Genomic DNA, 115343 nt, shown 5'->3' with positions numbered 1-115343 from the left:
AACCTCGGCGACGCCTACGAACTCGAGGTTTCACGAAACTCGAGCACGCCCGATACGGTCAACGCGATCGCCGCCGGAGAGGCGGACATGGGGCTGGTCACGACCGAGAGCTACGGCGGTGCGGTCACGGGTCCAGGCGGCATGACGGCGATCGCGACGGACTTCTGGGACGCCCACCCCGACCACTTCGGCTTCGAGATCTACTCGCTGCCGGACTCGGACATCACCGACCCGGAGGACCTCGAGGGGGCGACGCTGGGCGTCAACGCGACCGGCACGGGGATCCACGCGGTCTACGTGAAGATGCTGGACGAGATCGGCCTCAGCGAGGACGACGTCGACTTCCAGGAACAGGGCTTCCCGACGTTCGTCGAGGGACTCCAGGACGGAATTTTCGACGCGGCGATCTTTCCAGCGCTGTTCGCCGGGGAGCCGCGCAGCCAGGGATTCACCGAGGTGTTCACGAGCCACGACGCGTTCGACGGGGCCTACCCCTTCGCCTTTACCATCGCGTCGGACCGCGCGCTCGAGAACAAGTCCGACGCCGTCGAAGCGTGGGGCGAGGACTACGTGAGCGTCGTCGACTACATCTTCGAGAATCGTGACGAGGTCGTCTCGCTGGCGGCCGACCACTTCGAACTCCCCGAGGAGATGATCGACGGGTTCTTCCTGACGGAAAACGACTACTACCGGGACCAGATCGAGATCGATATGGACGCACTCCAGGCGACGATGGACGAACTCGTCGACCTCGGCATCCACGACGAGTCGTTCGACGTCCAGGAATACGCGACGAACGAGTACATCGAGGACCACCTCTAGTGTCACGTTCACTGTTACCAACCCGCGCAAAATTCAAATACGCACTCGTCTAACCGATAGCCATAATGGTCGAAGGACACGTCACGATATCGAATCTCGAGAAGGTGTACGAATCGGGCGGCGAACGAACGAAAGCGATCGAGGACCTCTCGCTGGAGGTGCCGAGCGGGGAGTTCCTCAGCGTGGTGGGGCCCAGCGGGTGCGGGAAGAGTACGCTGCTGTACCTGATCGCCGGCTTCCTCGAGGAGACCAGCGGGACGATCAGCGTCGACGATCAACCGATCAGCGGGCCGGGAACGGACCGTGGCGTCGTCTTTCAGGACTACGCACTGTTCCCGTGGCGGACAGTTATGGGAAACGTCGAGTACGGACTCGAACAACAGGACGTCGGCAAGTCCGAGCGTCGCGACACCGCCCAAAAGTTCATCGACATGATGGACCTCGACGGGTTCGAGGACAAGTATCCCAAGGAGCTGTCGGGCGGGATGAAACAGCGGGTCGCGCTCGCGCGGACGCTCGCGTACGATCCCAAGATCCTCCTGATGGACGAACCCTTCGGCGCGCTCGACCAGCCGCTCCGGGAGTCGCTGCAGGATCACCTGCTCGATATCTGGCGCGACCTCGAGAAGACGGTGATCTTCATCACTCACGACGTCGAGGAGGCGGTCTACCTCTCCGAGCGGGTGATGATCATGACCCGTCACCCCGGCACGAAGAAGACGACCGTCGAGATCGACGTCGATCGGACGCGGAGCCGCGAGGAGATCATCATGTCCGACGAGTACACCGCGACGAAAAACGACGTGTGGCAGTCGCTTCGCGAGGAAACCGACACGACGCCACGGGCCCAGCACTAACACCATGTCGTACGCCGATTCACGACTGGCCACGCTGGAAGAGTCGGTTCCCGCGCCCCTATGGCGGTTCGTGTGGTTCGTGTTCGAGTGGATCCCGATCGCGATCGTCGCCGGGCTCTGGGAGTTTGCGAGCGGCACCGTCGTTCAGCGGACGATCCTCCCGCCGCCGTCGGCGGTCGGAACGGCGACGTGGGAACTCCTCTCGACCGGAGAGATCATCCCCCACCTGCAGGTGTCGCTGTACCGGATCGCGGTCGGACTCGCGTTGAGCATCGTCGTCGGCGTGTTACTGGGCGTCGGAATGGCTCGATCGAAGCCGATCGAGAACGTCTTCGAGATGTTCCTGGCGCTGGTCTACCCGATCCCGAAGGCCGCACTAGTGCCGCTGGCGATCCTCTGGCTCGGCGTCGGCACCGAGACGGCGATCCTGATCGTCTTCCTGGCCTGTCTGCTCCCGATCGTGATGAACAGCTACAACGCCGCGCAGGATATCGACCGGAACCTGATCTGGTCCGCCCAGATGATGGGCGTACCGTCGTGGCAGATTCCCCTTCGCGTCGTGATTCCCGCGACGATTCCGAGCATCCTGACCGGGATCCGGCAGGCGATTCCGATCGCCTTCATCGCGCTGGTCAGCGCCGAACTCATCGCCTCGAACCAGGGCGTCGGGTTCGAGATCCTGCGGTACAGTCAGGTCGGCGCCTACACGTTGATGTTCGCCGTCCTCGTCATCATCTCGCTGGCCGCGTTCTTCACCGTCCGCGGCTACGAGTGGGCCGAACGGAGGCTGATTCGATGGGCATAGCCGAGTCCGCCACGGTCGACCGCGACGACCTCGTCGAGCTCGGAAAGGGGCTCGTCTCGCTCGTCGTCGTGCTCGCCGCCTGGGAGGCCGCCGCACAGATGGAACTCGTCCGGCCGTACTTCCTGCCGGCGCTCTCGGAGGTCCTGCTCCGGTTCGTCGAACTGACGCTCGACGGAACGATGATCGAACACGGCTACCTGACGATCCGGCGGGCGATCATCGGGCTGGTGATCGCCTGCACGCTGGGCATCGTCGTCGGCGTGCTGAGCGCGCGGAGTCGGGTCATGGCCTGGTTCTGGGATCCGATCATCGAGGTCGGCTACCCGGTGCCGGTGATCGCGCTCATCCCGGTCTTCCTGTTCTGGTTCGGGACCGGCGACCAGCCGATCATCGCCCTCGTCACCGTCGGCTGCTTCTGGCCCGTGGCGCTCAACGCACGGAACGCGACTCGCGACGTCGACGAGAACCTCATCTGGTCGGCGCGGATGATGGGGACCTCCGACCGGCAACTGCTCCGGAAGGTCGTCATCCCGGCGGCCGCACCGGGGATCATCTCGGGAATCCAGATCGCACTGCCGATCTCGCTGATCATCACGTTCGTCTACGAGATGGTCGCCGGCACCAGCGGACTGGGCTACCTCGAGATCCGCGGCGTCCGATCGTTCGATTCGGTGCAGGTCTACGCCGCACTGATCGCGATCATGATCCTGGGGTTCGTCTTCGACCGGGGACTGCGCGTTCTGCGGGCCAGGCTCCTCGCCTGGACCTGACCCCGTCGGCCGGTTTCGCGGTCCGACGAAACGATATAATGTATAGTCTCATCCCGCACCCCTACAGAGACGTCGACGGCGACGCCGGCGCGCGACCGGCCTACTCGACTGCGTAGACGGCCAGCTTCACGCCCTTCGGCCGGCGAATCCCGGCGGCGACGAAGATCCGTTCCGTGAGCCACTCGAGGTCCGGATCGGCGGTCTCGAACCGCGGCGTCGACTGGAAGTAGACCTCCTCGGAGTCGACCGGTTCGCCGTCGCGGAGTCGCTCCTTCGTCTCCGGCGACGCGGCGCGGATGCCGCGGTTCTCGACGTAGACGCGCGAGCCGTCGTCGGTCTCGAAGGCGTACTTGGCCACCAGTTCCGTCGGCCGATCGACCCGAAATAGCTGGTAGTCTGCGCCGGCGGGAATGATCGTTCCCTCGATTCGACCCGACACCGTCCCGTCGACGATGGGGATGATCCGCCGCTGGCCGTTCCCGGTCTCGCCGATCTCGATCGGTTCCTCGACCTCGATCTCGAGGTCCAGGACGTGCTCCAGCGTCGGGACGAGATCGTCGGGGAGTCGATCAGTGCTATCGGTTCCCATACACCGCGTATCACTACCGAGCGTAATATACGTACCGTCCGCTGCCCGGCTTGGGCCTCCTCGCTCGCCGCGTTCGCGGCAAACTATTTGGTGGAGGGGAGATAACTGTTGGCAAATGACAATCCTGTGTGTGGTCGACGATGACCGGTTCAGCGAGCCAGTGGTCGAAACGGCCGCCGATCTGGCCGACGCCTACGGCGACGAACTCGTCGTTCTCCACGTGATGAGCCGCGAGCGGTTCGAATCGCGAACCGACGGCCAACCGGAGTACTACGTCGACGACGGAGCGAACGACGCGGCCAACAGGGCTCGGAAGATCGCCGCGAACGCGGGGGTCGACGGTGACGCCGTCGTCCCCAAGGGCCGCGTCGGCTCGCCCGCCGACGAGATCATCGACATGGCCGAGCGACTCGAGCCCAGATACCTCGTCCTCGGCGGCCGCAAGCGGTCGCCGGTCGGCAAGGCGCTGTTCGGCAGCATCACGCAGTCGGTGCTCCTCGAGGTCGAGGCGCCGACCGTGACGCTCATGCACGACTAGCGGGCGGGTTGCGGCGGATCCGGAATCGGTGGCCCGGCCCTCGCGCTACCGCGACCGCGGGAGCGCGTGGGCGAGCAGTTCGATCGGGGTCGGCGGCTCGTCGCCGTCCAGGTCGCTCCCGGCGAGCGAGCTCTCGGCGGGGACCGGCTCGAGGCGTTTGTCGCCGAGCTGGGTCCGACAGGAGGTTCCCGGCGCGGTGACGACGGTCGCCTCGCTGTCCTCGATCTGGCCGACCAGGATGTCGCCGATCGACTGGCTGAGCGAGTAGTGTTCGGCCTCGTAGCCGAAGCTGCCGGCCATACCGCAGCAGCCCGAGTCGAGCGGGTCGACTCCGTAGCCCGCACGCCGGAGGACGCCGACGGCGTGGTGGTCCTTCTTGACGGCCTTCTGGTGGCAGTGGCCGTGGTAGGCCACCGACTCGCCCGGCGCCGCCCAGTCGACGTTCTCGCCGAGGCGGAACGTGTCGAGGTACTCGCAGACGCCGTACGCGTTGGCGGCGACCGACTCGACGGCGTCGCCCGACAGCAGGTCCAGCGCGTCGGACTGGAACATCACCGCGTCGGAGGGCTCCGCGAGGACGACGTCCCAGCCGTCGTCGGCGCGGGGCCGGAGTTCGGCCACGTTCGAGCGCATCGTCTCGCGGGCCTGGTCGACGAACCCCTTCGAGAGCGCCGGCCGGCCGCTGTCGGTCCGCCTCGCGAGGTCGACGCGGACGCCCGCGGCCTCGAGGACCCGAACCGTCGCCTTCCCGACGGCGGGATGGCTGTAGTTGGTGTAGGTGTCGACGAAGAAGACGGCCTTCCGTTCGGCTTCGGACTCAGGAACGCGGGAGCCGCCTCGCCTCTCGAACCAGTCCTGGACCGTCTCGCGGTGGAACTCCGGCAGCGATCGTTCGCGCGCGATGCCGACGGTCTTCTCTGCGATGGTCTCGGCGCCCGGGAGCGACTGGACGGCGTTCGATATCGGCGCCAGCGCGCTGCCGAGCGGTGCCAGTCGGTCGAAGTTGGCGAACAGTTTGTCGCGGAGGCTCGCGCCCTCCTCCTGATGGCGGGCGTGCATGACCTCCGTCTTGAGCTTCGCCATGTCGACCTCGCTCGGGCAGTCCCGCGCACAGCCCTTGCAGCCGATACAGAGGTCGAGCACCTCGTCGACGAACTCGTCGTCGGTGGGGTCGTCGGGCAGGTCGCCGCTCATGGCCTGCCGGAGCAGGTTCGCGCGGCCGCGCGTGGCCGTGATCTCCTCCTCCGCGGCGCGGTAGGTCGGACACATCACGCCGCCGGTGGTCTCCTGCTCGCCCCGACAGCCGCCACAGCCGTGGCAGAGTTCGACCATCCCCTGCATGCCGTTCTCGTTGTCCCAGTTCAGCGACGGCTCGAATCCGGCCTCGTATTCGTAGTCGTCGTCATACCGGAGGTTCTCCGTCATGTCGTGGTCGCCGCAGACGTTGCCGGGATTCAGCAGCCAGTCGGGGTCGAACGCCGTCTTGAGGTCCCGGAACGTCGCCCAGAGCTCGTCGCCGTAGAGCTTCCGGTTCCACTGGGTGCGGGCGCGGCCGTCGCCGTGTTCGCCCGAGACCGAGCCGCCGAACTCGACGACCATGTCCGTCACCGCGTCGGCGATGTCGACCATGTCCTCGCGGTCGCGGGTCGCCTTCGTGTTCACCAGTGGGCGAACGTGCAGGACGCCCGGGCCCGCGTGGGCGTAGAAGGCCGCGTCGACGTCCCGATCCTTCTCGACGAGCAGCGACTGGAACCGCTCGACGAACTCGGAGAGGTGCTCCGGCGGGATGGCGCAGTCCTCGATGAAGCTGATGTGCTTCTCGTCGGAGGTGCGAGACAAGAGGATCGGGAGGCCGGCCTTCCGGAGCTTCCAGAACTTCTCGCGAGACGCGGCCGCGTGGGCCTCGAGCCCCTCGAAGGCGTAGACTTCGTCGACGTCGGGCCGGTCCTCGGGCGGGGACGCGTCGCTGTCCGTTCCGGGGACCCGATCGGCGAGGAGTCCGGCCGTTCGTTCGCGCCCGTGGTCGTCGTCATCGGCGTAGAACTCGACGAGCAACGCTGCCTGCGAGCCGTCGGGAACGAGCGCCGCGATGTCCTCGAACTCCGCGGTCTCGCGGGCCAGTTCGATGAGCACGTCGTCGATCAGTTCGACCGCCGCGGGGTCGTGTGCGAGGACGTGCTGGACGTCCGTCACGGCCTCGAGGACGCTCTCGTAGAACAGCAGGGAGACCGCCTTCGTCTCGGGAACGGGCTCGAGGGACACCTCGGCCTCGGTGACGACGGCGAGCGTCCCCTCGCTGCCGGCCAGCAGGCGCGCGAGGTTGACGGTCCCGCTCTCGGCCTCGTCGACGAGCATGTCGAGGTTGTAGCCCGAAACGTTGCGTTTCAGATTAGGAAACCGGTCGCGGACCTCGTCGGCCTCCTCGTCGATGATGCGGACGACTTCGGCGGAGACGCGCTCGAGGAGGTCACCCTCGGGGTCGGCTCGCTCGCGCAACTCGTCGACCGCGATTTCGCCGAGCGTCGCGACGGTCCCGTCGGCGAGGACGACCTCGCACTCCTCGACGTAGGCGTCGGTCTTGCCGTACTTCAGCGAGTGGGCACCCGTCGAGTTGTTGCCGATCGCGCCGCCGATGACGCTGCGGTTGCCGGCGGCCGGGTCCGGCGCGAACTTCAGCCCGTGGGGCGCCAGTTCGGCGTTGAGTTCTTCGAGGATGACCCCCGACTGGACGCGGGCTCGCCGGTCGTCGGCGTCGACCGAGACGATTCCGTTCATGTGGCGGGTGAAATCGAGGACGACGGCCTCGTTGATCGCCTGCCCGGCGAGACTCGTCCCGCCGCCACGCGGGAGGACGGGAATCTCGTGCTCGGCGCAGTAGGAGACGACGCTCGCGACGTCCGCGGTCGACGTCGGGAAGACGACCCCGATCGGCGTCTCCTCGTACGCGCTGGCGTCCGTCGCGTACAGCTGTCGGGTGTAGGTGTCGAACCGGACGTCGCCGTCGATCCGCTCGCGGAGGGCGGCGACCAGATCCGGCCGCTCGATATCTTCGGAGACGTAATCGTACGCCGCCCGGTCGTCGGTTTCCGGCTCCTCGTCGACGTCGAGCGGTGTGTTAGAGCGCGCAGTCATAGCTCGTCTGAAGAGTCGCCGATCGGAACCGTCTCGCGCCCGTCTCGGTTCGCGGACGCCCGCCCGTCCACCCCGGAGCCAGGCGTTCCGTCCGAAAGCCGGCTGTACTCGTCGGACGCCGCGTCGCCGGAGTCCGGCGACCGGCCGCCACCGACGCGTGCTTCGATGTCCATTTGTGGCTGCACTTCGCACGCCGCTCCCATGAATGTTTTCTCGTGGGAGAATATGGTGCGGAGAGCGTACTGTATCCGGCGTAGAAGTACATGATAGTTACAGATAATTCTCGAAATAGCGGGTCCAACCCCTCGAGAACGCCCGACTACCACTCGTTCGGCGATCGAACGGGGGTCGCGGAATTCGGCAGTAGCTTTATACCATCTCCACCAGTCGGTTCCGCATATCACGATGAGTTTCACGCGAACCTGGACCGTCCGGTTTTCGGACACCGACCCGTTCGGCATCGCCCACTATCCGCGGATGATCGACGCGGTCCACGAGACCTCGGACATGTTCATGGAAGAGATCGGCTGGCCGTTCTGGGAACTGACCGAGGAGCACGGCGTCGGACTCCCACTCGTCTCGATGGACTTCGACTTCGAAGGGCAGGTCGGCGGCGGCGACGAGGTCGAGATCGAACTCGAGACGGACGTCGGGAACTCGAGCGTCCAGTTTCACTACCGGGCGACCCACGACGGCGAGGCGGTCTTCAGCGGGACCGAGTACCGCGTCTGCGTCCCCGTCGACGGCGACAGCGGCGTCCCCATCCCCGACGACCTGCGCGACGCGCTGGAAAACGGCGCCTAGGCCGGCTCAGTTCGGCCCGACCTCGACGGCGTCGTACTGCGACCGGAACGCGAAGAACAGGCCGTGGCGGCCCGATACTCGCGGCCGCTCCGACCCGTCGGCCTCGCTGACGAGCGCCTCGCGCGTGATCCGCCAGCGCGTCCCGTCGTCGGCGACGAGGGCGTCGCCGTCGCGCTCGACCGGCGTCGGCGGCGCCTCGTAGACGGCGACGTCGTCCGTCGCGTCCCGGAGCACGACGACCGATCGTCCGCCTAGTTCGTCGGTCTCGACGGCGTCGTCGCCGATTTCGTCGACGGGGTAGACCCGGATCGTCGATCCCCCGTCGGTCGTCACGCCGTAGACGTCCGTCTTCTCCGGGAGTTGGCCGTCGCCGGTCTCGAGGCCCGGCTGGACGGCGTCCGCGTCGTTCCAGTAGTGGCGGAAGAAGCCGATGTTGTCCTCGTAGAACCGGTAGTCGTAGTCGTAGCCGGTGTCGATATCCATCGCGAGGCTCTCGGGGTGGACCTCGCGCCACTCGGCCCACGTCGTCCGCGTGACGGGGCGGAAATCGAGTCGCAGATCGGCGTCGCTGGCGAGGTAGTCACCCGCGATGGGGACGCCGCGGTGTTGGCTCCAGAGGCTCTCCGTCTCCTCGTCGAACATGACCTTGTTCCCCTCGAGGAGCATCCCCGTACTCGAGAACGTCAGCGTTCGGTCGCCGTCGCGCCGATCGTACAGGATCGGCGCGTTACAGAGCGTACAGTAGGTGAGCGAGAGCGGCGTCCCCCCGACCGTGACGTTCGCGAGTTCGTGGGGGAAGAGCACCCACCGGGGCACGGCGTAAGCGGTGTCGTCGACGGTGAAGCCGAAGACGGTGTCGTCCGGCTGGAGGTACCGTTCGTACTCGCCGTCGTCTCCCCCCTTCTCGGCGTCATTGCTCTCGCCGTCCGCCGTGACGGCGTCGCCGGGAACGAAGTCCGGTTCGTTACACGCGGCGAGGAAGGAGGGATCGCAGTTCCCCCAGCGAACGTCCTGCAGGTCGAACGACCGCGGCTCGGCGTCGAGCAGGCGTCCCACCGGCGGAAGGTACGAGCGGTACAGTTGCAGTTTCCACTCGTCGAACCCCTCGAGGGGGTCGATCGCCTGCTGGGAGTACCACGTCTCCCACTCGACCCACGCGTACGCCGAGTCGTAATCGGGTTCGGCGACGGCCCGGAGGGCCGCCCGGACGCCCGGCCAGCGGGCCTCCGGCAACTCGAGGTACCGGGGCGGGCTGTGGTCCCGCAGGACTTCCGGGAAACCGAACTGGGCCCAGTTGCTCCCGATCTCGTGGATCATCAGCACCTCGATCAGGTGGGGCACGACGCGGTCGTCGCCCGTCGCGGCGATGGCCTCGAGCGCGTCCGCGTGGGCGTCCGCGTCGCGTACCAGGAGGTCCGCGACGAGGGCCGCGAGGTCGTCGCCGCTCTCGTCGGTAGTGGTTGGCATACCCACCCGTGGGACGGGCGAATACAAAAAACTACGCTGCCCGGGAGCGTCATCGCGGCGGCCCTGTGGCGGGACTCGAGTCGCCGGTCTCCGAATCGGCCGTCGGCGCCGCGACCAGCACCGCAGCACGGCAGCGTGGTGTGACAGCGCGTGACGGAAACTCATATAACGATGGGAAGGAAAGGCCAGACTAGACGATTCCCGGACGGTCGGACAGCGCGTCGGTCGCACTGCCGACCGTGACGGGGTAGACCACCATGAAAACGATACTCCTCTGCATCGACACTGAGGTCGAACGGGCGAGAGAACAGGCCGCGTCGCTCACCGCGTTGCCACTGGAGACGGATCAGGTCCGCGTAGTCATCTACCACGTCTTCCGAGGCGACGACGGAGCAGACGCCGAGAAACTCAAATCCGTCTCGGAAGCGACCGAGCGACTCGAGGCGGCGGGTTTTACTGTCGAGATCGACCAGTCCAGCGGGGACGCCGTCCGGAACATTCTGGAGATGGCCGACGAAATCGATGCGGACGTGATCAGCCTGGCCGGCCGGAAGCGGTCGCCGACGGGGAAGGCGCTGTTCGGGAGCGTCACCCAGGACGTGTCCCTGAAATCGAAGCGTCCGGTGTTGCTGAGTACGACCGAGTGACGATCGCCGTCGCGGGGGCGTTCGATCCGTCGTCCTCGTCCGCGAGCGCTTTTTCGGCCGGTTCCGATGGGTTCGACTAGCGACCGTTCCGATAGCTCGACCTGCAGCAGATCCCCTCTCGGCCTCTCGCTCACGCTGTATCGTGGCCGGCGACGCGATCGCCGGGCGACGACCCAAGGCGAACACGCTGGAGTCCCTGACTGACGCCGTTTTCGTCACTGGAGTCGGTTTCGAGCATGGTTTCGCCGAGACAGGGCGTAATAGCATATACGTTATTATCATTACAGTAGTACGGAAACCGACATATGATCGGTGTTTTTATGTCCCATGCCACAATCGCTCGAACTATGTTCGGCAGTCAAAGCTGGGAGGATGACGATCACATCTCGGGAGAGTCCGTACAACCCGAGAAAAAGTCGATCGACGACGTGAACCTCGTCGAAAAACGCCTTCAGCCGACGGCGAAATTCGTCGTCGCCTTTCTGACCGGCGCGTTCTTCTTCCTCTTCCCGGTGCAGTGGGAAGGCCAGACGACGATCCCGCTCGACGTCCTGATGTCGCTCATCACGGAGACGTCGTTGCTCACCGTCGAACTGTTCACGCTGGCGATCCTGTTCGCCGGCGCGATCCTGACGACGGTCACGATGCTCCACTACATGGGCGCGATCACGCTGAGCGAACGCAATCAACGGCGACTCCAGATCGATTACTGGCAGACCTCGAAGCCGTTCTGGGCGTTCCGCGTGATCGCGATCTTCCTCGCCGTCCCGATGTTCCTCGGAGTCGGTCCCGACTGGCTGGTCGCGGGTCCCGTCTCGGCAACCGCCTGGGACGTGCTCATGATCACGATCGTACTCGTGATTCCCCTCGGCGGCATCTTCGTCAATCTGCTCGCCGAACTCGGCGGCCTCCAGTTCATCGGCACGCTGGCCCAGCCGATCATGCGTCCGCTGTTCAATCTGCCCGGTCGATCGGCCCTCGACAGCGCCGCGTCGTGGCTCGGTTCGTTCAGCATCGGCTACTACCTCACGCGGAACGTCTTCGACCGCGGCGGCTACAACAAGCGCGAGGTGTTCGTGATCTGCACCTGTTTCGCCACCGCTAACCTCGGGACGGTCGGCGCGGTCGCCGCCGTGCTCGACGTGCTCCACATCTTCCCGGTCCTCATCCTGCTGTACCTGATCGCGACGCTCATCGTCGCCGCGATCCTCGTCCGGATCCCGCCGCTCTCGACGATCCCCGAGGAGTACATCGCCGAACCCGATCCGGAGCCGATGTTCACCGGGTCCGTCACCGACTACTTCCGATTCGCCTTCAACGAGGGCGTCAGAACCGCGGAAGAGGGGAAATCGATCCCCCGCGCGGCGGTCGACGGCTTCGTCGACGGCACGAAACTCACCGCGATGATCCTCGGAACGGTGCTGACGATCGCGACGTCCGTGCTCCTGCTCGAGGCGTACACGGACGTCTTCGCGTACCTCGCGGGGCCGTTCGTTCCCCTGATGACGATCCTCGGAATTCCGGACCCGCAGACGGCCGCGACGGCGGTCATCGTCGGCGGTGCCGAGTACTTCATCGGAGCGACGCTCGTCGTCGAAGCCGACCTCCTCACGCAGGTGTTCGTCGTGATCGTCACCAGTTCGCAGGCGATCTTCTTCGCCGCGTCGGCGCCGATGATGGTCGACATGTTCGACGACGTGCCCATGCGATTCCGCGATCTCGGCATCCTGCTGGTGCTCCGGACCGCACTGCTCGTTCCCATCGCCGCCGGACTGACTCACGGGGCCGCCGCCGTCGGTCTGATCTAGATCGCGAACGCCGGCTCCTACTCGAACTTCGTTTCGCAGATCGTCACTGTCGACGCCGACGGCACCTCGGATCGAGCGCCGGCAGCGACTCGAACGGTCCACGCCGTCACGTCTGCGGCCGACGCCTCGAGCGATATCGGTCGACCAATAGAATCAGTATCCCCGATATCGCCACGAGTTGTAATCAGTATATGGACTCGGATCTACCAAAGAAATATAATACTGTACGTTTCTCTTACTCAGCGGTTCGAAAGAAGTCGACCGATCGCCAGCAAGCTCGATTCGAAGCGGCATTCGCCCGAATAAACCACTGGATTCCGCCCATCTACTGGGAGATCGTTGTGCCTCCACCCGAAACGGTCGAGAGAAGCCAAGATCCCATTATCGATCACTTATGATCGGATTACCTGCACATTCACCCTCCGAGGGGCGAAACGGATTCCCGCCCACGCCGAGGCCGTCACGACATCGCCTGAGACGGACCCGTCACGGAGTTCCGCGGTCAGCCCTGCGGATCGCTCGAACGGTCCGGGCATCGAACGCAGGTGTACGAACCGATTCAGGACCGCTGGCCGTCCACGTAGACGACGCCGTCCTCGAGGACGACGTCGTAGGTCGGCAGGACGATGTCGTCGTCGGCGAGCTGTTCGCCCGTCTCGAGGTCGTACGACCAGCCGTGCCACGGACAGGAGATGATCTTCTCGTCGTCGGCGTAATCCTTCTCGACGCGCTTACCCGGTTCGACGAACTCGCCGACGAGTTTCCGGCCGACTTTGCCGCTCGCGACCGGCCCGCAGTCGTGGAGACATCGGTTCCGGACCGCGTAGAACTCCCCGTCGACCCGGAGGACGCCGACCTGCGCGCCGTTTACCTCGACGAGTTCGCGGTCGCCGTCCTCGAACTCGGCTTCGGGTTTCACCTCGATCAGTTCCGCGGTGCTCACAGACCGAACACCTCCTTGGCGTTCTCCGAGAGGATCTGCTTCTTCTCGTCCTCGGAGAGGAAGGGGAGGTCCGCGACCGTCGTCGGCCGGTCGTAGTCCCAGTGGGGGTAGTCCGAGGCGTACAGCAGGCTGTCCGTCCCGATCATGTCGAAGCAGTCCTCGAGGTAGCTCGAGTCGGCCGACACCTCCAGCGGCTGCGTGCCGTAGTAGAAGTCGGAGATGTACTCGCCGGGCTTCTTCTCGAGCAGCGGCGCCTCCTCGGGCCGCTTGAGGTACTCCTCGTCGAGACGCGTCATCAGGCCGGGGAGGTAGGTGACGCCCGATTCCATGAAGACGATGTCCAGATCCGGGAACTTCTCCGGAACGCCCTGACAGACGAGGCTGACGATCTGGGACATGTTCGACTCGAGGAAGCCCAGCGTGTGCGTCTCGATCATCTCCTGGTAGCCGGCGCGGACGTACTCGTCGAGGCCGGCGCCGCCGGTGTGGAACACCGCCGGAAGACCCAGTTCCTCGCAGCGTTCGTAGAGCGGGTCGTACTTGCGGTTGCCCAGCGGCGGGGTCGCGCCGGCGGTGACGAAACAGGCGCCGACGTAGGCGTCGTCGTCCCCGACCCGGTCGAGGATCTCGTGGGACGCCTCGAGGTCGCCGTACGGAATCGGTGCGAGGCCGTGGATCCCGTCGTCCGGATCGAGGACCTCCTCCCGCATGTACTCGACGTAGGCCTTCGCGAACGCGCTCTGACGGTCGTCGTCCGCGGTCGTCCCCGCGCCGGCGAGGATCAGATGCGAGATCAGCAGCGTCTCGTCGACGCCGATCGACTCCATTCCCTCGCGGATGCGCTCGGGCGTCTCGGGCTCGTCGGGGTACGAGGAGTGCTCGCGGGTGACCTTCCCGTGGGCCTGTCGGTCGCCGGTCGAGAAGGGGAAGAAGGAACTGAGGTTCTGTTTCGCCCCCTTCTCGTCGAAGTTGCTGCCCTCGAACTTCGTCTTCCAGGGCTCCTCCATGTACTCGGCGACGTCGTGGAACGACTCCATGTAGTGGCAGTCGCCGTCGATGACGTAATACTGGTCTAACGTCTCCTGTCTCGGTTGGCTCTCGTCCGGCTCGAGCATGGTCGTACAACCGCCGTATCGGCGTATATAGCTGTACTCCACGGAACGAGCTTCCGGCATCGGTGGCTAATTATAGCCGCGCTCGGCGTTCTCGCGGTTGGTTTGAAGTAATCAAAGCCGTTCGAAACCGCCATCTCGAGGGATCGAGGGGTGGTATTTGACAAGCATACGTGTGTAAGACTAGTCGGCGGAGACGGACGAACGCGACCGAGTAGCGCGAATACCTGACGCCCGTCGCGAGGAACGGAATTGAGCGTATCAAACTGACGGTCGATCCGCGTCGGAGCGGTTCGAGTGCAGGTTCACCTCGATGGCGTTCGCGGCTCGCATGACCTTCTCCGACAACGCTTCCCGGAATCGGGCGCCGCTCCAGTTGCTCGCGGACCCCGAGAGGCTGATCGCACCGAGGACGCGCCCGCCGTCGTACCGGATCGGCGTCCCGACGCCGCGGAGCCCCTGCATGTGCTCCTGATCGTTCAGCGCGAAGCCGCGCTCCCTGACGGCCTCGAGTTCGGCGACCAGTTCGGACTCGTCCGTGATCGTCGACGACGTGTAGGAGACGAGGCCGTGGTCCTCGATAATCTGCGCGACGCGGTAGTCGGGGAGGTGGGCGAGGATCGCCTTCCCCGCGGCGGTGCAGTGCAGGAGGGACTGGGGACTGTCCCGTTTTTGCGGGTGAAAGTCCGTCCCGATCGCGTTCTCGCCGAAGGCCTCCTGGAGCACGAGCAGTCGACCGTCGTGCTCCGTCATGAGGTGTGCGCAGGCGTCGGTATCGTGGGCCAGCCGGTGGATCTCCGCCTTGGCCGCGCGGTAGAGTTCGTTCTGAATGCGAACGTGATCCCCGTAGGGCAGCAACTCGAGGCCGAGCCGATACGCCCCGTCGTCCTTCCGGACGACGCCGCGGGACTCGAGCGTCGAGAGGTAGGTGTGAGCGGTCCCCGGCGAGAGTCCGACGGCCTCGGCGGTGGCCGAGACCGTCGACCCGCCCGTCGCCCGCAGGTGCTCGAGGATATCGAACACCCTGTCCGCGGATCGAATCCGCCGTGAGTCGTCGTCCGAACTCATGCGCTTACGTATGGATTCAAAGCGCAATACTCTTTTGCTCATATCAAATACCGGCGGCCCGGTCCCGCGCCGATCGCGGCCTCGCTGGCCGTCTCGAGGTCCGTTACCGACGGTCGTGGTTCACCCTCTCGGGCAGTCCTCGAGACGCACAGACAGCGGGCCGAGACCGAACCCGTCATCACGTCCATACCGTCGTAAATTCTGGACGAATGCAGTCTGTTCATCCGTGTGACACGCTATTTCACTAGTCAGATTCTGGAATGAATTACACTAACCCTACTTCTATCCGATATAATAGTCGATTGTAATATAGTATATTTGCTAGTCGATGGTTGTAATGTCTGTTCCCGTATTTAGACGATATCGTTCCGCTGCAAATTCGATCCACCGTTCCTGCTCCCCGCTCGAGACGCCCGTCTCGAGGACAATCAGTACTTAGGATTTGTCAACGAAGCGTTACTGATCCGCTATCGCGGTCGCCAGCTGATCCGACCGCGCGGAAGCGCTCGATCCTGGAACCGCGTCGAGGCCCTGGAGATGCCACCGATCACCGGTTGAGGCCGCCGGATAGGAGTCGCCCCGCACCGGGTACCTGGGTGCTGACCTCGAGGTGGTCGAGGATCTCGTAGGTGGTCGCGGTCGCCGCGGAGAAGACCGGCAGGCCGAACCGGTCCTCCGCGGCCTGGATCGCGTTCAGCGACGGCATCTGGACGCACGACGAGAGGACGAGGGCGTCGGCGGCGTCGGTGTCGAGGTCGTCCGCGATGCTCACGAGGTTCCGCTGGTCCAACTGGGCGACCTCGAGGTTGTCGGGACACTCGAGGGTCTCGTAGTCGATTACGTCGACGCCGGCACTCTCGAAGTAGTCGATCACCGTCTGCGTGAGCTCCTCGACGTACGGCGCGATCAGCGCGATCTCCTCGGCCTCCAGGCGCTCGAGGGCGCGGACGAGCGCGCCGGCGCTGGTCACGACGGGCGCGTCGGCGTCGTTCTCGACGGTCCGCTGGTGGAGCGTCGACTCGCTCTCCTCGTGGTAGCCCGGTCCCTGCGCCATGATCCCGATGAGACACGCGTAGGCGAGGACGTCACAGCGGGCGTCCGACAGCAGGGTCGCACAGTCCTCGGACTGTTCGTCCATGCGCTCGAGTTCCTCCTGCGTGACGCTTTGCATCCGCATGCGACTGGAGTGGAAGGTGAACGTCTCGCCGTAGTGGTCCGGCCGCGCTCGCAGCATCGCCGGAATCTCCGTCTCCATCGTGACGTTCGAACTCGGGACGATCAGCCCGACGCGAAAACTGTCGCTCATGGGTCACCCGCTCGTACGCCGTCGAGCGCATAGAAGGTTCGGCCGGCGTTAGCCGTACCGAGAGGACTGCCGACGACCGGTCGACCGAACAGGTTCGTGCAAAACGACGAGTGGCTGGCAACCTATCCGTCTCGTATGACTGCAAACGCGTGTACTGGCTGGGACAACACCGGGTGCGAGGGGACCGAGTACTGTCCGCCCCGCTGCCCGCGGTTCGTCGATCGGCAGGGTACGGCCCTGTTGATTCGCCCGTACGATCCCGACCGGTACGACGCGCTGGTCGCGATGTACGAGTCCATCCAGACGTCGACGATGGGGCTCCCACCGAGCAGACGGGAGACCCTCGAGCGGTGGATTCACGGACTCGCGGCCGACGGCTGGAACCTGCTCGCGACGCTCGGCGACGACGTCGTCGGCCACGTAGCCGTCGTCCCGGCCGACGCCACCGACCCGGAGTTCGTCATCTTCGTCCACCCCGAGTTCCAGGATCGCGGCATCGGCACGGAACTGCTACAGCAGGTCGTCGCCTACGCCGACGATCGGAACTACGACGAACTGAACCTCAACGTCTCCCGGGAGCAACGCCGCGCGATCGCCGTCTACGAGAAGGTCGGGTTCGACGTGACCGCCACCAACCAGATGGATCTAGAGATGCGGTTACCACTGGCCGACGAGCGGGTCGCAGCTGTCCAAAAACCGCCGGCGACCCGCGACCGATAGCACCGCTGAGCGTCCCCTCCCCGCTACTACTACCATTGATCCGCTGCCCGAGCCGATCCCGGATACCGCGTTCGTTCGCTGATGTGAAACGCGAGGCGCGAATCGCCGTTCCGGCCGCTCTCGTTTCGGACATTGTCGCGGAAGCACCGCGATTCGCGCCGATTTCGGGACCGAACGCGGCGGGAGATCACGTGATACCGCACGCTTATCCCCCTATCGTAATATAGAATCTTCTCTAATCGTATTTTGTAATCTACTGGGGCGCGAGCGGTGGACACCACAAACACTATGGCACCGTACTTCGTCAGTGCGTACCATGAGCGGTGAAACGACCGACGCGCCGGTACTGATCGCCGGTGCCGGACCAGTCGGCATGACGGCGGCGCTAGCGTTGCACGCACGAGGAGTCGAGACGACGATTCTCGAGGCCGAACCCGAAGACCGGGATCGGTCCGGGAGCCGGGCCATCTACGTCCACGGCTCGACGCTTCGCACGCTCGAGCGAGTCCACCCCGGACTGGGAACCGACCTCGTCGAGGAGGGGCTCGTCTGGCCGACTCGACGGACCCTGTACAAGGGGAAGGAAGTGTTCAACCGGACGTACGATTCCCCCGGCGGCTCCGGCGACATCCCCCACTTCACCAGCGTCCCGCAGGTCGTCACCGAGCAGTACATGCTCGACGCGCTGGACGAGGTCGGGATCGACATCCACTGGGAAGCCGAAGTCGAGACCGTCGACTCCTCGGCCGACGGCGTCCACGTGGAAACGAGCGACGGCCGCGAGTGGTCGGCCGAGTACCTGGTCGGCGCCGACGGCGGCGGCTCGACCGTCCGCAAGGAGATCGGAGCGAACTTCGAGGGCGACCAGTCCGAGAACGCCTTCATCATCGCCGACGTCGAGGACGAGGCGATCGAGGACGGTCACGAGGACCTCGAGCGGATGTTCCACTACGACGCGCCCGAAGCCGACGGACGGAACGTCCTGCTCGTTCCCTTTACCGGCGGCTGGCGCCTCGACATCCAGTGCATCGAGGACGACGACCCCGAGGAACTCAGCAGCGACGAGCGGATGCGGGAGTTCGTCCGCGACGTCATGGGCGAGGAGTACGAGGACAACCTCAAGTGGGTCTCCTCGTACTACTTCCTCCAGGTGATGGCGGACACGTTCGTCGACGATCACCGACGCGTGCTGCTGGCCGGCGAGGCCGCCCACCTGCTGGCGCCCTTCGGCGCCCGCGGGATGAACTCCGGCATCGCCGACGCCGACGAGGCCGCCTCGGCCATCGCCGTCGCGCTCGACGCCCGCACGGACGCGGTCGCCCGCGACGAGGTCGAACTGTACGGGGCGCGCCGCGAGAAGGCCGCCGAATACAACCTCGGCGCGGCCGGACAGGCCCTCGAGTACCTCCAGGGCGACGATCCGGTAACGGTCCTCCGGAAGGAGGTCGCCGCCTCGATGTCCGACAAGTTCGAGACCGCCGGCGAGTGGCTCGACGACGCGCCGTACGGTCCCCACGGTGCCCCGCCGATCGTGTCGACCGGGAGCTACTGACCACCGGCCACCGGCCGGATCGAAGTCGCACTCGTTTTCGACGTTTTCTCGCCGCGAGACTGCAATCCTGCGTTCGATTTCCGAACGGCCGTTCGGCTGCTCGGACGCGAGTCGCGCGAAAAGGAGCGCCGGTTCAGGCCAGGTCCAGTCGCTTGGCGACCCAGTGGTCGCGGCCGGCCATCACGAACGCCTGTTCGTTCTCGAACTCGGTCCGCTCCGCGACGAACTCGTCCCACTCGCCGTGGGGAACCGTCTCGAGGTCCGCGGCCGAGGTGGCCTCGCTGGGGCTCTCGGCGACCAGTTCGTCGAACGTCTCGAAGTCGGTCCGCTCCGCGACGAAGGCGTCGTCGAACACGTCGGTGATCGGAATTTCCTCGCCCTCGTCGTACACCTCGTCGGCGTCCGGGAGGTCGTCTCGCTTCGCTGCGGCGTCTTCGAGATCCGTTTCGAGTACCATACGCCCATTCTCGAGCGCCATCACGTAAATCCATTCCATTTCCGCCGCGGTCCGCGTCGCTGAAACGATCTTGATCGCGGAGATTGTGACCGAGCGATCGACCGCTGCGCCGGCAGCGGCCGGATCCGAATCGGCCTCGAGGAGCAGGGATCGGACGACGGACCGGTGTCACCACTCGGTGGGAACACGAGACGCGCTTATCACGACCGTCCCCGTACCATCCCCTATGTACGACGTCCTACTCGCGATCGATCAGCACAAATCCCGTGCCCTCGCGCAGGCCGCGACGATCACGGGCATTCCAGTCGAGACGGACGCGATGCGGGTCCGGGTGCTCCACGTCTTCACGGAAAACCCGGACGGCGCGACGATCCAGCAACTGGGTGCGGCGAAGGCGGTCGAACGCGCGCTCTCCGAGCGCGGAATCGAATACGTCCTCGAGGAGCGCAGCGGCGACCCGGCCGCGGAAGTCCTCGAGCACGCGGCGGAACACGACGTCGACCTGATCTGCCTGGCCGGTCGAAAGCGCTCGCCGACGGGGAAGGCGCTGTTCGGGAGCGTCACGCCGTGATCCTGAAGAGCGCCCGTCCCGTGCTCGTCTGCGACGAAGACGACGACGAGACGGATCGGGCGTAGCGAGTCGGGAATCCACGTCCCGGTTCGGTCCCGAACCATGATTATCGGCGGCCGCGTATCGAGCGAACGATCCGAGACAATGAGCGATCGATGCCCCGCGACTGCGCGACCCCGGGAGAGTACCGCGACGAACCCGACGCCCGTCGGTACGCCCGCCGTCGGGAGACGGACGATCGTCGAGCGATCGACGGTCGGGACGCGGACGCGGAGACCGACCGCAGCCGAGCGGAGGTGGTCCGCGTGACCGATCCCGCGTACCTCGTCGTCGGCGGCGGCAACGGACTCGGTGCCGAGACGGCGACGGAACTGGCCCGCGAGGGGGCGAACGTCGTCGTCTCCGATCTGGGAACCGCCGTCGACGGGACGGGATCCGACCCGGCGCCGGCCCGCGAGGTCGCCGAGGAAATAGAGAGTGAGATCGACGGCGCCTCGGCGGTCGCCCACTTCGGCGACGCGGCCGACGCCGACGACGCGACCGAGGCGGTCGAGACTGCGCTCGAGGCGTTCGGCCGACTGGACGGGATTGCCAACTTCGCGGGAATCCTCCGGGACGGGATGTCGTGGACCCTCTCCGACGAGGACTGGGACGCCGTCGTGCGGACGCACCTCCGGAGTAACTTCACGCTGTTGCGGGCGGCGGTCCGACACTGGCGCGAAACCGATGACCCGCCCGAAGACCGCTCGGTTCTTGCGGTCAGTTCCAGGGGCGCGCTCGGGAACGTCGGCCAACTCGCGTACGCGAGCGCCAACGCGGGGATCCTCGGTTTCGTCCGGGCGGCCTCGACGGAACTCCACCGGCAGGACGTCCGCGTCAACGCGCTCGTCCCGAACGGCTACACGCGGATGACCGAATCGATCCCCGAAGAGCACCGCCCGTACACGCGCGAGGAGATGCCGCCCGAGGACGTCGCCCCCGCCGCGGTCTACCTGCTGAGCGAGGCCGCAGCCGACGTGACGGGCGTCACGGTGACCGCCGCCGGCGACGAGATCGGCATCCTCTCGGAGCCCCGGCAGATCCGGACCGGCGTCGCCGAGGATGGGTGGACGGTCGACGCCGTGGACGAGGCCTTCGACTCGATCGCCGACGGCTACGAGACGACGCGGACCGAGCGGTTCCTCTGACGTCCCTGCGGTGGAAGAAGCGCCGCTGGGACGCCGGGCTGGGATACCGGAATCGGGGGCCGTCCCACGCAGTCGACCCGAAAAATCAGTCCGCGGGCTGTTCGATGTTGGCGTCGAACACCTGCTGGGACGAGAAGACGCCGCGACAGTCCTCGCAGACCATCTGGCGCTGGATCGCGTACTCCCAGAGCTTGCCGCCGCAGTCCAGACAGTCGAAGTGTGCTCGGACGAACGGATCCTCGTCGACGTACGGGTTGTCGAACTCGGCCATACGGGAATGCTATGGGCTACAATCTATAAGAGTATTACCCAATCGGGAACCGTTCGGCCGGGCTCGGACGCCCTCGAAACCGCGAAAACGGGACCGCGATCGCGTTACTCGTCGATCGCGGCTTCGGCGTAGAAGTTCATCGACTCGAGGATCGGTCGATCGGTCATGCCCAGCAGGATCGCCTCGTCGTCGGGTTCGTGGTGGTGGGGCTCGTCCGGCGGGACGACGAAGATGTCCCACTGCCCCCACTCGAGGGCCTCGTCGCCGACGTGGGTCGCGCCCTCGCCCTCGATGACGAAGTAGACCTCGACGGCGTTGTGGAAGTGGGGGTCGGTCGGGCCGTCGTTCAGCAGTTGCGCCCGGAAGGACATGGTCGGGAACAGCGGCGGTTCGCCCGTGGCCGGGTTGATGTACGCGAGGCTGTGCCCGTCGTGGGGGTCCGGATCGTCGTTGTCCGCCCGCTGGCGCAGCGCCTCGAGCATCTCGTCCCAGCCGAAGCGGTACGGCGGCGTCGGCTCCTTGTTGCCCTGAAACGGGCCGGGGATGGAGCCGTCCGAGCCGTCGTCCTCGGGTCGGCCGCGGCCGTACTGGGAGTCCCAGTAGCCCTGCGTCTTCGTGACCGGCTGGCGCTCGAGTTCGTGGTTCTCGAAGACGTGGGAGTTGTTCAGCGTGTCCAGGAACAGCGGCAGGTCGAGGACGTCGAGCCACGCGGCGGTTTCGTCGGAGTCGTTGACGTGGTCGTGCCACTCCCACTGGGGCGTCGTGACGAGGTCGTTGTCGCGCATCGGGAACTCCTCGCCGGCGACGACCGTCTTCATGTCCTCGTGACCGTCGATGGTGAACCGAAGCGCACTGGCGGCGTGCCGGTGGGCGGGAGCGGTCTCCCCGGGTGAGACCGTCTGGACGCCGACGTAGATCGTGTTCGAAATCGCGTTCTGGGCGTTGATCGGCACCGCGACTCGTCGCTGGAACCCCGGCGGCAGATCGGCGATGGGCACGTCGTCCTCGATGCCGTCGATGGCGGCCTGGATGTCCTCCCACTTCCAGATGTCCGCTTCGAGGTCGTCGAGGAGGTTCCCCATGTCGTCTTCGACTTCCCAGAGCGGGCGGAGATCGTTCTGGTCGAGGAGGCTCCGCGTATCGGAACTCAGCTCTAGGAGGTCCTCTGGTTCTTGCTGTGCCATGTGCGTATGTTCGTCGAACGATACCATAAGTGTGTTGGAGGCCCCTGAGCCGTGTGCGCCCGCTGCGGGTCGCGGGCGCGGCGTCCGTTCCGGAACCGCCTCACTGCGAGAGAACCTCAATGATCGTTCGAGACGGTCGGTAGCCGAGAAAGGATGTTTTATGTGGTCGGGTCGCGGTTGTCATACCATGCGACTCGTCAGATTCAACGACGATCGGCTCGGTCTGCTGACCGACGACGGCATCGTCGACGTCACCGACCGACTCGGCCTCGAGACGAACGACCCCCTCAAGGAGTACGCCCGCAAGGACCTCGACGCGAGCGAGTACGAGGGCGAGGACGCCGACTACGACCGCGAGGAGGTAACCATCGAGGCGCCGGTCCGCCGTCCCGGCAAGGTGATCGCGGCGCCGCTGAACTACGAGAACCACGTCGAGGAGGCGCTGGCCGACAAGGACATCGTCACCGAGGAGTGGTTCACCATCGAGGACAAGGGCTACTTCCTCAAGGCCCCCTCGAGCGTCGTCGGCCCGGCCGATGGCATCGAACTACCGTTCAACGACCGGCGCGTCGACCACGAGATCGAACTCGGCTTCGTCATGGGCGAGGACGTCAAGGACATCGACGCCGAGGACGCCTGGGACGCGGTTCTCGGCTACACGATCCTGCTCGACGTCTCGGTTCGCGGTGATCAGGACCGCTCGAATCGGAAGTCCTACGACACGTTCACCGTCATCGGCCCCTGCGTCACGACGCCCGACGAGTTCGATGACCCCCACGACCTCGAGATGGAACTCCAGCTCAACGGCGAGACCAAACAGCAACAGAACACCGGCGGCATGATCTACAGCTGCGGCGACATCGTCGAGTACGCCTCGATCGGCGCGACCATCGAAGCCGGCGACGTCATCACCACCGGGACGCCCGCGGGCGTCAGCGCGATCGAGGGCGGCGACACCATCGACGCCGAGATCGAGGACGTCGGGCAGATGACCGTCGAGGTCACCGAGCGCGACGTCGCCTTCGCGGACGTCGACGTCGAGAAGAGCCAGAAGGACGACTGACGCCAGAGACGGCGGTTCCGACGCGACGTATTTTTAACGGGCGCCGACAGCGACCGACGAGAGCGGTGCGACCTGCGGGAGCGAGGCAACCGACGAAAGTGGGGCGACCTGCGGGAGCGAGGCATCCTACGGGAGCGAGGCGACCGCGCGGACGGCGTCAGTCGTCCAGCGACACCAGCGCGTCGAGCGCGACCGCTCGGTCCGACTGCGCCAGCAGCGGATTGACCTCGATCTCGGTGATCTCCTCGCGGGCGTCCAGCAGGTCGCCGACGGTGACGATGGCCTCGGCGACAGCCTCGCGGTCGACCGCCGGCGATCCGCGGTAGCCGTCGAACAGCGGCGACGCCTCGAGGTCGCGAGTCATCGCGACCGCCTCGGCCGTCGAGATCGGCGCGAGCCGGTGGCTCGTGTCCTGCAACACCTCGACCGTCACCCCGCCCAGGCCGACGAGGACGGTCGGGCCGAACGACGGGTCGCGCGTGCCGCCGACGATGACCTCGAGGCCGGCGTCGAGATCGACGGCCTCCTCGACGAGCACCGCGGCGTCGACGTCGCGTTCCGCCGCGGCCTCGAGAATCTCCGCGGCGGCCGTTCGCACCGCGTCCGGACCCTCGAGGTTCACGTGGACGCCGATCCCGCCGGCCCACTCGCTCTTGTGCTGGACCGACGGCGCGGCGACCTTGACGACGACGGGGTAGCCAAGCGACTCGGCCGCCTCGACCGCCGCGTCCGGCGAGCGGACGGTCTCGCCGTCGGGGACCGTCAGCCCCCGCTCGGCGAGCAGCCCCTTCGCTTCGGCCTCGGTCAGCGCGGTCCGCCCCTCGGCGAGGGCCGCCTCGATCGGATCGGTCGGCTCAGTCATCCGCGCTCACCCCCTCGTCCGCGGCGAGTTCCGGATCGGCGTTACGCCGGGCGTACTGCACGAGCGCGCCGACGCCGTCGGCCGCGCGTTCCGGCGCCCGGTAGGTCGGGATGCCGAGGTCCTCGAGCGCGGGCAATTTCTCGTCGAGGATCGCCCTGGGACCGCCGGTGGCGAAGACGATCGGTTTTTCCACCTCGTCGACGAGGCCCTCGAGCGCCTCGGTCGGGTAGCCGAGCCCGCCCTCGTACAGTTCGTAGACCAGCACGATGTCGACGTTGTCGTCGCGGGCGACGGCGGCGACCACGTCGCCGAACTCGGGCATGGGTCGGGCGGTGTCGACCGGGTTGGCCGAGAACGTGATTCCGGGGAGGATTTCCTCGACGACGTCCTGGGTCTCCTCGGTGAGCGACGGCAGCCTCGCCCCCGCGGCCTTCAGCCGGTCCGTGATCGCGATTCCCGGCCCGGCCTGGGCGGTGACGACGCCGACGTTCGGCCCGTCCGGTTCCGGACAGGTCGCGAGCGCCTGGCCGGCGTCCAGCAGTTCGGGCGACGAGCGGACCGTCGGGACCCCGTACTGGGCGAAGCCGGCCTCGTACAGTTCGTACTCGCCGGTGAGCGCGCCGGTGTGGGACTCCGCGAAGTCGCCGACGTCCTGCTCGCCGACGTTGTAGGCCACGACCGGCGTCTCGGACTCGCGGCAGGTCTCGAGGAGGTCCCGTCCCCGATCGGTCCCCTCGACGTGGAGGAGGATCGCGTCGGTCTCCGCGTCGCCGTCGAAGTACTCGATCGCCTCCCGGAAGCCGACGTTGGCCCGGTTCCCGAGACCGACCATCGCCGAGATTCCGATCCCGGCGTTCTCGGCCTGAAACGCGACCGCGTACGCCAGCCCGCCGCTCTGGGCGACGATCGCCAGGTTTCCGGCGGGGATGCTCTCGATGTCCGTCGCGAACGTCGCGTACAGATCCTTCGAGGGCGCCAGAAACCCGCTCGTGTTCGGGCCGAGCAGGGAGACGTCGCCCTCGTCGGCGGCCGCGACGAGACGTTCCTGTAGCTCCTCACCCTCCGGGCCCGCTTCCGAGAAGCCGCCGGCGAAGATGATCGCGGCGCCGATGCCCGCCTCGCCGCACTCGGCGACGACGTCCGGAACCACCGACGCGGGGACGCACAGCAGCGCCAGATCCACGTCGCCGTCGATCTCGGTCACCGAGGAGACGAACTCCCGGTCGAAGACGGTCCCCGAGGCCGACGGGTTGACCGGGTACACCGGCCCGCCGAATTCGATCGCGTTGCTCATCGCTTCGTACCCGATCTTCCCCGGCGTCGCGGAGGCCCCGACGACCGCGATACCGCTGGGATCGAACAAGTTCGTGACCGACATACCGGAGCTATTGTTCGAACGGGGTGAAAGCGTTTTCCATGGCGGGCGGGAACGACCGCCATACCGAGCGGCCCGTTGCGGTTCGTCACCGATCGATCGATCCACTACGGCTTCCGTCCATCTGCTACGGTTTGGCACTGAACTCGACGAACGCCTCGAGTTTCTCGCGCGCGTCCGACAGCACCGACGAGCCGTGGAAGACCAGTCCGGCGTCGAACTCGTACTCGAGGAGTCGCTCGAGGTTCTGGTCGGCGGCCTCGAGATCCGCGGAGAAGTAGGCGGTGGGGAGGACGAAGTACCCTTCGGGGAGGCCCCGGGAGTCCGAGCCGAAGACCGCGTCGGCGAGGACTGCGAAGTCGTCGTCCTCGGCGACCAGCGCGTGGTGGCCGGGCGTGTGTCCCGGGACGTGGACGGCCGTGAACGGCCCGATCTCGTCGCCGTCGCCGTAGCGTCGGTCGACGAGCGCGTCGTCGACGGCTTCGCCCTCCGGAACGAACACCGTGACGTCGTAGCGCTCCCGCACGGCCTCGAGGCCCCCGGAATGGTCGCCGTCGCCGTGGGTGACGATCACCCGCTCTGGCTCGAGGCCGATCTCCTCAAGGCCCTCGAACAGCGCGTCCGTCGTGTCCGGCAGTCCCGCGTCCACGAGCGTCGGGACGTCGGCGTCGACGAGGAAGGCCCGGTATCTGGCCTCGCCATCGTCCTGTACCGTGATATCGTACACGTCGGGGAGTATCTCGGTGTACATCGGTAGCGCTCTATTCCGAGGGACGTGATAAATATACTGTCCGGGTCGACCCCGGGACGGTCGGCCGCGCTACTCGCCGAAGAACTCGGTGTAGACCGTCTCCCGTTCGACGGTTCCGGTGTCGGTTCGCGGCAGCGATTCCGTGGTCACCACGTACTCGCGGGGCCGCTTGAAGTTCGCGAGGTGGTCGTGCTCCGTACAGAACCGGTCGAGGTCGTCGGTCTCTATGTCCTCGTTCGTACAGACGACGCAGGCGACGCGGTGGCCCCACTGTTCGTCCTCGAGGCCGACGACGACGGCCTCGTCGACGCCCTCGTAGGTCTCGACGACCTCCTCGACCTCCTCGGGGTAGATGTTCTCGCCGCCGCTGACGATCATGTTGTCGACGCGGCCGACGATGTAGAGGAAGCCGTCCTCGTCGACCTCGGCGACGTCGCCCGTGCGGATCCACTCGTCGTCGACGAGCAGTCGTTCGGTCGCCTCGGGGCGATCCAGGTAACCGTCGCAGGTGCCGGGACCGCGGACGAGCACCTCTCCCGTGCCGCCTGGGCCGACGGTCGCGTCGGGGTCCGGATCCTCGTCGGGGTCGGCGGCCTCGACGACCCGCACCTCGGAGACGAACGACTCCTTGCCGATCGAGCCCGTGTGTTCCTCCTGGACGGACGGGTGAGCGAACGTCAGGTTCGGGCCGCCCTCGGTCAGTCCGTACGTGTTGTAGACGCCGTCGGTCAGCTGTTCCGAGGCCTTCTCGACGAGCCGCTCCGTGACGATCGAGCCGCCGGTCCGGATGTACGAGAGGGTGTCGATATCGTACCCCGCCTCGCGCTGGCGATCCGCGATGCCGTGCAGTTGCGTCGGGACCGCGAGGAGCCCGGTCACGTCGTGCTCGGCGATGAACTGGAGCGTCTCGTCCGGATCGAAGTCGGACTGGACGACCAGCGTCGCGCCGGCCTGAATGTGGGGCAGGATCCAGGCGTCGCAGGTCACCATGTGATACCACGGCGTCGTGACCAGCGCCGTGTCGGTCTCCTCGATCCCCATCTCCATGATCACCTGCGTGCTCCCGTGCCACAGCTCCTCCTGACCGAACAGCACGGCCTTCGGCTTGCTCGTCGTCCCGCTCGTGTAGAACACGCCGTGTTCGTAGTCCGGATGCGGTTCCACGTCGTCGGTCGACGCGTCCGACAGGACGACGTCGTAGGACTCGACGTCCTCGCGGTCGATCGAGCGCTCGCCCGCGTGCACGCCCAGTTCGATCTCCGTTCGCTCGAGGACCTCGAGCGCCTTGTCGGCGTTCGCGTCGTCGAAGACGAGGATCGCCGCGTCCGTCGGCTCGAGCATCGAGGCGAGCGCGCCCGGACTGTCGCGGAACGGCAGTTGCACGTTGCCGCGGCCGCGTTTCTGGCCCGCGATCATCATTTCGATGGGCATCGGGCCGTTGACCGCCAGCGTCGCCGTCCGTCGCTCGGGAACGCGCTCGTCCAGCGCGTTCGCGAGTCGAGTCGTTCGGTCGTCTAGCTCCCCGTACGTCATCGATCGCCCGTCGTCGGTAACGACGGCCGTCTCCGACGCGTGTCGTCGAACGGTTCGGTTGAATGTGTCGATGAACTCCATACAGATTACTCGTCTATGTATGGGAGGCGTTAGCGGTGGTATTAATGATTATGGAAAAAGGGACGGACGAATACATTCGGGTCGAGAGGTGAGGTCGTGACCAACACCGACGGGAAGTCGGCTACCGGACTGCTGTTTCGCGTGGCTCGCTGTTCGCTGCCATCGAACGAGTAGCCTAATCTGCGAATCTCTTCCTGCGGAGTGCGCGCAACTCGAGCGATTTCCCTGCCAAAAAACGAATCCTGAGCCGGTACCGCAGCTTGAGGGCCTAACGTTCGGTATAAAGAAACGCAATGCGACACCGACGTAGAGCGGACGAACTGATATCAGTCCCCAGCAGCGAACGCGGCGTAAATCGTCGCTGAGAGAGGTGCTCGCAGGTGTCCAGGGAATGATCCACGTGTGATCGGAACCCCCTCTCGAGCGGCCATGGCCCGCCCGTCACGTCCCGTACCGGTACTTGATCGTGATCGAATCGATCGTCCCCTGGAGCCGCTGCAGGAGTTCGTTCTGGTACGTCTCGTCTTTCATGCGGCCGGTCGGGCAAGCCACGCCGACGGCGCCCTGCAGACGGTCGTCGATCTCGATCGGTGCACCGATCAGTCCCATCCCCTTGACCTGCTGATCCCAGTCGACGGCGTAGCCGCGTTCCCGAACGGCCTCCAGTTCCGCGTACAGTACCTTCCTGTCCGTGATCGTCTCAGCCGTCAACCGCTCGAGTCCGTGCGTGTCGACGATGGTCTCGATCCGGTCGTCCGGCAGGTGCGCGAGGATCGCCTTCCCCGTCGCGTTCGAGTGCAGCGGGATGATCATTCCCGAGTAGATCCCCAACTCGAGCGAGCGCTCGCCGGACTCCTTGTGTAGGATCACCGACTGCCCCGCTTCCTCGACGACGAGCGTGACTAGCTCGCCCGTCTCCGTCGCGAGTTCCCGGAGTTTCGGTTCCGACACCTGGAAGAGGTTGTTTCGGTGCTTGATCCGCGATCCCATCGACAGGAACCGGTGGCTGAGTCGGTACTCGCCGCCCTCGTTGACGACGTAGCCCGTCTCCTGAAGCGTTCGCAGGTAGACGTGAGCCGTGCTCTTGGGGACGTCCATTTGAGCCGCGACTGCAGACGGACCTGCACCGTTCGTCTCCCAGAGGACGTCCAGTACGTCGAACGCGCGGAGCACCGATTTCATGGGGGGCGTGCCGTCGGGCATACCCGTATGGTACCTCTCGCTCTCCTTAAATAGTCCGATTATGTTAGACGCCGATCGGGCAACGCCGGCGAACGCCGTAGCGACGGACGAACCTCGCTCTCTCCTGCGCTGAATGCGTGAACACTTCATTACAGCCATACATCTGTAATTACACGGTCGCTCCATCGACTCGAGCGGGCGAGTCGCGCCAGTCTGGCGATCTGAGACCGTCCATTATTTTTGGACGTAGGCAGCGCATGAGTTCCGCGAGTACAGGTATGCGTCGGTAAAGTCGCAGGAACGCGGGATATCGGCGGAGAGAACGGACGCCGACGACGACCTACCGGTCACGGGTAGCAATCCAGTATCGACGATAGCGCGAATCGGTCGCCGAGGGACCGACGGTGTCCAACAGTAGTAAACGGAAGAAGCGGCAAAACGGTCAGCGATACGGACAGGAACCGGCTCGACCGGCGAACGAGGTCCTCTTCAGCCGCCGATGTACGACTCGACGAACTCGTCGGACTGTAGCGACTCCGTCGTCCCCGTCCGTCGAACGGTCCCGTTCTCGAGGAGATAGAGCCGATCGGCGTGCTCGAGCGCGAACGTGATGTTCTGCTCGCAGAGCATGACCGTCACGTCCAGCTCCGTGATAGCGGTCAGCGCCTCGCTGATGTCGTCGAGGACGACCGGCGCGAGGCCGATCGACGGCTCGTCGAGGATCAAAAACTCCGGATCGCTCATCAGCCCGCGTCCGAGCGAGAGCATCTGCTGTTCGCCGCCGCTCAGGCTCTCGGCGTCCTGGTCGCGTCGCTCTTTCAGTCGCGGGAACAGGTCGAAGACCTCTTCCAGCCGCTCGGCTTCGCCACCGTCGTTCAGGTACGAGCCGAGCCGAAGGTTCCGCTCGACGCTCATCTGGCCGAACAGGTTCCGCCGCTCGGTGCAGTAGAACAGCCCGTTCTTGACGAGGTCGTGCGTCGACGACTCCGAGACCTCCTGGCCGCGGTAGGTGATGCTGCCCTCGTACTCCAGAAACCCGCTGATGGTGTCGACGAGCGTGGACTTGCCCGCGCCGTTCGGGCCGATGACCCCGATGGTTTCGCCCGGCTGGACGTCGAGATCGACGCCGTCGAGCGCCGTCACTTTGCCGTACGAGACCCGGAGATCCGAGACGGACAACAGCGACTCGCTCGAGTCGGCTCCCATCAGAGTTCACCTCCGAGGTACGCCTCTTGGACGGCGGGATCGTTCCGGATCTCCGCCGGCGTTCCGTCCGCGATCTTCTCGCCGAAGGAGATGACGATCACGCGGTCGACGAGGTCGAGCAGGCCGTGCATGTTGTGGTCGATGACGACCAGCGTCATCCCGTCCTCGCGCAGCGAACGGAAGAGCTCCGTGGTGCGATCGACTTCGTCGGACGTGAGCCCGGCGAAGGGCTCGTCGACCAGCAGGAGGTCGGGATCGGTGCCGAGGGCGCGACCGACCTCGAGTCGAAGCAAGCCGGCGTGGGGGAGTTCGTCCGGCCGCTGGGACGCGTACTGCTCCAGTCCGACCCGCTCGCAGATTTCGCGAGCTCGCTCTTCGGTGTCGGCGCGGAAGTCCGACAGCGAGAACAGCGAGTCGGGGACCTGCGAGAGGGCGATGTTCTCGAGGACGGTGCGGTCGTTCAGCGGGCGGAACGTCTGGTACGTGCGAGCGATCCCCTTCTGGACGAGGGCGTGCTGGGGACGGCCGGTGACGTCCTCGCCGCGGTAGGTGATCGTCCCGCTGGTCGGCGGAAAGGTCCCGGACACGCAGTCGAACGTGGTCGATTTACCGGCCCCGTTCGGGCCGATGAATCCCAGGATCTCGCCCTCGTGGACGGTAAACGAGAGGTCGTCGACCGCCGTGACGCTCCCGAACTGTTTCGTGACGTTCTCGAGTCGGAGAACGTCCTCCGTCTGTGCCGTTTCGTCAGCCGAGTGGGTCGAATGCGTACTCATTGTCGTTGTCTTGCAGTCAGTCTCAGGAAGCCGGTTCCGCGCGCTGTTCTCGCCGCTCCATGACGGTGCGACTCAGGTCGGAGAGCCACGGGAGCACGCCCTTGGGTAGCGCGAACAGCACCAGTAGCGCGACGAAGAAGAACAGCACCTGCCAAATTTCGCCGATGGGGGTGCCGAGAATCGGAATCGCGGCGTTGCTCGTCTGGAGCGCGTCTTTGACGAAGTACCAGACGATCCCCGCCGCGGCGGGACCGGTGATCGTCCCCATGCCGCCGAGGAACCCGATCAGGACGACTTCGACACTGACGAACAGTTCGAGGATCTGACCTGGTGCCGGATTGCTGACGGTGTGGACGAGCGTGGCCCCCGCCAGCCCACCGATGACACCGCTCATGGTGAACGCGAACACCTTGAATTTCGCCGCGTTGACCCCGACGGCCCGCACCGCGTCCTCGTCCTCGCGGATCGCCGTGAAGATCGACCCGACGTACGAGCGCGTGAACACGTAGAACAGGGCGTAGATCGCCAGAAATAGCGCGAGTGCGACGTAGTAGTAGACGACCACTCTGTGTTCGAACGTCCCTTCGAAGCCGATCGCCGAGAGGATTCCGATGGGTTCGTCGACCGCGATCAGGGGATCCAACCCCTGCAGGCCGCCTTCGCCGCCGAGCGTGTCGGGAAAGATGTTGACGATCTGGACGAGCACGAGCGGGACGATCAGCGTGATGAGCGCGAGGTACGGACCCCGAAGTCGGAGCGCCGGAACGCCGACGAGGAGACCGGCGATTCCCGCGGCGACGGTTCCCGCGAGGATCGTCAGAACCGGGCTGTATCCGAAGTTGAGGTTGAGCACGGCCGCGGTGTAGCCGCCGATCCCGAAGAACATGCTGTGTCCGAAGCTCAGTTGGCCGGTGTAGCCGGAGACGTAGTCCCAACTCATCGCGAACATCCCCAGGAACAGCGCGCTGGAAAGCTGTCTGAGCGTCAGGACGTCGAGCAGCAGCGGTGCGGAAGCTAAGACAATCAGGCAGACGATGCCAACGAGATACCGTGGGTTACTGACTCGGTGTGTCATACCATCACTTGCACTCGTATGTTCTAGCACGGCGCATATATCTTTCTACTGAGTGGCGACTCGTCCGCTCACAGGAACTGTCTCGCCGCTCGCTGAGAGCGGTTCGATCGGACCGGATCGACCGGTGTGACGCCCGTTCGTGGGTAGGCGTGACATCCGTTCGTGGGCGGGTGTGACGTTCGTGGGTGGAACCGACCGGCGATGCCCACGGACCAGCAAGTCGTGACTGGCGGTCAGTAGCGATCCGAAACGGCCAGTGGGATGGTGGTCCATTGCGACGGATCGAGTGGTCCGTGGTGCCCGTCAGCCGCTCCCGGGCCCCTGCTCTACGTGGAATACGTGGGCTATTACCAGTAAGCTTATTTATACCCGTGTTCACCCACACCATATGCGTGACAAGCAGCCACATAGAACTTGCGAGACGAGCGGCATGAACAGGCGACAGTTCGTCGGACTGGCCGGTATCGGCGCGACCGCGTCCGTCGCCGGCTGTCTCGGTATCGGTGGCTCGGATAGCAGCGGTGGCGGCATTACGATCGGCTCGCTCGCGTTCAAGCCGGAGAGCGCACCGCAGGGAACGGCCCAGAAACAGGCCGCCGAACTGGCCGTCCAAGAACTCAACGACGACGGCGGCGTCCTCGGCGAGGACGTCGAACTGCTCGTCGAGAACACGCAGGGCGAGGCGGAAACGGCCAGTAATCGATACGTCGAACTCGTGTACGAGCAGGAGGTCGACGTGACGACCGGGGTGTTCAGAACGGAGGTAATGAAGGGGATCATGTCCGATATCGCCGAACACGAGACGATCCACATGAGCGGCGGCCACACCTCGCCGGAGATCGCCGAGATGCTCGCCGAGGACTACGAGACGTACAAGTACCAGTTCCGGCCGTACGGGAACGCGACCCGCTGGATCGCGTCGATCGCTGACATGGCCGGACACATGAACGAGCAGGGCGAGTGGGACCGGATCGCGCTGCTCAACGAGGAGTTCGACTGGACCCAGTCGTTCACGCAGGTCCTCCCGGGCCTGCTCGAGGAGCAGGGACTCGAGGTCGTGTTCAACGAGCGGTATCCGGCCAGCACCGAGAACTTCACGCCGTTCTTCGACGGCATCGAGTCCGAAGAGGCCGACGCCGTCGTCATGGGGCAGGCACACACCGCCGCCCCGGCGCTGGTCCAGTGGCGAAACGAGGAACGCGAGTTCGCCGTCTGCGGACAGATCTCCCAGATCGTCGACCCCGGATCGTACGAGCGATTCGACGGGACGCCCCAGTACGCGATCAGCAACGCGCCCGCGGTCCACACCGCGGAGCTCTCCGAGAAGACGAAACCGTTCGCCGAGAGCTACTACGAGGAGTTCGGCGTCTACCCCAACGACGCCTTCGCGTACGCGACCTACGACGGCCTCAAGATGTGGGCCGACGTCGTCGAACAGGTTGAGTCGACGGACGCGGCGGACATCGTTCCGGCACTGGCCGAGGCGAGCTTCGAGGGAACGCGCGGGACGATCGAGTTCAACGGGAAAGATCACGAGTACCCGCACGACGCGAAGTTCGGCGAGGACTACCTTCGGCGAGTCAACTTCCAGTGGCAGGACACCGACGGCGAGGGACTGCAGCAGGTCATCCATCCGGAGGACCTGTCCACGTCGGACTACCGTCGCCCCTCGTGGTTCTGACCCATGGTCGACATCGTTAGCATCGCCGCGAACACGGTGATTCTCGGATCGCTGTACGCCCTCATCGCGATGGGATTCACCCTCGTCTTCGGCGTCGCGGGACAGGCCAACCTCGCACACGGCGGGACGATCACGATCGGTGCGTTTACCGCCTGGTACGTCGCCGGCTTCGGCTACGGCATCTGGATCGGTCTCGTCGCCGCGATCGCGGCGGGTGCGCTGTTTCACGCCCTGCTGTATCGCGTCTTCGTGAGCCACATCGAGGACGGCATAAACGTCCTGATCCTCACGCTGCTCGCCGGACTCGTCGTCGAGTACGTCCTCGAGGCGGCGATCGGCACCCAGTCGCGGTCCGTCCCGCAACTGCTCGGTGGAAGTACGTCGCTCGCCGGCGTCTCCTTTCTCTACAACAATCTGCTAATATTCGCACTCTCGTGGGTGTTCATCATCGGGCTCTTCGTGTTCGTCAACTACACGAAAGTCGGACAGGCGATCATCGCCACGAGCATGAACGAGAAGGGCGCCGCGCTCCTGGGCATCAGGACCGATCGCATCACGCTGCTCACCTGGACCGTCGCCGGCGTCCTGGCCGGCTCCGCCGGCGTCCTCTACGGGTCGTACCGAGCGGCCTCCTACGACATGGGGCTCACGCCGCTCATCCTGGCGTTCGCCATCGTCATTCTCGGCGGGATCGGCTCGATCCGCGGCAGCGTCATCGCCGCCTATATCATCGGTTTCCTCGAGGTGTTCACGACGTCGGCCATCTCGCCGCGCCTCGGCGGGATGTCGGCGTTTATCGTGATCGTCCTCGTCTTACTGGCGAAGCCGACCGGGCTCTACGGGCGCGAGCTGCCGACCTGAACCCGTCCGGCCCCTTTTCCCATCGGTTCCGAATGACGTTCTCAGTCGACGTCCGCTGATTGATTCGAATCACAGCCGGAGTCGTCGGTAATAGTCTATAGCCGGTTTGTTCAGCATAGACCGGCCTATCAGGGTAAAACGTATAATATTACTTATCTAACAGAGACACGCTCCGATAATCAGCCCAAGAGATATATAGTGTGTCAATATCACACACTTGTGTCGGCATGACTACTCACGATAAGAGAAACGGAACGACTCGGAGATCGGTACTTCGAAGACTCGGTATCGCTGGGTCGGCGATCGCACTGTCGACTGGCAGTGCAGCGGGTACACCGGCCACGCCTTCGAAGGAGATCGTACGCCACGAGAACCTCACGTACGCCGAACGGCCGGACGTCGATCACGAGGACCACAGCGACGGCGAACTTCGGCTCGACCTGTATCTCCCCGATCAACGGAAGCCACACCCGGCACCGGTAGTCGTCTACATTCACGGTGGGCAATGGCTCTACGGGGACAAGGCCGATCCGGCAGAGGTACCGATGTTCGAACACTTCGCACGGCAAGGGTTCGCCGTTGCGAGCATCGAGTACCGGTTTGCGACGGAGGCGACGTTCCCTGCGCAAATTCGCGACGTCAACACCGCTATCCGGTGGCTCCGCGCCCGTGCTGACGACTACGGCCTCGACGCGGAGAACGTCGCTACCTGGGGGACGTCCGCAGGCGCCCATCTCGCCGCCCTCGCCGGGGTGACGAACGATGTCGACGAATTCGAGGGCGATGGGCCCGCCAATCACTCGAGCGATGTCCAAGCCGCCGTCTCCTGGTACGGGATCATGGCCCTCGACCGGATGCGGGAAACGGCCCACCCGGACAGCCCGTACGAGTACGAACACGACGAGGCCCCGGAATCGCTTCTGGTAGGGGAGACCGTCGGCGAAAATCCCGAAACCGGCCGGTACGCCAGCCCGCTCGAGTACGTGACCGACGACGACCCGCCGCTCCTCCTCTATCACGGGAACGACGATCACATCGTCGGATACGGACAGAGCGAATTGCTGTTCGAGCGGGCTCGCGAGATCTGTCACGACACCACGTTCTACGAACTTCACGGCCTCGGGCATAGCTCCGGAGACGTCTTTTCGGCGTTAGGCGACAGCCCGCCGGCCGAAGCGACCGCGAGAACGGTGCAGTGTACTCCCTCCGATGACGGCCCGCGAGAACGGGTGAGAGACGGCCCGATCGCCTCCCTCACGGACATGGAACGGTTCCTCCGTCGCAACCTGCGGAGCTGAGTCCCGATCCGGCGTCCGGACCGTTCGAGTCAGCTCGTCGAGAGCCGAACGAAACGCCGAAAAACGGGTCCGCGCCGCGTTACTCGTCAGCCGATAGGATCCCGTGCTCCTGCTCGAACCGGTCCCGGAGCGTCTTCTTGTCGAACTTGCCGGTCGTCGTCTTGGGGATCGACTCGCAGAAGACGATCTCGTCGGGGAGCCACCACTTGGGGAACCGCTCGAGGAGGTGCTCGTTCAGCTCGTCCTCGGTGAGGTCGCCGCGCTGGACGACGTAGGCGACGGGTCGCTCGTCCCACTTCGTATGTTCGACGTTGATCACGGTCGCCTCCTCGACGTCGTCGTGGGACATCAACTCGTTCTCGAGTTCCAGCGACGAGATCCACTCGCCGCCGCTCTTGATGACGTCGTCGAGGCGGTCGACGACCTCGAGGTAGCCGTACTCGTCGATGGTGCCGACGTCGCCGGTCTTGAACCAGCCGTCGTCGGTGAACGACGCCTCGGTCTCGTCCGGGCGCGCGTAGTACTCGTCGATGAGCCAGGGTGAGCGGGCCTGAATCTCGCCGGTCGACTCGCCGTCGTGGGGGACCGGCTCGCCGCTCGTATCCCGTAGACGGATCTGGACGCCGGGTGCCGGAATGCCGGGCTTCATCTGCTGTTGGTAGCGCTCGCTCTCCGGGAGGGCGGCCACCTCGGTCGTCGTCATCGTGTTGACGAGGTGCGGGGCGGCCTCGGTCATGCCGTACCCCTGGTGGATCGGCGCGTCGATCTCCTTGTCGAATTTCTCCATGAGCCACTCGGGCGGCGACGTGCCCCCGATGAGAACCCGGTCGAGGCTCTCGAGTTCGACGTCGTCGCGCTCGTCGTAGAACTCGGCCATCTCGAGCCAGACCGTCGTCACCGCGGCGGTGACGGTCACCTCCTCGCGGTCGATGACTTCGGCGATCTCCTCGGCGCCGGTCTTGGGACCCGGCAGGATCAGCTTCGAGCCGGACAGCGTCGCGCTGTAGGGCAGCCCCCAGCCGTTGACGTGGTACATCGGAACGACGGGCATCACGGCGTCGTTCTCGCCGATCTCGAAGACGTCGACGTGGCCGTGCGTGAGCGTGTGAAGGTAGAGGTCCCGGTGGGAGTAAGCGGCCCCCTTCGGGAGCCCCGTCGTCCCGGAGGTGTAGCAGATCCCCGCCTCGTCGTCCTCGTCGATGGTTGGCCAGTCGTAGTCGGTGTCCTGGTCCGCCAGCAGGTCCTCGTAGGCGACGACCGGCTCGAGGTCCGTCTCGGGCACTTCGTCGTCGAGCACGACGTAGTGCTCTACCGTCTCGAGGTCGTCGGCGACGCCCTCGACGGTCTCGACGAACTGGGGATCGACGAAGACGACCTCGTCCTCGGCCTCGTTGACGATCTCGACGAGGTGCTCGTCCGGGAGCATGTGGTTCGTCATGTGGATGCTCCGGCCGCTGCAGGCGGGACCGAAGTACAGTTCGTAGTGGCGGTAGTGGTTGATCGCCATCACCGACACGCGCGAGCCGTCGTCGACGCCGAGCTCGTCGAGGGCGTTCGCCAGCTGCCCGATCCGGTCGTAGGCGTCGTCGTACGTGTACCGGTGGGTCGTGCCGTCGGGCAGTTCCGAGACGATCTCCTTGTGGCCGAACAGGTCAGTGGCCCGCTCGAGCATGACCTGCAGCGTGAGTTCGTAGTCCTTCATCGAGAGTCACCTTCGTCAACATCGGTCGGCTCGAACCGATAAAAAACCCGCTCCTCGTCGACCGGGCCGTCGATTTCGACGATCTTCAGCGAGACCGGATCCCCGATCTCGAGGTCGCTGTACGAGGCGTCGTCGATCCGCGCCGACAACTGCACCGGGCCCAGATCGACGACCCCGACGACGAACGGCACGTCGTGTTCGGCAAGCCCCATCGGGAGGCCGCCCCGCACTTCCGAGAACGCGAACAGTTCGCCCTCGTGGGGGAGGTCCACGTACTCGAGATCGTCGCCCGTACACTCGGGGCAGACGATGCGGGGCGGGTAGTGGACCGCGTCGCAGTCGGTACACTGCGTCGTCGTCAACCGGCCGTCCCGGAGGTTGTCGTAGAACTCGTGGATCTTCGTGTGATCTTCGGTCTGGAGCTCGTAGAAGTCGAGCAGTCGGGGCAGCTCGATCTCTTTCGGCACCGAGACGCGCTCTCGCTCTCCCTCTCCGCCGTTCGAATCTGTCGTATCGCTCATTGTGGATCCCTCGCGAGCGTCATCACGCTGTGGACCGACCCGCTCCCGCTGAGGTTGTGGATGAGGCCGGTCTCCGGGTCCTCTACCTGTCTCTCGCTCGATACCTCGCCCTGGAACTGCTGCGTTACTTCGAGGGCCTGCGAGACGCCGGTCGCGCCCAGCGGGTGGCCACAGCCCAGCAGGCCGCCGCGGGGGTTGACCGCCACGTCGCCGTCGAGGTGGCTGCGGCCGTCCTCGATGAACTGGCCGCCCTCGCCGCGCTCGCAGAAGCCCAGTTCCTCGTACTCGATGATCTCGCTGATCGAGAAGCAGTCGTGGATCTCCGCGATGTCGATCTCCTCGAGCGGGTCCTCGATACCGGCCTGCTCGTAGGCGTTCTGCGACGCGTTCCGGGCCTGCGGCCAGCCGGAGAACGACGGCAGGTTGTTGATCGAGTTGCCCGCCATCGAGGACTGGCCGCTGCCGGTGATCCAGGCCGCGGTGTCGGTCACGTCGCGGGCCTTCTCCTCGCTCATCAGGATCACGCCCGCGGCGCCGTCGGTGATCCCGCTGCAGTCGAAGAGGTGCAGCGGCGGCGCGATCTCGGGCGACTCGAGGACGTCCTCAGGGTCGATCTCCTTTCGGTACTGGGCGAAGTCGGTTTTGGCGGCGTTGCTCTTGTTCTTCGCCGCGACCAGCGAGAGTTGCTCGCGGGTCGTCCCGTGTTCGTGCATGTGGCGCTGGGCGTACCACGCGAAGAAGGGCGGCGCGGCCAGCCCGTTGACGCCGTCGAACTCCCGATCGAGGACGTTCGCCATCGATCCCTGCATCTCGGGAACGTAATCGCGGCCGAGGTTCATCTTCTCGACGCCGAGCACGAGCGCGGTGTCGAGTTGGCCCGCGGCGATCGCCAGCCACGCGTACCGCAGCGCGGCCTGTCCGCTGGCACAGGCCAGTTCCGTCCGGGCGGTCATCTCGGTAACCTCGATGCCCAGCAGTTCGGCCACCATCGGGGCGACGTGGGACTGGTAGGCGAATCGTTCCGGTTGCACGGCGCCGACGAACAGCCCCTCGATATCCTCGGGGCCGACGTCGGGGACGGCGTCGAACGTCGCTTTCCCGCCCTCCTGGGCGAGGTCCTTCCAGGTGGCGTCCCGTTCACCCCAGTCCGCGTGCCCGCCGCCGACGATCGCGACGTTTCGCGTCGAAGCGCTCACGATCACTCACCCTCGAACTGCGGTTCGCGGTTCTGTCTGAACGCCGTCACGCCCTCGAGCATGTCGTCGGTCGTCGCCAGCACGGCGAACGCCTGCTTCTCCATCGCCAGCGCCGCCTCGAGACTGGCCTCGGGGCCGTCGTTGATCACTCGCTTGGCGGCCTTGAGCGCGACCGGCGGACCCGAGACGAGGTCGTCGACGATCTCGCCGACCTGATCCTCGAGTTCGTCAGTATCGGAGACGGCGTAGTTGACGATGCCCCACTCTTCGGCCTGAGCGGCGTCGAACTGCATGCCGCGGAAGACCATCTCCTTCGTCTTCGCTTCGCCGACGAGGCGGACGAGGCGCTGGGTCGCGCCGCCGCCGGGGATCACGCCGAGGTTCGTCTCGGGCGTCCCGATGGTCGAGTCCTCGGTCGCGACGCGAATGTCGCAGGCCAGCGCGAGTTCGATGCCGGCGCCCAGACAGAAGCCGTCGATCTTCGCGACCGTCGGCCGGGGGAACTCGTAGACCGTCTGGAACATCTCGTCGACGTCCATGATCTCGGCGGGGTCGTCGGCCGTGAAGCCCGTGATGTCCGCGCCGGAACTGAACGCCTTGTCGCCGGCGCCCTCGAAGACGACGCAGGCGACGTCGTCGACGTCGACGTCCGAGAGCAGTCGATCGATCTCCATGAACATGTCGTCGGACATCGAGTTCATCCGCTCCTGGCGGTCGAGTTCGATCGCGAGGACGCCGTCGTCGTCGACCTCCCAGTTGATGTAGTGGTACGGCGGGTCCACACGGTAGTCGTAGAAGCCCTTGCCGGCGTCCTCGCCCGTCCATCCCTCCTCGACGAGTTCGACGAGGTAGTCGGCGGGCTCGTAGCGCTCTTCGCCGTACTCGTCGTGAAGGTCCTCGAGTTTCTCGAGGACGACCTCGAGACCGATGCGGTCGCCGCGGCGGCACATCCCTTCAGGGAAGCTCCCGCCGAGGCGACAGCCGAGGTCGATCGCGTCGGGCGTCGCGACGTCGTTGCCGACGAGCCACGCGGCCTTGTTGATCATCACCGCCTCCGTCCGGAGGGTGTCGTAGTTGCCCGCGTCTTCGGGACCGTAGTCGACGCCGTCACCCTCCTCGTAGTCGTAGAACCCTTTGCCGCTCTTCTTCCCCAGATTGTCGTTCTCGACCTTCTCGGCGATGGCCGGGGGAACCGGCTGGCCGGACTCGTCGCGGAAGTGGTACGCGATGTCGATCCCGCCGAAGTCGTTGAGTTCGAACGGCCCCATCGGGTACCCCCGCTCGTAGACCATGCTGGCGTCGGCCTCCTGGACCGTCGTCTCGTCGTTCGAGAGCATCCAGGCGGCTTCCTCCATGAACGGGACGAGGACGGTGTTGACGACGAAGCCGTGGACGTCCTTGCGGACGTAGATCGGCTGCTTGTCGATCGACTCGGCCCACTCGTAGGCGATCTCCGCGGTTTCGTCGGTCGTCGCCTCGCCGTAGGTCACCTCGATCAGGTCCATCTTCACCGGCGGGTTGAAGAAGTGGAGGCCGACCACCTGATCGGGTCGATCGGTCGCCGACGCGATGTCCGAGATCGAGAGGCTCGAGGTGTTCGACGCCAAGATCGCGTGATCGGGCGCGTGCTCGTCGACCGTCGAGAACGTGTCCTCCTTGATCGACATCTGTTCGGGGACGGCCTCGATGACCAGGTCCGCGTCCGAGACGGCGTCGGCGAGGTCCGTCGTCGTCTCGATCCGCTCGAGGACGGTCTCGGCGGACTCGTCGATCTGGCCCTTCTCCTCGAGTTTCTCGACGCTCCACTCGATGTCGTCGTACCCGTCCTGAACGATCTCCTCCTCGATGTCACGCATCGTGACGTCGTAGCCACCGATCGCGGCGATCTCCGCGATACCGTGGCCCATGCTCCCGGCTCCTAGCACTGCTACTCGCTGCACGGTGTCAAGGCTCATCGTAAAACTCTCCGTTATTGTGTCCCATATATCTTTGGAAGCGGGAATCGTAATCCCGAAGCACGATACCGTCACGCGGCGAGATCCGACCGGTTCGACGTTCCGATCATCGAACGGAAGCCGTCGAGCACCGCGTCCACCGGGCCCCGACCGGTGAGATGGCTACCGATCCGTGGAGGTCCAGTCCGGCGAGAAACCGAATCGAGGTGAACGGGCGCCGATCCGTCCCGTCTCGTCCACGTCCCATCCCGTCCCATCCCGAAGCGGACCGCCTGCGACGGCGACGGTTACCCGTAGACGAGGCGGAGTTCGATGTCGTCGACCGCCTCGAGCAGCGCCTCGTAGAGGTCGTCTTCGATCCGGTCGTTCGTGAGGCGGTTCGCGGCGCCGGCGATCGTGACGGCGGCGACCGGTCGCCCGTCCCTGATGATCGGCGTCGCGATGGCGTGGAGTCCGCGCAGGTCCTCCTGGAAGTTCATCGCGTACCCGCGCTCGCGAATCGCCTCGAGTTCGTCGTACAGCGTCTCGCGGTCGGTGATCGTATTTTCGGTCTGGGCCGGAAGGCCGTGACGGTCGATCACCGACTCCACCTCCGCCTCGGGAAGGTGTGCCAGAATCGCCTTCCCGGCCGAGTTCGCGTGGAGATAGACCCACGTCCCGATCGTCGAATCGAAGGAGAACGACTCGTTGTGTGGAACCCCGTAGACGAACATCCCCATGCCGTTCTCGTGGACGATGAGCCACGCCGCCTCGTCGGTCTCCGCGGCCAGCCGATCGATGCGATCCTTCGCGGCGTGGTAGACCTCGTACCCGTTTCGAACGTGGACCCCGGTGTTGAAGAACTGGAGTCCGAGCCGATACTGGCCGTCCTCCTTGACGGCGTATCTGTTGCGCTCGAGGGTCACGAGGTGTTTGTGGACGGTACTCTTGGCCAGACCGAGTCGATCCGCGAGTTCGGTCACGCCCGCGCCGCCGGTTTCCTTCAGGCCTTCGACGATGGCGAACAGCGTCTCGTTCGATTTGATGGATCGTCCATCGTTCCCGCCGCTTTCCATACGTCTCCTACGCTCGAGTCGCACATAAGCGGTTCCCACTGGAAGACGCTGGGCTGATCTCGACCGGGCACCGATCCGCGCGAAATCGAGATCTCCGACCGCATCGAACCGAACGGAAACAGTATGTATACTGCTACTATAGTAGATCTACCGAGAATACTATGCTTTGTGCGGATCCCTGCTCGATCGTACCCCCGCGGTGCAACAGCGATGGAAAAAACGGCGAGACAGCCGATAAAGGCACGAAAGCGGCGTTTTGAGAACGGGATGTTCGTTTCAGGCCTCCGAACTGCATCCCGAACGCCGTGATCCTCGTCGAAATCGCTCTGACGCCCAAGAAGGATATTTCTGCACGTATTCGTCGGGTTTGAGGCGTTTCAATCCATACGGCTTCACCCACTCTCCGTAATGATGGACCGGTTATCTATCTTATTTTATAGTATTATGTAATTCTGTAGTTTGAGGAAGAGGGGTACCGTGCTCGAGCCACCGAGCGAGCCATCGTCGGAGGTAGAGGAACCGGTCGAGACGTCGTCCGCAGCGTCGCTACTGCCCTCTCGGGTTCGATCAGAAGTCCAGGTTCGGTCGACGTTCCTTACGAAGCTTGTTCGTGTAGTCTCACTCGGCAGATTGTTCGACCTCGACGATCTCGATCAGATTTTTTTGGATATCTAATCTATTGATCGGCTGAAACCGTCTCGAGAACCGAACGCGGATGGAAACAGTTGCGGAGAGGATCGATGACCGCCGAAGCGACTAATCGTCAGTCCGCGTTGTCGCTCGAGTGGGGACGGTTCTCGGAGACGGAGCGGCGGGCCACCAACACGAACGCCACCAGCGTCAGCAGCGCCGCGACCGCTAACAGTCCCGTTCCCACCGAGAGACCAAGCAGGGCCGTGACGTCGGCGTAGAACGTAAAGAGCAGGAACGTCGGGAAGAGGGTCCCGATCGCGTACCGCCACGGAATCGCGAGCGGACGCGATATCGGTCCCGCACCGTTGCGGTACTCGTCGATCGCGGCCGGGCCGAGCACCCAGGCCGTGTACAGCATGAATCCGGTCAGGCCGAGTACCAGAAACAGATCGACGAGGTGGTCCGCGAACAACGTGAACACTGCAGGGCTGAACGCATTGACGCCGCCGGTGAGCGTGACCAGCACGAACAGTCCCCGGGTCGCCGTCGACCGCTCGAGGTCGAACTCGTCGACCAGGAACGAGACCGGAATCTCGAGCATGCTGATCAGGCTCGTCAGGGCTGCGAGGAGGACGACGAGGAAGAAGACCGCGCCGAGGAGGCGCCCGCCGGGCAGGCTCGCGAACGCGCCGGCGATACCGACGAACAGGGCGCCGGGACCGCCCTCGGTTGGGCCCGCCGCAAACGAAAACAGCAGCGGGAACACCACGAGTCCGGCCACGATACCGATGCCGAGATTGAGCACGGCGATGGCGGAGGCGTCGAGGGGCAGCGAGCGGTCGTCGTCGACGTAGGACGCGTAGGTGATCATCGTTCCGCTGCCGATCGAGAGGGTGAACAGCGCCTGACCGGCGGCCGACCCCAGCACCGACAGGAAGTTCGCCGCGAGGTAGGCGCCGTCGAATCCGAGGTAGAACTCGTACCCCTGCGCGGCACCGGGCTGTTGGGTCGCCCAGACCGCGAGCCCGACGAGCAACACGGCGATGCCGGGCATCATCACCTTCGTCGTCGCCTCGATGCCGCGTCTGATCCCGGCGGTGACGATCAGCGCCGTGGCCGCGAGGACGGCGAACTGGTAGCCGAACGCTTCGGCGCCGTAGCTGATCGCCGCGAAGTGGGCCTCGGGAGTCGCGAAATAGGCGCCCGTCGCACTCTCGAGGAAGTAGCGAAGGATCCAGCCGGCGACGACGCTGTAGAACGACATCAGCATGATCGAGGTGACCACACAGAGCGCGCCCAGCGCCGTCCAAACGCGCGATCCGGCGAGCGATTTGAACGCACCGACCGGGTTTCTGTTCGACCGCCGGCCGATCACGAACGCGGCCAGCAATCCCGGTACTCCGACGCCGAGGACGATGAGCAGATATACCAGCAGAAAGGCGCTTCCGCCGTTCTCCGCGGTCATCCACGGAAACCGCCAGATGTTCCCCAGCCCGATCGCGCTGCCGACCGCAGCGAGAATGAATCCGGCGCGGCTCGCCCAGCTCTCACGTGCCATTCTGTCTCACTGAACCGACTCGACGTGCATAAGGATTATCGTTGAACTGATGTGATCGATCGTGACGGACTATCGGAAATCGGAGTACTTGGCGCAATGGCCGATAAACGGCGGTTCTAACCGATATTCTAACAACGGATTTTCGTTGACAATTTCGAGCTCGGGCCGGGAACAAACAGCGGACTGCTCGATTCACGTCGGGATCAGATCCATCGAACACCGCCGACGAGCTACTCGGTGGCGAGGTCGCCGAGGACGCGGTCACCGAACGCGAGCACGAGCAGCGCACCGACAAGGTTGAAGACGATGTCGAGGAGCGTGTCTTTCGGGCCGTACGTGACGAGTATCGGCTCGAGTCCGAGACGATTCGCCGCGGCGTGGATAGCGTACTCGGCGATTTCCCAGAGGAGTCCGAGACAGACGACGACGGCGACGACCCGCGGACCGGGATCGCGTCCGCGTCGACGGCTGGCCGCGTAGACGATCCCGCCCAGAATCGACGAGGAGTGCGCGTGCGTGAGGTGGTCCCACCACCAGACATCGTCGTACGGCCCGAGCATGCCGATCGCGTGGGTGACCATCGCGGTGTTCACGTACGCCCGCTGCCACGGCCGGAGTTCGACGCCGTACGCGCGTTCGACGAACTCGGGAAGGTACGTGCCGATCGCCGCGACGGCGGCGTTGACGACCGCCCCCGGATCCCGGCGTCGGAGTCCGACGAGGAACACGGTGAGCAACGCGTACCGGATCCCGTGTTCTCCGCCCAAGTCGGCCGGTCTCTTCATGCGCGTGAGCGACACTGACTACTCGGAGTTTATAGAGATATCGACACGAACGTCGGACACGGTCCGGGCCGTCGACCGGACTCGAGTCGTTCGATCGGCAGGACGGTCAGGTCTCCCGATAGCGCTCGGGGAGATACGGCGCGATCGGTCGCGGTGCCCGCCCGGCGAGCGATGCCGCGAGGGTCGCGAGCGGCTTTCGCAGCAGGACGTAGACGGCCGACACTGCCAGCATCGCGGCCGCAAAGGTCGTGACCGGGCCATCGGCCACGATTATCAACGGGACCGCCGCGACACCCGCGAGCGCGAGGTCCTCGGGGGCGCCGTCGTAGCGAACCCAGCGGCGAGGACGGATCCAGTGTCCGTGGTAGTGGCTGTAGACCGCCCGTTCGGAACGGCCCTGCCACGGTCGCAGTTCGAGACCGCCACCGGCGGCGTCGGTCACGGCGTGCAGTGCCGCCGCGGCGAGGCCGACGGCCAGCGCAACGGTCGTCGTCGTCGGCGAAACGAGGGCGGCCGCGACCGCCGGGACGGTCGCAGTCGACGCGTAGACCGGGTAGTGGAACGTCTTTCGGTGGCCGGCGTAGAGGTCGAAGTCGGGGACCAGGCCGCCGACGAGACCGGCGGCGACCGCGGTGGGAGCATGCTCCGGCGCGAGTACAAGAACGGGGAGCGCCAGCAGCATGCCCCAGAGAGCGTGGGTAGTCGCCATCATTGTGTCCTTCCGTAGCGGACGGAACTACATAGCTGTTGCTCGCGATTCGCTCACGAGTAGCCGGCGGTTCCCATCCGACGATTCGACGGCTATCGGACCACGAGGACCGGAACCGGGCATCACGGCTGCCCCGTTCCGCTCGAGGCGAGGCCGATCGCGATCCGAACCCGATCGCGCGGCAGGCTACTCGTCGTCGCCGTCGGAAACTAACACGACGGGGATCGAGAGGTCGCGCACGAGCGCCTCGCTCGTGCTCCCGAGCAGAACCGTCTTGAACGCCGACTTCCCCCGTTCCCCGAGGACGACGAGATCGATGTCCGCCGTCTCGACGTAGTCGGCGATCTCCCGTTCGGGCACGCCCTTCCGGATCCGGTCGACGAGCGTCACGTCCCGCGCTCGACTCTCGGTCTCGACCGCCTCGAGGACGGCTTCGCCGTCGGCACGGAGGTCGTCCTCGACCGTCGCCGGATCGACGATGTCGCTGTCGTAGCCGATCCGCGTTTCGATCACGTAGAGGGCGTGCAACGTCGCCCCGTACGTCGCCGCGAGGTCGACGGCGTGGGTCGTCGCCGCGCGCGCACACTCGCTTCCGTCGGTCGCGAGGAGGACGTCGGAGTACATCGGTGAGTACACCTCGGAGTCCGTCCCTTATGATTTCGAGGGGCCGAACCGCGGGACCACGGCCGCGGCGTCGGGAGCGACGACCGACCGAGTCGCGATGTCGGCGAAAGACGCCGTCGACGGCCCCACGATTATTGCATCTCTCGACGAACGACGTGGTATGTACGACCGCATTCTCGTCCCGACCGACGGCCGCGAGAGCACCGAACGGGCGATCGACGAAGCGATCGACCTCGCCGTCGAACACGGTGCGGCGCTCCACGCGCTCTACGTGGTCAATTCGGCCGCGATCGCCCCCGGAATCGACTTCGACGATCTCGAGGGAATCGGCCGAGAGGCGGTCGACTACGTCCGGGATCGCGCGACGGAGGCAGGAGTCGAGCGCGTCGACGGTGACGTCACTCACGGCCTCCGCCACAGCGCAATTCTGCAGTATGCCGACGACCGTGAGATCGATCTCGTCGTCATCGGTCGCCATCGAGAACTGGACCACCTCGTTCGCGGGAGCGTGTCGAAACGCGTCTCCGAGGAGGCGTCGGTTCCGGTGTTGATCGTCGAGTAACCGACCGCCCCGTCCGCGATTGGGAGCGAACCGCGCACGAACGAGCGATCCGCCGCCCCCGCGGTGTGTCGTCAGTGCGTTTTCAGGACGCGATGGAACAGGGCCGCGATGAGGGTCAGCCGTCCGGTTCACGTTCGGTAGCGTACTCCCACGAGTCGGTGTACGCACCGTAGAGCCGGCGGAGCATTCCGGCGTCGGCGACCAGTTCGAGCGCGGCCGACGGTCGCTTCGCGACGCGCCGCATCACGGTCGCGGGTCGGCGAGTGATATCCTCGATGGTGAGCCCCTCGAGCGCGTCCGCGACGGACGCCAGGAGGTCGGGGTCCTCGTGTTCGACCCACGCGCCGCGCATCAGCCGGGCGAGCCGGTACTCGGACCGCAGTAGGTCGTACAGCTTCCGCGGGTAGGCCGACTCGGTCCCGTTCGCGATCAGCGTCGCGGCGAGGTACGCCGATCTGATCCCCTGACAGATCCCCTCGCCCTGATACCGGTTGGCGATTCCGGCCGCGTCGCCGACGAGAAACACGTTCGCCTCGGGATCGTAGACGCGGTCGGGGTCGAGGCTGGGCCCCCTCGGGATGGTTGCGAGGTTCACGTCCGCCCGGTCGGGGACCGGGAACGCGTTCCGCTCGGCGGCGGCCTCGAGCGCGGCGACGTAGTCGTCGGGACGCCGATCGCCGGCCCAGCCGATGCCGACGTTCGCGTGGCCGTCGGACTTCGGGAACGCCCAGGCGTAGCCGACGTACCCCTCGAAGAAGATCCGGGGCCAGTTCGCGTAGGCCGAGAAGTCGCCCTCGACCGTCGCGTTGAGCGCGACCATGTCGCCGGTGTACTCGCGCGCGTCCCCGTTCGCTTTGAGCGTCAGGGACGGCTGACCCGACGCGTCGACGACGTAGTCGTACGATTCGATAATGTCAGCGTACTCGTCGGGCGAGACCGATCGCCCGGTCCGGAACTCGACGCCCCTGGCCTCCAGTTCCTCGGCCCACCGCCGTTCGACGACGGGGCGCTCGCAGATGTACCCCGGCTCGCACCGAACGTTCGATTTCGCGAGCGGCCGGGCGTCGCGCGATCGATCGGTCCCTTCGTACACGCGGAGCTGGAAGCCGTCGACGTCGTTGACGAATCCGTTTTCGGGCGTCTTCGGGAGCGGTATCAGCGTCGTATCGTTGATCGCCTCGCCACAGTCGACGCGTTTGTCGTCGTACTCTTGCCGTTCGTAGACGGTCACCCGGTCGAACTCCGCGATACGGAGCAGTCCCGTCGCCGCCGCGAGTCCGGAGACGGAGCCGCCGAGCACCGCCGCAGTCGACTGATTGTCGTCCATCGCTTGCTGTCCTTACCCGAAAGCAACCATGTCACCGCTAATGAACGTAACCGATACGACACCGGTCCGAGACAGTCACGGTCCGATACCGGTTTCGGTTCGCGAGCGACTCTCGCGAGTCCGGACGTGATCGAGTCCCCCTCCGCAGCGACTCTTGCGACTCGTCGACGAACTGTGCGCCGATGCAGCGAGGCGTCGGCACCAAAATCCGAAAGTGCTACACGGCTGCGCTGGACCAGTTGCTCGAGCCAAGCTACTGGCCACTCGACCCGAGGGGGACGCATTTCGTTCAGGTTCTGCGGGTGTGACGATTTGATTTGGAAGAATGGAACCCAGGCCACTAGACGAGCGAACTCGACGGTATCGGGCGTCTACGAACCGGTCAGAAACTGAGTGGGCCAACTCGGAAATGAGTCAGTACGAATATAGGTCCGTTCAGGCACTGAACGCTTCTGTAGACCCGGTTCAGTCGGGTGGTTTCCTTCAGGTTGGGATTCCGAGATAACCCATGTCCGAAGACGGAAACCACAATCTCGATCCGATCGATCCGAGTACCGCGCAGCAACTATACCTCGACCACAAAGCGTCCCAGGCGATGGAGAAGACGGTCCAGGGTCACCGATACCGAACGAACCACTTCGTCCGCTGGTGCGACGAGAAGGGGATCGACAATATGAACGACCTTACGGGGCGACACATTCACGAATACCGCCTCTGGCGAAAGGAAGACGGAGACCTGAACGCGGTCTCGCTCCAAACGCAGATGAGTACGATCCGAGTGTTCCTGCGCTGGTGTGGGTCTATCGAAGCAGTTGATCCGAACCTCTACACCAAAGTCATGGTCCCACAGGTCCCTACGGAGGAGCAACAACGGGACGAGTTGCTAGAAAAAGACCGAGCAGAGGAGATTCTGTCGTACCTCTCGAATTTCTCCTACGCGTCGATCAAACACGTTCTGCTCGCCCTGCTATGGGAGACGGGAATTCGGATCGGCGCTGCCAAATCACTCGATCTGCAGGATGTCGATCTAGAGGACGAGTTCTTGAGGTTTAGCCACCGACCGGAGACGGGAACACCGTTAAAAAATGGGACTGGTGGCGAACGGCTTGTGGCGATCTCACCAGGTTTAGCGATCTTACTGGAGGACTATATCGAAAATACGCGTCCTGATCAGACCGATGATACCGGGCGTGAACCCCTGTTGACGAGTCGTCAAGGACGACTCTCTAGGAGTAGCATGCGCCGCTATGTCTACAATATCACAGCACCCTGCTTCCTCGACGAGGAGTGTCCTGATTGTGCGGAGAGTACAGACGCGAAGTGCCCCGAAGCAGTGACTCCACACGCGGTTCGACGAGGGAGCATCACCCACTTTCTAACGAAGGATGTCCCAACCGAAGTCGTCGGGGATCGGATGGATGTCAGCCGAAAAATCCTAGATAAGCACTACGACCGACGATCAGAGGAGGTAAAGCTAGAGCAGCGGCGCTCGTATCTCGAATCCGCGAAACTGGACTCAATCAAATCCGATTATGACACCAAACCCGAACGAAGATAGAGATAGCGGGGACAAGGGCAAAGAGCCCATTAGTCCATCCAACGTCACGGAAGTAGTCCAGTTCAGTAGGTCAACACTGTTCACGGACCTGAAGTTCCTCTCCCGTGATGACAATCAACGCGGGGTACCCCCCGTCTCCGATGAGAAGTTAGTGGAGCCCGATTATGCTCCCGCGCCGGCGCTCACAACGCTTGGCGACAAGCACGAGGAACACGTCGTCGAGCAACTCGCCCCCATGGCCGGAGTTGTCCGCGTCTGGGAAGTTGCCGAGAACGCGCCCGACCTCTCCGGGCACCCAGACGCAGTCTGTGATCCCGACTTCAGTGACGACGAGATCATCGAGACCATCGAGCGCGTCGCCCGCGGAAGTACCCACGGCCCAGCCCTGCTCGTTAATCCCGACCTCAACGGTTGGATCGATGACTTCCCGATCAACAGCGAGGCCGACATCGTGGTCGTCTGGCCGGCGAAGCCCGACGACGACACTGACGCCGCTGTCCACATTCGGGCAATGGACGTGAAAGCGGGCGAAGAGAAGCCTCACCATCAGCTTCAGGCCGTTTTTTACTCGACGATCATCAACAAGATCCTCGACGAAGGGACGGATGTAGAGTACGATCTCACGGCAGGCATCATCGACGGCGACACTAGCATCAACTTTCTCGACTACGAGGAGCTGCCGTCGTTCAACCCAGCGTCCCGCCGCGAGGACATTCGGCGGTTGCTCGCCGAGGACGGCTTTCTCAACGAGGTGTTCGGCCGCGAGGACGTGCCGATGTTCGAGCTAGGAAAGGCCGCCCACGAATCCCAGTACGGCGAGTACTTCTACATCATCGCGGTCGAGCAGCAAGACATCAGTCTCCTCGGCCTGTCGCTGCCCGAACAGATGGCCTACCGCGAGCAAGACCTCCACACGCTCAAGGACGTCGCCGCACTCGTTGAGCAACCGGATGACCTGCGCCCCTACAATGACCTGCCTGCCGTCCGCGACGGCTACGAGGACGTGGTGCAGGAATTGAACGGTGACCTGCGTGTCTCCGAGAAGATGCAACTCACCGCCCAACGGGCGCAAGCCAAACTCGGCAAGCTCAACCCGTCCCACCCGCTCGCCAACCGCGAGGCCGGTTGGAAGGGGAAGGTCTGGCTGCAGGGCAGCGGCAAGGCCGACCTCCCAAACGACGACCCGCCGGACAGCTGGGATGTTGACCTGCCTATCCCGCAGGACTCGCTGATCCGTGTCTACCTCAATGTGGAGATGGACTACATCAACGAACGAACTCTAATGCTCAGTGCCGCCGTCGATTGCGGTCGGCTCCATCCCGACGACCCCGATGACGACTACGACCCTCGCAAGAACATCATCTCGTTCTCGACGGCCGTTGACAAAATCCCGGAAGACGAGAGCGAGTATGCCGACATTGAAGGTGAACGTCTTGAGACGTTTGCCGAGGCTGCATTCACGGCCATCGAACAGGTCGCTAGCGAGATCAACGTCGACAAAGAGGAAACCTCGTATCACTTCTACCTGCACAGCGAAGGAGAGCGGCGTTCCCTTACGGACGCCCTGCGGCGGCACGACGACCGCTACGCCTGCCGCATCCTACGGGATGTCCTCGACCTGCGCGGCGGCATCAAGGACTCGGTGCCGCACCTAGAGCAATCGATGGTCAGCGTCGTCCAGCCCGCGCTCAGGAACCACTGCGCGTTCGCCGATCCGGGCTACGGCATCCCGCACGCCCACGACCAAGTCGCTGGATACGACAAGGAGTTTTGGCAGCACACGCGGGCCGCGGACGACGAGACGGTCGACCTTCGTGACGAGTTCGCCTACCAGTTCATTACCCGTTCCGCCCCGGGTCGCAGGCGGGCAGACGGCTCCTTCGAGTTCGTCAGCGACAGCGAGGAGAGCCACGACGTCTACTATCCAACACGGGCGCGGAACCGCTCACAACTCCCTGTCGAGTACTTCTGGGGAGCCACGGATATTGACGTACCGTACGAGGAGTGGAAAGACACTGAAGAAGGATTCGAGGGGCTCTCCAATCGTTTCGTCTGGGTCGACTCCAGCGAGGAGGAACTCCCCATCTACAAGGGGGACATCGAGGAACTCGGCGAGCGGCTCGCGCTCGCTCTCCGCGACATTGAGCGGGATCTGAAGTTCTGCGGGAAAATACTCAATAAGGACAGCACCGTCGAGAAGCACCCGCTGCCGGCGAATCTGCCACGGCTCGAAGTAGAACTGGGCAACCGCGAGAGCCGTTCGCTGGCCGATTGCGGCAGTGATGTGGTCGACCTTGAACACGAGGCATCGCTCCGTGAACTCGAACGGCGGCGCGACAAGCCCGTCCTCGAACGCATCCGCACCGGGCGGGCGATCCCGGTCGTAGTCGAGTCCTTCGAGTCGGACGCCTGTGATGTCGTCGCAGAAATGGCCTACGACCACCGCGCCCTCGACGGCGAGAACCGCGAACTCCTTGAGCAGGCCTGCCGCGTCGATGGCCCGTTCGTCACCGCCTCAAAACTCTCGGCGGACTCCGGCGAACTGGCTGTCGACACCGACGAGTGGTCGGTCAGCAACGCGCCCCGGTTCAGCATCGAGAACCTCGACTGGGACGCCGGCATCATCCACCTTGAGGGGGCCAGCAAGATGTGGTGGCGCAACGACGAGTACGAACAGTGGTACCCGACGCCCCGCTTCGGCGAGCCCGCTGAGAACGGCTACGAGTGTACCATCAACGAGGGTGACCTGCTCCTGCTGGATGAGGACGACATGACCATCGGGGCCGCCCGCGCCAACCACGCGCTCAACGGCGCAGACGGCAACCAATTGTACGACCTGATAGAGTCCATCCGCACCGGCTCGTACACCCCCGCCGATCTCGTGACAAGCGGCTTCGACACCGCCGGCGTCGAGGACTTCCTTAACGACCTCGAGGAGGCGGCCGAGGCCAGCGACAACGATGAGTTCGTCGCGCCCAACAAGAAGCAGCGGGAGTTTATCGAGAAGACCGACGTCAACCTGAGTCTCTTGCAGGGCCCGCCCGGAACGGGGAAGACAAAGGGATCGCTCGCACCGGGCTTGCTCTCCCGCGCCAGCAGCCGCCTCGCCAACGAGGAACCGTTCAATGGGCTCATCGCTGCGCCCACGCACACCGCCATCGACGAGGTACTGGATGAAACCGTCCACCTCCACGAGTGGTGCCTCAACGAAGACGTCGGTGATGTCGAGGGTGTTCAGCTCGTCCGCCTCGACAAGAACCCGTCGGACGGCGGGAACGACGACGTACGGTACCTCGACACCAGCAACAGCAGCGACATGAGCTGGCTCGTCCGGGCGCTCTGGACCGCCAAACTCGACGACGTGCGGTCGGTCATCGTGTTCGCCACGCCACAGTCCGTCTTCAAGCTCACCAAGCAACTCTACGACGGCAACGAAGCTCCATCCGCAGCCTACAGTACCTCGCCCCAGTTGTTCAGCTTGCTGGCCGTTGACGAGGCGTCCATGATGACGCTTCCACAGCTGTTCATGGCGAGCCCACTCATCACGGAGGACGCCCAGACGGTCATCGCGGGCGACCATCGACAGATGCCGCCGGTACAGCAACGCGGGTGGATCGACGAGGATCGCACGCCTACGATCCAGTCGGCGGCGTTCCTCTCGGCGCTGAACTTCTGCCGGTACCTGCGCGGCGATGACGTCGAGCGGCTCAAGCGGCACGACCTCTTCGACGAGGACTCGCCGGAGGCAGATGGCATCGAGTTCACGCGGCTGCGGAAGACGTATCGCTGCCACCTCGACGTCACGGAGTTCCTCCGCCGCTGGATGTACGAGCAGGACGGCATCAAATACGTCTCCGACGTGGACTCGACGCTGGAGACCGCCGACGGCGACGTGCCCGACGCGCTACATCCCGTCTTCGAGGAGTCGCCGCTGATCCTCATCACGCACGATGATCGCGGCAGTCAGCAGCGCAACGAGACGGAAGCCAACCTCGTCAGTCGGCTCTGCGAGTTGGTACCGGGCGAGGAGGGCGTCGGCGTCGTCACCCCACACAATGCGCAGAAGGCCCTCATTGGGGCCCGCACCGGCGACAACGTGGACGTGGACACTGTCGAGCGGTTCCAAGGCGATGAGCGTGAGTGCATCGTCGTCTCCGCCGCCGTCAGCGACCCCTCCTACCTCGACCTCGAGAGTGACTTTATCATGAATCCGAACCGACTCAACGTCGCGCTTTCACGGATGAAGAAAAAGCTCGTCGTAGTCGCTCCCGAGTCGCTGTTCGAACTGGTTCCGCAGGAGAAGGATGCCTATCAGGACGCCCAAATCTGGAAGGGCTTGCACGCGACAGCCACCAAGGGTGGCCCCGCCACGACCGGCGAGGGTGAGACCACGGGCACGATATTCCGTGTTTACACGTTTGACGGCTACGAGGAGGTGTCCAGCGACAACTGAGGGTAGGTAAACGATGTTATGACTGAGAAGAGACGCCGTCACGGCGATGCTAACGTTCAGGGCCCACTGATCGATCCACTCGCATTACTGGTTTCTTTATCCAGAGCAGAGTGGAAGATTCGTGATCAGTATAGAAGAGAGGGGCCCTGTTGAAACCCTCAATTGCTGATAGTTTTCAGCAACAGTGCTGAATACAGAGCTTGTACGCAACACTTGGTTCCTACGTATTCCAGCTGAAGAGATCTAATCCAAACTTTGTACGGGGATATGAATGTAGTACCCGATTGGAAGGGAAGGATCTATGCAGTGATTGCCATCCAGGAGTAGTTTAATGGAAGTCACGAAGGATGTGGGCAGGTATGGGAGAGGATATTTTAGAGTTGGATACAGAGCGGATAGAGGACTTCATCGACCGGTATCTGGAACTCGATCGCCGAGCTCAACAGCCGTATGGCGTATTTTCATTTCTATCCGGGCGACGGGAGAAGAAGTATCAACAGACGCTTAAGTATTTCCTGGATCCACACAAGCCCCACGGCTTCGGGGACACCTTCCTAGAAGTGTTCTTAGAGGTTGTTGACGTCCCCGAGTTGAACGTTGCAGCCCAATACGTCGAGATTGAGGAAGAGGTACATATCGCAGACGAGAGCTCGGATAGCCGTATAGACCTCGTTATCTGTGGTGGGCAAGCCCTAGACGACCACCCAGACTGGGCGGTATTCTTGGAGTTGAAAGTCGGCGCCGACGAGAACGAGAATCAGACACCAACATACACCGCAGCAGACAGCTGGCAATTCACATGGTTCGACACAACCGAAATCAATGTCGACGAACTTGACGAGGCAACCTATGTCTACGTGAAGAAGGCGGTAGCAGAACCCCCTGAAGACGACGAATTTGACGCGGTTGATTGGGCGGCGATCGCAAAAACGTTCGAGCATCGACTCCAAGGCTCGCTGTTCCAGTATCCGAACCGGAGCGTCATTCAGTTCACTGATTTCATCCAATCGCTACAGGAGACCGAGAACATGGACTCACCATTCAAAGAAGACGAACTCACCGAACGCCTCAAACTATACTTCGAATACGATGACGTCATCCAACAAGTGGAACAAGCGCACAGACAATTCGAGAACGATTTCGACGACGTCAGCAAATACCTCACAGCTCAGTGGGCGGATAAAATCCGGGACCGGTTCCGTGTGACGGGGTCCGGGTGGAAGATTCGGTCTAATGACAGCCCGAAGTGGCAGGGATTGATGCCAGAATACTGGGATCAGGATCCGTTTGGCTGGGACAGTACAATCGCACTGTACTTCCGGATCCCATCTACGACCGAGCAACTGCGAAACCAGGAACTCTCGTTCCGGTTGCGGCTGCCACCGCAGCGCAAAGTCCACAAGCAAACCTTCGAAGGAGACGGGTCGTTTAATGCCGTGTTCACCGAGAAGTGTACGGGAGAGTATGAGGATGAAATCCGTGGAGAACTAGAGAAACTGGATGTGGACGAGATTAACCTGGAGAGGGCCTCCTCGCTGTTCACAAAGAACTACGACCTCGATCCAGAGAACTTGGTCTCGTCTTATTTCGTCCAAGTTACTACTGCCGTTGACGAGTTTTGCAGTGAGAGCCCCCAGTTGCTGACGCTCATGAACTCGGTCTTTGAAGAATCGTACGAGGACGTGTTTGGTGAACCACCGGCGGGTGAGTTCTCAGGTAGTCTGTCGAAACGGGAGTAATTTCGATTCTCAGCGGAAATGCTGGAAAACCACAAAACTTGATGAACATCCACCGTTGTTATATGAAGGGTAGTCGGGAAAGGGTTCCTTCACCCTGTTGAATATGCGCTCTGTATTCAGCACACCTCTCTTGTCAGGTAGTGAGGGTTTCAACAGAGCCAAGAGAGAGGTAACGGTCAGTGCAGTAGAGTGCTTAGCCGAGGAACTTCCGTTCGGCCACACTCACACCTGAAAGTGTCTTCCCGATCCCGAATGAGAGAGTGAGGAAGTCCGAAACCTCTGAGCTTGGTTCTACATCGTAATCGATAACGGATTGAGTATTGGCAATCCATCCCTGAAAGCCAGGAAGTTCCTTCGGACTGAACAGTTCTGGCACATATGCCCGTTCAACTTCTTGAGGACCGAACGTTGATTATCCAAGCCCCTCATCTCATCAACAGGATATAGTATGTCAGCTTGTACTAATTGCGGTGAACACTTAGACGGTAAAGCACGCTGCGAGAAATGCCTCACGTTCGACACAGAGACTTTCCACAAACTACTGGATAGAGATTACCGCAATACTTCAATTAGCGATCCAGACGAGGCAAAACATGTGAAAAAAGACACCTTCCGCGAGAAGGTGAAACTACTCTATCCGCGTTTGGAACGGATTGCGATAAATGGTGACAAAGCCACCTATGATGAGATTTCAGACGACCTGGGCCTTTTCACACGAGGGTATTACCTTCGGGCAGTCGGCTTCGTCGAGACGCATGATGGTCGGCCAATTCTCCCGAGTATCGTTGTTCGGAGAGAAGACGGAGTGAAAACGTTCCCCAAAGATGGGTATTTCACGATGATTCGATCGCTGGAATTGGGGCCGGACGATATTGAGGAGTGGGATGAAGAACGTCAAAAGGAGTGGTGGGAACCGAAACTGGAGGAAGTACATTCGTTCTGGGAAGATCAGGACTACACACCCCCAAAGTCGTATTGACACAACCGTCAGCGGTTAATACGCAGAACTACCGACCAGTGGATGAGAATGTGAGTCACTTGGCGCTGAAGTGAGTCAGAGAATCCAGTTCTCCCAATTAAGGTGTGAAATTAACTAGCTGTACTTTTGTCTTTGAGGGAAGAAAGTTAGGATATGTCCTTCGACGGGGATTATCGTGTCCAAGAAAACACAGAAGACCCCGATCATCCATCGATTGACGATGTAGTCGAACTTACGTTAAAACGAGCAACCTCTCCCCGATCGGAAGATCACCCAGGTCGGCATTTTGATCTCTACGTCTACGATGCTGTCGATAAGTTTGGGGAATCTTCGGTCGAAGACTGCGTACGGCTTTCTCTTACTGAAGGACTCACCCACCGATCGGCAGGTGCTGAGGCCTTTGGAGCGGATTATTACGTATGGGGTATTAATGTTGGTGTGGCTGCTGGGGCGTATCTTCGAGAACTCCTCAGAGAACCAAACTTCGAATCGTAATCCAGGTGAACTTGTAACGCAGTCTGAACGGGATTAGATGATGTTGAACAGCGAACAGGATCAAATCAGGTAGAGTGAGAACGTTCTCATCAACTGATCGGACTTATAGATAATATCCCAAAGAAGATCCACATGAATAAGCAGATTCCACTGATTCCTCTCATTGGTATCTATATCTATCACTTGGACTTCCATCTAGCAAAGAGAATATGATACCCGTTCTAGCAGGCGCCGTCGCACTGACAGGTGCGCTCGCAGTCGGGGCCAGCGCAACCAAGTCAAAAGTAGATGACGTGAAATCAGGAGACAGCGAATCTGCCGAGAACGTTCAAATCACAATTCAACCAGACGAATCGACCGAACTGGGCGATCCAGAATCTGATAGGTTGGAATCAATTGGTAAGAGTGCGGTCAACGCAGGAACAGCAACTTCGGCCTGTACGGCAGCGGCTGAACGGGCAGGTGTGGATCGGTATGCCGAGGCCGAGCTTGCGGAGCAGATGCATGCCAAGGCGTACGCACGTGATATCGGAGGAACCATCGTAGAGGAGGAGACTTCCGTATTCACTCCTGACGGTGGGGTCGACAGGATGATCAAAGGGCCGGCAGGCGAGAAGACGGTGCAGGTGAAGCATTATTCCGACTCTCTCGGCGAATCGGTTCTCGAGCAGTATTCCGATGTCGACGTAATCGCAACCACGAATGGCCTCAAGGATGGCGTTGATCCGGCTGAATACGGAATCGATGTGGTTACGATCGACGATTGGTCGGTGATCCAACGGATGAAACTGTCGGGGACTCGGATCAAACGTGGTGCAACTAAGCCTATAACCAGTGCTGCGTCGCGGATCGGTACCGCAACGAAGACGGTTGCAGGACGCGCTGCTGCCGCTGCAAGGACCGGGGTATCTGGATTTCTCCGCCTCTCACTGGGCAAACAACTCCTTATTGCCTCTGTCCTAATCGTCGTCGTCGGCGGGATCGTGTATTTCCTCTGGAAACGGTCCCAAGACGACGATTAGAACCGATCCCTGACGATACTCTTCAGTAAATAGTTAGACTAACTCCTCGTCAAGGACGCGTTTGATGACCGTTGTTTTCGGCTGCTTCTCAACCTCTTCTTCGAGATTCCGTGATAGTTGGAACTGGTCACCAAGTGTTTCATCCTGGTCCTGTGCGATTTTCCCCCACCACTCGTCCTCGTCATCCGCCAGCACGAAGAGAAAGGTCCGCACCCGGTCCTTCTCTGTTTCCTCATCAAGGATTCGATTATACTTATATACTTGCCCCAGAACCTTGTTTTTTGGAAGGTTACCTGCAATCTTTGTCTCGATCAGATAGCAACTGTTGGACGGAACATGTTCAACGTACAGATCGAACTGCGTCCGGGTATGGTCGTGGACACGGTGCTCACGGTATACCTTATAGTCGTCCCCGAACTCGTTGCGAAGCGCCCCATACATCTGCATGGATACCATGACTTCCTTCGGCCGGTGATGCCCACAGATCGAGGTCTTCTGGAGTATATGTCTGATCCGAGTTTCCGGTAGATACGGGCTTACGCGGAGAACCTCGTCGTGGATCTGCCGGACGATTTGCTCAAACGAGTAATCCCCGTCCTCCACGGAACTTCTCGCAGAATCGCGGATACGCTTGGAAAAGGCTGTCTTTGCTTTTTCAGGTGGATCCACCTCACACCAGTCACATCGGCGGCGAATCGCCCGTAGCTCGCTTTTATCAAGTGTGTCAAGAACCCGGTACAGCCCGTGCCATGGACTCGCCATACAAATCCAGCCCGCAGTGCATCAGTATAGCTCTGTGGAAACTCGTCTCCACAGGACTATTTGAGTTCGTAGGATATCCTGGACTCCCTTGAAGGATAAACTCTGACACTATCAGCCGCGTAGTTTCAGTTTCACCGCGGTTGGATCGGCTATATACGAATCTGGGAGCTATACTGGAAGTAGAGTGAGCATCCTTTCCATCCTGTCACAGTCACACGCTCCCTCTCCCCTAATCTATGTCCACGACGAATCCATCATCTCTCGGTACGTGCCCGTTCTGCCACGCCGCGATCACGACGATCGATGTGATCCTCGAGTACGAGACCGAGACGGGACCGGCAGTATACGCGGAGTGCCCCGAGTGCCGCGACGTCGTGAACCCGGAGTGATCTCGTATCCATGAAATGTATGGACCGGCTCCTATCCTGGACAGACCGGACAGAAGTCGTGTACGAGTGCCGACGGTGCGGAACCTCTGTCGATAGCGATACTACTACCTGTCCCGCATGTGGTGCAGACGCGGTCGTCCAGCACCAGATATCCTGACCGATGGCAGAGGAATACGAGCAACTCCTGGACATCGTAGCTGAAAACCCGCCCTGGCGGCACTGCCACCCGTCATGGCCGGGCAATTTGTAGCTGCCGCAGTGGCAGAACATCGGTTCGATCGTGTGCTGGACGCTGTGACGTTCGGCGAATCGGTCAGCGCGATCGTGAACGGTCATCGGCACCGCGTCGATACGCACCCTGTGGATAAACGTAATATAAACTAGCAGACTGTTCCAGTGATTCGCTCCGCCTGTGGTGGATCGCCGTTGATGTGGTAGTCCGAACGCTCGGACATCGTGGTTCTCGCCACATCCTCGCGGAACAGATAGGGTGTGGGATTCTGATCCGGTATCGTGGCCGGTGGAGCAGTTTCTCCCGCCGTATATCCTCATCTAGAGTTCGCCAGTCTACCCGCTACACTACTTCTTTCTATCCTTTCCTTAGATTCCCTTCTCTGATGTAAGAGTGGGCAATTCTAGGAAAGTATTATAGGGATGGGGAGAATTGTTTCGGATGGGTTCAGCCATGACACAGCCATCAGACGTTCCAGATGACCTCGACCGTGAACAGATCAAGGAATACATGAAGAATCTCCCAGAAGAGGAGCGAGAAGAACTCCTGATGGAAGTGCAGACCGATGATGTCTATCCTGTCGTCAACTGGGCACCGAATCCTGCAGCCGTCAAGGCTACGTTCAACTTCATTTTAGACAACGGGACGGTCACCTATGAGGAGTTGCGGCAGCATCTCGTTGATCTAGGGTACGCCGATACGGACGAAGGGAAGTACAACTTCGGTATTGTCTCGGTCGAAGACGACGATCCGATCTTCAATACTACCGGTGGGCAGGAGGCCGACACCGAGATTTCGCTGACACCAATCGGCGAAGAGATTGCCAGTGTATTCGACGATCGTATGGATCTACGGCCTGTCGAACGGGCATTGCTGTTCGGTCTCCAGCCCTACGGTAGCGGGTTCGCGTACCTATCTTTGCTAGAGGAACACCGTGAAGACGGTATCCTTCGTCAGGACCTAGAAGACGCGATGATCGACCAGTACAGCGGTTCAGGGAAATATTTCACCGGCTACTATACCTCCTGGTTCTCGAAACTCGGGTTGCTCGAGAAAGAGCAAGTCGGCCGGAAGAAGAAGTTCCATCCGGACTTCCCCGAAGCCTGGTAAAACCCAGTCAGCTCATCTGTACGGGTGGGATCCGTTTAGACTACTGCCTTACTCGGGATGTGTTCCGTGCTGGTAGACGTAGGCAGGTTGGTAGCTGTAGTCCTCATCGAGCGGCGTACCATCAGAGAGTTTGTGAAGCTCCGTGAAATGAAACGGTTCCTCGAGTGCCCTACAGTCTTCTACGAGGTAGTTGGTTCGATCAAGCCGAGCATAGCCTTCAGGCGGTGAATTGTGCTGGCTATACGTATCATCGTCCGACACGAGGTCTTCCAGCCGTTCTGCTTCAGGATCCTCCGGTTCCGGGTCGATGACGATTGATGTGATCTCCCCACGGTGTGTGATCATCCCCTCTCTATCGCGGGTGGCGTAATAGAGCGGCATCGATCCATGTTTCTTGACGCCGACCTCGGCTGCTCGCCAAACCTTTGATGCACGGTGAGTTACCTCGCCAAGTTCAACGGCCTCCTCGAGTCGAGTAGGGTAATTCCGGCTAAATATCGCTGCATTCGTCGTGTTACGAACCTTGCGCTGAACAGACATTAGTTGTGACAATAAATACGAGTTTCATAATCTTACTGGGCAAACTACTGGTTTGCCCTGTCCGAACAGTGAGACATCAACTGAAATTACTGTGACTGTCCATCGCTTCTGCGATCTTCAACTCGGCATCCCGGATGACCTCTTCCCGGTTCTGCTCAAGGCTCCGGAACAGATCGTGCTGCTTCTCCTTCCGCTTCTTGATCACATCGTAGAACACGGTCGCATACCCAGTGATGATGTAGATAGCGCGGAAACTGCGGCCATCCGGTGTCAGATAACGTTCCTCGATGAAGTTCCGCTACACTGTGTTCATCCGTTTCCGGATGTGCTTCGTCCGATCGAACCCCCTTGATCCGCTCTTTGAGTTCCTCGAGGTCGTCCGCGACGGTCTTCCAGTGGACGCCGAGCTGGTCGGCGATCGTGTTTGTAGAGACCGGTTGGTCTGCGTTTCTGAGGGCCTAGAGGATTTGCTGTTTCCGGCTCACCGACTCAACCACTGAGAACATTCTCACTGAATTTCATATATACAACACCCCATACATATTTAGGTCACATATTCCGCATATTTTGTGGAGCTATACATCACATTCAGAGATCTCAGACACAGTACTGTTGCAGTGGTTGCACTGTGAACGGAGCTTTATCGTCTAGATTATCGACATACCACCCCATGGCAGATTTCCGGGAAGAGTACTACGATTTCAATCCCCACTTCACCGAAATAGACGACGTCCTCGAAGAACTGGATGCTCTCCTCGGCGATCGGTACGACTGCAGCTACGAAACCAGCCTCAAAGATGAGTTTCTCATCGCCTGCTTCGAACGTATCGATCCCACGCAGGACTGGCGAACCCTCGTTAAGACCAAAGAAACGTACGACGACAGCTGGAACGCGAAAAAGAAGCGGGCAACCGCGTTACATATGCTGATGACCAAGCAAATCGGCTGGCCGCTCCACAAAGCCCTCCTGGACTTCGAACGAAAATACATCGTCGGGATCATCCTCACAATCAAAGCAAGTGACCAAGGCATCAGGCGACACTACGACCACGTACCAACGACACTCCCACCAGACATCGATCCCAGCGATCTAGAAAACGAATTGCCTGAACGGACGGTACCCGACCAACCTTTCCCAACCCTCTGCAGATTCTCCCGAACTATCGAATCCGACACAGCAGCATTGCTCAAGGAACGCGGTATCAATCCAGCGCCCGGCAACCATCACATCGTCTACGTAGTCGATTGTACTCCCGCACCGGACGCCGAACGAAAAGCCATCACCGCGATCCGTCGATACACACAGGCAAAACACATCAATGGCTACCAGCCCGCCGATGAAAGAGAATCCGCTGCAGTCTTCCTCAATGAGTCAAAAGGGCTCTTCTACGTAGGACGCAGCGACCAATTTCCTCAGCGCATGCAACAGCACTATGAGGGACGGGCCAGTGGCGGTGCCCGGTTCACCAACCTGTACAAACCACGGCGACTCCTCGAAGTAACTGACTTCGAAACCAGAGCCGAGGCAGAAACAGACGAACAGCGCCGTGCATATCGGCTTCAGATGAAAACCGAGAGGTACGTCTCCCAGAACTAGGCCGCCCCTGTTCCCTGTAATATCGTGACCACCCCTATCTATTTGCCATGATACGGTGGACCACAAACCGGAGAACCCACCGATGCCAGAAGGAATCCGAGATGTCGAAGTTCAATCCGGAGACGAAGGACAGCTTCAAGAAATCTCCGTGACGTTCGGCCCACACCATGCCCTACGAATCTACGAAGAAGACGACGAAGTCCGCTTCCGTCTGGTCGCCACCCACCACGGATTTGACGCAACAGCATCAGGCGACCTACCAACCGAGCTGGAAGACGTGATCAATCTGGTCCGCAAAGAGCGAGAGGATTTGATCGTCGACAGAATCGAGTCATAACGCAAAACGCTAGCCGCTATCCACCTGCATCACGACAGTCCTCAACTGCCTGTGCCGACTTGTTCAGCGCATCTTCGCCTTTCTCAACGATATCATCTTTGTCAATCCCGTCACCGCCGAAGATCCCGCCATCGCCACCGTCACCGCTACTCCCTCCATCACCTGATTCGAGTACGGCATCACGACACGCTGTCGCGTCATCGGACACCGAATCCAGTACATCAGACGCAGTCGACGAATCCACGTCCTCCAGCATACTATCCACGTCGGTATCGTGCTCCTCCGCTATCGCTTCCAGATCCTCCCGGTTCAGGTCTGCATCCATCTCCTCGGCCTGCCGCAGCAGGTTCGACGTCCCGGACACCATCGACCCACGGAGCGTCACATGGACCTCGCTCATCGCCAAGGCCCAGCACCGATCACCACATACGTACCGTAACCGGTACAGTCCCAGTTGACTGGCCTTGTTCGCCGTGAACCGTGTTCCAGCGAACGCCGGCTGGTAGAACGCTCCCGTTGATATCAGCATAGCGTCCACACCGAACATCAACGTGGCGAACTGGTAGTCCTGGATCGCCGCATCAGTCCGATCCTCGGAAGCAGCGCACGCTGCTTCACTCATCTGGTTGTAACTCCCGAGCAACGGTGCATACTTCGTTACATCACCGGTCTCGCTGCGGATGTCTGCAAACGGTTCGACCGGGACCTGGCTATCGAACTCGTTCCCGATCTGCGCCCCGTAATGCATCCGCCGCACCGTGTCACCCATGTCAGACCCGTTCTCCTCGAGCGCAGACGTGTTCACCCGGCTGCTGTAGTTTTCTTCAAACGCGCAGTGCTCGTCCGCCGTGTCAAGGAACAGATCCCGTCGTTCGGACGTGTTCTCCGGCAGATCATCATAGAATCCGCCGACCATGTCCTCAATCTGCTTTCGCTCCGAACGGGTCAGTCCGGCCGCATCGGGACCGAGGTCGTTACTGTACTCCGTCAGGTTCTGCCCGTTCTCCGGCCCATACTCCAGATCGATCGTTTCACCGGATTTGTTCTCCATTGGGGCCGGTACTGCCGTGGGTTCTCCCCCGGTCCCAGTGCTGCATCCTGCAAGGACCAGCATGGCTGCCACCGCGATAATAGCTACCTGTGTTCTGGTGATTTTCTGGTTGAACACGAATGGTTGCAAACCTCGACTTTATACTGTAGAAGTAATTCCTGTAATAGGATAGGTCTACCGCTCAAACCGTTATATCAGTATCCACGGAGTGCCCGTAGTCAAGAGTGGCCGGAACAACAGTGATCGGTCATGGACGGTTGATTCGTCCAGAAAACCCGGTCTCAGTCGAGTTTGAGCTGGTTCTTCATCTCCTGTTCGATCTGTTCACGGACACCGTCGCTATCTTTGATCAAGAAAGGGGGGTCTCCTTCTCGGAGAGATATCGGGACGTCAACCCTTGTTCACTGAACGTGTCTATCACCTCCTCAAGGTCCTTCTCCGTCGCGGTATCAAGATGCTCAAGCAGGTCGTCTCTTGCTCCAGTTCCCCATCAGTATAGTCTAGAAAGATCTGATAGACCTCAACCTGCTGCACCGATTGAAGGTCTGTGTCTGCGTGCTGGTTCAGAAAGCCGTTGAACTCCAGTGGGAGAACGGTTCATTCGGTATCGATTCAGATGAATTGTATGAGTCAGCCAATTTGCTGGCGCTACGTAGATGCCCGAAAGTCCGTGGTGTACGTTTCGTAGTTTTCGATCGCGTCCTCAAGGACTGAGAGACGATAGAGTGCGAGTTCCCAGTTACTCGCGGTTTTCTTGAGATCTCGCGTCTGCGAAGCGGTTTCCGTCTCTGCGGAATGAGTACGGAGTTCGTCGGGCGAGTCCGCGTTATAGTCAGTTTCCCAGTCTTCGATTTTGGACTGTAACTCAATCTTCAGATCGATCAGCCCGTCGCGGTCATGCTCTTCGAGAAGGTTTCGGAGCGTTTGTATCCGCGTGTAGAGCGGGTCAGGGGAGTAGAACGCGCCATCGTCGCGTTCTGTCTTCAGCAGGACGTTCAGGGCGACAAGTCGTTCAAGGTGGTCGCGTGCTGTATTCTCCGCGACGTGGGCCTCATCCGCGATATACGATACCGGGCGCGGTTTGGAGACTGTAGTCGCAACTGATTGAACCCGGTCGAACGCTGTTGTGTGTTCTTTCCAGGCTTCAACACCCGGGCTCTGGTCGGTCATGGCTCCCTGTAATCGATACAGCGCAATGATTCTATCTTCGAGTAAGATAATTGATCACGGTCTTTTCGGCCGCAGAACTCAATAAAGAAGTCATATTATCAACTACTGTTATGGGCGAACGACGTAACAAACCGATTGAGGATCTATCTACCATCTGGTCTTAAGTCTCCAAAACCAGCTCTCAGGTGATTGGGCTTAGACGAGGATGATTAACAATCTGTATCAAATTAAGAGAGATCCATAAAATACCCTGCATCTACTTACCAGAGGCTAACTGATTAAAGAATAGCTGTGAACATCAGACGCGCAGACATTGTCTTAGTAAACTTAAACCCGACAAAGGGATCTGAGCAACGAGGGAGGCGTCCAGCAGTCATTATCCAAAACGATGTAGGAAATAGATATGCCCCCACGACTATTCTCGCACCGATGACAACTAGTTATGACCCAAATGATATTGCGCCTTATGAAGTGGAATTACGTGCCGGAGAAGAAGATGTAGATAGGGATTCAGTAGTCCTTCTAAACCAAATACGAACAGTTGATATGAGTGAACGGATTGTCCATAAGTTTGGTGAAGTATCTAGAGAAAAAATGGAAGAGATAGATCAATCTATAAAAATTAGCCTTGGGTTAGAATGAATGAAACCGGAGAGTCCACCAGGGTTTTAGGTATGAACGAAGTATGAATTGATATGGAGCAGGAAAAGCGGTTTAAACGTAAGGTAGGGGATAGAGGGCAGGTTACAATCCCTATCGAATTCCGCGAGCAGTTCGGTCTAACGGCTGGCGAGGAAGTAGTGTTTACAGTTGACGAGAGGGGAGATCTTTTATTACGGAAATCAGGTAACGAGCAAGACCTTGCTTCGGCTTATCAAAGAACAGCACAACGGGACAAGAGAGTCAATACGGAGTGGGAACACGTTTCTGTTGAAGCCACTGACGAGGTTGAACCGGATGTATTCGATGACGAGTCGACAAATCAGCGCGACACTATTGATGCAAACTGGTTGAGTGACAAGGGTGTTACAACTGCCGTGGACTGGAAAGACAAAAGCTCCTACGGGCGGTCAATTTCGCCGAAGAAAAGTAGCCAGATGCACCGGCTGCGTAAGTGGCAAGAGCGCATCCGAACCAAGGACGCCGGTGAACAAAATCTACAGTTTGCACTGTCGGAGATTGATCGGATGGCCTCGGCGCTCGGTGTCCCGAGTTCGGTCCGCGAGGTTGCCTCGGTGATCTATCGACGCGCGCTGAAGGAAGACCTCATTCGCGGCCGGTCAATCGAAGGGGTTGCAACGTCCGCACTGTACGCTGCCTGCCGAAAAGAGGGCATCCCGCGCAGCCTTGAGGAAATCTCCGAGGTGTCCCGCGTTGAACGAACAGAGATCGGTCGAACCTATCGGTATCTCTCACAGGAACTCGAACTCGAGATGCGTCCCGTCGACCCGAAAAAGTACGTCCCGCGCTTCTGCTCTGAACTCGAACTGTCCGATGAGGTTCAGACCAAGGCCAACGAGATCATCGAGAAGACGGCCGAGGAGGGACTACTCTCTGGCAAGTCGCCCACTGGCTATGCCGCCGCCGCAATCTATGCCGCCTCACTGCTCTGCAACGAGATGCGTACACGGCGCGAAGTCGCAGATGTAGCCCAGGTCACTGAGGCTACCATCCAAAACCGATATCAGGAACAAATTGAAGCAATGGAAAGTATAGACTTGGAGAACTAGTTTAGTTGGTTAGACACCTCAATCAGTTCACTATGGATTGACTCTTGGTCACTCTCATGGAGTTCCTACTCACGCACTCATGGATGGCTTTGGGTACCCCATTCTTTCTAAGGTGGTACATTTCTGTGTCTTAATCCTGTTACCGGTATCCCTCTTGTATTAAAACATAAGAATAGACCAAACAGGATTTCAACAGAATCAACTTCTGCTGCGTATGAGACTAATTGACAGTACTTTTCTCATATATGGTAGAAATACCATATTATGACACTGGGTTATATGGATATTAGATCCATCTTGTTGAACAAGCTATGTCGGGTCCCAAGGACAGCATCAACATCGAAAACGTAGTGGCATCAACCAGTATTGGACAGGAACTCGACCTTGAGAGTGTCTCATTAGATCTCGAGGGGGCTGACTACGACCCTGAGAACTTCCCTGGTCTCGTCTACCGTACCCAGAACCCCAAGTCCGCCGCACTGATCTTCCGGTCGGGAAAGATCGTCTGTACTGGCGCAAAAAGTACTGACGCTGTCCACGAGAGTCTGAGCCTTGTCTTCGCTAAGCTCCGTGAACTCCAGATTCAGGTTGAGGAAGATCCAGAAATCATCGTCCAGAACATTGTCAGTAGTGCTGATCTCGGCCGCACCCTCAACCTGAATGCGATAGCAATTGGTCTCGGTCTCGAGCACATCGAGTACGAACCCGAGCAGTTCCCCGGGTTGGTGTATCGACTCGACGAGCCAGAGGTCGTTGCCCTTCTCTTTGGCTCTGGGAAGTTGGTCGTCACTGGTGGGAAACAAGTGAATGATGCCGAACAGGCCGTCACTGTGATCGCCAACCGCCTCAATGATCTCGGACTGCTCGAATAATACAATCTCTTCTTGCGTCACTGCTCTGCTGATCTGCCCAAGACGAAGGGGTTTGGTAGCTACTGTAGCAAGTACAGGTGGTCGCTGTAACGCTGCGATGTGCACTCTCTACAACGCCTGGCAAGAATGACGTGCTGAATACAGAGGTTGCACTGAGCGATTCCTGTTTGGTTGGGGGAGTTTTCTATTACACCCTCATAGCTTAATGCAGGGGCTCGCCTCGATATGAGTATTCAATACGAGTGGGTGTGTTTCGACATCCCATTTTTCCTCCAAGCTCCGGACTCGTTCGACGGGAATGAAGCCGCGCGGTTCTACCCGTCAATAGACGGTGAGACTGCTGAACTGCGATTCAAACGCGAGTCGGTGGAGATGCGCGACGGGGAAACGTTCGGGATGGCGGCCGACGACCGCCTTGGAAGCGTCTCATACACGAAGGTGCGCGTCGGCATCGGAGACGATGTGCTCGCCGCAGCGCCTGAACCATCAGATGGACAGTACGCGCTCACGTCGGATTTACGGGGACGCGACGGGTGGCTTATCGAGAAAGAGATAGAATTCCTGAACCAATTCTTGCGCGTCTATCGCGTGTCACTCGAATATTACTGGATTCGCCCACTCACACCGCAGGAGCTCGTGACGTTTGAATTGGTGAGCGTCTACGAAGATGGTGACACAGATGCTCGACATCGGAAGATCACGCCGGGATCGCTCAAAGTACCAGACGCGACGCTTGACATCGAGCAGTGCCGCATGTTGAACGCGCTGATGCAGAACACGTCGAGTGTGCCACTCACCGGGGTGATTGGTTTAGACGTACAGGACAAAATCGACTTGCAGGAAGCGAATTTGGCGGTGTTGAATGCGGAGCGTTTCTTTGAATTGTGGGTGAAGAATGCGTTCGAGGTGGTTGCCAGCGAGCGTGGGTGGAGTGACGATGAGATTGCGGACTTGTTGAAGAAGGACAACGGAGAGTACGAGTACATCTCGAACATCGCAGGGAATTTTATCGGACAACACCTCGATTTCGTATTCAGCGACACGGACGAGTACGACGCGTGGAAGGGGGACACGCACGACGTGCGGAACGCTGTCGCGCATGAAGGGAACATGGCGAGCGTAGAAGAAGCCGTTGCGGCGTACAAGGCGAGTGCAGAGGCGGTGTTGCTGCTCGCCGAGGAGTTCAGCTCAGAGTTGGCGGGGACAGAGTGGGAGATGCCAGATGCGGAGACGTATTGGAGCGGAATATGTTGCTGTGATGCGCAGCGCACTAGCATCACGCGATTAAAAGCGGGTAGAAGGGGTAGGTCGAGTGTGGCCCTTTCGTACAAGAGATTATGCGTGGGTATATTAGAATTTCCGTGCGCGACCTGCACCCTGTATCTCGCACGGCTATCGGAACATCTCCTTGAACTGGTAGAACCCTCGGCGGTCGATAAGCATACGTAGCTGCCGTTCAGTACAGGGAACCCATCTATCGGCCAGCAGAGGAAGCAAACTTCTATTATCTTTCTGTGGTCTGTTCTATGTGCATAATTGATAGGAGGTTATCTCTCGTGGATAGCAACCGTTCCGTCCGGTTTGACGGTTATTACGTATTCACAGCAGCAGAATGTGACGGTCCCACCTTGTCGATTATCAAACAAGCGATCAAGGGCTTCAGGGTCAATAGCATTGCTTAATGGCGGCAATTCGAGGGGGTCGTTGGCAGTTTCCTTGGCTATCGTTTCAATGACTGCTTCGCTGGGTGTTGAACCGTCGCTCCACCCCTGATTACCACCATCAGTCTTTGATTGGTCTACCATTGCGAACACTTCTCACCACGGCATGTATAAATCTTACATTTTATCATTCCGTATGGGTTTCTGGTGGTTAATTTGAAGAAATTTTCCGCGATTCCATCCGCAATTCGGTTGGCTTCCATTCTTTTCCAGCGACTTGACTCAGTACGGCTTCGTCGAGGTTAACTATCCGCCCAGAGACATCAAACGCGATAACCCCATCCGCCACCCCAATATCAATCTCGTCAAGTTTGATATCCTGATACCCACCGAATCGAAGACATAGTTCAGCCATACTATGATATTGTGGTGACCCAACAAAATATTGTTGCTATTATTTATTAAGGTGAGATGTTGCACATTCTTTGTATATCTACAGAACGGATCGTCGTTTTCTTTCCAGTGAATTGCGGCCAAATCAGTGTTCAGTATAGGTTCTGCAGTTACCGGAACGATTGTAGATATGTCTGAGAACTGTCGAACTTGGTCTGCGGAATATAGAGGATGAGTTCACCAGGATAGTCCCGTTTATTTGAGCGGGCCGTCTAAGGACCGTATGCACATCAGACTAACCGGCGACCAAGTCATTGCGGGTGTACTATGACGCCAGCGGATGACGAAACGATCCAGCCGTTCGATGTTACCGTCGCTCAAACCGAAATTGACGATCTCAAATCACGACTAGAGAACGCGCGTTGGCCAGATCAACTCCCCGATGCAGATTGGGAATACGGCACCGAACGGGGATACCTACAAACCATGTGTGAGCACTGGTGTGAGGGCTACGAGTGGGATGCCTTCGAGGATCGGGTCAATCAGTTTGAACAGTATGTAACCTCTATCGACGACCAGCGAATCCACTTCTACCATATCCGCTCGCCGGAGCCAACTGCACGACCACTTCTGTTGAGCCACGGGTGGCCGGGATCGGTTGCGGAATTCCTTGACGTATTTGGCCCGCTCAGCGATCCGGCCGCACACGGCGGCGACTCAACGGATGCCTTTCATGTGGTCGCGCCGTCACTCCCGGGATATGGATTCTCGGGATCCACTCGCGAGCGGGGTTACGGAATCCGGGAAGTAGCCGATACGTTCGCTGAACTAATGGAGCAATTGGGATACGACTCCTACTTCGCACAGGGCGGCGATTGGGGAGCGCTGATAACGGCTATCCTCGGCGCGAACTATCCTGATCGCGTCGACGCCATCCACACGAACATGCTGTTCGTGAAACCGTCATCGCTCTCCAATCCGATGGAGATCCTCGACGAGCAAGGGATGGCCGACTACCGCGAGACTAAGGAGTTCCGCGACCACGAGACGGGCTATCAGGAACTCCAGTCGACGAAGCCACAGACCCTCGCGTACGGTCTCACCGACTCACCCGTTGGACTCGCAGGGTGGATTATCGAGAAGTTCCACGGGTGGAGCGACTGTGAAGACGATCTTGATGAGAGCTTCGATCGGGATCGCCTTCTCGACAATATCAGTATTTACTGGCTCACAGAGACGATCAACTCGTCGATGCGGTTGTACTACGAAACTGACGATAGAGCAGCGATTCCCGATTCAGTCGACGTTCCAACTGGCCACACTCGCTATCCAGCCGAGATCATGAAAACCCCACGTGTCTGGGCGGAGGAGGTGTACAACATCATCCAGTGGAACGAGCAACCGGAAGGAGGCCACTTCGCCGCTATGGAGGTCCCCGACCTGTTCGTCGAAGACGTTCGGACGTTTTTTCAGAAAATCCGCTGAGGGGGAGTCATTCACGGGACGCATCTGTGGAACTCATCACTGAATACATGCTGCGTATTCATCACGCAGTCCCAAATTTGTCTTGGAATGGATAGAAGGTAGAGCATCCGATATGCATACCTACTTGTCGATCAGTAGAGGGTGTATAGTGACCGGAGGGTTCTATTTGCTGTTGGATGAAAACCCAGCCATGCCGAAACGTGGGAAGTGTCCGGGGTGTCAGGAACAGATGGGATATCCTGATACCGGCGAGAGATGCCCTAACGAGGGCTGTAATACGAATTAGGCGATTAGGCAGAGCGTTGGAGAGAATGAGGGCCCGAAAAACCGGGATGAATCCAGAGGACTTCGTGTGACGGCAACGTTCTTGTTTACGTATCAGTAATTTTCAGGAATGTTCAGACACCGCCGCTCTACCCTCTTTTATGACCGACACATATATTAGATGTCATAATTGTATTCGAAACTATTAGTCCCATTCTCGAGACATTCGCCCTGGCAGTTGCCTTAGGGCCCTATCCCTCCTGACACCCAGTGTCGTCTGGTTGGTCCACACCCCTCCCGGACTAGGGAGCAGTGTGAATTCCTCAAAGCAGGGGTAATGACGGAACTTCAGGTCAGTACTGTCGCTACCCATTCAATTAGGCTTCGACTGGAGTGAACACTCACTACCAAACTAGTTGGGGAGAGCAACTATAATGGCGGAATGCCAATTTGTTAACACCTTGGTTAGAATTTGCATTGAATGTCTGAATGAAGGGGCAAAGGTCGTCAGTTGGGAAGCAGTAGATACTGATATAAAACGATCATACGAGTGCAGCAGTTGCGGACACGCTTGGGACGTTATCTTCTGAAGAGTATCGCCTCTGCATAGAGCATTGCTGTGCGGATATTTCCGTCCCGTCTGAGATTAAATGGGGTATTCCGTTCCCATCGGTAGTGAGTGGTTGGTCCACTGATGTCGCCGCGAAATAATTGCTGTTGTTGTGCTGAATTCATCCACTGTATTCAGCAAGTGCTAGATGTAGGCGACTGAGGGCTTCAACTGAGCCTTTCTAACGATCAACGTCAAGCAACAGCTGTTCGTGTCGTTCCTGTTAGAAAACGTCGGCGGTGAACCGACCTCGAGTTCTCCATCCGACCGTGGTGTGTCAATCGGATCAGCCGATCGGAGATCAATCGGTGGCTATCGACGGTGGACCGATCTCGATCGGGAGCGGGGCGTTTACGAATGTCTCAGTTCGAACGGAACTCGTTGGCAGCGTTGTTCCTCTCCCCGCCGAGTAAACCATTCGAGTACCGGTGATTAAGCCTATTGGCCGTCAGATTCCCGTCGTTCTTCAAGGTCGGCGATCTGGCACTCCTGGGCGAGCAGGATCGAAACGAGGTGAGTCATCATCGGATCGTGATGGTTTTGGATTCCCCGGCGTCAGCGAAGTTCCACACTTGGTCGAACAATCGGTCGGAGTGATCCTGATACTCGACGCAAAGTGCTCTGCGATACGGTGCCCAGTCGTTCTCGAACTCACTGAGGGTGTCTCCTACATAGAACATTCGCTCTCTCGTCTGACAAGAGCGAGGGGTACCTACTGACTACGTGCGAGAGTAGTCCGTGTACAACGGGACGGGCGTGCCCAAACCTATCGTTGTCAGACCGCACGAGGAGTACTTTGGCGGTGGTTTCCGCCGTATCTGCCGTGAGATACTTATCTTCACAAAGTTGGATTGGAATAGTTCGGACTTCTGTAAGCGACTTCCCATCATTATTGGGATCGCAGATGCCGTGAGCGGCATTCTCGCCGAACCGAACGCGGATGACATTAACCTACCAACCTACTATCGCTACTATGTGTAATGTGTATTATTACTTTGATCGGTAGCATCTGATTTTGACACTGACAATTCGCATGATGAAAACGAACTAGCAGTCCGTCTGGAGTTCTGGACTAAGCCAGAATGTCATATGTATTGAGACGATCTGTCTCAACTTCTGTTACGTGATCACGTGATTTCACGAATCTACCGCGTAGCGAGTATCCCCCGGCCGCTATCGCGCAGTTCAATCTCAAAGATACGAGCGGGTTCGCCGCGACCGGTTAGGAAATCGCGAAAAGAAATAACAAACAACACAGCGTTAGTACGGACATGGAGATCAGACGCGCAACTTCGGCAGATATCGATGCGATCAAAGCGGTTGCAGGGTCAACTTGGCGGATCGATTATCCGGACATCCTCAATCGAGAAGCGATCGAAGAGGGCGTTGAGGAGTGGTACAATTCCGAACAGATCGCGTCCGAACTGGCAGAAGACGACGCGATACTATTAGTGGCCGAAATCGACGACGAGGTGGTCGGATTCGCGCACGCCGTCCGTCGACATCGGACGGGCTTCATTCTCCGAGTATACGTCGATCCCGACTACCGAAAGCAGGGCATCGGCAGCGAACTCTTGGCCAGCGCTCGAGACGCCCTGTTGACCCGAGGCGTCGACGATATTCGGGCGATGGTTCTGGCCAGAAACGAACCCGGTAACGTGTTCTACGAGACGTTCGGATTCGAGAAGGTCGACGAAGAAGAGACAGTTATCGGCGGCGAAACCTATACGGAAAACGTCTATGAGCGAGCGCGATGAGTCCAGAGAACAGATCGAGGGCTGAACTCTCAACCGCCGAAATCATACACAAAACGAATGGGCTGGTGGGTGACCGACCTTCACTAGCTAAAAAACAGTAACACTACGGGAACTCTATGGAGCCGAACGGAGAGACCGGTAAAAAGCGCTTGAGAGGTATCAGCCGTTGCCGTCTTTGAGGTCACAGCTCGGGCGAAATAATCGGCCATAGAACGAGCTGTTTGACCGTATGGGGAGTCAGTGTTCGCGATCACCAGCAGTTCCGTTCCAGATCCGCATCAGATAATGACCGCTATCGATCAGTCGAGAGACCTATGACAGAAGTGCGACGAACAACGATAAACCGCTATGCCACCTATCGGACGATAGATGGCATCCAAAGAACAGTCCGCCTTTCGTCCAGCGATCGACGTCCACACCCACCTTTTTCCTGAGCGGCTCGCCGCCGCGATACAGCGATCGCTCAGCAACGAGGCAGGGTGGGACTTTTCGACGCCGACGACCCCGTCCGAGATCGAAGACGTCCTTCGGGCGGCAGGTATCACGACGTACGTCGCCCTCCCGTACGCCCACAAGCCTGGAGTCGCGAGCGAAATGAACGAGTGGCTCATCAATCAGACAGGCTCGTTAAACCGACTGATCCCGTTCGCAACGGTTCATCCCGATGATGAAGACGTCGCGCCCCTCGTCCGAGAAGCGTTCGAGAAGGGGGCACGAGGACTGAAGATTCACTGTCCGGTTCAGGAGTGCCGACCCGCCGATTCGCGGCTCGAACCGGCACTTGAATTGGCAGTGGAGTACGATCGTCCGATCACGTACCACGGCGGTACGGCACCGATGTTTGAGGACAGCCCGTATGTCGGCGTAGACCTGTTCATCGATCTCGTCAATTCGTATCCGGAACTCAAAGTCTGCTGTGCACACATGGGCGCCTACGAGGTCGAAGAGTTTCTTGACCTCGCGCGAGACAACGCGAACGTCTATCTCGATACGACAATGGCGATGTCCGCATCGGCTGAAGAGACGATGGGATTCGACCCATCTATGATCGCCGACGAGACGCTCGTCGAACTCTCGGAATCGATCATGTACGGGACCGACTTCCCGAACATCCCGTATCCGTATCGTGACGAGCGCGCCGAACTGCTCGCTCGAGATCTACCTCGGACGGCGGTCCGTGATATCTTCTATCGAACCGCTGCTGCCTATCTCGGTCTCGACAATCGAGCGGCTCCCGAGGATAGTTGAAATGCACCACCCGATGCGTTCGCGGCTGGACGGAGAGTCGGCCGTCCCAGAGCCCAAGGTACGCATCGGGGGAAAATGGCGACGCAGCGTTCCGGCAGGAAAGCAACGGTCAGCGTACGGTAGCGCCAGTGGAAACCGATGGTAGTTGTGAGTCGACCGAGACTCGAGCACCCCGATACCGAGCGGACTACTAGACTTTTTACTCTTGAAGTGATCCGTTCGAATGGATATGGATTCATCGTTTCTTTACGAGGTCGACCCGACGCACTGCGAGGATACGTACTACATCGATCTGGACGTCTACAACGTCCCGTCGATGGGATGTGCGTACATTCTCGATGGGGATCGCCCCGCCGTGATCGAAACGGGTGTCGGAAAGCGATACGAACGTATTCTCGAGGCTCTCGACGAGATCGGAATCGAGTACGAGGACGTCGAAGTTATCGCACCGACGCACGTACACTTGGATCACGCCGGGGGTGCCGGTTTTCTTGCACGCGAATGTCCGAACGCGACCGTGATGACCTACGAACGGGGGGCTCGTCATCTCGTCGATCCGTCCCAGCTCGTCGCCGGAACGAAGCAAGCTGTCGGTGAGCGGTGGAAGTTCTACGTCGAACCGGTTCCCATTGACGAGGACCGGGTATCAGGGTTAGAAGACGGCGACGTGATCGATCTCGGCGACCGCAACCTCGAAGTCCATCATGCACCAGGACACGCTAAGCATCAGGCAGTGTACTACGATCGCCGATCGGACGCCGTATTCGCCGGCGACGCTGCCGGAATCTACGTTCCGGAGCTGGATCGAGTCCAACCGACGACGCCACCTACCCAGTTCGATCTCGAGGGGGCGCTAGCGGATATCGACTTGCTCCGTGATCTCGATCCCGATATGTTACTGTATACCCACTTCGGACCCCGGGCGGACGTGGATCGCGCTCTCTCCGAGTACGAAGAACTACTGAAAGAGTGGGTCGACGAGATTAGAGAAAAGCGAGCGGAACTCGAGGATGACGAGGCCGTTATCGAGTACTTCCCGCAACGAACCGACGTCGTCGATCTGTGGGGGGAAGAGAACGCCGTATCGGAGATTCGGATGAACGTTCGCGGCGTACTCGGGTATCTCGACCGCCAATAATCGCAGATGGTTGCTATAGCATTCGGATGAGAGATAACATCTATCACGGCAACTTATAACATGATAGAGCACCTATTCGAGAGACGGTCTGCATGGATCACTCGAAATCGTACCAATTATACGACGTCGATGAACCTCCCATCCGGAATCGGCTCGGTATCGGGATACAGTTCCTGATGAATACCGATCAAGACGATACGCAGATGTTCGATCAGGGAATCATCCACGTGGATTCCGGCGAATCCGTGACGCGACACGTCCATCGATACAGCGGTGAGACGTTCTACGGACTCGAAGGCGAGGGTGAAATCGTCGTCGACGGCGAAGCGGTGCCATGCCACGCCGACGAGCACCTCGTCTTCATTCCGCCGGGAGTTCCGCATTACCCGAGAAACCCGGACGACGCCGATGGAACGTTTCGGGCGATGTTCGTTCACTCGCCGGCGATCATCAACGGCGACACGTACACCGTCGATGAGGACGGAAATCTGATCGACGGCGAAAAGTAACTCCCTTCTCTCGTCCCCGTTCGGACGAAATGTCGATAGCGACGGGTCAGACACTCAGGTACCGCTGTCGGATCTCCGGATTCTCTTGGAGTTTGCCCGGCGTCATCTCGTCGACTATCTCCCCCTGATCGAGGAAGTAGTGTCGGTCGCTGACGTCCATCGCCATAACGACGTTCTGTTCGACGAGGAAGATCGTGAGCCCCTCCTCCTCATTGAGCTGTCGGATGACCTGTTCGACGTCGCGGACGATGTACGGTGCGAGCCCTTCGCTCGGTTCGTCCATGAGCATGACGTCGGGGTTGCTGGCCAACGCGCGACCGATTGCGAGCATCTGCTGTTCACCGCCGCTGAGGTTTCGCGCTGCTTTGTCCTCGAGTTCTTGGAGTCGCGGGAAGTACGAGAGTACCTCGTCGAGACTCATCGGATCCGATGTGTTGTTGATGGCCATTCTGATGTTTTCCGAGATCGTTAGCCCCGGCCAGACTCGGCGTTCTTCCGGAACGTATCCGATTCCCTTGCTCGTTCGCTTATGCGTTGCGAGGTCAGTGATGTCCTCACCATTGACCCGGACCGTGCCGCTCTGGATGTGCGGCGGTTTCGCACCGGCCACGCAGCGCATCATCGTCGATTTTCCGGCACCGTTCCGTCCGAGTAGCGAGACGACTTCGCCTTCCTCGATCTCGAGCGAAACGTCGAACAGCACCTGTCCGGTTCCGTACCCTGCGTTGAGATTCTCGATTTCAACGATGTTCATAGCTCTAGTTCCTCCTCTTTCATTCCACCGAGGTACGCGTCCTGTACGGCTTCGTCGGTCCGGATTTCCTCGGGGGAACCTGTCGCGATGTGGTCACCGTTGTAGAGCACGGTGATACGGTCGCTGATTCCCATCACGACGCTCATGTCGTGTTCAATCAGTACTATGGCGATTCCGAGATCGTTTCTGATGTCTTCAATAAGCTCCGCCGTCTCCTCGGTCGCCTCCGGACCCATTCCACTGGTCGGCTCGTCGAGCAACAGGAGATCTGGGTCCGTCGCGATCGCGATCGCGATTCCGAGACGACGCTGGTCGCCGTGCGAGAGGTTCTCTGCTGTCGTATCGCGTTTGTCCCACAGGCGGAGTTGTTCGAGGATCTCTTCGGCTCGATCTTGCTGGTAATTACGAGCGCGAGAGAACACATTGAAGCTGAAATCGCCGACTTCGGCTGTTTGCGCTGCTACTCGAACGTTCTCGAAGACGGTCCGATCGAAAAACACCTCGTTGCTCTGGTAGGACCGACCGATGCCGAGCTGCGAGCGCTCTTCGATGGATAGTTCGGTGATATCTTCACCTCGGAAGTGGACCGTCCCCGATGTCGCTGGCAGGACGCCTGCGATCTGGTTGAAGAACGTCGTCTTTCCAGCACCGTTCGGACCGATTATCGAGCGAAGTTCGTCGTCCTTGACGCTGATCGAGATGTCGTCGTTGGCGACGACCTCGCCGAACTTTTTGGTGAGGCCGTGCGTCTCGAGAATGACGTCTGATTCCGTGTCGTGTGTTCGTTCCGTGTCGATCGTTTCTGCCATATTAGTTTCCTCCGAGAAGTTTGTTCGCCGCCCAGCGGACCGCCTTCTTGATCGCTCCCCAGCCGCCCTTTCGGGGTTCAACGAGGATGATGATGATGAACAACAGACCGAACCCGAACTGCCAGTAGTGGCGGAGGGCACCAATAGCCTGCCATCCGCTGAGGAACTCCGATCCGAGGAACCAGAGGAACGCCCCGAACATTGGTCCGGCGAAGCTACTCAGTCCACCGACGATCGTCATCATAACGACTTCGCCGCTCGTTTCCCAGTAGAGGTAACTTGTCGCGACGCTCTGGTTGACGATCAGAAGCATTATTCCGGCGACTGCGCTGAACACTGCGCTGAGCATGAACGCGTTAATCTTGTAGCGTCGCGTGTTCACCCCTATGCTTCGAGCAAGCTGTTCATTTTCTCTGATGGTGATGAGCGTCCGTCCAAACGGCGAACGAACGATTCGGAACAGCAAGTATGTCGCGACGACGAAGACGGCGGCGATGGCCCAGTAAATGGAAACGATGAACGAACCGAGTTCGATAGTCAAGATTCCGCGGTATGACTCCACGAGGGGTGGAAGGAGGCCGCTGGCGATACCGTCGTCTCCACCGGTCACCCCGCCGGGATTCGAGTTCGCGATGTACCAGACGACTTCACCGAACGCGATCGTCAAGAGGGCGAAATAGATCTCGCCTTTTTGAACGATGAGCCGACCGATCCCGTAGGCAAGGAGGCCTATAAGAGCGAGGGCGAGAGGAATCCCGAGGACGATCATCCCGGGTCCGAACTGCGTCATGACGATGGCAACAATGTACATCGAACCGCCGAGGAACATCGCGTGCCCGAACGACAGGAGACCGGTGTATCCGAGGAGGAGGTTGAACGAGACGGCGAACAGCATCCAGATGAGCACGTTTGACGCCACGCCGGGATATCCCATCAGAACGCTTGCGACGGTCGGCATGGCAACCGCGACCGCTATCAATCCCGCGATAACGGCGACGTCGATCCGCCGTTCCGCTATCGAGAGTGACCCGTTGATGAACTCTCTGAACTGTTCTTTCCGTGTCTGTGTTTTCTCACTCATGGGTAATCACTGTTTGAAGGGGAGTGTCCACTGATCGTGCTGTGGTCCCATCTAACTCGTTCGTGCAATTCATTCCAAGAACCCCTCCTCTCCGAAGAGACCGCGTGGTCTAGCGAGTAGTACGACGATCATCACGACGAACGGAACGACTCGTCGGACGCCCTGGAGATTGATCCATGAGATTCCCGTAGTGGTCGCGAGCGTGTTGAGCATCGTCGGTACGAGAAACATAGCCGTCCCGATGAGGAGTCCTCCAGCAACGCTTCCGAAGAAACTCCCGATTCCGCCGACAACGATCACCACGAATACCAGGATAATGAACAGCGAAGCCATCCCCGGATCGATCCCGGTTTCGGCACCTCGAAGAACGCCCGCGAGGCCGGCGAGGGCGGACCCGATGAAGAACAGGAACGTGAATTTGATCGGCAAGTTTTCGCCGACGAGTTCCGTCATCTCAGGGTCTTGTACACCGGCACGAATTGAGAGCCCGAAATCCGTTCGAACGATCAACAGGTAGATCGCTGTCACTGATATGATCCCGACGATCGTAGTGAACACTCGTATTCCGGCAATCTGGGTCACGAGGAGCGGAACGGGCTCAGTCAGGATGTCGGCGGAGTACGACATGGGCGACGATCCCCAAATAAAGCGGATCGATTCCTCGATCATCAACGCGAGTCCGAACGTGAGCAGTAGTCCGTTGATCGGTTCCGTCCCGTAGAGGCGTCTGAGGAGAAACCTCTCGACGAGAACACCGAGGACACCGACACCGATCGGTGCCGCGATTAGTGCGATCCAGATCGATAATCCGGATTGAGCGACGATCGCATACGCGAGATACGCCCCGAGCATGAAGAACGCGCCATGTGCGAAGTTAATCACGCCCATCAGGCCCAGAATCAATGTTAACCCGAGCGCGATCATGACGAGGATCATCCCGTACACTAAGCCACTGATGAGCTGAGTGGCGAACAATCCCGGTTTGACTGCGATCGTCAGGAGTACCCAGAGCCCCAAAAGCGCGTAGATTACTCTCCACGTCGTCGTCATGTTAGAAAACGTACTAGCGACGTGTCCTATCCACTGATCATGTGACAGCATATCATTTGCCATGTTCTGTGTTTACAGGGGTATCTAGCTAAAAAGCTTGTTAGGTGTTTCGGTTTCGGAAGTCACTACAGGTCGCAACCGGTCTCGTCGCACGATCGCATAACTTCTTCCCCAGAGCGCTTTGCCACTTGTTCGAACCAGATCCGCTCGCCGTCCTCGTCGACCATATCGTCGGCCGACTTCGCCTGAACAGCGTACGTCGGTTTCTCGTTCTGGTGGTCGCATTCTCGCCACGCTTGGGTTCCATCCAGAAGTCCGACGTCGGAGTAGTCGTGTCCGTTAAGCTCACCGGCGATATCGGCCGCAGCCGTGGACTCTGCCCGGATCGCCGCGCGAACAAGTTGGTCCATCGACGTGTACCCCAAGTAATGCCGGGAGTAGGCCGTCTTCTGGTACTCGTTCCGTATGCGCTCGACGAAATCTCCCATCTGCCCCTCCTGATAGGCAGGGTTCCAGACTGTGGCCCAGACACCCATTTGAGCGACTCCCTCCGGACCCAGCGACCACATGACTTCGTCTTCGAGTAGTACGCCTCCGGTTTTCATCTCGCTTGCGAGACCGCTATCGAGGTACTGTTGACACAACCGAGTCGTGTCAGCACCGGCGGTGATATTCCCCATCGCTTCGGCACCGGAATTCTGGACTCGATTGAGTGCAGAAGAATAGTCTCCCGCACCCAACGGGACCGATATCGTGTCGACGACCTCCGCACCTTCGTTTTGGAGTACTTCGGAAACAGCGTCTCGAGCTGTTTGACCCCAGGTATAATCGGCATAGACGAGCGTCCACGAGTCAGCGTGATCGGCCATCGCTGCTCCGGCCGTTCGCGCAAGCATCGTATTTGAACTCGCGGTCCGCCACATGTACTGACCGCAGTCCCCGCCAGTCGTCGCGTCCGAGTGGCTCCCGGACGCGATGTACGCGAGGTCGTTTCGTGACGCCCACTGTCCCATAGCGATCGCTACCGACGAGGAGACCCCGCCGAACGCGGCGTCGATCCCGTCCTGCGTGACGAGTTCCTCAATGCGGCGAACGCCCGTGTCTGGGTCGGCCTCGGTGTCCGCCTCGGTCGTTTCGATTGTGATATCGAACTCCTCCTCCAGATCCTGTATCGCGAGTTGCGCACCCTCGATCTCTGCCTGTCCGAGGTTCGCGTACACGCCGCTGAGCGGTTCTACGAGTCCGATGTGGATCTCGTCACCCAACTCCGTGTCCTGTTCACCGGGAGTCCCGGCACATCCGGCCAGTCCAGTGAGCCCGGCAGCACTTAATGCACCACTTGTCTTCAAGACATCTCGTCGCCGTACATCATCGGCATCCCATGCCATGCTACCTATATTCACACATCGGATATTAAGTGTTTGGGGATGTTAACACACAACACTATTATTTATCCGGGAGTGGATTGGAATGAATGAGTGGTTAGTGCGACGCTCCAACCACCGTAGCAGGCGGTGAGCGGTCGTCCGCAGCACTGAATTTTATGCTCTGACAGGTCGTGTATCGGACGATGGAAGACAACTCCGAGGAGCAAAAAGAGATTGCGTCGTCGCTCTATGGAGCATACCGTTCCGGGACTCCTCTCTCACCGCTCCGAGAGAAATACGAATTGACGCTATCGGATGCGTATCGCCTTCAGAAAGCAGTAACGGAACGACGTCGATCCGGTGAAGGTCCCCGCGTCGGATACAAGGTCGGCTTCACCTCCGAAGCAATTCAGAATGAACTGGACATCAACGAACCCGCGTACGGACACCTCCTCGCGGACACGCTCCAATCGGACGGGAGAATCAATCTCGAACCGCTCATCGAACCGAAGGTTGAAGCAGAACTGGCGATCCGTCTCGAGGAACCGATTACTGGACCGGTCACGACGGCCGAGATTCTAACGGCGACGAAAGCCGTCGTCCCGGTCATCGAAATCGTTGATTCCCGCATCGACGGTTGGAACGTCACCGCAGCGGAAGCGATTGCCGACAACGCGCTCTCTGGTCGCGTAATCTGCGGGGACCGAATCTTCGATCCCTCCTCGCTCGACACGAACCTTGCTCTGGAGGGGATACGAGTTCGAAAGAACGGCGTTCAGGAAGCGACGGGTGTCGGCGCCGACGTACTCGGCCACCCCTGTAATGCGGTACGCTGGCTCGCGCGATCGCTTCGCGACCGTGACGATCGATTGGAAGCGGGCGATATCGTGCTGACCGGTTCGGTCACTCCCCTCATCCCTCTCGCCCCCGATGATTTCATCGAGGTTCAGTTCGCTACCTTCGGAACGGTAACTGTGCGAGGAACCTGACACCCTGTACGGACGAACAATCGTTCGCTTTGAATCAGAGACCGCTCAGCGCGTAATAGTACGCCGCTTACGGGCGTTGGCCCTGCAGTCTCCGTCCGCCGGAACGAGGTTTAATGTATCTATGCCCCGAATACTCGAGTCATGTACGAAATCGTAGCCGGTATCGGTACGAACGAGGAGCGAGCGATCGAGCAAGCGGACCTACTCGTCGGGCTGGCGACGTCGGGACTGACCACCAGCGTGACGCTCCTGCACGTATTCGAGGACAATCCGGAGGGAGCGTCCGCACACCAGCTCGAGTCGGTGAAAGCGGCTCGAGACCGGCTCGCTGATCACGGTATCGAGGTCGACGTTCGCGAATCCAGCGGCGATCCGGCCCAAAACATTGTCGAGTTCGCAAGGGAACGAGATGGAGATGCGATTTGCGTCGCCGGGCGAAAACGCACTCCGTCGGGAAAGGTACTGTTCGGAAGCGTAACGCAGTCGGTGCTCCTCGAGAGCGATCAGCCCGTTTTCGTTCCCGGTATCGGGAAGTAGGTTCACGATCGTCGAACGAAGTGGTGACGGGTGCCGACCCGTTCCCGTCGGATGGTCGGAGTTCAATTACGATTCGTTATTCCCGGTCTGGATCTCGAACAGTTTCTGCGGCGTCGTCGAGAGTCGATCCACACCGGAGTCGGTGACGAGATAGTCGTCCTCGACGACTACCGTTCCGTGGTCGGGATGGATCAGTTTGGGCTCTATGGTGACGACCATGCCCTCGCGCAGTTCCGTCGTATTACCTTGAACGAGCGTCGGCTCTTCATCCGCTTCGAGACCGATACTGTGCCCAATGTAGGGCGCCTGCATCTCCGCGTACCCGCACAGCCACTCGGCGACGCCGAGTTTCTCGGCGCACTCGCGCGCGGCGAGATATGGCGCTTCGGCGGATACACCAGATTCGACGGCGTTTCTGGCTTCTTCGTGGATGGTGAGTACTTTGCGAAACCACTCGCGCTGGTCCGGCGTAGCATCACCGACTACGTACGTCCGAGCCACGTCACCGTGGTAACCGGCCCAGTTCAGCGCGATGTCCGCCGCCAGAAAGTCCCCGTTTTCCAGCGGCCGGTTCGATGGGCCCCACGGCATGCTCCGAGCGACACCGGTTCCGGTCACGGTCATCGCGTGCCCCGAAACGAGCGGGAGCACGTCGCCGCTGGCGATGAGTCCCGCTGCAGGGAGGCGAGCGTCCCAGCGCCGGAAGAAAATTCGATCGTCCATTCCCGCCGCCACCAGTGCGCCGATCACTTCGCCCGCGACCTCTTTCTCAGTCACGCCGGGCGCCGCTCGTCGTCGAATCGCGTCGTGTGCAACCTCGTAGAGTTCGGCCGCCTCCGTCAGGAGTTCGACTTCACCTTCCGCTTTGGTCGCTCGTTGTGAAAGGACGATGTCGGAAACGTCGACGAGTTCGGCGTCGAGGACAGCCGCCAGCTTCGACGTGATCGCCGCTGGAACGGCGTCGAGGGGGACCGCCAGCGTAGCGACATCACCTGCGTATTCCGCGAGCGCAGAGAGTCCGCCCCGTTCGAGGTACCGGTCGGGCAATTCGACCTCCTGTCTCGCAAAGGCCATCGCTCGGCGGACGAAGAGTCTGGCGCTTCGGCCGTCCCCGACGGGAACGTAGAGGTTCGCCGGCTGACCGCTTCCCGTGTAGTAGGTGAGGTCGACGTAATTCGGCAGTACCGCCGCGTCGGCCTCACTCGTTTCGAGCCTTTGAGCGAGGTCGTCGATCCGTTCCTCGTAATCGAACTGCGGGTAGGAATGACGGTACCTGGAGACGTCTCGCTCGTGGGCGACCGTTCGGTCGTACGACGGGGGAGATTCATCAGTCATTGTCGACCACGCCCTCGTACACGACGAACCGATCCGCAAAGGTAGTCCGGGAGCGTTCCGTCCGCCCAGCGGAAGCGAGTAGGTCCCGCTGTTCGGAAACCGTCGGGACGACGTTTCCCCACGCGAGTTCTGACCACTGCGTCTCGACGCCGGTAGCAAACGGCGATCGGTCGAACGCCGACGGGTGCGCAGGGTACACCTCGTCGAAGACCGCGACGACGCCGTCGTCAGCGAGCGCTTCGTCGAGGACCTCGAAGAGTTCCTCTCGGGCGTCCTCGTCGATCTCATGTTGACTCATGAAGAGGACTGCCGCATCGAACGGAGACGTTCCCTCCGCTGCGGCCGTCGTCGCGTCCCGGACGCGAAAGGTCGTCCGATCGCTTACGCCCGCGTCGATGGCGCGCTCCCGTGCGCGGTCGACGGCGTCCTCGTCTAGATCGACGCCGGTTACGGTGAGGTCTGAGTACTGGTCACAGAGCCGACACGCCAAGTGGCCCGTTCCGCAGCCGACATCGAGAAGGCGACCGCCTCGCGCCAGCTGGGCGTCGAACGCCGGAAGCGACTCGGGAATCAACTTCTCGACGAAGATCGTCTGGAGTCCGCGGGTCGTCCCCTCGATGACGTCCGTGAACGCAGGACCGCGATCGACGAACGGTCTCGTCTCACCGGTACGGAAATATCGGGGATAGTTCCCGTAATCCTCGTTCAGATGGACGGCCGCGAACCGGAAGAGATTGCCCATATACTGGGCGTCGTCGGGATCCGCTAACGGCCGAACGAACGGCTCGCAGAGGCGGAACGCATAGCGGTCTCGGTCTCCGGGTCTTTCCGCGGCTTCCCTGTTCGATTGATCGATGCCCTCGTCCGGTTCGACCTCGAGGAGGCCCCATCGCAAGCCCACCTCGCAGAACCGACGTACGTACGCTTCGTGGAGGTCGAGTCTCGAAGCGAGTTCGTCGGGGGTTCGGGGCTCGACGAGCGCTTCGAACAGCCCGCACTCGATTCCGATGTACGTGTAAAACGTTGCATGGAAACCGCTCACAAACCCGTGAAGGCGCTTGACCGGATCGTCGATCGCTGTCCAGTCAGTCATCGCGTAAGTACTCCTCGACGGCTCTCCGGAACGGCACGACGAGTTCCTCCGATGTGGTATAGGGGTCGACGCTCGAATCCTCAGTGAGCAAGTCGCGACGCGCTTCAACGACATCGTCGGCCAGGTGGTCGAGCTCGTTACCCAGATGGGTTCGCACCTCCTGTTCGAACCGTCTGGCTCGCGTTTCGGCGAGTTCGCCGCTCTCCTCGAGGAACGCGTAGTGGTCATCGAACGCGTCGACGAGATCATCGACCCCCTCTCCCTTTGTCGCGACGGTCAACTCGACACGCGGAACCCAGGTATCGGGATCGTCCGCCGGGTCGCCAGCGTCGCTCCGCTCGAGGTCCTGTCCGATGCGAATCATCTGCTGGAGTTCCTGAGCCGTCGCCGTCGCGCCGTCGAGATCAGCCTTGTTGACGGCGAAGACGTCGGCGATCTCGAGGATACCGGCCTTGTTCGCCTGCACGTCGTCGCCCGCGCCCGGAATCGCGACGACGCAGACGGTGTCCGCAGCCCGGACGATCTCCACTTCGTTCTGTCCGGCGCCGACGGTCTCGATAAGGATAACGTCCTTGCCGAACGCGTCCATCGCGTGAACGACGTCGAACGTCGCGGCCGCCAGCCCACCGACGTGTCCCCGGGCGCTCATCGATCTGAAGAACACGTTTGGATCCTCGTTGCGCGACGTCTGGCGGACGCGGTCGCCAAGGACGCTGCCGCCGGAGTACGGCGACGACGGATCGACCGCGATCACACCGACGGTCAGACCCTGTTCGCGCAGTTTGTCGACCAGTTTGTCGACGAGGGTCGACTTCCCCGACCCCGGTTGTCCGGTGATACCGATGGTACGGGTTCCGGTCGCGTGTTCGTGGAGCACCTTTACCGCGTCTTGGTACCCCGGTGCGCCGTTTTCGATCCGCGATATGAGCCGTGATAGCGAGAGCTGGTTCCCGTCGAGGACGCCCTCGACCAGCGAATGCAGGTCGCCGTTCAGATCCTGGACGGCGAGGTCGGTCCCGCTCATGGTATCTCGGGATGGCGCGCGCTCATGTCTCTACCTCCCGATCGACGTACTCGACGATGTTGTTAATATCGGTGTCTGGACCGAACACCCGATCCACGCCCTGCTCGAGGAGTTCTTCCTGATCGTCCTCGGGAATGGTACCGCCGACGAGGACCAGGACGTCCGTCATCCCTTTTTCCTCTAGGAGGTCGATGATCTTCGGAACGAGCGTATCGTGAGCGCCACTCAGGATGCTCAACCCCAAGACGTCGACGTCCTCCTGCACCGCCGTCTGAACGATCGCCTCTGGCGACTGGCGGAGACCGGAGTAGATGACCTCAAAGCCCGCGTCACGACAGGCGCGAGCCACGACCTTCGCGCCTCTGTCGTGGCCGTCGAGGCCAGGTTTGCCGATCAGTACGCGAACTGTGCGCTCCGTTCCGGTGGAATCTGTTGCTGCCATGTTAGAACACTCCTGGATCTTCGTACGTCCCGTACTTCTCGCGCAGCACACCCATCATCTCGCCCTCGGTGGCGTACGCCTTCGCGGCGTCGACGAGATAGGGCATGATGTTTTCGTCGTTTTCGACGGCCTCGCGGAGGGCGTCGATTCGCTTCTCAACGAGTTCGTCGTCTCGCTCTTTTTTCACTCGGTTCAACCGTTCCTTCTGACGCTCCTCAGTCTCCGGGTTCGCTTGGAAGAGTTCGATCTCCGTGTCCTCACCGCCTTCCGTATAGCAGTTGACGCCGACCTTCTTCAGGTCGCCCCCGGCCTTACGCTTCTCCCATTTGTATGAGGAGTCGACGATCTCCTGCTCGAAGTAGCCGTTTTCGATCCCTCGCAGCATCCCCTCTCTCATGCTGCCCTCGCCCATCTCCTCGATCTCGGCGAGGTACTCGAGGATGCGCTCTTCCATCTCATCGGTGGCTTTCTCGACGTAGTAGCTGCCGCCGAGGGGATCGATCGTATCAGTGACGCCTGACTCGTGTGCGATGACCTGTTGCGTGCGCAGGGCGATGCGCATCGCGTCTTCGCTCGGAATGGACAGCGCCTCGTCGTACCCGTTCGTGTGCAGCGACTGACAACCGCCCAGCACCGCGGCGAGCGCCTGAATGGTCGTGCGGGCGATGTTGACCATCGGCTGCTTTGCGGTGAGGCTTTCGCCGGCCGTCTGGACGTGATAGCGCATCCGGCGCGCGGCGTCGGACTCCGCGCCGTAACGGTCCTTCATGATGCGCGCCCAGATGCGCCGAACAGCCCGGAACTTCGCGATTTCCTCGAAGAAATCAGTCTGAGAGACGTAGAAGAAGGACATCCGGGGAGCGAATTCGTCAGGATCGAGTCCTCGCTTGATGCCGGACTCGATGTAGCCCATCCCCGCGCCGATGGTGAACGCCGCCTCCTGCGCGGCGGTCCCGCCGGCTTCTCTGGTGTGGTATCCACTAACGTTCGCCCAGTACCAGTTCGGAACCTCCTCTGTACAGTACTCGATGACATCCTCGACGAGCTTGATGTTCGGTCGCGGCGGAAGCGCGTAGGTCTTCTGGGCAATGAACTCCTTGAAGATGGAGTTCTGAATCGTCCCGCGCAGCTTCTCCCGGTCGACGCCGCGCTGGTCAGCCAACGCGACGTAGAATGCCAGCAGGATCGGCGCGGGCGAGTTGATCGTCATGCTCGACGATACCTCGTCGAGGGGGATGTCCTCGAAGAGGTCTTCGAAGTCGTCGAGTGTGTCGATCGCGACGCCGATGCGGCCCACTTCGCCCTCGGAATGTTCGTCGTCGGAATCGTACCCCGTCAGAGTCGGGTGATCGAAGTCGGTCGACAGCCCCGTCTGGCCCTGATCGAGTAGGTACTTGTACCGTTCGTTCGTCTCCTCCGCCGTCTCGAAGCCCGCGATCTGTCGGTGCGTCCAGTGGCGTCCCCGATACATCGTGGGGTAGGGTCCGCGAGTGAACGGCGGCTCTCCCGGGAAGCCGAGGTCATCCTCGTAATCGAGGTCCTCGACATCTTCGGGCGTGTACAGCCGTTCGCGTTCGTACCCCGACAATGTTTCGAACGTCTCCTTTCGCTCGGGGTGGCCCTCAAGCCACTCCCCGAGGGTCCCCTCCTCCCAGTCGCCCTTCGCTTCGAGGAACTCCCGCAATCGCTCTTCGTCGAACAGGGGGTCATCGCTCATTTCGTCGGGATTGTACATCCCTTCCGGTTCGTCTGGAATCCGCGGATCAGCTTTCTCGTCTGTTTCTGAACTCATTCTTTGTTCTCCATTCGTTAGACATCGATGGCGAGTTCGCGTTTGTCTTTCACACGATCCGCCTTGAACTGCGTTCGGTCCAACTCACCCTGTTTGACGACAGTGACGTCCGGTGTCACGCCGACTTCCGACTTGATCTCCTGCCTGACGAGATCGTGGAACTCGTCCGGACCCGTCTCAGCGTCGTCCGCGACCTCGACAACGAGCTGGAGGGAGTCGAGCGCTCCCTCCCGTTCGACGACAATCCGGAACTCGTCACCGTAGTCGTCGAGGGCGTGTAGCTGGTCTTCAATCTGCGACGGGAAGATGTTTTTCCCACGGATAACTAACATATCGTCCGCGCGTCCGTATATACCTTTCGGGAGCGTGGGGTACGTGCGACCACATTCGCAGTCGGTCTCGTCGTGGCGCTCCCACGTCGTGATGTCGCCGCTCCAGTAGCGAATCATCGGCTGAGAAGTTCGCTCGAGGTGCGTGTACGTCGGGACGCCTTCCGCCCCGTACTCCAGCGACTCCTCCGTATCAGGGTCGAGGAGTTCCGTGTAGACGATATCGTTCCAGACGTGCATGCCGTTTTCCAAGTGCCGACAGCCGGAGTTCGACATCCACGGCGTCATCTCGGCCATGCTCCCCTGATCGACGACCTCACAGTCGAACATCGTCTCGATCTGTCGGCGAGTCGACGGGACGCTGGCACCCGGTTCGCCCGAGAAGAACATCACCTTGAAGTCGAAGTCTTCGGCCGGATCGTGCCCCCTCTCCTCTGCCGTCTCACCTAGGTAGAGCGCGTACGAGGGCGTCCCGTAGAGGGCGTCCGGTTGCAGGTCGGCGATCCACTCGACGGCCTGCTCGGTCTGACCCTCCATCCCGGCGCCGAACGGGAACGTCGTGCATCCCAAATGATCGACGCCGGCGAGCGCTCCCCAGGAGCCGAGATACTGGATGAATGGACTCGTAATGATGACCCGATCGTCCGGGCGAAGGCCGACGCTCCAGAGGATCTGTGCGTGCCACTCGCCGATCCGGTCCCAATCGTCCTGACCGATTCCGAACACCTTGGGCCGACCGGTCGTTCCCGACGTCCCGTAGATACGAGCGATGTCCTCCTCGTCGATGCAAAGAAAGCGACCGAACGGCGGGTGCTCCTTCTGCTCCTGTTTGATGTCGTCGGAGCTCAGAATCGGTAACTGTTCGAACTCCTCGAACGACGTGATGTTTCGCGGGTCGACGTCGACGTCCGAGTAGAACTCGCGGTAGAATTCGCTGTTGTCGTACGCGTACCGGACCTGTTCGCCTATTTTTTCGATGATCTCGTCCCGGCGCTCGCCCGGGGGCCGAGTCTCCTGTCGCTCGTCCCAGTACTCCGAATCTGGATCCGGACGGGAGTCCGAACCGGCAGCAGTTGGCCAATTCATCCTAACCATGGTATCTGTTGCCAGGTGTTATAAGTTTGCATGGTCGGTTCCGAGTTTCTGTCGATTCGTTCAATCAATTTCATTCTTCGATACTTCCGTCAGTTGATCCGTGTCGGAACTCCCGTTCCAGATCGTCCCACGCGTCGAGGGGCTGGTAATCCGGAACGCGGGCCAGCCCGTTCGCTGCGTCCGGGCTCACGGCATCGGGGTCGACCGGGACGTCGACGACGACGGGACCGTCCGTCACGACGGCGCGCTCGACGGCGTCGTCGAGCGCCGCCGAGTCCGATACGGAGATCCCCTCGGCACCCATAGCGGTCGCAATCTCGTCGAACGCGATTTCGGTGAGTTCGCTCCCGATCTCCCTGCCGTAGTTCTCCAGTTGGTCGTACCGCTCGATGTTCCACGCGGCGTTGTTCGCGACGACGACCGTAACGTCCGCTTGCTCGCGCACCGCAGTTTCGATGTCCGCCAGATTGAACCCGAGCGAGCCGTCACCAGTGAAGCAGACGACGTCCGCCTCCGGTTGGGCGAGGGACGCGCCGATGGCAAACGGAAGTCCGACGCCGAGACAGCCGAGCGGTCCAGGATCGAGGTAGCCGCGCGGATTCGCCGTCGGTATCGCTATCCGGCCGAACGAGAGAGCATCGCCGCCGTCACAGATCACAATCGCGTCGTCGTCGATCGCCCGTTCGATCGCACCGCAGACCCGGTAGGGATGAATCGGCGTTTCGTCGCCGGTCTTCTGCTCGGCCATGCGCGTCGCTCGACTCGTGTGACCCTCCCGGAGGTCGTCGACCCACTCGCCCGTTCCGATGGGCCCCTCGAGTCGGTCCCGGAGCGCGGCGACGGCGGACGAAACGGAGCTCCGAACGGAAACGTCCGGCGTTCGATTACGTCGCAGCGCGTCCGGGTCGGTATCGACCTGTACGAAGACCGTCTCGTCGAAGACGGCCGGACTCCCGTAGCCGAGCGTGAAGTCGAGTCGCTTGCCGAGGATCAGGAAGAGGTCCGCTCGCCCCATCGCGTCGCCGCGCGCACCCGGGACACAGTAGTCGTTCGTCTCCGGGACGACCCCCTTGCTCCCTGCCGTCGTGAGAACCGGCAGCCGCGTCTCTTCGACGAACGAACGGATCTCCGCCGCCGCATCGCGGGCGCCCCGTCCGAGTATCGCGACCGGCCGATCGGCATCCCGCACCGCGTCCGCCGCAGCATCGAGCGTCTCTCGAGGGGCGACGATATCGTGGGACGCCGTCGGATCCGGACGGCCACGCGTCCATTCGGTCTCGTTTCGGAGGACGTCGGTCGGGATCTCGACGAGCGCGGGGCCGCGATTATCGAGCGCGGCACCCGCTGCCTCGACGAGGTATTCCTGAATCCGACCGGTCTCGTAGACCGTTCGATCCGTAACGGTGATGTCCTCCGCAAGATCACGATGGGGAATTTCCTGAAGCGCCCCTCGCTCGAACTGCGGGACGGGCGGATAGCCGGTGACGATCAGCAGCGGAGTACCGGACGTGTATGCGTTCGCGATCCCCGTCATCGCGTTCGTGAAACCGGGACCGGCAGTGACGAGCGCGACGCCGAGTTCCCCGGTCACCGCCGCGTCCGCGTGGGCAGCGTGGACGGCCGCGCGTTCGTCGCGCGTGTCGATTATAGAAGAATCCGTGTCTCCTATCTCGTCCCATATCGGTTGGATGTGACCGCCGCAGAGACCGTAGACCCTAGCCGTGAATCTCGCGAGCGTCTCGGCGGCGATCGTCGCACCTGTCTTTGACATGGTGTATCAACCCATTCGCTGGATCGCGTAATAAGTCTATATACGAGAGGTGTGCTCACGGGCCGGTCGTAAGACCGCTTAACGCCGGCGAATTGCTGCGTCCGTACGGCCGATCGCGTTATTCGCCGAGTGTGTACTGCACTTCGACGACGTTCGCGGACTGTAACAGCAGATTGGGGAGTTCGGCTTCGAACCGTTTGCCCTCCATTCGGTTCGCCGGACCGCTTATGGTGAGCGCTCCTTGAACGCGGCCTTCGGGGAGGATCGGGACGGCAACGGCCCGAACGCCCTCGACCCGTTCACCTCGATCCGCCGCGTACCCTCGCTCGCGGATCTCCGCTAACTGTTCCCGAAGCGCGGTTCGATCCGTCACCGTCTTCTCAGTTATCGACGGTAGTCCGTGCTCGTTGAGTATCGAATCGATTCGATCCTCCGGAAGGTGGGCGAGTATTGCTTTTCCGGGCGCGTTCGTCGGCATCGGCATGCGGAACCCCTCCGACACGCCGAGGTCGAGCGCATCCGCCCCCTTCGAGATGTACAGCAACACCGTCCGTCCGTTCTCCTCTATCGCGAGGGACGCGTGCTCTCCGGTCTGTGTCGCGAGCTCGTCGACCTCTCGCTTCGCGGGCGGAAAGACGTCCATTCGCCGCCGAGCCGACTCGCCCATGTCCAGCAGCCTCGTACTGACCCGGTAGGTCTTCTCCTCTTTCACCACGTATCCGAGCTTCTGGAGACTGATGAGGTGATCGTGTACTGTACTTGTCGGTTTCTCAAGGTGGGAAGCCAACTCCGGCAACGATGCCTCACCCTCCTTGACGAGCGTCTCGAGCAGATCGAAGGTCGTTTTCGTGGTTTTGATTGGGATGTGATCATTCATACTCGTAGTCATACGATCGGGACTCATCCACTTAATTCTATCCGGTATCGTCGTTTCCGCTTTTTCGGAGACCGAGGCTAGACGGATAGAAGCGGCGTTATACAGGTATCATCGATAATGTCGATCAATTCCTCCCATACGGATGATTCACGACCGTTTCAATCCGTCCTTATCGATCTTCTCGGATGAGCCGCTTCCTCGCTCGTCTCAGCCGGATGCGCATCCGGTCGGTGCCGGTTCGAGCGAAACCCTACCCTGATCGTCCGCTCGCGATTCAAACGATGTGGTAATATTGCTTTACACCCATATGGGTGTAATACAAGATCGAATACCGATTTGTTGGCCCGGTTCCACTCCCCCTAAGACGAGTCGACGATCCCGGAACACGGGGAGAGGCGCCGCGGACAGCAGTGAGGCGATCCGTCAGGGAACAGCCGACCGAAATGAGCCCGGCTGGTCTGGGGAGAACGTACGGGGACAATACCGGCATACGGGTGAGCCTTCGTTCAGGAGTACGAAAATCGCTGACCCGACAACGGCCGATACCGGTCGAAGCGGCCGACCGAGCGGACGACGGTCGGTATCGCAGGATCCAGTAATTCTACCGTTTCTCCGTAACTAGTTCGATTATATCGATGACGGTCGTAAATCACCGTCACATCTACCGATTCACTTCAATACTTTATCTACTAATATCGATATTATCGATAAAGTCGATCTGGTAACGCTTCCTCCGGTATCCCGCATTCTATTGTAGTCGCCCGGTCGTCCCTCCGAATGGAACCGATATCGGTCAGTCCGGGCCGACCAGAAGCGGACCGCCCATAGATCTGGATCGTCGCCTCGACCTGCGGTTTTAGGCGCTGATCACTGCGCTCCCCAGGTCACTGTCCGTCCTCGGATTCGGACTGACGGGAGTCGGTGGTACCGACAGAAGTCCCGTGCTGTCCCCATGCCTGATAGAGCTCCTCTTTCGTTTGGAGCCCTTCAAGGGGGAGCGCGTGATTGGCGACGTAGGCTTCGGCGGTGTGCTCGTTATCCCACATTTGCTGGTGAGCCGTCGGAAGGTCGTCCCAGTCGACGAGTTCTGGCTCGGTCAACTCAAGCGAGCCGCTATCGATAGCCGCGTTCATCTGTTCGACCTCGTACGCGTTGCTCAGGTGGGAACCGAGGATTTCGGCGGTGGGCATGTGGATCGTCCGCTGTCGCATCCAGACCTGCGGCGCGTAGAACGAGTAGCGTGCGTCGCCCACGTCTTCGCTGTAGACGACACGACCGGTGTGTGGCCGGACGAGCATCGTCGAGACGCCGAGGGCGTCATGACCCGCTCGTTCGAACACCACGTCGGGGTTTCCCCGCGGGTTGTTTCGGTCACTGAGGTGTTGGCCGATCTCCTTACCGAGGGGTTTGAATGCGGTATCCGTGTACTCCTGGACGGTCCGTTTGAACGCCTCCGGCTCCCGTTGTGGGTGCGGCAGGTCGGGCATCGTCTCCGGCCACTCGAAGTCGTCGTCCCGCCGCTCCAGTCCTTCGATGCTCAGCGATCCGACCACCGCGTCCCCGTATCCGAGGCTTTCGACGAATTCCCGCTGCTCTTCCGTGTACGCGACGACGACGATCCGCGCGTCCGCGTCTCGGGCCGCCTCGATCGCTAAGAGGCCGGTCTCGTCGACGATGTCATCGGGACCGGTGTCGGTGCCGTAGTAGACGAGGACGCCGTCGTCGGCTCGAAGGTCGACGCGATCGAACATCTCGGAGGGTGTGCTCTGACCGTCCTTTCCGAGGAAGGTCAGGTGGTAGCCGGTCGATGCGCCCCAGAACGTCAGTTTCCCGCCCTCGTCGAGTAACTGGAAAGATCGGGCGAACGACTGTTCGCCGGCGTGACTGACGACGTAGTCGGCGCCGCGCCCGCCGTGTTGCTCACGGAACGCCCGAACGAACTCCCCGCCCGCTTCCTTCCACTCGTCCCATTTCGTCGGATCAGCGGGGATCGGTCCCCAGATGTCGGCGAACCGGTCGGCCTTGCGGTTTATCGCGCCGACATCGCTTCCCAACGACTCGATCCGTTCAGCGCGCTCGTCCGTCGAGCAGAGTCCGGTGACGGCCACGCCATTTTGCGTCGCCGATCGGGCCGATTCCCAGCCGGTGCCCGTCGCCGCCCCTTCGACGAACATCGTCGTCCCGGGCTCGATCTCGAGCGTCGTGAACAGCGCCCGGTAGACGGTTCCCAGCGCGAGCACGTACGAACCCGCCTCTTCGAGCGTCGCGTCGACCGGGATCGGATGGACCTGCGGACCCTGTGCGAGCATGAACTGCTGGTGGCTCCCGTTCGGTCCCTCGTACCCCTGAATACTGAACCCGGCATACATGGGATCGAGTCCCATCCGCGGCGAGAGGAGGTCGCTCTGCCCGGAGTAGATCGTCACCAAGTCGCCGATGCCGACCCGCCCTTCGTCGCGGACCGCTTCGCCCATCTCCACGACGAGCGCGACGCCGCCGCTGCCGGTGATGTGGTAGTCCTGATCGTGGTTCTCGAACTGGCTGACCGGGATCCCAGTGATCGCCCAGATGTCGTTGAAGTTCACTTCGCTCGCTAGCACGTACAACAGGACCTCGTTCGGCCCCGGCTCCTCGACGGGATAGATCCCCTCGACCTCCGCGTCTTTGGGATCGCCGTGAGCGGGTTCGCCGGTTTCGTGATTCGTCTCGGTGGCCCAGCCGAACTGGTACTCGGGTATTTCGTCGACGCCAGGGTAGAACGGCGCTCCGACCGGTAACAGCTCGCCCGCGTCGCAAAGCTGATCGGCTTCCCGAGGGTCGGGCGTCTCCCGCGGTCGAGTCGGGAGCGGTTCGGGCCGTCCGTCGAGGAATTTCTCGATGCCCGTCTTCCCTCCCTCGGGGTCGACGACCGCCTCAGCGAAGCTATCGGCCTCCGTCTCGTATCCCGCGTCGATGCCTCGCTTGAGTCCGGCTCGGACCGACGCTACCGCGCGGTCGAACGCTTTCGCGCGGCCGGCGCTCGTGTTTTCACACTGACGTCGATTGCGCGCAACGGACGGTTCCTCGAGGACCGAGTCGTCGAACGTGCCTGGTTCGCGCCACGACTCGACGGCGGACAGACGCTCCTCGTGTGCGTCGGCCAGCGGTCCGTCGCCCGTTCGGACGTATTCGCGCGCGAGTTTCGCGGCACGGACGCGAGCGGTTTCGCCAGTCGTTACCTCGTCGACGAATCCCGTCTCGAGCGCTTCGTGCGCGTCGACTGACCGACCGTTCGTGATCAGTGTGAGGGCGTCTCGCAGCCCTTCGCGTCCCCGTTCGTCGGTTAGCACCCTCGAAAGACGCTGCGTACCGCCGTATCCGGGAATGAGATTGAGCCTAAGTTCCGGTTGTCCGAACTCCGCGTGTTCGTCGGCTACCGTGTAGTGGGTCGCGAGTTGAAGCTCGTTCCCGCCGCCGAGCGCGACTCCGTTGACCGCGGCGACAACGGGCTTCGAGAGCGTCTCGAGCTTGCGGAACGCCTCGTGGGCCTTCTTCGAGAGCGTCCGGGCGCTCGCCGTCTCGTGTACCTCCTCTAGGAACTGTTCGATGTCGGCACCAGCGACAAAGGCACTTCCCTCGCCGGTAACCATCACCGCGCCGACGTCCTCGCGACGGTCGAGATGACCGGCGATGGTGTTGAGTTCGTCTAGCGCTCGCTCCGTCAGGGCGTTGACCGGCGGGTTGTCCACAACGACGGTCGCTAGCTTTGCGTCCGTTCCGCGAACCGCGTTGTACTGGACGGTGAAAAACCGGTACTGCTCGAGCACGTCCTGTTCACGCTGGAGCCGCTGGCGGCGCTGCCAGCGCTCCGCTTTCGGACGGATCTCCTCGAGGACATCCGGATTCTTCAGCGTCGTCGTGTCGCCAATATCGTCCCCTTCGAGCATCGCCGCGAGCATCCGTCGCATGTACTTCCCCGATCGAGTCTCGGGGAACGCGTCGACCTCGATGAAGTCCTCGGGGACTGCTATCGCGCCCTTCTCGTCACGGATGTGACGCGCGAGACGACGCTCGACGTCCGTCGTCAGTTCTTCGTCGGGCTTGGTCTGGACGAATGCGACCGGTGTCAGCCCCTTTTCGTGGTGCGACGCCCCGACGACCACGGCGTTCGCGACCGGGGAGTCCGGATTGAGCTGCTTGTCCTTGAGAATCGCGGCCTCGAGTTCCTCGGTCCCCATCCGGTGACCGCTGACGTTGATCACTTCGTCGGACCGACCGTGGAGGGAAAACGAGCCGTCCTCGTACTTCTGCGCGACGTCGCCCTGGAGATAGGCCCACTCCCCGTCTTTCTGGACCCAGTAGGTATCGACGAAGCGCTCGTCGTTCCCGGACCACTGGTCCGTCCACGTTTCGGGATCCCAGTTTTCGAGATCGCCCCAGACGTACCGCATCAGATAGGGATACGGCTCGGTGATCATGATCTCGCCGCGCTCGCCGTACCCGGCCGCCTCGAACTCCAGGCCGCTCTCGGTCTCTTCTTTGCGCCAGACGTCGCCGAACACCCACGGTAGCGGGTAGGTGTGTGCGTCCGGTCGCAGTTCGAAGTCCTCGTTTCCGAAAAAGTGGGTCCAGACGATTCCACCGTGTTCGGTCGCCCAGTAGGAGTTGATGTACCGCTCGCAGACCTCTTCCATGCCGAACTCCTGGACGGTCGGATTTACGGGTTCGGCACAGAACGTCGCTACCCGAAGGGAGTCCGTCGACCACGCCCGCATATCGCTGACGTTTTCCTCGTCTTCCATCACCGTTTTCAAGAACGTGACGCCGGCTTTGAACACGGTGACGTTGTAGCGTTCGATAATGGACGTGAACCGGCCGGCGTCGGGATACAGCGGCGATCCCTCGGCGACGACGCTCGTCGTACGGGTCGACAGCGAGGCGCTGATGAGATACGACTGACCGGTGATCCAGCCGGGATCCCCGACGACGAAAACAGTGTCCTCTCCCGGGACGACATCGAACGAGATTTTCATCGTGTGAGCGATTCCAGCCGTGTATCCGCCGTGAACGTGGACGACTCCTTTCGGCTTCCCGGTCGATCCACTCGTGAAAATAACGAACAACGGGTACTCGGCGTCGACAGGCTCCGGTGCGTTCGCCGCGTGACACGCTCGCACGAGATCGCGGTCTGAGAGATCATAGAGATCGTCGACTGAATCGAGGTCGAAACCAGCCTCACGAGCGGCCTCAAGAACGCTCTCGCGCGCTCGCGACATGAGGTCCGCTGACCACGCGTCCCGCTCGTGCATCTGGATATCCTGGCCGGTGTGTTCGACGACGACGACGCGCTCAAGGCGGTCCCCGGCATTGACGAGCGCGCGTGCGATTTCAGTCCGTATCTCGGACGTCCGCTCAGGGTCGAGCTGGGACTCCGCAGCAAGCGCGTTCCCGACGCCGCGCATTGCGTCCGCGCGCTCGACGGTAATCTCCCCGGCGATGGCCTCGGAGATGTGGTCGCGTATGGACGCGCCGAGATCGGCCGGGACGTCCAGTTCCGAGAGGGTCTCGTCGACGATTTCGTGGACGCGACCGACGGGGAGGTAGTCGTCCAGCGCCGGATCAGCGTACTGTTCCTTGTAGGAGACGACCTCAGCATTTCGATACCCTCCATCGGCAGTGATGAGAACGTCCGCACCCAGCTTGGCGATCCGATCGGAGAGTGTCTTATCGCTGAACCCCCCGAACACGGGCGTGTAGACGATACCCAACCGCTTCGCCGCCTCCGTATAGTAAATCTGCTCCAGCAGGTTCGGCATGTTCAGTGCGATTCGGTCTCCCTTCTCAAGGCCGAGGTCGCGAAGCACCTGCGCGGCGGTGACGACGTTTACCAGCAACTCTCGTCTCGTGATCGTTTCGGAGGTCACCGGCCCTCCTCGACCGCCCCCTTCGGACTGGTCCCACCGATCGCCCTCGAAGTGAAACGCCGCTTCCCCACCGTGACCGGACAGAACGTGCCGATCGACCTCGTTGAAGCAGGCGTTGGTGAGCCCGCCAGAGAACCACTCGTACAGCGGTGCGTTCGAATCGTCGAACGCGGTATTCCACGGTTCGAACGATTCCGTACGATCGGGCTCGATCCGTTCGCCGTCGCGATCGAAGCCTCTCCATGTTCCCGCGTCGTCCTCCCATGAGATCCATCCGTCCTCCTCTGGAACGTACCAGTGGAGTTCTCGCTTGGCGATGTCTCCGTGAAATTCGCCGGGATCCTCCGTGGCCCTCACCCGGGCATTCTCCCAGTTTTCTCGCGTTCGAATCGGATTGTTCCTCACGGTCTCTCCAGCGGTATCGGATTCCTTCATTTATATTCCCCTCTGTGTGACGCGTGCTAACCTTCGTCTTGGGACTGGTTTTCAAACCACATAAACATAAGGTCCACGGAGTTTTACGTGACCCACCATCGGTCCCCCTGAGCGGGGACACGACGAGAAGCGAACCGAGGAGAGACAATCCGAAGCGGGTGCGACGGTCGCGTCTTCGACGATACGCGAACCGCGAACTCCCGGCCGTCTACGACGACGGTCCGTGCGGTACCGTAGCTGCCCGAGCGGCGTCATCGGCGTCGTCGATAGTTCCTCGGCCCAATAATCTCCGTTCCGACGTCTCGAATCAATCGTCATCGTCGAGGGCCGCTACAGCATAGCGGTCGATATACATATAGCCACGCCCCTTCAATGGGTCAATGATATCCAATGTCAAAAGCGTTCATCGCCGGAACAGGTATGACTGCGTTCGGAACGCACCCTAGGCGATCGGGTCGAGACATGTTCGCAGAGGCCGGACTCGCCGCGCTAGAGGACGCCGGCCTCGAATCCGAGGAGATCGATGAAGTGTTTTACGGCAACTTCATCGGCACGGTCTCGGAGAACCAGGGCCATCAAGGGCCCCTCGTCGCCGAAGCAGTAGGGACGACCGCTCCGGCCAGGCGCGTCGAGAGCGCGTGTGCTTCGAGTGGACTGGCGATTCGGGACGCGGTCCGAGCCGTCCGGTCTGGCGAGGCCGACGTCGTCGTAGCCGGAGGTATGGAACGGATGAGCAACATGGGAACCGCTGGTGCGACCGACGGGCTGGCCCGTGCGGCCGACGATCTCTTCGAGGTTCAATCCGGTGTCACTTTTCCGGCGGCTTACGCGTTGATGGCGCGAGCGTACTTCGATACCTTCGGCGGCGACCGCGAAGATCTCGCACACGTCGCTGTCAAGAACCACGACCACGCGCTCGTCAACGACCACGCGCACCTCCAAGAGGAGATCGCGGTCGACGACGTCCTCGACGCGCCCGAGATCGCGACCCCGCTGGGGCTGTACGACGCCTGTCCCATCAGCGACGGTGCGGCTGCGATCGTGTTGCTGTCGCCGTCGTACGCTGCCGAACGCGGACTCGATACCGGCGTGGCCATCACCGGATCCGGTCACGGCGGCGATACAATGGCGCTGCAAGATCGGCGGTCGTTGGCGAAGACGCCGGCTACGCGAGAGGCCGCCAACGAGGCGTACACCGATGCCGGAATCGATCCAACGGACATTGGTCTCGTTGAAGTTCACGACTGTTTCACGATCGCGGAGGTGCTCGCGCTCGAGGGACTCGGCATGTACGGTTACGGTGAAGCTCTTGGCGCGGCCCGACGTGGCGAGACGCGACGCGGCGGAGAGCTTCCGGTGAACCTCTCAGGCGGTCTCAAGGCGAAAGGTCATCCCGTCGGTGCGACCGGGGCGGCTCAGATCGCGGCCGTCCAAACGCTACTGAACGGGACGCATCCTCGTTCCGACGCCGTGGATGATGACGTGACCGTCGGGCTCGCACACAACGCCGGCGGAACGGTCGCTAGCGCGTCCGTTCACGTGCTGGAGGTGATGGCATGACGGACGCTCGCGAAGACGGTTACGATGCATTCCTCGATGCACTCGAGGCCGGCGAGGGATACTACTACGAGTGTTCGAGCGGCCACGGAACGCTGCCGCCCCGCCGCGCCTGTCCACACTGCGGTGATCGCGAACTGGCCACGGCGACGCTGCCGTCGACAGGAGAGATAGTCACCTTCACTCTCGTTACCGTTCCGACGCCCCAGTTCAAAGACGAGGCGCCGTACATCACGGCGATCGCGACGTTCGGCCCAATCAGGTTGACGGGGATCGTACGGGGAATCGATCGGGAAAACGTCGAAATCGGTCGAGAAGTGACCGTCGTGATCGAACGGGACGAAACGACCGACGAACGAACGATCACATTCCGACCGTAAGCATCGGCATGTAAGACCGTCAGAATCGCCGGCGAACAGAGTGATACCGACGCGGATAGAAACATAAATGGTTTGTTACAATGGTCGATTGACGACGCGAGGATTCACTCGCTTCCGAACGGTCCGTCGAAGCTCGATAGCCGCTCGAGACGGTACTACTGACGCGATCTCGTCGAAAACTCGCGGGGATGCGCCGGTGACCACGTGTCCGGGGGTCGTCAAAGGTCCGAAACAACAGTATCGCCGCTCGCAGCTTCGGGACCCACAACAGATTTGGTACTCGACGGCACATGGGTTCTCATGACCGCGTTCGAGGTGGCCGATGGAGTGTACGGGATTGATGTCGAAATGTTCGATTCCGGCGTCGCGTCCGTCTATCTCTTCGACGACGATGACGATCCGACGCTCGTCGATGCGGGCATTGCCACCACCGCGCAGAAAATCATGGACGGAATCGAGGCGTGCGGACTCTCACCATCGGAGCTATCGAATCTCGTCCTATCACACATTCACGTTGACCACACCGGTGCCGCGAGCGCGCTTGTCGATGCGGTTCCCGACCTTAACGTGTACATCCACGAATCGACCGCCCCACACCTGGTGGATCCGAGCGGGCTCGTCGAAAGTAGCAAGCGAGCGATGGGTGACCACTTCGAGCTGATCGGCGAGCAGGGATCAGTTCCCGAAGAAAACGTCGTCGGGATCGGAGACGGCGGAACGACGATCGATCTCGGTTCGAACAGCCTCGAGCTGATCTATGCGCCGGGGCACTCCCCGGACCACTTCGCTGTGTGGAACCCCGAACGGGAGCTCCTGTTCGCCGCGGAGTGTCTCGGCCTCTACCTCAAGGAGGCGGACCAGTTGCTCCCGCCGGCCACCCTCCCTAATTTCGACGTCGACGGAGTCGCCAAAGCCATCGAGAAACTCGAGACGCTCGACCCCGATCGGATCGTATTCCCGCACTTCGGCGAGTGGCCGCACGATTCGGACGAGGCGTTCGAAACGGCCGAAACGGAACTCCACCGGTACGACGAGTGGATCCTCGAGCGCTACCGCGATACGGAATCACGTGACCGGACAAAAGAGGCTGTCGCGCGAGAATTGCTCGACCTTTCACCGCCGTATGACCCGGTCGTCGAATCGTTCTTCTCGACTCTCCTCACAGATGGCTATCTCAAGTATCACGATATTATCTGAGCAGTCGTATTTCGTACATAGCTGGTGCTATAGCGGCGTGTTGGGTGGTCGGCTGAACGTTAATCGACTATGAAGCATGTCAACGGTTGCACACCCAATTGCAATCGAGATAGCACCGAAGCAGTTACTATAACTCGCTGTCAGGTCTGACGACAACCTTGCCGAACCCTTCTCGGTTCTCGATGATCTCGTGAGCGCGTGCGGTCTCGCTCATCGGCAGCTCCTCGCGGATCACGGGCTCGAAGGTACCGTTCCAGACGAGTTCCATCACGTCGTCGACCTGGTTGGGTGTGGCCATCGTCGAACCGATGATCTGGAGCTGGTTCCAAAAGATGCGCGGGATGTCCGTCTCCGGGTTGCCGCCGCCGGTACCACCGCAGGTAACGAGCCGCCCGCCCTTAGTCAGACTCTTGAGCGAGTTCCGCCAGGTGGGGGCACCGACGTGTTCGACGACGACGTCGACCCCGCGGCCATCGGTCTCCTCGAGGACCCAGTCCGCGAAGTCCTCCTCCTCATAGTTACAGACGTGGTCCGCGCCGCGGTCCTCGGCGTACTCAAGCTTCTCCTCGGTACTCCCGGTCGCGTACACCTCCGCACCCGCGTAGTCGGCGATCTGGAGGGCAGCGTGGCCGACCCCGCCGCTGGCGCCTAGCACGAGTACCGACTCGCCGGCCTCGAGGTCGGCGCGCTCGATCAGCATCCTCCAAGCGGTCTGGAAGACAAGACTGCTCGACCCGGCGACCGTCCAGTCGACGTGGTCGGGGACGGGAATCAGGTTGTCCTCGGGAATTGAAGCGTACTCGGAGTGAACGCCAGTGACGTGCTCGCCGATGATGTGGAAGCGCGGGTCGAGCGTCGGATCGTCCATTCGCAGATCGCCAACACCGGCCGAGAGCGCAACGTGATCTCCTTCGTCGAAGCGGGTCACGTCCTCGCCGATCTCCTCGACGACACCGGCACCGTCGCTGCCCGGGATGTGTGGCATCTCAAGGTCGATTCCGGGCATCCCCCGTCGCGTCCAGATGTCCAAGTGGTTGAGCGCGGCCGCCTTGATGTCGACCAGGACCTCGTCCCGATCGACCTCAGGGTCTGGATACTCGCCGTACTCAATGACGTCCCTGTCGCCGTGTTCCGCGAATTGGACTGCCTGCATGTCCGTACCAATGGTGATCATATATAAGATAGTACTGATAGAGGAAATCATCCAGATGATAGGTAGAAGAATATGCGATGAAAGCGCTAAAACCCCACATCTGTCAACTGATCACGGGGGCGAACTGCATGGTATACTATAGATTTTCGGACAGTATTTTTGGTCGAAACCATTGGGTGCTTTCGGGCACTAGCCTTCCTCTCCAAGTATTAACTATATTAATGAAATAATATATCATATTAAATTAAAATATTGAGAGCGCCCATTCCATTATTTCGGTTTGAAATACACAGTACTAACGTTCATCTTCTTAGGGTTTGACACACTACTTAGAGTATGGATGATGATATGGAAATAACTGGTAACAGAAACATGGACAAAATCAATTGTAGAAATCTTAGTGTCGTCGGAGCACTAAGTGTGGATCAGAACATCCAAGCTACCTCTCTGGATATTTCGGGAAGTGTAGTGGTAGAGGGGGACGTTCTTTCGCCATCCATAACTGTTTCAGGATCACTTCGGATTTCAGGCGTATTAAGGGCAGAAAAAGTGATTGTCTCAGGTTATCTTCAAGTGGACGATAAAGCTTTGGTTGAGGGTATGACTATTAGCGGAGAGGTTAATTTAAATTATATTAAGGCAGATGAAGTATTCGGGTCGGATGGATTGTCAATACAGAACTTAGAATCAGATTTGTTTGAAATGTAGTTGTGTTTGTGTGATCCATTCACAATCAAGATGATGACTGATATCATTTTCACCCGAACCAATACACGTCAGTATGGGCCGTCAAGCACAGCGCCACTTTTATATAGATAGTTATCCCTCGGGTTCAAACGCAATATGTTCACAATACAAATGAACTTGTCAACTTTGGGTCAGATTGCTGATCGGAAGAGAACGGGCTGTGCTACAGAACAATTCGAGAACAGATATAACGACAGCCAGCAACATATATAATTACCATCAATGGAAAACGAATTTACGACCGAGATCTATTACGACGATGACGCAGATGTGTCAACGCTTAACGACACTGTGGCCGTGCTCGGCTATGGCAGTCAAGGGCACGCGCATGCGCAGAACCTCCACGATAGTGGGGTTGACGTTGTCGTCGGCCTGCATGAAGGATCATCCTCACGTGATGCCGCCGAATCCGACGGTCTCACGGTCAAGACGCCCGCTGACGCGGTCGCAAAGGCATCTTACGTCTCCGTTCTTGTCCCTGACACGGTCCAGCCGACCGTCTACGAGAACGCCATCGAACCCAACCTCGAGGCAGGCGATACGCTGCAGTTCGCCCATGGGCTTAACATCCACTATAACCAGATCCAGCCGTCAGAAGATATCAACGTGACGATGGTCGCGCCCAAGAGTCCAGGCCACCTTGTTCGCCGAAACTACAATAACGACGAGGGAACACCTGGTTTGCTTGCAATTTATCAAGACATGACCGGCGAAGCTACTGATGAGGCGCTCGCCTACGCAAAAGCAATTGGCTGCACCCGTGCAGGCGTTATCGAAACTACGTTCCAAGAGGAAGTGGAGTCTGATCTGTTCGGAGAACAGGCCGTTCTGTGTGGCGGTGTCACAGCTCTCATCAAGGCAGGGTACGAGACGCTCGTTGACAATGGATATAGCCCAGAGATGGCCTACTTTGAGTGTCTCAACGAAATGAAGCTCATTGTCGACCTAATATACGAAGACGGACTCAATGGTATGTGGGACTCAGTCTCCTACACAGCCGAATATGGCGGCATGACTCGCGGTGACGATATTATTGACGAAAAGGTTCGTGAGAATATGGAAGAGACTCTGGAGGAAATACAGAATGGTGAATTCGCGCGTGAGTGGATCTTGGAGAACCAAGCCGGTCGTCCCAGTTATAATCAACTTCGGAAGGCTGAGAAGAATCATGAAATAGAGGAAGTCGGCGAGCAGTTACGTGATTTATTTAGTTGGGCTGAGGAAGAATAGACTATTCTGTGTTTAGCGGTTTCCTCATCTGAACAATCTCGCTATGTAGGTCGCTCGTCTCAGCGTTAAGTAAAGTATCAGTAGTAGCCACAGTACTTATCTCGACGTTTGATCCACCGTTCGAGAAATCGTCGGCTTTGACTCATCGTTGGAGACGCCCTCTGCAGGGGCAGCGTCTGCCCCCTTGTTCTAAGGTATTTTCGACTCGGTTTCCACGTCCGTATCATCTAAGCGCTCTTCGAACCACTCGGAAACCTGTGGCCAGAGTTCCTCATGACTCCGTGAGGAGACTGACATCCCGATGTGGCCCGTCGCAAATTCGAGTATCTCGGTATCTTCAGCTGGGATCACATTGTTAAACGGCTTGGAGGCCTCCGGCGGGATGAGGTGATCGTGCTCGGCGACAATTTGGAGGACGGGCATATCGATGTTTCCGATGTCAACATGCTCGCCGTTCAGGAAGAGATTGTTCTCGTAGAGTTTGTTCTCTTGGTAGATGTCACGGATGAACTCCTCATAGGCCTTACCGGCGACGTCGATTCCCTCGTCAAGCCACCGTTCCATGCGGGCGAAGTTTTTGACAAAGTCTTCGTCCTCCATATTATCGTAAAATTGGACGTACTTTGTGATGTTGTTCACAACCGGATCCATCAGCGCGAAGCCGACATCGAGGAACTCTGCAGGGACGTTATCGAATGTTTCGGTGACCGTTTCAGGGTCGTAGTACTCCTCTGTGCCCCAGAGTTCGAGGATGCCACCATCCCCATCGAAGCAGAGGCCAGCGGCCATCAAGGCGAGGTTATTGACCTTCTCACGGTGAAGTGAGGTATACATGGCTGTCATCGTCCCGCCCATGCAGTAGCCAAGAATGTTGATCGAGTCCTCACCGGAGCGCTCACGAACGACATCGACGCAGTTATCAATATACCGATTGACGTAATCATTAAGTCCAATTGAACTGTCAAGCTTCGAGGGTTCACCCCAGTCGATGAGATAGACGTCGAAGCCGGCCTCAAGCAACGTCTGGACCACGGAGCGGTCCGGCTGAAGGTCAAGGATGTACGGCTTGTTGATCAGCGCGTAGACGATGAGGATGGGGATGTCGTGTTGCTCGTCTGTTATCGGCTCATAGTGGAGGAGTTCAAGCTTGTTCTCCTCGTAGACGACTTCGCTGGGCGTCTGCCCGACGTCAATGTTCTCGATGATTTCAGTGCGCTCGGGGGCGACCCGCGCCTTCTCAGCAAAGTCAGCGGTCGCCTCCCAGGCCTGCCGTTGCAAGTCCAGAACGGTTGCATAGGGGTTCTTCATTGCTTGTCTTCTAGGTGATCGAGAATTCGATCGCATTTCTGTTCGACGGCGTGTTGGCGGCGTTCGACTTCGACCAGTCGGTCACCGATTTCGACGACATCATCCTTGGTGGTGAAGCCAAGCGACCGGAGCATCTGCTGGGAGGCCTCGTCGGCCTGTTGCTGAAATTCGAGGACATCGCCGACGGTCTCACCGACCATCTCGGCGAACGCGGTCGTCGACATGACGTCTTTGAATGCCTCGTTAGCAGTATTGAGCCAGATATCACGGAACTCCTCGACGTCGACGTCCTCTCCCTCGAGTTGGTCGTTCATCCGCTCGACCATCTGGTGGGAGGCGTTCATCCACCTCTCGTAGGCGCGGGCGTAGCCCTCGACGCCGTGGGAGATCCCGGAGTCCTCGCTGAATTCGCCGACGGCTTCGGTCCAACTCTCGACGAACTGAGACTGAGCCACCATGTTATCTTCGAGGGCCTCGAGGAACTGCTCATTCCATTGTTCGATGAACGCGTTCCAGTTCTGCACCTGGAGTTGTGAATTGGCCATAGATGGAAATTAACGGTGTGCTGTAAAAACCTATGCCCGAGATTTTAGTCGAGACATCGAATCGTCAGCAGCCTCAATGATGTTTCAATATATCAAATTCTTGTTAACCCGTTGATGAGCCTCGAGGGCTGCATTAAACGACATGTCGACGGTATCTAATCAGTGTCAGTTAGGCACCCGCCGATTGTACCGCCCATTTGTCTGCCTCCGGCCTGTTCAAACACACAATACCAGACTTGTCAGCTACTGAGTATTCGAGAGACTGCTTTCTTGGTGGCGTTCGGTCGTTCGTCATAGAATTTGTCTCGCATCCGTTTGTTGGCGTTTTGGCGGGGTCCCATTTCTCGTGATGGATGAGTTCGGTACTGTCGATACGGTCGCGCCATCCCTCCCGTTAGAGGACCAGTACCTCCAGGAATTCGTCCTCAGGGTAACCGACACAGAGGTACGCGATCGGCTTCACATGATACGGGATTAGGTAAAACGGAACGCGGCGTCGCGTACCATTGCAATGCGCGCGTCCGTTGTCGATGGCGCGTAGTGAGTTGGGGCCGCCGGTGACTCGCGTCCGGCCTCGTACAGTCGGCCGGCATCGACGTGTTCGGCGGCTTTGGCGAGGACATCATCCGAGAGCGATGCTTCCTGACCCATGTGTAGTCCGAGGTGCCAATCGGGAATCTTTAGTTTCGACCGCGGCAGTCTCCGGCCGATAAATGCCGTCTAGTTGAGAGCGTCGTCGCGAATACCGTCCGCATGGCGACCGCCGTTGGCGTGCTGTGCAATGATACCCGCTACCTCGATATCACGACCGATCTCGGCCGCATACTTCTCTAAGCCTAGGATCGTCGCAGCCACACCTCAATGCCGGTCTTCGCGTCGACCACGAGCACTACGGGGAGGTCGAGGGCTTCGGCAACCATCGCGATACTGTAGCTGTCCCCGTCATACAGTCCCACCACGCCCTTAACGAAACAGATGTCACCTTCGCCACAGTGGTAGTTCCGCCGCAGCCCCTCCCTTCGGGCCACAGGTCGAGTGTTGGGGATGGCGCGCTAACGATAGCCTCATGATGGCTGGGGTCTATGAAGTCCGTGCCGGCTTTCACTGGTTGAACGGTGTGTCCAGACGCCTAGAGGGCAGACCGTCAGCGTCAAGACTGTCTTCCCGACGCCCGAGTTCGTACAACTGATCACGAAACCCTTCATGAAGGCTTTTCCTGTCCGTCCGCCCCCCTCTCAACTGGGTTATCCGTCTTTTCGAGAAGACCGCGTAGCGTTCGACGATCGAACCCCTAATATCGGCCATCGAGATACCATCGTGAGCTGCAAGTGCGAGGCCACCGCCCATCCCGGCCCCCTCTTTCGCCTCCCTGGCGACGTAGGCTTCCATCGACGGGTGGTCGGTGTCCTTGAACCCGGGATCGGTCACGGTCAGATCGAGGTTGAGGAACGCTGGTGCTTCCTCGATGTTCGCACTACCGTCATTGGCGACGGACGACATCGTAACCAGTGAGAATTCGTCCGTGAGGCCTGCGTGGCGTGCGCCGCCGCCTCAGCGACCATTTGCGTTCCTCCGGCAAGTATCACGTCGGTTCCGCTCTCGGACAGTCCGAGCGTGAGACTTCATACTGCGGCGAGGACGGGATCTCGGGTCCGACGGACCCCCGTATTGGGTCGCCCGCGGCGTCCCCAGGTGCCATGATATTCACAGCCAGGGCTCTGTCGACAACGTCCCGTTTGAGTGTGAGCGGATTTTCAGGCAGCGAAGAAGAAACGCTGACTTGCTCGCCCAGCGCGGTGAGCACACCCAGTGCAATCGTCGTCCCACCAGGGATGGTTTCGCCGATGATGACCTCTTCGTCGGGGAGTGACGCGCCGAAACTTCGGGCCTCGTCGACGATTTCCTGTGCGTTCACCCCGGGGTCGTTCGCTCGTATGTCCCCACACGGTGTTCCACTGAGAGTCAGCGACGGTGCAGCCGTCTGCTTGGTGAGACCAGCATTAACAACGAGCGTCTCGAACGGCACGAGATCCCGGACGGCTCGCGTGATCACGGCCAGCGTCGGACACCCCGACGGACTGACCGGCACGACTGGCGTACTGACGGGCTTCCCGTACCAGACGATCTCCATGTCTATGCTCGGCGTGTGGACCATCACGTCGGGGTTCGTCCCGGCGGCACTGATCCCTTTGATTCCGGCGGTCTTGGTGATTCCGCCCGCGAACAGGAACCTCAAGGGGTTCGAACGGTCGAACGTTCAACTCATCACCATGCTATTGGCGTTAGTACAACCACTCTTTAACCACGAGGTTGGACCAATCACTACTGGCGATACTCCCAAGACCGGTGGCTCCGCGCGAAGGTATACAACCAAATTTTAAGTTCACCAACTATATTTGTATAGTATGCGCTGTGAGCGACGAGCGCCACTCGCTGGATCGTCCGTTCGAGAGAGTCATCACCTGGTGTCGCTCGTATGTTCAGCAGACTGTAAAGAAGGGGTTGGCGCGGTGATTCGGTGATGAAGTTCGACACTATCTCTGGTCTTCGGGTCACACACAAGGTAGCGGACATCGACGACATTGAGTCGTTGTCTTTCGGAACGGAGACCGAGATCGCAGAACGGCTTGTCGAAAACAATACCGTGTCCGAGGCATTCATTCTCCATACTTGCCACCGGGCCGAAATATACGTCGCCACCGATGAGCAGTGTACCGGCCACGACGTCCTACGCACGTTCGCGTCACACGTCAGTGACGACGCCGTCGTCACGACGGGCCACGAGGAGAGCCTGCGTCACTTGCTCCGAGTCGCGGCTGGCCTCGAATCGATGATCCTCGGCGAGGAAGAGATCCTCGGTCAGATGCAGGACGCCTACCAGGCTGCCCGAGAGGCGGGAACGCTCGGCCCACTGCTCGATACGGCGGTAATGAAAGCTATCCACGTTGGACAGGACGCCCGAACGGAGACGGCGATCAGCGAGGGAGTACACTCGATCAGCAACGTAGCGATCAAACTTGCGGCCCGTGAAACAGATCTATCCGGTTCGACCGTGCTTCTGGTCGGCGCCGGATCCATGGGAACGGACGTGGGCCGAACGGTCGACGACACGGACGCGGAGCGGCTGATTGTCGCCAACCGGACGTACTCCCGCGCAAAAGAGCTCACTTCGGGACTGGAAACCGTGGCGACGGACGTAATCGAACTTGATGCGCTCCCGGCCGCCCTTGACGAGGCCGACGTCGTCGTAACGGCGACCTGCGCCGACGACTACGTCGTCGACTCCGAGCACACTGAGCCGGCCCAAGAAGGCGTGATCGTCGATATCGCCCAGCCCCGAGACGTTGCACCTGGTACCACGGCCAACACCGGCTGGGTGAGTCGGGACCTTGCCGACCTCAAAGCGGTGATCAACGAGACGCAACTGCGCCGTCGGCGGGCCGCCCAAGAGGTCGAAGCCATCGTCGACCGAGAGTGCGATCGCTTACACGAGCAGTTCAAGCAATGCCACGTCGAAGAAGTGATCAGTTCCATTCACTCCCACGCCGACCGCGTCAAATCAAAAAATCTCGAGACAGCACTCTCGAAACTGGATGCCAATGGCGGGCTGACCGAAGAGCAACGCTACATCGTCGAGTCGTTCGCCGATGCGATGGTTTCAGAGCTACTCGCCCCGCCGACCCGGAGCCTCAAGGAGGCCGCGGTCTACGACGAGTGGTCGACTATTCAGGCAGCAGTCCACCTATTTGACCCGTCAGCCGACGCCGGCACGACGCTGCTCGACGGGACCGTCCGTATGAAAGACGATCCCAACGGCCCACAGATGACCAGCGGACTCGAAAACGACTGACGTAAAGTACCGTAGAGTGAGATATCAGCGTATGAGTGTTAAAAGAACGTCCGACAACGAAAGACTACCTCGACTGTCTAGACAGCTGTGCTTAAGGAGCGAGTCAACGTTGACAACGTTCCCGTCAACGGCGTCCAAACTGTACTGGTCCACTCGCCTGACGTCGCGCCACGCGGAGACGACAGGCGGTTCGCGATCTATTCCGTGTACACCTACCAGTATCCCAATCGATACAGTCCCCTCTAGGGCAGAGTCAGTCCAGGCCGGCGCTGATGGCACCGTTCTTATCAGCGTGACGAATGACGGCTCTTCTATTGGCGTCCGCGCGCGTATGGCGGCGGGTTGAAGTCAAGAGATGTCCGGAATGACCCGGATTAGCCTTTCAACGACGTCCTAGACTTTCCAACAGATTGGTCGCTCGATTTACATGGGTCGCCCATGAGAACTGCTGTCTCGCGGTCGCCGTCTGCGACGCGCTCGGCGAACGCATTGAGCGCGTCGACCCTGTCCTCGTAATCATAGGTCAGCAGGTAGGCATCGGTCCGGTCGGGTGGCTACAGGAGCGTAACGTCCTCTGGTCATCGGTCTTCATCACCGAGATGTCCGGCCTCGGACTCTTCAGCGGAGACAGAACAAGGATCGCGATTCAGCCGTGCAACGAGTGGTACTTGAACGTCTGGACGAGGTGTCGACAGTCTTGCGCGAGAGTTCGGCGAGAACGCCGGCGACCTTGGGAATCCAAGTTGACGGGGCGAGGCACAATCCCCGTCGGATTGGCACCTGTCCGACCGTTACGACGGCGTGTGGAGACTACACAGGCCGGTATCGAACTACAACAACCGGGACCTGATTCTGGATACTCACGACAAACCCGATGGCAGTTCTGTAGAACGACCGACAATCAGCCGCTGAGAGGTGACTGGTATGGCATCGTCCTTGAGTTGTCAGCTGGCAACCAATCCACGGGGTCAGGTATAGTTGACATCGTAGCACTACATTTCAGAACAGGTGGTCGTCGATGACCTTTGCTGGGCCACCGACGCTCCAGATTCGGGATTCAAGGCCGAGTGCCTCGACTTCCGCCGCGACACGGTCCGCGTGTGCGGAAGTCGTGTTCAGGTATGCCGTCGCACCAGTGTCCGAGGAGAAGTACACCGGGAGCCCCTCCTCCTCCCGAAGGTGTGTTGCGATGTCGCGGAGACGGACCGTTTCCGGCCGCCAGTAAAACCAGTTCTCTGGCCCTGTCATGGTGACTGCAAGAAGGCTCAGTGAGTCGCGCTCGGCAAGTTTGAAGGTTGTCTCGAAGTCTCCGTCACGGATCGATTGCTGCATGTCCGCGAGCGCGTCGTGGATGTAGGCTAGCCGTCCGTCGAATAGATGCGAGTCCGGGGCCTCCTCGTGGGCGTGTGACGTGTGTTTGAATTCCGGGACCAGGCCGACGACCGTCCGAATGTCCTCCTCGAATGGCGCGGCGATTCGCTCTGCGGCACACTCCGCATCAGTCGTATTCGTCCGGAGCTGGGAGAACCCGCCTGTGACGCTCCGCGCTGCGGAGGGCGCACCGTGGCGGGCGAGGACGGACAGCTCCCCGCGGTCCAAGTCGAGATCGGCAGCGTCGGCCGCCGCGACCGCGAGCGCCGCGAACGCGGACGCAGACGCGCCCAACCCCACGTTGGACGCGAAGGTATTGTGAGACTCGACGCGAGCGCCCTGTTCGAACCCGGCCAGCCGTCTCACGCGGTCGAGAACAGTCATCACCCGCTCGTACCCCTCCCGGTCGATCTCCTCACCATTGACGAAACAGGTGTTCTCGTAGTGGCCGAACTCGACGGTTGTCTCCGTCTTCGAGGGAGCCGTGCACATCGAAATGGAGTCGTGATAGGGAATGTTGCGTGATTCGTCCCGCAGTCCGTGATACTTGATGAGCCCTTGGATCGGGTGTGCGAGCGCGGTCGCTTTCACACTGGGCGGAGAGGACATCAAGTAACGTAAACCTTTACAAGTCAATTTTTAATAGGAAAAGTATGATTGTATTTCTGGGCTGCTCATTGCTAATTGGACGATAATCGGCGATTCACAACATTGGTCGCCTATAGCCGATCGGGCGGTTCGAAAAACTCGGTTGCATGATCTCGACATCACGACTATCACTTGCTAGAGTACGCTCAGATACGGTTGCCAGTTCACTTCCGACACTAAATGCTACGTGTTCTTCTCCTCGGTTTGAATCGTTCTCCGTCGTAATGGTCGAAGTCGCGCTGATTACGTCGGGTTCGTGTTTCACACACCAGGTGATCCGGCGTACACCGTCCTCAGAGAGCAACGGCAGAGTCTCCCGTCGGCGTTTGAGTCACAGCCTTCCGCGCTGAACCTAGGCTGGACAATCCCTTTCGTAATCAGTATGTCTCGTGGCTCACCGATGCGATCCCGAGGAAATCTCGGAATATCAAAATACCAATCCGAACCCGTGGCCTCACTGATACTCGCACAGGTGCCGAATACTCGAACTTGCGCTGTCGGCGACGGTCGTTTCGGTGCTGATCGGCGTTTCAATAGGCATTGTAAGCGCCGTCCACCATGACACTTGGATCGATAAGACCAGCCAGATCTC

The 115343-nt window shown here is 60.7% G+C and carries 96 protein-coding genes and 6 pseudogenes (1 of these 102 running past the window's edge); 45 read left to right on the top strand and 57 right to left on the bottom strand.

What is annotated here, in order from left to right:
* The 4 genes from J0X25_RS28625 to J0X25_RS28610 form a co-directional block, all read left to right on the top strand.
* Positions 1 to 822 carry the 3' portion of an ABC transporter substrate-binding protein gene (locus J0X25_RS28625; protein ID WP_345778465.1) on the top strand. Its footprint begins 36 nt before the window's first position, so the window shows 822 of its 858 coding nt (coding positions 37–858); its start codon lies off the left edge, out of view; it ends in the stop codon at positions 820 to 822.
* 65 nt (positions 823 to 887) lie between these two features.
* On the top strand, positions 888 to 1679 hold the full coding sequence (locus tag J0X25_RS28620; RefSeq protein ID WP_207287265.1) for an ABC transporter ATP-binding protein: 792 nt from the start codon (positions 888 to 890) through the stop codon (positions 1677 to 1679).
* A 4-nt stretch (positions 1680 to 1683) separates the two neighbouring features.
* Entirely contained in the window at positions 1684 to 2484 is an 801-nt protein-coding gene (locus J0X25_RS28615) for an ABC transporter permease (RefSeq protein ID WP_207287264.1), read from the top strand.
* Positions 2475 to 3254 (top strand): ABC transporter permease, encoded by a 780-nt coding sequence (locus J0X25_RS28610; protein ID WP_207287263.1) that lies wholly within the window; start codon positions 2475 to 2477, stop codon positions 3252 to 3254. The genes J0X25_RS28615 and J0X25_RS28610 overlap by 10 nt, the downstream gene beginning before the upstream one ends.
* A gap of 100 nt (positions 3255 to 3354) precedes the next feature.
* Here the strand turns inward: J0X25_RS28610 and J0X25_RS28605 are convergent, their stop codons facing one another.
* Positions 3355 to 3843 carry a DUF3237 domain-containing protein gene (locus J0X25_RS28605; protein WP_207287262.1) on the bottom strand — a complete coding sequence of 163 codons (489 nt, stop codon included), beginning with the start codon at positions 3841 to 3843 and terminating at the stop codon, positions 3355 to 3357.
* A gap of 115 nt (positions 3844 to 3958) precedes the next feature.
* On the opposite strand from J0X25_RS28605, the gene J0X25_RS28600 reads away from it, so the two are divergent.
* Positions 3959 to 4381 (top strand): universal stress protein, encoded by a 423-nt coding sequence (locus J0X25_RS28600; RefSeq protein WP_207287261.1) that lies wholly within the window; start codon positions 3959 to 3961, stop codon positions 4379 to 4381.
* Between the two features lie 45 nt (positions 4382 to 4426).
* Here J0X25_RS28600 and J0X25_RS28595 read toward each other — a convergent pair whose 3' ends face one another.
* Together J0X25_RS28595 and J0X25_RS28590 are read right to left on the bottom strand one after the other, a co-directional pair.
* Complete coding sequence (locus J0X25_RS28595) at positions 4427 to 7513, bottom strand: FAD-binding and (Fe-S)-binding domain-containing protein (RefSeq protein WP_207287260.1); 3087 nt, start codon at positions 7511 to 7513, stop codon at positions 4427 to 4429.
* Positions 7510 to 7686 (bottom strand): hypothetical protein, encoded by a 177-nt coding sequence (locus J0X25_RS28590; protein WP_207287259.1) that lies wholly within the window; start codon positions 7684 to 7686, stop codon positions 7510 to 7512. Before J0X25_RS28590 ends, J0X25_RS28595 begins: the two co-directional genes overlap by 4 nt.
* A 232-nt stretch (positions 7687 to 7918) precedes the next feature.
* On the opposite strand from J0X25_RS28590, the gene J0X25_RS28585 reads away from it, so the two are divergent.
* Positions 7919 to 8317, top strand: a complete 399-nt coding sequence (locus tag J0X25_RS28585; RefSeq protein WP_207287258.1) for an acyl-CoA thioesterase — start codon at positions 7919 to 7921, stop codon at positions 8315 to 8317.
* Positions 8318 to 8323: 6 nt separating this feature from the next.
* On the opposite strand, the gene J0X25_RS28580 is transcribed toward J0X25_RS28585, so the two are convergent.
* Entirely contained in the window at positions 8324 to 9784 is a 1461-nt protein-coding gene (locus tag J0X25_RS28580) for a DUF3179 domain-containing (seleno)protein (protein ID WP_207287257.1), read from the bottom strand.
* Positions 9785 to 10041: 257 nt separating this feature from the next.
* Here J0X25_RS28580 and J0X25_RS28575 point away from each other — a divergent pair, with 257 nt between their 5' ends.
* Entirely contained in the window at positions 10042 to 10431 is a 390-nt protein-coding gene (locus J0X25_RS28575; RefSeq protein ID WP_207287256.1) for a universal stress protein, read from the top strand.
* Positions 10432 to 10778: 347 nt separating this feature from the next.
* Positions 10779 to 12239 (top strand): YjiH family protein, encoded by a 1461-nt coding sequence (locus tag J0X25_RS28570; RefSeq protein WP_207287255.1) that lies wholly within the window; start codon positions 10779 to 10781, stop codon positions 12237 to 12239.
* Positions 12240 to 12798: 559 nt separating this feature from the next.
* Here the strand turns inward: J0X25_RS28570 and J0X25_RS28565 are convergent.
* From J0X25_RS28565 to J0X25_RS28550, 4 genes are all read right to left on the bottom strand, one after another.
* Positions 12799 to 13182: a Rieske (2Fe-2S) protein gene (locus J0X25_RS28565; RefSeq protein WP_207287254.1), complete on the bottom strand. Its 384-nt coding sequence runs from the start codon at positions 13180 to 13182 to the stop codon at positions 12799 to 12801.
* On the bottom strand, positions 13179 to 14297 hold the full coding sequence (locus tag J0X25_RS28560; RefSeq protein ID WP_207287253.1) for an amidohydrolase family protein: 1119 nt from the start codon (positions 14295 to 14297) through the stop codon (positions 13179 to 13181). The genes J0X25_RS28565 and J0X25_RS28560 overlap by 4 nt, the downstream gene beginning before the upstream one ends.
* Before the next feature lie 258 nt (positions 14298 to 14555).
* Entirely contained in the window at positions 14556 to 15362 is an 807-nt protein-coding gene (locus J0X25_RS28555; RefSeq protein WP_207287252.1) for an IclR family transcriptional regulator, read from the bottom strand.
* A gap of 547 nt (positions 15363 to 15909) precedes the next feature.
* A complete protein-coding gene (locus tag J0X25_RS28550) occupies positions 15910 to 16668 on the bottom strand; it encodes a maleate cis-trans isomerase family protein (RefSeq protein ID WP_207287251.1) in 759 nt (252 codons plus the stop codon).
* A gap of 135 nt (positions 16669 to 16803) precedes the next feature.
* Here J0X25_RS28550 and J0X25_RS28545 point away from each other — a divergent pair, with 135 nt between their 5' ends.
* Positions 16804 to 17388 carry a GNAT family N-acetyltransferase gene (locus J0X25_RS28545; protein ID WP_207287250.1) on the top strand — a complete coding sequence of 195 codons (585 nt, stop codon included), beginning with the start codon at positions 16804 to 16806 and terminating at the stop codon, positions 17386 to 17388.
* A 316-nt stretch (positions 17389 to 17704) separates the two neighbouring features.
* Positions 17705 to 18940, top strand: coding sequence for an FAD-dependent monooxygenase (locus J0X25_RS28540; protein ID WP_207287249.1), 1236 nt, complete (start codon positions 17705 to 17707; stop codon positions 18938 to 18940).
* Between the two features lie 133 nt (positions 18941 to 19073).
* Here the strand turns inward: J0X25_RS28540 and J0X25_RS28535 are convergent, their stop codons facing one another.
* Positions 19074 to 19397 (bottom strand): hypothetical protein, encoded by a 324-nt coding sequence (locus J0X25_RS28535; RefSeq protein WP_207287248.1) that lies wholly within the window; start codon positions 19395 to 19397, stop codon positions 19074 to 19076.
* Positions 19398 to 19623: 226 nt separating this feature from the next.
* Between J0X25_RS28535 and J0X25_RS28530 the strand changes: the two genes are divergently transcribed.
* Complete coding sequence (locus J0X25_RS28530) at positions 19624 to 19968, top strand: universal stress protein (protein ID WP_225896641.1); 345 nt, start codon at positions 19624 to 19626, stop codon at positions 19966 to 19968.
* 155 nt (positions 19969 to 20123) lie between these two features.
* On the top strand, positions 20124 to 21155 hold the full coding sequence (locus tag J0X25_RS28525) for an SDR family oxidoreductase (RefSeq protein WP_225896640.1): 1032 nt from the start codon (positions 20124 to 20126) through the stop codon (positions 21153 to 21155).
* 85 nt (positions 21156 to 21240) lie between these two features.
* On the opposite strand, the gene J0X25_RS28520 is transcribed toward J0X25_RS28525, so the two are convergent.
* A complete protein-coding gene (locus tag J0X25_RS28520) occupies positions 21241 to 21426 on the bottom strand; it encodes a hypothetical protein (protein ID WP_207287247.1) in 186 nt (61 codons plus the stop codon).
* Between the two features lie 104 nt (positions 21427 to 21530).
* Positions 21531 to 22610, bottom strand: a complete 1080-nt coding sequence (locus J0X25_RS28515; protein WP_207287246.1) for a cupin domain-containing protein — start codon at positions 22608 to 22610, stop codon at positions 21531 to 21533.
* A 187-nt stretch (positions 22611 to 22797) separates the two neighbouring features.
* On the opposite strand from J0X25_RS28515, the gene J0X25_RS28510 reads away from it, so the two are divergent.
* Positions 22798 to 23673: a fumarylacetoacetate hydrolase family protein gene (locus tag J0X25_RS28510; RefSeq protein WP_207287245.1), complete on the top strand. Its 876-nt coding sequence runs from the start codon at positions 22798 to 22800 to the stop codon at positions 23671 to 23673.
* A gap of 157 nt (positions 23674 to 23830) precedes the next feature.
* On the opposite strand, the gene J0X25_RS28505 is transcribed toward J0X25_RS28510, so the two are convergent.
* From J0X25_RS28505 to J0X25_RS28470, 8 genes are all read right to left on the bottom strand, one after another.
* Positions 23831 to 24535, bottom strand: a complete 705-nt coding sequence (locus tag J0X25_RS28505; RefSeq protein WP_207287244.1) for an acetate--CoA ligase family protein — start codon at positions 24533 to 24535, stop codon at positions 23831 to 23833.
* A complete protein-coding gene (locus tag J0X25_RS28500; protein ID WP_207287243.1) occupies positions 24528 to 25913 on the bottom strand; it encodes a CoA-binding protein in 1386 nt (461 codons plus the stop codon). The genes J0X25_RS28505 and J0X25_RS28500 overlap by 8 nt, the downstream gene beginning before the upstream one ends.
* 124 nt (positions 25914 to 26037) lie before the next feature.
* A complete protein-coding gene (locus tag J0X25_RS28495) occupies positions 26038 to 26661 on the bottom strand; it encodes an MBL fold metallo-hydrolase (RefSeq protein WP_207287242.1) in 624 nt (207 codons plus the stop codon).
* A gap of 69 nt (positions 26662 to 26730) precedes the next feature.
* Positions 26731 to 28275: a class I adenylate-forming enzyme family protein gene (locus J0X25_RS28490; RefSeq protein ID WP_207287241.1), complete on the bottom strand. Its 1545-nt coding sequence runs from the start codon at positions 28273 to 28275 to the stop codon at positions 26731 to 26733.
* A gap of 441 nt (positions 28276 to 28716) precedes the next feature.
* Positions 28717 to 29478 (bottom strand): IclR family transcriptional regulator, encoded by a 762-nt coding sequence (locus J0X25_RS28485; RefSeq protein WP_207287240.1) that lies wholly within the window; start codon positions 29476 to 29478, stop codon positions 28717 to 28719.
* Positions 29479 to 29946: 468 nt separating this feature from the next.
* Positions 29947 to 30663, bottom strand: coding sequence for an ABC transporter ATP-binding protein (locus J0X25_RS28480; RefSeq protein ID WP_207287239.1), 717 nt, complete (start codon positions 30661 to 30663; stop codon positions 29947 to 29949).
* Positions 30663 to 31439, bottom strand: coding sequence for an ABC transporter ATP-binding protein (locus J0X25_RS28475; protein WP_207287238.1), 777 nt, complete (start codon positions 31437 to 31439; stop codon positions 30663 to 30665). Before J0X25_RS28475 ends, J0X25_RS28480 begins: the two co-directional genes overlap by 1 nt.
* Positions 31440 to 31461: 22 nt before the next feature.
* Positions 31462 to 32514: a branched-chain amino acid ABC transporter permease gene (locus J0X25_RS28470; RefSeq protein WP_207287237.1), complete on the bottom strand. Its 1053-nt coding sequence runs from the start codon at positions 32512 to 32514 to the stop codon at positions 31462 to 31464.
* Between the two features lie 430 nt (positions 32515 to 32944).
* On the opposite strand from J0X25_RS28470, the gene J0X25_RS28465 reads away from it, so the two are divergent.
* From J0X25_RS28465 to J0X25_RS28455, 3 genes are all read left to right on the top strand, one after another.
* Positions 32945 to 34195 carry an ABC transporter substrate-binding protein gene (locus tag J0X25_RS28465; protein ID WP_207287236.1) on the top strand — a complete coding sequence of 417 codons (1251 nt, stop codon included), beginning with the start codon at positions 32945 to 32947 and terminating at the stop codon, positions 34193 to 34195.
* A gap of 3 nt (positions 34196 to 34198) precedes the next feature.
* The gene (locus J0X25_RS28460; RefSeq protein ID WP_207287235.1) at positions 34199 to 35056 is read left to right on the top strand and encodes a branched-chain amino acid ABC transporter permease; all 858 of its coding nucleotides are present in this window, start codon (positions 34199 to 34201) and stop codon (positions 35054 to 35056) included.
* A 227-nt stretch (positions 35057 to 35283) separates the two neighbouring features.
* A complete protein-coding gene (locus tag J0X25_RS28455; protein ID WP_207287234.1) occupies positions 35284 to 36354 on the top strand; it encodes an alpha/beta hydrolase in 1071 nt (356 codons plus the stop codon).
* Positions 36355 to 36433: 79 nt separating this feature from the next.
* On the opposite strand, the gene J0X25_RS28450 is transcribed toward J0X25_RS28455, so the two are convergent.
* The 9 genes from J0X25_RS28450 to J0X25_RS28410 all read right to left on the bottom strand — a co-directional run bounded on the left by J0X25_RS28450 (position 36434) and on the right by J0X25_RS28410 (position 47092).
* Positions 36434 to 38056 carry a long-chain-fatty-acid--CoA ligase gene (locus tag J0X25_RS28450; protein WP_207287233.1) on the bottom strand — a complete coding sequence of 541 codons (1623 nt, stop codon included), beginning with the start codon at positions 38054 to 38056 and terminating at the stop codon, positions 36434 to 36436.
* Positions 38053 to 38577: a Zn-ribbon domain-containing OB-fold protein gene (locus J0X25_RS28445; RefSeq protein ID WP_207287232.1), complete on the bottom strand. Its 525-nt coding sequence runs from the start codon at positions 38575 to 38577 to the stop codon at positions 38053 to 38055. Before J0X25_RS28445 ends, J0X25_RS28450 begins: the two co-directional genes overlap by 4 nt.
* Entirely contained in the window at positions 38574 to 39773 is a 1200-nt protein-coding gene (locus tag J0X25_RS28440; RefSeq protein WP_207287231.1) for a thiolase family protein, read from the bottom strand. Before J0X25_RS28440 ends, J0X25_RS28445 begins: the two co-directional genes overlap by 4 nt.
* A gap of 2 nt (positions 39774 to 39775) precedes the next feature.
* A complete protein-coding gene (locus J0X25_RS28435; RefSeq protein WP_207287230.1) occupies positions 39776 to 41728 on the bottom strand; it encodes a 3-hydroxyacyl-CoA dehydrogenase/enoyl-CoA hydratase family protein in 1953 nt (650 codons plus the stop codon).
* 287 nt (positions 41729 to 42015) lie between these two features.
* On the bottom strand, positions 42016 to 42783 hold the full coding sequence (locus J0X25_RS28430) for an IclR family transcriptional regulator (RefSeq protein WP_207287229.1): 768 nt from the start codon (positions 42781 to 42783) through the stop codon (positions 42016 to 42018).
* A 763-nt stretch (positions 42784 to 43546) separates the two neighbouring features.
* Positions 43547 to 44974: a sodium-dependent transporter gene (locus J0X25_RS28425; protein WP_207287228.1), complete on the bottom strand. Its 1428-nt coding sequence runs from the start codon at positions 44972 to 44974 to the stop codon at positions 43547 to 43549.
* Positions 44975 to 45204: 230 nt separating this feature from the next.
* Positions 45205 to 45759, bottom strand: a complete 555-nt coding sequence (locus tag J0X25_RS28420; protein ID WP_207287227.1) for a DUF2238 domain-containing protein — start codon at positions 45757 to 45759, stop codon at positions 45205 to 45207.
* 106 nt (positions 45760 to 45865) lie between these two features.
* Positions 45866 to 46471, bottom strand: coding sequence for a metal-dependent hydrolase (locus tag J0X25_RS28415; protein ID WP_207287226.1), 606 nt, complete (start codon positions 46469 to 46471; stop codon positions 45866 to 45868).
* A gap of 183 nt (positions 46472 to 46654) precedes the next feature.
* Entirely contained in the window at positions 46655 to 47092 is a 438-nt protein-coding gene (locus tag J0X25_RS28410) for a universal stress protein (protein WP_207287225.1), read from the bottom strand.
* A 160-nt stretch (positions 47093 to 47252) separates the two neighbouring features.
* On the opposite strand from J0X25_RS28410, the gene J0X25_RS28405 reads away from it, so the two are divergent.
* Positions 47253 to 47654 carry a universal stress protein gene (locus J0X25_RS28405; RefSeq protein ID WP_207287224.1) on the top strand — a complete coding sequence of 134 codons (402 nt, stop codon included), beginning with the start codon at positions 47253 to 47255 and terminating at the stop codon, positions 47652 to 47654.
* A gap of 115 nt (positions 47655 to 47769) precedes the next feature.
* Here the strand turns inward: J0X25_RS28405 and J0X25_RS28400 are convergent, their stop codons facing one another.
* Positions 47770 to 48981, bottom strand: coding sequence for an NAD(P)/FAD-dependent oxidoreductase (locus J0X25_RS28400; RefSeq protein WP_207287223.1), 1212 nt, complete (start codon positions 48979 to 48981; stop codon positions 47770 to 47772).
* A 508-nt stretch (positions 48982 to 49489) separates the two neighbouring features.
* Between J0X25_RS28400 and J0X25_RS28395 the strand changes: the two genes are divergently transcribed.
* The 6 genes from J0X25_RS28395 to J0X25_RS28370 all read left to right on the top strand — a co-directional run bounded on the left by J0X25_RS28395 (position 49490) and on the right by J0X25_RS28370 (position 59227).
* Complete coding sequence (locus J0X25_RS28395) at positions 49490 to 50539, top strand: tyrosine-type recombinase/integrase (RefSeq protein WP_207287222.1); 1050 nt, start codon at positions 49490 to 49492, stop codon at positions 50537 to 50539.
* Positions 50514 to 54992, top strand: coding sequence for a DEAD/DEAH box helicase (locus J0X25_RS28390; protein ID WP_207287221.1), 4479 nt, complete (start codon positions 50514 to 50516; stop codon positions 54990 to 54992). Before J0X25_RS28395 ends, J0X25_RS28390 begins: the two co-directional genes overlap by 26 nt.
* 359 nt (positions 54993 to 55351) lie before the next feature.
* Positions 55352 to 56731: a PD-(D/E)XK nuclease family protein gene (locus J0X25_RS28385; protein ID WP_207287220.1), complete on the top strand. Its 1380-nt coding sequence runs from the start codon at positions 55352 to 55354 to the stop codon at positions 56729 to 56731.
* A gap of 595 nt (positions 56732 to 57326) precedes the next feature.
* On the top strand, positions 57327 to 57710 hold the full coding sequence (locus tag J0X25_RS28380; protein WP_207287219.1) for a hypothetical protein: 384 nt from the start codon (positions 57327 to 57329) through the stop codon (positions 57708 to 57710).
* A gap of 153 nt (positions 57711 to 57863) precedes the next feature.
* Positions 57864 to 58205, top strand: a complete 342-nt coding sequence (locus J0X25_RS28375) for a DUF8158 family protein (RefSeq protein ID WP_207287218.1) — start codon at positions 57864 to 57866, stop codon at positions 58203 to 58205.
* 293 nt (positions 58206 to 58498) lie between these two features.
* Positions 58499 to 59227 (top strand): hypothetical protein, encoded by a 729-nt coding sequence (locus J0X25_RS28370; protein WP_226776965.1) that lies wholly within the window; start codon positions 58499 to 58501, stop codon positions 59225 to 59227.
* 33 nt (positions 59228 to 59260) lie between these two features.
* On the opposite strand, the gene J0X25_RS28365 is transcribed toward J0X25_RS28370, so the two are convergent.
* On the bottom strand, positions 59261 to 59989 hold the full coding sequence (locus J0X25_RS28365) for a hypothetical protein (RefSeq protein ID WP_207287216.1): 729 nt from the start codon (positions 59987 to 59989) through the stop codon (positions 59261 to 59263).
* A gap of 236 nt (positions 59990 to 60225) precedes the next feature.
* Between J0X25_RS28365 and J0X25_RS28360 the strand changes: the two genes are divergently transcribed.
* Both J0X25_RS28360 and J0X25_RS28355 read left to right on the top strand, forming a co-directional pair.
* Entirely contained in the window at positions 60226 to 60378 is a 153-nt protein-coding gene (locus J0X25_RS28360) for a DUF7837 family putative zinc-binding protein (RefSeq protein WP_207287215.1), read from the top strand.
* Positions 60379 to 61063: 685 nt separating this feature from the next.
* Complete coding sequence (locus J0X25_RS28355; protein WP_207287214.1) at positions 61064 to 61720, top strand: hypothetical protein; 657 nt, start codon at positions 61064 to 61066, stop codon at positions 61718 to 61720.
* Positions 61721 to 61768: 48 nt separating this feature from the next.
* Here J0X25_RS28355 and J0X25_RS28350 read toward each other — a convergent pair whose 3' ends face one another.
* Positions 61769 to 62260, bottom strand: a complete 492-nt coding sequence (locus tag J0X25_RS28350) for a YbaB/EbfC family nucleoid-associated protein (RefSeq protein ID WP_207287213.1) — start codon at positions 62258 to 62260, stop codon at positions 61769 to 61771.
* Between the two features lie 670 nt (positions 62261 to 62930).
* Between J0X25_RS28350 and J0X25_RS28340 the strand changes: the two genes are divergently transcribed.
* Both J0X25_RS28340 and J0X25_RS28335 read left to right on the top strand, forming a co-directional pair.
* Positions 62931 to 63857 carry a GIY-YIG nuclease family protein gene (locus J0X25_RS28340; protein WP_207287212.1) on the top strand — a complete coding sequence of 309 codons (927 nt, stop codon included), beginning with the start codon at positions 62931 to 62933 and terminating at the stop codon, positions 63855 to 63857.
* Positions 63858 to 63939: 82 nt separating this feature from the next.
* A complete protein-coding gene (locus J0X25_RS28335) occupies positions 63940 to 64194 on the top strand; it encodes a hypothetical protein (protein WP_207287211.1) in 255 nt (84 codons plus the stop codon).
* Between the two features lie 16 nt (positions 64195 to 64210).
* Here J0X25_RS28335 and J0X25_RS28330 read toward each other — a convergent pair whose 3' ends face one another.
* Both J0X25_RS28330 and J0X25_RS28325 read right to left on the bottom strand, forming a co-directional pair.
* Positions 64211 to 65362, bottom strand: a complete 1152-nt coding sequence (locus tag J0X25_RS28330; RefSeq protein WP_207287210.1) for a hypothetical protein — start codon at positions 65360 to 65362, stop codon at positions 64211 to 64213.
* 531 nt (positions 65363 to 65893) lie between these two features.
* On the bottom strand, positions 65894 to 66415 hold the full coding sequence (locus J0X25_RS28325) for a DUF7342 family protein (RefSeq protein WP_207287209.1): 522 nt from the start codon (positions 66413 to 66415) through the stop codon (positions 65894 to 65896).
* 291 nt (positions 66416 to 66706) lie between these two features.
* Here J0X25_RS28325 and J0X25_RS28320 point away from each other — a divergent pair, with 291 nt between their 5' ends.
* The 5 genes and pseudogenes from J0X25_RS28320 to J0X25_RS28300 all read left to right on the top strand — a co-directional run bounded on the left by J0X25_RS28320 (position 66707) and on the right by J0X25_RS28300 (position 70466).
* Positions 66707 to 67057 carry a type II toxin-antitoxin system PemK/MazF family toxin gene (locus J0X25_RS28320; RefSeq protein ID WP_207287208.1) on the top strand — a complete coding sequence of 117 codons (351 nt, stop codon included), beginning with the start codon at positions 66707 to 66709 and terminating at the stop codon, positions 67055 to 67057.
* 53 nt (positions 67058 to 67110) lie between these two features.
* A pseudogene (locus J0X25_RS39755) lies at positions 67111 to 67260 on the top strand (AbrB/MazE/SpoVT family DNA-binding domain-containing protein); the annotation flags it as partial.
* A gap of 165 nt (positions 67261 to 67425) precedes the next feature.
* A pseudogene (locus tag J0X25_RS28310) lies at positions 67426 to 68145 on the top strand (transcription initiation factor IIB); the annotation flags it as partial.
* 311 nt (positions 68146 to 68456) lie between these two features.
* Positions 68457 to 69017: a TATA-box-binding protein gene (locus J0X25_RS28305; protein WP_207287206.1), complete on the top strand. Its 561-nt coding sequence runs from the start codon at positions 68457 to 68459 to the stop codon at positions 69015 to 69017.
* 225 nt (positions 69018 to 69242) lie between these two features.
* Positions 69243 to 70466, top strand: coding sequence for a hypothetical protein (locus J0X25_RS28300; protein WP_207287205.1), 1224 nt, complete (start codon positions 69243 to 69245; stop codon positions 70464 to 70466).
* A 98-nt stretch (positions 70467 to 70564) separates the two neighbouring features.
* On the opposite strand, the gene J0X25_RS28295 is transcribed toward J0X25_RS28300, so the two are convergent.
* Together J0X25_RS28295 and J0X25_RS28290 are read right to left on the bottom strand one after the other, a co-directional pair.
* Entirely contained in the window at positions 70565 to 70822 is a 258-nt protein-coding gene (locus tag J0X25_RS28295; protein ID WP_207287204.1) for a HalOD1 output domain-containing protein, read from the bottom strand.
* 67 nt (positions 70823 to 70889) lie between these two features.
* A complete protein-coding gene (locus J0X25_RS28290; protein WP_207287203.1) occupies positions 70890 to 71093 on the bottom strand; it encodes a hypothetical protein in 204 nt (67 codons plus the stop codon).
* Between the two features lie 305 nt (positions 71094 to 71398).
* On the opposite strand from J0X25_RS28290, the gene J0X25_RS28285 reads away from it, so the two are divergent.
* Positions 71399 to 72556 (top strand): epoxide hydrolase family protein, encoded by a 1158-nt coding sequence (locus tag J0X25_RS28285; protein WP_207287202.1) that lies wholly within the window; start codon positions 71399 to 71401, stop codon positions 72554 to 72556.
* Between the two features lie 1312 nt (positions 72557 to 73868).
* Here J0X25_RS28285 and J0X25_RS40050 read toward each other — a convergent pair.
* Positions 73869 to 74110, bottom strand: a pseudogene (locus tag J0X25_RS40050) (DUF8156 family protein).
* Between the two features lie 591 nt (positions 74111 to 74701).
* Between J0X25_RS40050 and J0X25_RS28280 the strand changes: the two are divergent.
* From J0X25_RS28280 to J0X25_RS28265, 4 genes are all read left to right on the top strand, one after another.
* Positions 74702 to 75187, top strand: a complete 486-nt coding sequence (locus J0X25_RS28280; protein WP_207287201.1) for a GNAT family N-acetyltransferase — start codon at positions 74702 to 74704, stop codon at positions 75185 to 75187.
* A 369-nt stretch (positions 75188 to 75556) separates the two neighbouring features.
* Entirely contained in the window at positions 75557 to 76435 is an 879-nt protein-coding gene (locus tag J0X25_RS28275) for an amidohydrolase family protein (protein ID WP_207287200.1), read from the top strand.
* A gap of 223 nt (positions 76436 to 76658) precedes the next feature.
* Positions 76659 to 77573 carry an MBL fold metallo-hydrolase gene (locus tag J0X25_RS28270; protein ID WP_425600913.1) on the top strand — a complete coding sequence of 305 codons (915 nt, stop codon included), beginning with the start codon at positions 76659 to 76661 and terminating at the stop codon, positions 77571 to 77573.
* Positions 77574 to 77665: 92 nt separating this feature from the next.
* Entirely contained in the window at positions 77666 to 78082 is a 417-nt protein-coding gene (locus J0X25_RS28265; protein WP_226776964.1) for a cupin domain-containing protein, read from the top strand.
* Positions 78083 to 78128: 46 nt separating this feature from the next.
* On the opposite strand, the gene J0X25_RS28260 is transcribed toward J0X25_RS28265, so the two are convergent.
* The 5 genes from J0X25_RS28260 to J0X25_RS28240 form a co-directional block, all read right to left on the bottom strand.
* The gene (locus tag J0X25_RS28260; RefSeq protein WP_207287197.1) at positions 78129 to 78836 is read right to left on the bottom strand and encodes an ABC transporter ATP-binding protein; all 708 of its coding nucleotides are present in this window, start codon (positions 78834 to 78836) and stop codon (positions 78129 to 78131) included.
* On the bottom strand, positions 78833 to 79645 hold the full coding sequence (locus tag J0X25_RS28255) for an ABC transporter ATP-binding protein (RefSeq protein ID WP_207287196.1): 813 nt from the start codon (positions 79643 to 79645) through the stop codon (positions 78833 to 78835). Before J0X25_RS28255 ends, J0X25_RS28260 begins: the two co-directional genes overlap by 4 nt.
* A gap of 1 nt (position 79646) precedes the next feature.
* Positions 79647 to 80726, bottom strand: coding sequence for a branched-chain amino acid ABC transporter permease (locus J0X25_RS28250; RefSeq protein WP_207287195.1), 1080 nt, complete (start codon positions 80724 to 80726; stop codon positions 79647 to 79649).
* Between the two features lie 69 nt (positions 80727 to 80795).
* A complete protein-coding gene (locus J0X25_RS28245) occupies positions 80796 to 81776 on the bottom strand; it encodes a branched-chain amino acid ABC transporter permease (protein ID WP_226776963.1) in 981 nt (326 codons plus the stop codon).
* Between the two features lie 125 nt (positions 81777 to 81901).
* Positions 81902 to 83164 (bottom strand): ABC transporter substrate-binding protein, encoded by a 1263-nt coding sequence (locus tag J0X25_RS28240; protein ID WP_207287193.1) that lies wholly within the window; start codon positions 83162 to 83164, stop codon positions 81902 to 81904.
* A gap of 182 nt (positions 83165 to 83346) precedes the next feature.
* Between J0X25_RS28240 and J0X25_RS28235 the strand changes: the two genes are divergently transcribed.
* Together J0X25_RS28235 and J0X25_RS28230 are read left to right on the top strand one after the other, a co-directional pair.
* Positions 83347 to 84132 carry a 2-keto-4-pentenoate hydratase gene (locus tag J0X25_RS28235; RefSeq protein WP_207287192.1) on the top strand — a complete coding sequence of 262 codons (786 nt, stop codon included), beginning with the start codon at positions 83347 to 83349 and terminating at the stop codon, positions 84130 to 84132.
* 141 nt (positions 84133 to 84273) lie between these two features.
* Positions 84274 to 84669: a universal stress protein gene (locus J0X25_RS28230; protein ID WP_207287191.1), complete on the top strand. Its 396-nt coding sequence runs from the start codon at positions 84274 to 84276 to the stop codon at positions 84667 to 84669.
* Between the two features lie 66 nt (positions 84670 to 84735).
* Here J0X25_RS28230 and J0X25_RS28225 read toward each other — a convergent pair whose 3' ends face one another.
* The 9 genes from J0X25_RS28225 to J0X25_RS28185 form a co-directional block, all read right to left on the bottom strand.
* Positions 84736 to 86004 (bottom strand): M24 family metallopeptidase, encoded by a 1269-nt coding sequence (locus J0X25_RS28225; protein ID WP_226776962.1) that lies wholly within the window; start codon positions 86002 to 86004, stop codon positions 84736 to 84738.
* Positions 85997 to 87097, bottom strand: coding sequence for an SAM-dependent methyltransferase (locus J0X25_RS28220; RefSeq protein WP_226776961.1), 1101 nt, complete (start codon positions 87095 to 87097; stop codon positions 85997 to 85999). Before J0X25_RS28220 ends, J0X25_RS28225 begins: the two co-directional genes overlap by 8 nt.
* A complete protein-coding gene (gene meaB / locus J0X25_RS28215) occupies positions 87090 to 88121 on the bottom strand; it encodes a methylmalonyl Co-A mutase-associated GTPase MeaB (protein ID WP_207287188.1) in 1032 nt (343 codons plus the stop codon). The genes J0X25_RS28220 and meaB overlap by 8 nt, the downstream gene beginning before the upstream one ends.
* A 22-nt stretch (positions 88122 to 88143) precedes the next feature.
* Complete coding sequence (locus J0X25_RS28210; protein WP_207287187.1) at positions 88144 to 88563, bottom strand: cobalamin B12-binding domain-containing protein; 420 nt, start codon at positions 88561 to 88563, stop codon at positions 88144 to 88146.
* A 1-nt stretch (position 88564) separates the two neighbouring features.
* Positions 88565 to 90265 (bottom strand): acyl-CoA mutase large subunit family protein, encoded by a 1701-nt coding sequence (locus J0X25_RS28205; RefSeq protein WP_207290884.1) that lies wholly within the window; start codon positions 90263 to 90265, stop codon positions 88565 to 88567.
* Between the two features lie 107 nt (positions 90266 to 90372).
* Positions 90373 to 91770 carry a phenylacetate--CoA ligase family protein gene (locus J0X25_RS28200; protein WP_207287186.1) on the bottom strand — a complete coding sequence of 466 codons (1398 nt, stop codon included), beginning with the start codon at positions 91768 to 91770 and terminating at the stop codon, positions 90373 to 90375.
* 79 nt (positions 91771 to 91849) lie between these two features.
* On the bottom strand, positions 91850 to 93550 hold the full coding sequence (locus tag J0X25_RS28195) for a thiamine pyrophosphate-binding protein (protein ID WP_207287185.1): 1701 nt from the start codon (positions 93548 to 93550) through the stop codon (positions 91850 to 91852).
* A 118-nt stretch (positions 93551 to 93668) separates the two neighbouring features.
* The gene (locus J0X25_RS28190; protein ID WP_207287184.1) at positions 93669 to 94427 is read right to left on the bottom strand and encodes an IclR family transcriptional regulator; all 759 of its coding nucleotides are present in this window, start codon (positions 94425 to 94427) and stop codon (positions 93669 to 93671) included.
* Between the two features lie 884 nt (positions 94428 to 95311).
* Positions 95312 to 100687, bottom strand: a complete 5376-nt coding sequence (locus J0X25_RS28185) for an AMP-binding protein (protein WP_284145137.1) — start codon at positions 100685 to 100687, stop codon at positions 95312 to 95314.
* 468 nt (positions 100688 to 101155) lie between these two features.
* On the opposite strand from J0X25_RS28185, the gene J0X25_RS28180 reads away from it, so the two are divergent.
* From J0X25_RS28180 to J0X25_RS28170, 3 genes are all read left to right on the top strand, one after another.
* Entirely contained in the window at positions 101156 to 102325 is a 1170-nt protein-coding gene (locus J0X25_RS28180) for a thiolase C-terminal domain-containing protein (protein WP_207287182.1), read from the top strand.
* Positions 102322 to 102702, top strand: a complete 381-nt coding sequence (locus tag J0X25_RS28175; RefSeq protein ID WP_207287181.1) for a Zn-ribbon domain-containing OB-fold protein — start codon at positions 102322 to 102324, stop codon at positions 102700 to 102702. Before J0X25_RS28180 ends, J0X25_RS28175 begins: the two co-directional genes overlap by 4 nt.
* 204 nt (positions 102703 to 102906) lie before the next feature.
* Positions 102907 to 103899 carry an MBL fold metallo-hydrolase gene (locus J0X25_RS28170; protein WP_226776960.1) on the top strand — a complete coding sequence of 331 codons (993 nt, stop codon included), beginning with the start codon at positions 102907 to 102909 and terminating at the stop codon, positions 103897 to 103899.
* Positions 103900 to 104026: 127 nt separating this feature from the next.
* Here the strand turns inward: J0X25_RS28170 and J0X25_RS28165 are convergent, their stop codons facing one another.
* The gene (locus J0X25_RS28165) at positions 104027 to 105052 is read right to left on the bottom strand and encodes a zinc-binding dehydrogenase (RefSeq protein WP_207287180.1); all 1026 of its coding nucleotides are present in this window, start codon (positions 105050 to 105052) and stop codon (positions 104027 to 104029) included.
* Positions 105053 to 105388: 336 nt separating this feature from the next.
* Between J0X25_RS28165 and J0X25_RS28160 the strand changes: the two genes are divergently transcribed.
* Positions 105389 to 105760, top strand: coding sequence for a hypothetical protein (locus tag J0X25_RS28160; RefSeq protein ID WP_207287179.1), 372 nt, complete (start codon positions 105389 to 105391; stop codon positions 105758 to 105760).
* 261 nt (positions 105761 to 106021) lie between these two features.
* On the top strand, positions 106022 to 107029 hold the full coding sequence (ilvC, locus tag J0X25_RS28155) for a ketol-acid reductoisomerase (RefSeq protein ID WP_207287178.1): 1008 nt from the start codon (positions 106022 to 106024) through the stop codon (positions 107027 to 107029).
* Positions 107030 to 107066: 37 nt separating this feature from the next.
* Here ilvC and phaC read toward each other — a convergent pair.
* From phaC to J0X25_RS28135, 5 genes and pseudogenes are all read right to left on the bottom strand, one after another.
* Positions 107067 to 108337 (bottom strand): annotated as a pseudogene (gene phaC / locus J0X25_RS28150) (class III poly(R)-hydroxyalkanoic acid synthase subunit PhaC); the annotation flags it as partial.
* Positions 108334 to 108882, bottom strand: coding sequence for a poly(R)-hydroxyalkanoic acid synthase subunit PhaE (locus J0X25_RS28145; RefSeq protein WP_207287177.1), 549 nt, complete (start codon positions 108880 to 108882; stop codon positions 108334 to 108336). The pseudogene phaC and the gene J0X25_RS28145, both read right to left, overlap by 4 nt.
* 334 nt (positions 108883 to 109216) lie before the next feature.
* Positions 109217 to 109357: pseudogene (locus J0X25_RS39910) on the bottom strand (5,6-dimethylbenzimidazole synthase); the annotation flags it as partial.
* A 5-nt stretch (positions 109358 to 109362) separates the two neighbouring features.
* Positions 109363 to 110087 (bottom strand): annotated as a pseudogene (locus J0X25_RS28140) (nucleotide-binding protein); the annotation flags it as partial.
* A 377-nt stretch (positions 110088 to 110464) separates the two neighbouring features.
* A complete protein-coding gene (locus J0X25_RS28135) occupies positions 110465 to 111118 on the bottom strand; it encodes a nicotinate-nucleotide--dimethylbenzimidazole phosphoribosyltransferase family protein (RefSeq protein WP_207287173.1) in 654 nt (217 codons plus the stop codon).
* Between the two features lie 285 nt (positions 111119 to 111403).
* On the opposite strand from J0X25_RS28135, the gene hemA reads away from it, so the two are divergent.
* The gene (gene hemA / locus J0X25_RS28130; RefSeq protein ID WP_207287172.1) at positions 111404 to 112732 is read left to right on the top strand and encodes a glutamyl-tRNA reductase; all 1329 of its coding nucleotides are present in this window, start codon (positions 111404 to 111406) and stop codon (positions 112730 to 112732) included.
* A gap of 999 nt (positions 112733 to 113731) precedes the next feature.
* Here the strand turns inward: hemA and J0X25_RS28125 are convergent.
* Positions 113732 to 114694: a GHMP family kinase ATP-binding protein gene (locus J0X25_RS28125; RefSeq protein ID WP_207290828.1), complete on the bottom strand. Its 963-nt coding sequence runs from the start codon at positions 114692 to 114694 to the stop codon at positions 113732 to 113734.
* Positions 114695 to 115343: the final 649 nt, after the last annotated feature.

This window comes from Haloterrigena alkaliphila, from assembly GCF_017352155.2.
Taxonomy (GTDB): Archaea; Halobacteriota; Halobacteria; order Halobacteriales; family Natrialbaceae; genus Haloterrigena; species Haloterrigena alkaliphila.
The sequence above is the reverse complement of the archived record's forward strand: the minus strand, read 5'-3'. Positions and strand labels throughout refer to the sequence as shown.

What these genes read in the sequence shown, in the direction of transcription:
- J0X25_RS28520 (WP_207287247.1), bottom strand. Translation starts at nt 21,426, where the DNA reads ATGGCCGAGTTCGACAACCCGTACGTCGACGAGGATCCGTTCGTCCGA.
- J0X25_RS28620 (WP_207287265.1), top strand. Translation starts at nt 888, where the DNA reads ATGGTCGAAGGACACGTCACGATATCGAATCTCGAGAAGGTGTACGAA.
- J0X25_RS28585 (WP_207287258.1), top strand. Translation starts at nt 7,919, where the DNA reads ATGAGTTTCACGCGAACCTGGACCGTCCGGTTTTCGGACACCGACCCG.
- J0X25_RS28435 (WP_207287230.1), bottom strand. Translation starts at nt 41,728, where the DNA reads ATGAGCCTTGACACCGTGCAGCGAGTAGCAGTGCTAGGAGCCGGGAGC.
- J0X25_RS28355 (WP_207287214.1), top strand. Translation starts at nt 61,064, where the DNA reads ATGACACAGCCATCAGACGTTCCAGATGACCTCGACCGTGAACAGATC.
- J0X25_RS28365 (WP_207287216.1), bottom strand. Translation starts at nt 59,989, where the DNA reads ATGGCGAGTCCATGGCACGGGCTGTACCGGGTTCTTGACACACTTGAT.
- J0X25_RS28245 (WP_226776963.1), bottom strand. Translation starts at nt 81,776, where the DNA reads ATGACGACGACGTGGAGAGTAATCTACGCGCTTTTGGGGCTCTGGGTA.
- J0X25_RS28475 (WP_207287238.1), bottom strand. Translation starts at nt 31,439, where the DNA reads ATGAGTACGCATTCGACCCACTCGGCTGACGAAACGGCACAGACGGAG.
- J0X25_RS28210 (WP_207287187.1), bottom strand. Translation starts at nt 88,563, where the DNA reads ATGGCAGCAACAGATTCCACCGGAACGGAGCGCACAGTTCGCGTACTG.
- J0X25_RS28600 (WP_207287261.1), top strand. Translation starts at nt 3,959, where the DNA reads ATGACAATCCTGTGTGTGGTCGACGATGACCGGTTCAGCGAGCCAGTG.
- J0X25_RS28610 (WP_207287263.1), top strand. Translation starts at nt 2,475, where the DNA reads ATGGGCATAGCCGAGTCCGCCACGGTCGACCGCGACGACCTCGTCGAG.
- J0X25_RS28175 (WP_207287181.1), top strand. Translation starts at nt 102,322, where the DNA reads ATGACGGACGCTCGCGAAGACGGTTACGATGCATTCCTCGATGCACTC.
- J0X25_RS28550 (WP_207287251.1), bottom strand. Translation starts at nt 16,668, where the DNA reads ATGAGCGACAGTTTTCGCGTCGGGCTGATCGTCCCGAGTTCGAACGTC.
- J0X25_RS28290 (WP_207287203.1), bottom strand. Translation starts at nt 71,093, where the DNA reads ATGGCTGAACTATGTCTTCGATTCGGTGGGTATCAGGATATCAAACTT.
- J0X25_RS28430 (WP_207287229.1), bottom strand. Translation starts at nt 42,783, where the DNA reads ATGGAAAGCGGCGGGAACGATGGACGATCCATCAAATCGAACGAGACG.
- J0X25_RS28265 (WP_226776964.1), top strand. Translation starts at nt 77,666, where the DNA reads ATGGATCACTCGAAATCGTACCAATTATACGACGTCGATGAACCTCCC.
- J0X25_RS28165 (WP_207287180.1), bottom strand. Translation starts at nt 105,052, where the DNA reads ATGCAGGCAGTCCAATTCGCGGAACACGGCGACAGGGACGTCATTGAG.
- J0X25_RS28445 (WP_207287232.1), bottom strand. Translation starts at nt 38,577, where the DNA reads ATGAGCGATACGACAGATTCGAACGGCGGAGAGGGAGAGCGAGAGCGC.
- J0X25_RS28275 (WP_207287200.1), top strand. Translation starts at nt 75,557, where the DNA reads ATGGCATCCAAAGAACAGTCCGCCTTTCGTCCAGCGATCGACGTCCAC.
- J0X25_RS28305 (WP_207287206.1), top strand. Translation starts at nt 68,457, where the DNA reads ATGTCGGGTCCCAAGGACAGCATCAACATCGAAAACGTAGTGGCATCA.
- J0X25_RS28515 (WP_207287246.1), bottom strand. Translation starts at nt 22,610, where the DNA reads ATGGCACAGCAAGAACCAGAGGACCTCCTAGAGCTGAGTTCCGATACG.
- J0X25_RS28410 (WP_207287225.1), bottom strand. Translation starts at nt 47,092, where the DNA reads ATGTACTCCGACGTCCTCCTCGCGACCGACGGAAGCGAGTGTGCGCGC.
- J0X25_RS28285 (WP_207287202.1), top strand. Translation starts at nt 71,399, where the DNA reads ATGACGCCAGCGGATGACGAAACGATCCAGCCGTTCGATGTTACCGTC.
- J0X25_RS28405 (WP_207287224.1), top strand. Translation starts at nt 47,253, where the DNA reads ATGTACGACCGCATTCTCGTCCCGACCGACGGCCGCGAGAGCACCGAA.
- J0X25_RS28450 (WP_207287233.1), bottom strand. Translation starts at nt 38,056, where the DNA reads ATGAAGGACTACGAACTCACGCTGCAGGTCATGCTCGAGCGGGCCACT.
- J0X25_RS28250 (WP_207287195.1), bottom strand. Translation starts at nt 80,726, where the DNA reads ATGAGTGAGAAAACACAGACACGGAAAGAACAGTTCAGAGAGTTCATC.
- J0X25_RS28580 (WP_207287257.1), bottom strand. Translation starts at nt 9,784, where the DNA reads ATGCCAACCACTACCGACGAGAGCGGCGACGACCTCGCGGCCCTCGTC.
- J0X25_RS28575 (WP_207287256.1), top strand. Translation starts at nt 10,042, where the DNA reads ATGAAAACGATACTCCTCTGCATCGACACTGAGGTCGAACGGGCGAGA.
- J0X25_RS28465 (WP_207287236.1), top strand. Translation starts at nt 32,945, where the DNA reads ATGAACAGGCGACAGTTCGTCGGACTGGCCGGTATCGGCGCGACCGCG.
- J0X25_RS28260 (WP_207287197.1), bottom strand. Translation starts at nt 78,836, where the DNA reads ATGAACATCGTTGAAATCGAGAATCTCAACGCAGGGTACGGAACCGGA.
- J0X25_RS28400 (WP_207287223.1), bottom strand. Translation starts at nt 48,981, where the DNA reads ATGGACGACAATCAGTCGACTGCGGCGGTGCTCGGCGGCTCCGTCTCC.
- J0X25_RS28480 (WP_207287239.1), bottom strand. Translation starts at nt 30,663, where the DNA reads ATGGGAGCCGACTCGAGCGAGTCGCTGTTGTCCGTCTCGGATCTCCGG.
- J0X25_RS28500 (WP_207287243.1), bottom strand. Translation starts at nt 25,913, where the DNA reads ATGTCGGTCACGAACTTGTTCGATCCCAGCGGTATCGCGGTCGTCGGG.
- J0X25_RS28415 (WP_207287226.1), bottom strand. Translation starts at nt 46,471, where the DNA reads ATGATGGCGACTACCCACGCTCTCTGGGGCATGCTGCTGGCGCTCCCC.
- J0X25_RS28590 (WP_207287259.1), bottom strand. Translation starts at nt 7,686, where the DNA reads ATGGACATCGAAGCACGCGTCGGTGGCGGCCGGTCGCCGGACTCCGGC.
- J0X25_RS28220 (WP_226776961.1), bottom strand. Translation starts at nt 87,097, where the DNA reads ATGACTGACTGGACAGCGATCGACGATCCGGTCAAGCGCCTTCACGGG.
- J0X25_RS28375 (WP_207287218.1), top strand. Translation starts at nt 57,864, where the DNA reads ATGTCCTTCGACGGGGATTATCGTGTCCAAGAAAACACAGAAGACCCC.
- J0X25_RS28270 (WP_425600913.1), top strand. Translation starts at nt 76,659, where the DNA reads ATGGATATGGATTCATCGTTTCTTTACGAGGTCGACCCGACGCACTGC.
- J0X25_RS28495 (WP_207287242.1), bottom strand. Translation starts at nt 26,661, where the DNA reads ATGTACACCGAGATACTCCCCGACGTGTACGATATCACGGTACAGGAC.
- J0X25_RS28605 (WP_207287262.1), bottom strand. Translation starts at nt 3,843, where the DNA reads ATGGGAACCGATAGCACTGATCGACTCCCCGACGATCTCGTCCCGACG.
- J0X25_RS28420 (WP_207287227.1), bottom strand. Translation starts at nt 45,759, where the DNA reads ATGAAGAGACCGGCCGACTTGGGCGGAGAACACGGGATCCGGTACGCG.
- J0X25_RS28490 (WP_207287241.1), bottom strand. Translation starts at nt 28,275, where the DNA reads ATGGAGTTCATCGACACATTCAACCGAACCGTTCGACGACACGCGTCG.
- J0X25_RS28235 (WP_207287192.1), top strand. Translation starts at nt 83,347, where the DNA reads ATGGAAGACAACTCCGAGGAGCAAAAAGAGATTGCGTCGTCGCTCTAT.
- J0X25_RS28595 (WP_207287260.1), bottom strand. Translation starts at nt 7,513, where the DNA reads ATGACTGCGCGCTCTAACACACCGCTCGACGTCGACGAGGAGCCGGAA.
- J0X25_RS28540 (WP_207287249.1), top strand. Translation starts at nt 17,705, where the DNA reads ATGAGCGGTGAAACGACCGACGCGCCGGTACTGATCGCCGGTGCCGGA.
- hemA (WP_207287172.1), top strand. Translation starts at nt 111,404, where the DNA reads ATGAAGTTCGACACTATCTCTGGTCTTCGGGTCACACACAAGGTAGCG.
- J0X25_RS28425 (WP_207287228.1), bottom strand. Translation starts at nt 44,974, where the DNA reads ATGGCACGTGAGAGCTGGGCGAGCCGCGCCGGATTCATTCTCGCTGCG.
- J0X25_RS28560 (WP_207287253.1), bottom strand. Translation starts at nt 14,297, where the DNA reads ATGCTCGAGCCGGACGAGAGCCAACCGAGACAGGAGACGTTAGACCAG.
- J0X25_RS28535 (WP_207287248.1), bottom strand. Translation starts at nt 19,397, where the DNA reads ATGGTACTCGAAACGGATCTCGAAGACGCCGCAGCGAAGCGAGACGAC.
- J0X25_RS28510 (WP_207287245.1), top strand. Translation starts at nt 22,798, where the DNA reads ATGCGACTCGTCAGATTCAACGACGATCGGCTCGGTCTGCTGACCGAC.
- J0X25_RS28485 (WP_207287240.1), bottom strand. Translation starts at nt 29,478, where the DNA reads ATGCCCGACGGCACGCCCCCCATGAAATCGGTGCTCCGCGCGTTCGAC.
- J0X25_RS28280 (WP_207287201.1), top strand. Translation starts at nt 74,702, where the DNA reads ATGGAGATCAGACGCGCAACTTCGGCAGATATCGATGCGATCAAAGCG.
- J0X25_RS28460 (WP_207287235.1), top strand. Translation starts at nt 34,199, where the DNA reads ATGGTCGACATCGTTAGCATCGCCGCGAACACGGTGATTCTCGGATCG.
- J0X25_RS28505 (WP_207287244.1), bottom strand. Translation starts at nt 24,535, where the DNA reads ATGACTGAGCCGACCGATCCGATCGAGGCGGCCCTCGCCGAGGGGCGG.
- J0X25_RS28470 (WP_207287237.1), bottom strand. Translation starts at nt 32,514, where the DNA reads ATGACACACCGAGTCAGTAACCCACGGTATCTCGTTGGCATCGTCTGC.
- J0X25_RS28530 (WP_225896641.1), top strand. Translation starts at nt 19,624, where the DNA reads ATGTACGACGTCCTACTCGCGATCGATCAGCACAAATCCCGTGCCCTC.
- J0X25_RS28385 (WP_207287220.1), top strand. Translation starts at nt 55,352, where the DNA reads ATGGGAGAGGATATTTTAGAGTTGGATACAGAGCGGATAGAGGACTTC.
- J0X25_RS28325 (WP_207287209.1), bottom strand. Translation starts at nt 66,415, where the DNA reads ATGACCGACCAGAGCCCGGGTGTTGAAGCCTGGAAAGAACACACAACA.
- J0X25_RS28615 (WP_207287264.1), top strand. Translation starts at nt 1,684, where the DNA reads ATGTCGTACGCCGATTCACGACTGGCCACGCTGGAAGAGTCGGTTCCC.
- J0X25_RS28360 (WP_207287215.1), top strand. Translation starts at nt 60,226, where the DNA reads ATGTCCACGACGAATCCATCATCTCTCGGTACGTGCCCGTTCTGCCAC.
- J0X25_RS28190 (WP_207287184.1), bottom strand. Translation starts at nt 94,427, where the DNA reads ATGAATGATCACATCCCAATCAAAACCACGAAAACGACCTTCGATCTG.
- J0X25_RS28230 (WP_207287191.1), top strand. Translation starts at nt 84,274, where the DNA reads ATGTACGAAATCGTAGCCGGTATCGGTACGAACGAGGAGCGAGCGATC.
- J0X25_RS28455 (WP_207287234.1), top strand. Translation starts at nt 35,284, where the DNA reads ATGACTACTCACGATAAGAGAAACGGAACGACTCGGAGATCGGTACTT.
- J0X25_RS28295 (WP_207287204.1), bottom strand. Translation starts at nt 70,822, where the DNA reads ATGGTAGACCAATCAAAGACTGATGGTGGTAATCAGGGGTGGAGCGAC.
- J0X25_RS28570 (WP_207287255.1), top strand. Translation starts at nt 10,779, where the DNA reads ATGTTCGGCAGTCAAAGCTGGGAGGATGACGATCACATCTCGGGAGAG.
- J0X25_RS28160 (WP_207287179.1), top strand. Translation starts at nt 105,389, where the DNA reads ATGGATGATGATATGGAAATAACTGGTAACAGAAACATGGACAAAATC.
- J0X25_RS28300 (WP_207287205.1), top strand. Translation starts at nt 69,243, where the DNA reads ATGAGTATTCAATACGAGTGGGTGTGTTTCGACATCCCATTTTTCCTC.
- J0X25_RS28200 (WP_207287186.1), bottom strand. Translation starts at nt 91,770, where the DNA reads ATGAATTGGCCAACTGCTGCCGGTTCGGACTCCCGTCCGGATCCAGAT.
- J0X25_RS28195 (WP_207287185.1), bottom strand. Translation starts at nt 93,550, where the DNA reads ATGTCAAAGACAGGTGCGACGATCGCCGCCGAGACGCTCGCGAGATTC.
- J0X25_RS28145 (WP_207287177.1), bottom strand. Translation starts at nt 108,882, where the DNA reads ATGGCCAATTCACAACTCCAGGTGCAGAACTGGAACGCGTTCATCGAA.
- meaB (WP_207287188.1), bottom strand. Translation starts at nt 88,121, where the DNA reads ATGAGCGGGACCGACCTCGCCGTCCAGGATCTGAACGGCGACCTGCAT.
- J0X25_RS28525 (WP_225896640.1), top strand. Translation starts at nt 20,124, where the DNA reads ATGCCCCGCGACTGCGCGACCCCGGGAGAGTACCGCGACGAACCCGAC.
- J0X25_RS28390 (WP_207287221.1), top strand. Translation starts at nt 50,514, where the DNA reads ATGACACCAAACCCGAACGAAGATAGAGATAGCGGGGACAAGGGCAAA.
- J0X25_RS28340 (WP_207287212.1), top strand. Translation starts at nt 62,931, where the DNA reads ATGGCAGATTTCCGGGAAGAGTACTACGATTTCAATCCCCACTTCACC.
- J0X25_RS28555 (WP_207287252.1), bottom strand. Translation starts at nt 15,362, where the DNA reads ATGAGTTCGGACGACGACTCACGGCGGATTCGATCCGCGGACAGGGTG.
- ilvC (WP_207287178.1), top strand. Translation starts at nt 106,022, where the DNA reads ATGGAAAACGAATTTACGACCGAGATCTATTACGACGATGACGCAGAT.
- J0X25_RS28545 (WP_207287250.1), top strand. Translation starts at nt 16,804, where the DNA reads ATGACTGCAAACGCGTGTACTGGCTGGGACAACACCGGGTGCGAGGGG.
- J0X25_RS28240 (WP_207287193.1), bottom strand. Translation starts at nt 83,164, where the DNA reads ATGGCATGGGATGCCGATGATGTACGGCGACGAGATGTCTTGAAGACA.
- J0X25_RS28180 (WP_207287182.1), top strand. Translation starts at nt 101,156, where the DNA reads ATGTCAAAAGCGTTCATCGCCGGAACAGGTATGACTGCGTTCGGAACG.
- J0X25_RS28350 (WP_207287213.1), bottom strand. Translation starts at nt 62,260, where the DNA reads ATGTCTGTTCAGCGCAAGGTTCGTAACACGACGAATGCAGCGATATTT.
- J0X25_RS28395 (WP_207287222.1), top strand. Translation starts at nt 49,490, where the DNA reads ATGTCCGAAGACGGAAACCACAATCTCGATCCGATCGATCCGAGTACC.
- J0X25_RS28225 (WP_226776962.1), bottom strand. Translation starts at nt 86,004, where the DNA reads ATGACTGATGAATCTCCCCCGTCGTACGACCGAACGGTCGCCCACGAG.
- J0X25_RS28255 (WP_207287196.1), bottom strand. Translation starts at nt 79,645, where the DNA reads ATGGCAGAAACGATCGACACGGAACGAACACACGACACGGAATCAGAC.
- J0X25_RS28335 (WP_207287211.1), top strand. Translation starts at nt 63,940, where the DNA reads ATGCCAGAAGGAATCCGAGATGTCGAAGTTCAATCCGGAGACGAAGGA.